The sequence below is a fragment of the Lacinutrix sp. MEBiC02404 genome (assembly GCF_053601575.1).
In genome coordinates, this window is record NZ_JBSHNV010000110.1 from 1 (window position 1) to 115,343 (window position 115,343).

Below are 115,343 nucleotides of genomic sequence, written 5' to 3' on the forward strand. Positions count from 1 at the left end.
CTCTTACCATTCCGAACAGAGAAGTTAAGCCCATTTGCGCCGATGGTACTACATTGTGGAAGAGTAGGTCGTCGCCTTTTTTAGAGAATCCTCAGCATTTATTTGTTGAGGATTTTTTTATGCAATAAAATCAATAGAAAAATCTCGCTAAGAAGGGTGACGGCGAAGGATTTTTTTTTATTGTTTATTTGTAGAAAATATTCTATATTTAGGTTTAGCTAAGTAAAGGAGTCAAAGTTGCGCGAACGATAGCAGCGGCATCCTTTTTTTATTAGTACCTATACCTAAATAGGTAATAATAATGTCGTCTAAATGGTGAGATACGGAATGTAGTTCTGCATCTAAAAAAAGATATAGCGGATAGCGTGGTTTTTATTTTTCTTAAAAACGCGCCATAAAAACTAATCATTTTATTTATCTTCAAAATCTGTATTGAAAAAGGAATAATGGCAACAAATAAGGAATTAGATTTAGCTTGGGATTTTGTGAATAACACGGACAGAAATGTGTTTTTAACAGGAAAAGCAGGTACCGGTAAAACAACGTTTTTGCATAAGTTAAAGAGGAATTCTTTAAAGCGAATGGTTGTTGTAGCGCCAACTGGAGTAGCAGCTATTAATGCAAAAGGGGTTACCATTCATTCGTTTTTTCAGATGCCTTTCGGACCTATTTTACCTAACGAAGATTTAAAAGGTTCTGGTGGATTTAATAGAAAATTTGGGAAGACCAAAATCAATATTATTAAGTCAATGGATTTATTAGTGATTGATGAAATTAGTATGGTTCGTGCCGATTTATTAGACGGTATCGATAAAACGCTAAGAAGGTTTAGAAATAGAGATCAAGTTTTTGGAGGTGTGCAATTGTTAATGATTGGTGATTTACAGCAATTATCTCCAGTGGTTAAAGATAACGAATGGCATTTATTAAAACCTTTTTATAGTAATGCGTTCTTTTTTAGCAGTCTTTCGTATCAGCAAAGCAATACGATTACGGTAGAATTGAAACATATTTATAGACAAGATAATCCTAAGTTTATTGATATTCTAAATGAGATAAGAACAAATACATTAACGCAAGCTTCGGCAGATGAATTAAATAAAAGGTATCAACCAGATTTTTCACCTACCGAAGAGGAAGGTTATATTTCATTAACTACACATAATAATAAAGCAGAGCGGACGAATCATTTAGAACTGGAGAAATTAAAAGGAAAAAAGGAAACCTATAATGCATCGGTAGAAGGGAAATTTCCTGAATTTTCATATCCTAATAAAGAAGAGCTTATCTTGAAAGTTGGTGCTCAGGTGATGTTTATTAAAAATGACAGCTCTACAGAAAAGCGTTATTTTAATGGTAAAATAGGAAAGGTTATTTTACTAGATAAAGACGAAGTGGTTGTAAAATGTCCGGATGACGATTTTAATATTATCACTACTCCAGAGATTTGGGAAAACATTAATTACGATGTAGATAAAGAAACCAAGGCGATTACAGAAAATAAAATTGGCTCATATACCCAAATGCCTTTGCGTTTGGCATGGTCCATTACTATTCATAAAAGTCAGGGTTTAACTTTTGAGAAAGCCATTATTGATGCGCAAGGTGCATTTGCTCATGGGCAAACCTATGTAGCGTTGAGTCGTTGTAAAAGTTTGGAAGGCTTGGTTTTAAAAAGTAAAATTAATTCCAGTCAGATTATTAGTGATAGTAATGTGATTTCGTTTAATAAAGCAGCAGAAGAAAATCAGCCGGACGAAACTATTTTAGAATCATCTAAATCTAAATTTCAGTTACATTTGATTTCCGAAATTTTTGATTTCTATAAATTTCTGTATCCTGTGAATCGTGTTTTGGATGTATATTATAAAAACAGAGGAATCATTGAAGGAAATGTAGAAGCCCCTTTAGTTTCTATCAAAGACTGTGTTGCTAATTTACTTAAAGTTGCGAATGGTTTTAAAGCACAGCTTAGAGAACTTTCTGAAGTTACGCAAATTCCAGAATCGAGTAAAGAAATTCAAACACGTTTTGTAAAGGCTTTAGCCTATTACAAAATACAAGTAAGCACTAAGATTATTGAACCTTATAAAACGTTTGGTTTTGCTACAGATAATAAGGCGGTAGAAAACGACTTTACCAAAGCTTTAGATTTATTTGAAGAATTATTAGCTACAAAACAATTATATTTTACTGGTTTAGCGGAAGGTTTTCAGGTAAAGCCATTTCTAGAATTACGAGCTAAATCTGTTTTCTTAGCTAAAGAGGCACCAAAGAAACCTAGAAAAGCGGTTATAGATGGAACGACTAATGTGGAACTGTTTGAATTGCTTCGTGAGTTACGAAACACGATTGCTAGTGAAAAGGAATTAATTCACTATCAAGTTTTCAATCAGAAGTCTTTATATGAAATGTGTGAAACTTTACCAACCAATAAAACCGAATTACTACAAGTAAATGGTTTTGGTAAAACACGTGTGGAAAAATATGGAAGCCAAATTTTAAAAGTCATTCGTGACTATTGCGATGAAAATGATATAGAAACTTCTAAAGATGCTGAGATTTTTGAAGCTCCAACAGCAAAACGACAAAAAGGAGATACCAAAAGAACCTCGTTAGAACTATTTAAATCGGGAAAAGCGATAGAACAAATTGCTATGGAACGAGATTTAAACGTAAATACGATTGCAGGTCATTTAGCTAGTTTTTTAGATTCCGGTGAAGTAAAAATTTTGGATTTAATTTCTGAAAAGCATTATAAAGAGCTGAAGAAAATTATTCCAAAACAGAAGTTTGAAAATATTTCAGAATTAAAACATCAAATAGACGATAAGTACACGTATGGAGAAATACGATTGGTGTTAGGTGATTTAAAAAAATAAAAGCTTCAAAAAATAAATTTTAAAGCTTTTATTTTATATACATATATGTAGTTATTTAACTATTAATTTTTTGGTGATTTTATTTCCTTCGGTTTTTATACTTACAAGATACATCCCTGTAGATAGTTTACTCACATTAAACGTGTTTTCTGGAGTTACAGACATTGAAATTTGTTTACCTAAAGTATCATGTATTTCTATTTTGTAATTAATAAAATTTTCTGGCACCTCAATTTTCACAATACTAGTTGCTGGGTTAGGATGCATGGAAAACGTGCTCATTTCATTATCTTCAATGTCTAGAGTATCAAAATTATAAGAACTTGTTCCAGATAAAGCGGAAGCATTTGGATCTACTACATTTGTAAAAAGAAACATAGAATCATCAATCATGTCCGCTTGCATGAAACTTACTAAAGGAGTTACAGTCGTAGCTAAAACAGAATCATTCGCTAAAAGACTAATAGATCCATTTGTTGGTGCTCCATTTACTTGAATGCTAACCATTGGTGTTTCTAATCCGCTTGAAGGAGCCGGTAATGCAATAAGACTACCTAAAGTTTCTGTAATTAAATATCCATCTATGGAAGGTTGTGATACATTATTACCATCAAAATAAGTGGCATTAGCTCCATTACCCAAAGAAGAAGTTATAGAAGCAGTTATTCCATCTGTTAGAATAATTGTAAATCCATAACTTTGTACTAATGTTGCAAAATCTGAAGCGCTAATATTTGGCCTTGCAGAAATAGTATAGTTATAACTACCATTATCTACTAATGTATAGGTGTAACCATCTTGTGCATGAATTGTTGGCGTTAATAAGTAAAAGAGAAATAATAATATATATATTTTCATAATATTTTTTAAGTTTAATTTTCTGGTAATTGTTCTTTAATTTGATAAGTACTAAAATTAAATACATTTTCAGGGTGGGCTAATACATTTTGTAAAATGAAAGGAGTATCTGGAGTTGTTCCAGTATACTGTATATTTCCATTCATATCTACATCATGAACATTATAACCAGTAGCTAAAAAAGTTGGAAAGTTTAACACATTTCCTGGATCATTGAGCACTTCAGATAAAATACTTGGTGCGTCTGGGGTTGTTCCAGAATATTGAATAAGACTATCTCCATTTACATTACCAGCCCAAAGGGCATTAGCACCAGACAATAATGAAATTTGCGCATTATTACCAAAGGTTACTGTAGCACTATTCGTAAAATCTATAAAAGTTGGGGATACCGACAAAGCAATTGGATTTTCTGTCATTACGCTTAAATGGTTTCTATGTCTCACTACTATATAATAAGGATCATTGTATCCTTCTAAATATATATTGGATAAGCCATCTATATCTACAACATCTCCATCACGTTGTAATAAAGCAGATTTATCATCTACAATAAAAGTGTTATCCATATCGCTTCGAATTTCAATCCAAACCCAATCTACAATATCGTCGTTAGATAATCCAATACCTGATGCACCTCCATTGTTTAAAACAGAGGGATTATTTACTAACTTCATATCAGGATAGGGACTCATAAGTGGAATAAACCCATTTACACGTAAGTCATCATTCATTAAACTAGCATTTGATGGATTAATTAAAGGACCTTGAAGAAATAACTTTATATTTAATCTTAAATCAACTATTTGATTAGGATCTAGATAAACAAGTTCTTGAGCTACATCAAATCCATCGCCATTACCACCATTATAAAGTACTACAAGTGATAAATTATTGAGTGTTGTGTTTAGTAATGTTTCCTGGTCAAATCCATCACCATTGCTACCTTCATAAAGAGCCGTAAGCGAAATATTTTCTAATGTTGTATTAAGTAATGTTTCCTTGTCAAATCCATCACCATTACTACCTTCATAAAGAGCAGTAAGCGAAATGTTTTCTAATGTTGTATTAAGTAATGTTTCCTTGTCAAATCCATCACCATTACTACCTTCATAAAGAACAGTAAGCGAAACGTTTTCTAATGTAGTACTCACTAAAATAGCATTATCAAAACCATCACCATTACTACCTTCATATAATGCGGTTAGTACAATATTCTCTAGCGTTGTGCTTAATAATATTTTACTGCCATAGCCATCTCCGTTTGAACCTTCATATAATACTGCAAGCGAAATATTAGTCAGTGTAGTATTTAAATTTGTTTCACTATCATGACCATCGCCATTACCACCATTATACTGAGCAAATATCTGTGTGCATTGAAATACTATAAAAGATAAGATTAAAAATATTTTTTTCATCTTTCTATATATTAAGGTGCTGTTCTTGCTCCTCTAAACCCAAGACGATTATTTCCTCCTGAAATTACAGAAGCTCCATCATATCTATCTGAAATTCTTATATATTCAGCACCATTTAACCAACTACCACCACGAAAACTATAACCATCTCCTGTAGTGCTGTTAGGCCAGTTAGAAACGGTTCCATTACCACTAGTACTACCAATAATACCATTTCCATGTAAACCAGTAAAACTTCTTCCTTGCGCAGTACCTACAGTTACGCATCTTTCATATAGGTTACCAGATAGTTCCATTATTCCATAATAACTTCCACCTGTTTCTTCTCTGTTATTGTTTACTGCACTTGCTGCGAAAATCCCATTTCTTAATGGTCCATTTATAGTTCCATCCGTAAGGCTGTACATAGCATTACCAGAGTTTGTTTCTGGGTTAGTAACACGTTCACTTGAAAATCCGGAATTCACAATAGTATAATCATTACTTGCTATATTGGAACTTCCCCAAGCAAATTCACCTGGTTTGGGTAAGATAGGACCTCTGCATGCTTTTTCGTATTCTAATTCGGATAAAGGACGTAAGCCTGTCCAATCCATATATGCATTTATATCTGCAACATTTACAAAGGATACCGGTCTATCTGGAGCTGTAGTAGTTGCACTAGCAGAACCACCTGTCCATGAAATGGTATTCCTATTTACAACGGCATCACTATTTTTGTGAGCTGTATCTGTAATATCTCTATTCGTTTTTTGAGTTTCCGTTAAACTGTTAAAGAAACCCAACCATTGCGATTCTGTAGTTTCATATTTCATTGCATAAAATGCATTAAACCCTTTAGGATAGGAAGCAGATAAAGTTCCAGTTTGATCTCCTCCTCTTGCATTAGTAGCTGTGTAATATAAATTTCCAGAAGTATTTGCAATAGTTAAAGCGGCTTCAGAAGTAATTCTATAGGACGTTGAAGTAGAAGAACCGCCTGAATGAAACTTATTAACTTCACTTCCAGTAGTTCCACCTACATAAAAAGAGCCCTCAGGCACATATACCATTTCTACAGCAAATACTTGTATGTCGATAATATCATTAGTGTCTGTAGAACCGAAATCCCAACGAATTTGGTTATCTAGGAAGTTTACATTTCCGCTTCCATCTGCATTTCTGTAAATTAATGCTCCAATGCCATCCGAGGTAACTTCCATTGTGGCACCTGTGGCAGCTGTCGAATTGGATTGACTTATTGAGCCGTGTATCCATGTACCATTATTCACTCTGTATTTTATAAATACCCAAGCTGCATCCCAATTGGATGGTCCAGAGCTAATTCTCCATGAGTTTTCCCAAAAAAGGTCAAACTCAATATTTACCCAGTTGGATACTTGATTTAAATTTTCAAGTGAAATATTATTCACTTGGATGTTATTAGCTTTTACTTGTAGAAAGGATGCAAATGCAAATAAAAAGATAATTTTTTTCATGATTTTAATGTTTGATTAATAGTTTTATATAATATTTAATAGCCTTCTAAAAGAAAGGTTAACATAATTAATTTTGGAAGTCTAATAAATGTTACTTTATTAAGTAAATAGGGGGAGTGTTTTTTAGATACTGATTAACAGTATTTTAAAGGTATGGGAATCCTTTAGGAAATAGTTTTATAATTGTATAACTGGTATTCAATTTTGTATATATGGTTCTATTTTACTTTTTTAAACATAAAAACAGCCTTACAAATTTAATTTGTAAGGCTGTTTTATATTATTTAATGTTCTATTATTTAGATAGGTATATAAATGATTATCCTTTAATCAAACCTCTAGAAATTACAATTTTTTGAATTTCAGAAGTACCTTCATAAATCTGAGTTATTTTTGCATCACGCATTAAACGTTCTACATGATATTCTTTTACAAAACCATTTCCACCATGAATTTGAACCGCTTCTACTGTATGTGTCATAGCAACTTGAGAAGCATATAATTTTGCCATTGCACTAGACATGTCGTAATTGTTTCCTTGGTCTTTATCCCAAGCAGCTTTCATTACTAACATACGTGCCGCTTCAATTTCGGTATACATATCTGCTAATTTGAAAGCAATAGCTTGATGGTTACAAATTTCGGTACCAAAAGCTTTACGTTCTTTAGAATATTTTAAAGCTAATTCATAGGCACCAGTAGCAATTCCTAAAGCTTGCGCTGCAATTCCAATTCTTCCACCAGATAAGGTTTTCATAGCAAACAAAAATCCAGATCCATCTTCGCCAATTCTATTTTCTTTAGGCACTTTTACATCATTAAATTGTAACGTATGTGTATCACTTCCTCGAATTCCTAATTTATCTTCTTTTGGTCCAATATCAAAACCAGGCATTCCTTTTTCAAGAATAAAAGCATTAATTCCATGCGAACCTTTGTGGTTATCTGTTTGGGCAATTACTATATAAACTCCTGCACGTCCACCATTAGTAATCCAGTTCTTTGTACCGTTAATTAAATAATGATCTCCTTTATCTATAGCAGTCGTTTTTTGTGAAGTGGCATCACTACCAGCTTCTGGTTCACTTAAACAAAAAGCACCAATTTCTTCTCCAGTAGCAAGTTTTGTTAAGTATTTTTGTTTTTGTTCTTCATTTGCATAAGCTTCTAAACCATAGCAAACTAAAGAGTTGTTTACAGAAACCATTACAGAAGCAGAGGCATCAATTTTAGAAAGTTCTTCCATAATTAATACATATGAAATGGCATCCATTCCACTTCCTCCATATTTAGGATCTACCATAATACCCATAAAACCAAGATCTCCCATTTTTCTAACTAATTCTTGCGGGAAAGTTTGTGCATTATCACGTTCTATAACTCCTGGAAGTAATTCGGTTTGTGCAAAATCGCGAGCGGCATCGCGAATCATGATATGTTCTTCTGTTAGGCTAAAATCCATAGTTCTATTTAAATGTTTTTATGATAAAAAATGAGTACAAATATAAGTTTTTAATAGCATATTTTCAATAGAGATTACTATTTTTACATAATATGACAAAGAAGGAATATAAAATGGTAGGAGTTATGTCTGGAACATCTTTAGATGGAATAGATTTAGCCTACATCACTTTTAATTTGGAAACCACTTGGAAGTTTAAAATAGAATGCTGTAATACCATTAGTTATTCGGAAGAATGGTTACATATTCTTAAACATTTAGTATCTAATTCTTTGGAAGAACTAAAACAAATTGACATTAATTATACGGCACATGTAGCACAAATAATTAATGCTTTTATTGTAGAAAATAATATTCAAGAGATAGATGCTATTTGCTCTCATGGGCATACTGCATTGCATCAACCAGAAAAAGGTTTAACCTATCAAATAGGAAATTTAAAAGAATTAGCCACTTTAACGAATACTAAAGTAGTTTGCGATTTTAGAGTGCAAGATGTAGCTCTTGGTGGTCAAGGTGCTCCATTAGTGCCAATTGGCGACCAATTGTTGTTTTCAGAATATGACTATTGTTTAAACTTAGGTGGTTTTGCAAATGTTTCCTATTCCGAAAACCAAAAACGGATCGCTTATGATATTTGTCCGGCAAATATTGTATTAAATAAATACGCAAATAAGCTAGGTTTACCTTATGATGATAAAGGCGAAATTGCAAAATCGGGAGCCTTTTTAATGGATTTAGAAAACGAATTACGAAATTTATCGTACTATAATCAGCGTCCGCCAAAATCATTAGGACTAGAATGGGTGGAAACTGAAATTTTCCCAAAATTAGAAGCTTCAATTTATAAAGAAGCAGATTTACTTCACACATGTACAGAACATATTGCGAGTCAAATAGCAACGAATTTTAAAATCGGAACCAAAGTTTTAGTAACAGGTGGTGGCGCTTATAATGATTACCTTATCTCTAGAATTAATTTTAGAAAAGAATTAAATCTCATTATACCTTCTAAAGAATTAATAGAGTTTAAAGAAGCACTAATTTTTGGCTTTTTAGGGGTGTTGAAAATGCGGGATGAAGTAAATTGTTTAGCAAGTGTAACAGGAGCGAGACAAGATCACAGTAGCGGAAAAATTTATCTTCCGTAAAAATAGTATAAATTTATAATAAAGCACTTTTTGTTTTTTATATTTGTTTAACAAACAACGAACCATATTAATGAAAGATTTACTTACTAAGTACGAAAATAAAGAACCCGAAATTATATTTAATTGGAAAGATGCAGAAACAGATGCAGAGGGTTGGACCGTTATAAACTCACTTCGTGGTGGCGCAGCTGGTGGAGGAACTAGAATGCGTAAAGGGCTAGATATGAATGAGGTTTTGTCACTAGCCAAAACTATGGAAGTGAAATTTACTGTTTCTGGACCAGCAATTGGTGGTGCAAAATCAGGTATTAATTTCGATCCAAACGACCCAAGAAAAAAAGGCGTTTTAGAGCGTTGGTATAAAGTGGTTTCCCCTTTACTAAAAAGTTATTATGGTACAGGAGGAGATTTAAATGTAGATGAAATACATGAAGTAATTCCTATTACCGAACAAAGTGGTGTTTGGCATCCGCAAGAAGGTGTGTTTAATGGACACTTTAAACCTACCGAAGCCGATAAAATTAATCGAATCGGACAGTTACGTCAAGGTGTAATTAAGGTTATAGAAAATCCAAACTTCTCTCCTAGTGTAACCAGAAAATATACGGTAGCAGATATGATTACAGGTTTTGGTGTTGCGGAAGCCGTAAAACAATATTACGCTATTTATGGAGGGTCTGTTGTTGGTAAAAAAGCAATAGTTCAAGGTTTTGGTAATGTAGGTTCTGCAGCAGCTTTTTACCTGTCGCAAATGGGAGCCAAAGTTGTTGGTATAATAGATCGTGATGGTGGTTTAATAAAGGAAGAAGGTTTTTCTTTTGAAGAAATTACAGCGCTGTTTTTAAATAAAGATGGAAACACGCTAGTTGCAGATAATATTATTCCTTTTGATGAAATTAATGCTAAAATTTGGTCCCTAGAAACACATATATTTGCACCTTGTGCAGCTTCTAGATTAATTACGCAAGATCAAATTGATCAAATGATTGATACAGGATTAGAAGTTATTTCTTGTGGTGCTAATGTACCATTTGCAGATAAAGAAATCTTTTTTGGTTCTATTATGGAACATACCGATAATCGCGTAAGTCTTATACCAGATTTTATTTCAAACTGTGGTATGGCAAGAGTTTTTGCATACTTTATGGAACGTAAAGTACAAATGACAGACGAAGCTATTTTTAATGATACTTCAGAAATTATAAAAAAAGCAATTGAAAACGTACATAACAAAAACCAATCAAAAACAGGGATTAGTGCAACGGCTTTCGAAATTGCATTAAGCCAACTTATATAACACAATTTTATGGAAACAGTAATTATTTTAGTATTTGTATTAGGCTATTTAGCTATTACTTTAGAGCATAGCATTAAAATTGATAAGCTAATTCCGGCTTTAGTCATGATGGCTATTTGTTGGGCTTTAATTGCTTTGGGAATTGATAGTTTTCCGCAGTGGTTCGATTCTGCCAAACACAATTTAATGGATAATTTTGGATTGCTTGGGCATGAAGAAAAAATGCACATGATGGAAGAGACGTTGTTGCATCATTTAGGTAAAACAGCTGAGATTCTAGTATTCCTTTTAGGAGCAATGACTATCGTTGAAATTATAGATTATTTTGATGGTTTCTCTACGATTAAAAACTTTATTAAAACAAAAAAGAAATCTAAAATCTTATGGATTTTTTCTTTTCTTGCTTTTGTGCTTTCCGCAATTATAGACAACTTAACAGCAACAATAGTTTTAATTTCTATTCTTCAAAAAATAGTAAAAGATAGAGATGTACGTATCTGGTACGCAGGTTTAATTATCATCGCAGCAAATGCTGGTGGTGCTTGGTCTCCAATTGGTGACGTTACAACAACTATGCTTTGGATTGGTAAAAAAGTAACTACAGGACATTTAATTGGTTACTTATTTATTCCTTCTTTATTATGTATGCTTGTTCCTACGTTTATTGCTTCCTTTTTACCCGCGTTTAAAGGAAATTTAGAAACGGTAGAAGAAGATAGTGATAAACCTAAAAGTAAATATAGCGCAACGATGTTATATCTAGGTTTAGCAGGAATTGTTTCTGTGCCAATTTTTAAAACAGTAACGCATTTACCTCCTTATGTTGGTATGATGTTAGCTTTAGGTATTGTTGCAATTTTCGCAGAAATATATAGTAATTCTAAATTTAGTATCTCTAGCCCAGACTCTGCAGAAAGTGATGCACATGCACATCATAGTCCAGTTCATCATTCTCTTTCTAAAATAGAAATGCCAAGTATTTTATTCTTTTTAGGAATTTTAATGGCTGTTGCAGCTTTAGAATCTTTAGGAATTCTGTTTGGTTTTGCGACAACTTTGCAAGACACGATGCCAATGCTTGGTACCGAATTACACCATGGCGGAGTTTCCGATTTAGTAGTATTGTTATTAGGAGTTGGATCTGCAGTGATAGATAACGTTCCATTAGTAGCAGCAAGTTTAGGTATGTTCTCAGAACCTATCGATAATGAACTTTGGCACTTTATTGCATATTCTGCAGGAACAGGAGGAAGTATGTTGATTATTGGTTCTGCTGCAGGAGTTGTTGCAATGGGAATGGAAAAAATAGATTTCTTTTGGTATGTTAAAAAAATATCATGGTTAGCCTTAATTGGTTTTCTTGTTGGTTCAGCAGCATTTATGGTTACAAGAACTTTATTTTAAAATATACTTAAGTAAAAATATCAACGTTAATACATTAGTCAAAACAATTTTTTATGTTAAATACAATAATGCAAGATGCACAAGAAGGTGCAGAATTATTAGCGGATGGAGAATCTGCTAAAAAAACACTTTCCATAATAGAACTAATATCCAGTGGAGGTACGGCAGGAATGATAATTATGGCTTTACTATTTGTACTACTTATAGTTGCTATCTATATTTATTTTGAAAGATTATTTGCTATTAAAGCAGCATCACAAGTAGATGCGAATTTTATGAATCAAATAAAAGACCACGTTTCTAATGGTAAAGTAGATGCAGCACAAATGTTGTGTGCACAGCAAAATTCACCAGTTTCTAGACTAATAGGAAAAGGAATTAGTAGAATTGGTAAACCATTAGAAGATATTAATACCGCTATTGAAAATGCAGGAAGATTAGAAATTTACGGATTAGAAAAAAACGTTAGTGTATTGGCAACCATTTCAGGAGCTGCACCAATGATTGGTTTTCTAGGTACCGTAATAGGAATGATACTTTCTATATTCGAAATCGCAAATTCTGGAGGATCCATTGATATTAAAACACTTGCCGATGGTTTATATACAGCTATGACAACAACAGTTGGAGGCCTTATTGTTGGTATTATCGCGTATGTTTCCTACAACCATTTAGTAGTGAAAACAGATAAAGTTGTGTATCAAATGGAAGCCAACTCTTTAGAATTTTTAGATCACTTAAACGAGCCAACTTAATATGAATTTAAGAGGAAGAAATAAAGTAACACCAGAGTTTAACATGTCGTCTATGACAGACATCGTATTTCTGTTGCTTATCTTTTTTATGATTGCATCTACACTTGTTTCCGCGGAAGCTATAGATTTACTATTACCTAAATCTTCAAGCAAAACAACGCAAACAAAAAATGTATCTGTAAGCGTAGATAAAGACGTGAACTATTATGTAGATATGAAAAAAGTATCTAAAGAAAATTTAGAAGCAGAAGTAATAGCAAAAGTTGGTAGCACAGACACACCAACAATTACAATTCGTTCCGATCAAGATGTAGAAATGAAACACGTAGTGTTTATAATGGACATTGCGAATAGAAATAAAATAAAATCTACTTTAGCAGTAAAGTCTCAGTAGTTACAAAACACCTTTTCTTTTTTTAGAAAAGGTGTCTTTAGCTTTTATTAGCAGAATAAGGAAAGGTAAAATAACACTTCTTTAAGGAAGAAGTTACGTTTTGAATACACATTCAATAACCAAAGCATAATGAAATATTTCACAACCAAACATGAGAAGAATGCAGCAAAAATAACAACATTAATAATGTTGATTTTTATTTTGTTGCTTTTTGTTGTTGGTCAAGAATATCAAGAAGAACCGGAAGAATTTGGCGTAGCAATTAACTTTGGTAGTGCTGCACCAGTTGGAGGAAATGTGCAACCTAATAAACCGGTAGTAGAAGATAAAGCTACTGAAGAACCTGCCGAAAGTAAAACGGAAGAAGAAGTAATAGACGAAGAAGTAATAGACGAAGAAGCAATCGAGGCTGCTAAGGCCATAGAAGAAGCGAAAGCAGAGGAAGAAAGAATTAATGAAGAGAAGCTAAAAGAAGAGCAACTAAAAGAAGAAAAAGCTGCAGCAACAAAAGCACTTAAGGAAATTGAAGAAGCTAAAAAAGAAGCAGCAGAAGCCGAAAAGATACTAAAAGAAGAAGCCGAAGAGGCAGCGCGTTTAAAAACCGAAAAGGAAGCAAAGCAAAAAGCAGTAGCCGATGCTAAAACCAAAGCAGAAAAAATAGCCAAAGAAGTAAAAGATGCAAGGGATGCTAAAGATGCAAAAGATAAAGCAGCAGCAGCATCTAAAGCAAAAGCAGATGCGGCAGAGAAATTAAAAAAAGAAAACGAAGCGAAACAAAAAGCCGTAGCAGATGCAAAAGCGAAGGCAAAAGTAGCAGCAGATGCAAAAGCAGCGGCGGCAAAAGCAAAGGCAGAATCAGATGCAAAAGCAGCAGCAGCAAAAGCTAAATCGGATGCCGAAGCTAAAGCAAGAGCAGACGCCAAAGCAGCAGGTGAAGCAAAAGCGGCAGCAGATGCTAAAGCCGCAGGAGAAGCAAAAGCAGCAGCGGCTGCAGCAGCTAAAGCCAAAGCAAATGCTGGAGGCGGAGAAACATCATTTGCCTTAATTGAAAACGTTCCTATTTATCCGGGGTGCGAAGGAGGAAATAATGCGACTAGAAAACAATGTATGAGTGATAAAATAAAAGAATTTATCATGAATAATTTTGATACTGATTTAGCAGCAGATTTAACTGGGGTGCAAAAAATTAATATCTCCTTCAAAATTAATACTTCTGGTAATGTGGTAAGTATAGGTGCAAGAGCTGCAGATCCCAAATTAGAAGCAGAAGCAAAACGAGTAACTAGATTGCTTCCTAAAATGAAACCAGGAATGCAGCAAGGAAGTCCAGTAACCGTTTCCTATGGATTACCGATTAGAATTAAATTGAAAGAATAACTTGTTTTCTTCGTAATGCAAGAATAAAATTTAAATGAAATACTTTAATACCAAACACGAAAAAGATTCAGCAAAGATTACAACGTTAGTTACGTTAATAATTCTTTTGCTAATCTTTGTCGTAGGACCAAAATATATGGATCCTCCAGAAGAATATGGTGTTGCAGTAAATTTTGGAACTACAGATTTTGGTAGCGGAAACGTACAACCTACAAAACCGGTAAAATCGGAAGACCTAGACATCGATAGACCTCCAGAAACAGAACCTACAAAAGCAGAACCTACAAAAGCAACGGAAGCTACAGAAGAAGTTTTAACCCAAGAAACCGAAGAAGCAGTTGCTATACAAAAACAAAAAGATGCCGTAGCAAAAGCAAAGGCGGTTGCAGATGCTAAAGCCAAAGCCGAAGCAGATAGAATTGCAAAAGAGAAAAGGGAGCAAGAAGAGAAAAAGAAAAAACTAGACGCTTTAATTGGAGGCGTTAGTAATTCCGAAGGAAGTGAAACAGGTAGTGAAGGTGATGATGACAAAGCAGGGGATAAAGGACAATTAAATGGCGATCCGTATGCGCCAAGTTATTTTGGAAATCCAGGGTCTGGAAGTGGAGGAGTAGGTTATGGCTTAAACGGAAGAGGAAAACCTTCAAAAGAAGTATTTAAACAAGATTGCAATGAGTCTGGAATGGTCATTGTAAGAATAGTGGTAAACAGAAGTGGTAATGTGGTAGAAGCAGAAGCAGGAGTAAAAGGAACCACAAATACGGCTTCGTGTTTACTGGAACCAGCTAAAAAAATCGCTTTATCTCATAAATGGCGACCAGATAGTAAAGCACCTGCAAAACAAGTAGGTTTTGTGAAAGTTAACTTCAATTTAGGGCAATAAAAAATGACATATCAAGATACTGTAAATTGGATGTTCTCTCAACTCCCAATGTATCAACAGCAGGGTAAAGCAGCGTATAAAGTAGACTTAAGTAATACAGTCTTACTTGCTAATCATTTAAATAATCCGGAAAATCAATTTAAAACTATTCATGTAGCTGGAACCAATGGAAAAGGTTCTACAAGTCATATGTTGGCTGCTATTTTACAAGAAGCAGGGTATACGGTTGGTTTGTACACTTCTCCGCATTTAAAAGATTTTAGAGAGCGTATTAAGATTAATGGTAAAGAAGTTAGTGAGCAGTTTGTAAGTAGTTTTATAAAGCATAACAAATCCTTTTTTGAAGCGCATTCCCTTTCCTTTTTTGAAATGACCGTTGGTATGGCTTTCGATTATTTTGCAAAGCAAAAGGTCGATATCGCAATTATTGAAGTTGGTTTGGGTGGTCGTTTAGATTCTACCAATATTATTACACCAGAAGTTTCTGTTATTACAAATATAGGATTAGATCATACACAGTTTTTAGGTAATACCTTGCACGCTATAGCGGAAGAAAAAGGAGGTATCATTAAAAAGAATGTTCCGGTGGTTATTGGCGAAACACAAGAAGAAATAAAATCTGTTTTTAATCGAATAGCATCGAAAGTTTCCTCTCCTATATATTATGCCGATCAATTGGTTTCTACAGTTTATCAAAGTGACTTAAAAGGAAGCTATCAAGAAAAGAACATAAAAACAGTTTTGCAAACAATACGCCTATTACAAGAACAAAACTGGAAGATTTCAAAAAGTAATATACAAAAAGGACTAAAAGGGGTAGTCGTAAATACAGGTTTCAAAGGAAGATGGCAAATCTTACAAGAAGATCCGAAGGTTATTTGTGACACTGCACATAATAAAGAAGGACTTATTTATGCCATGACACAATTACAAGAGGAACCTTTTCATGCGCTTCATATTGTTTTTGGAGTGGTTAATGATAAAGATTTGGACTCGATAATTGCTCTTTTACCTAAAAACGCCACTTATTATTTTTGTAAACCAAATATTCCTCGCGGAAAAAATGCGGAAGAGTTGTGGGCTTACTTTAAAGAAAAAAACTATGTTGGGAAAGCATATAATTCTGTAAATGAAGCATATAAACAAGCGTTGAAATCGGCTAAAATAGGAGATGTTATTTATGTTGGAGGCAGTACTTTTGTCGTTGCAGAAATAATTTAAAAAAAACTTTAAAAAAGTTTTTGAGAATCCAAAAACTAATCTATATTTGCAGTCCCAAAGAATAGGGCTTTATTCAAAATGATTAAAGATAAGGTTACCGAAACCTTAAAAAAATATTTCGGGCGACTAGCTCAGTTGGTTCAGAGCACTTGGTTTACACCCAAGGGGTCAGGGGTTCGAATCCCTTGTCGCCCACAGAAATTAAAAATCCTCATATTTTTGTATGGGGATTTTTTGTTTTTAAAAAGATTCTGTTTTGATCCTATTTTTCTATAGAATAAAGAGACAGTAAAGCAAAGTAATATTGCCAATTTACTTTAGTATACTTTAGATTTAAAGAATTTAAAATAGGTAATGTACAAGGCATCCAAAACCTCTTAGTAATCTAAGCCTTGACATTTATTAAGTAATAAGCTTTCGCCTTTAAGTTTTGAGAAATTAGTTCCTAAATATTTGAAATACTTGTATTTACATGTAGTTTCTTTTGTAAAGATATTTTTACCCATTACATAGTCTTTCTTTTTTTTAAATAAAGTAGTAATGTTGTTGTGAAAAGTTTTTGAGAATCCAAAAACAGGTGTATATTTGCAGTCCTGTTAAACGGGACTCGAGACAAAAGTAGTTTAGAGTATAGGTTTTCCGAAACCTTAAAAAAATAAATCGGGCGACTAGCTCAGTTGGTTCAGAGCACTTGGTTTACACCCAAGGGGTCAGGGGTTCGAATCCCTTGTCGCCCACATCAAAAAAAATCCTGATACTTTTGTATCGGGATTTTTTGTTTATAAAAAACAAGAATGAAGGGCGTTTTCATTCCTGCTTTACTTACTAAATAGGTTTCGATTAGGGATCTCTAATCTCATGTAGAGCATAAATAAAAAAGCTTCTCTTTTGGGAGAAGCTTTTTTATTTATAAATCCGTTTTAAAGTTGGTAATATGGTTACATCAAATCCAAAGTTCGTTCTAAAGCCATACCTCGAGATCCTTTTATTAAAAGTGTTGCGTTCTTAGGTTTCTCAAAGTTATTTTTAAAAGTTTCAAAGGACTTATACTTCTTTACTTTATCGGAAGGCGTTTCCGTTTTAAAGAAATTTTCACCTATTAAATATATTTTGTCCAAGCTTAAATCAATTGCTAGTTGCGCTATATTTTGATGCTCTTTTTCTGCTTCGCTTCCCAATTCAAACATATCTCCCAAAATAACGATTTTATTTCGCTCTTTTAAATTAGAAAAATTAACTAGTGCTACTTGCATACTTGAAGGGTTTGCGTTGTAAGCATCTAAAATTACGTTGTTGTTTTCTATAGTTATTATTTGCGACCTGTTGTTCTGTGGGGTATAACTTTCAATCCCTGTTTTTATGTCTTTTAAGGGAACATCAAAGTGTTTTGCAATAGTAGTTGCCGCGCAAAGATTCGTGAAGTTATATGCGCCTATTAAGTTAGAGGTGATGATTTGATCTTCCGCTTTTAGTTTTACAAAAGGATTTGCTTCTACCATTTCTATCTGGTAGTATTCTTTGTTCGTTTGTGAAAAACCGTACTTTGTAATATAACTGCTTAGTTTTTCAGTTTGAATGGCATCATCCGCATTAAAAAAAATAGGTTTCTTGTTTTTTATTAAATAATTGTATAGTTCTGTTTTTCCTTTAATAACGCCTTCCATGCTGCCAAAACCTTCTAAATGTGCTTTGCCAAAGTTTGTAATGTAACCATAATCTGGTTGGGCTATATTACATAGTAATTCAATTTCATTTAAATGATTTGCACCCATTTCTACAATACCTATTTCTGTATTGGTATTCATGGATAATAAGGTTAAAGGAACGCCAATATGGTTGTTTAAATTACCTACCGTGGCTACTGTTTTATGTTTTTGAGATAGTGCAGCGTTTATTAATTCTTTGGTTGTTGTTTTGCCATTGCTACCTGTTAGTGCAATGATTTTTACTTTTAAATAGTTTCGGTGATAACTGGCTAATGCTTGTAGCGTTTTTAAAACGTTGTCAACAAGTATGGTCTGTTTATTAATAAGATATTCTGCTTCATCAACTACAACATATTTAGCACCATTTTTTAGTGCTTGTTCCGTAAAGGTATTCCCATTAAAGTTGTCGCCTTTTAGAGCGAAAAACATGGTGTTGGTTTCTATTTTTCTTGTGTCTGTACTCACGGTATTACATTGTAAAAACAGTTGGTGTAATTGCCCTATTTTCATATGTTTTATTTATTATATTTTAACTGTCACATGCTGTTCGCTATTCATTATTCACGCAGGTGATAGTGTTCTTAATATGCTCGTTTTATAAAATAAATGTATAAAAAAAAGTCCTGACTATTGTCAGGACTTTTTTTATTTTTATAAAAGAATTATTAATTCTTTGTTTTGTTTGTTCCTTTAGATTTTGAACCTACACGAGACATTGCACATCTAAATCCAATATAATCTGTTGCCATATCTTGAGGGAAATAACGTCTTTGTGCTGGATCTAACCAGTACTCTCTGTCTTTCCAAGAACCACCTTTGTAAACTCTTACTTCATCATTAATTAAAGAAGTACGTTTGCTTGATTGGTCATACTCACGAATCATAGCTCCTGTAGAATCTGTTTCTACACTATGTTTTGGTGAGTTATACATTTTTCTTGTTACTGCATCATGGTCGCCTTCTCCACCTTCTTCTTCGTCAAAAGAATCTCCATACTGTCTAGAAGAACGTTTATCTCCATCTCTAAAGTTACGGTTATCACTTCTGTCAAAGTTGGTTCTTAAGTAAGTCTCGTTTTCATCAACACCAACTTGTGCAATTTCACCAGGGAGGTTTCTTGCTACAATTTTTCCGTTAGATAAAGTATCGTATACTATGTCATCAACAGTAACAATTTTTACAGTTCCGTCGTCATTAATAGCATTTTTAGTATACACATTTCCTCTATAGTAGTTAAAGTCATTAAACTCATCATCTACAATAGGTCTATAAACATCCGCAACCCATTCTGCAACGTTTCCAGCCATATCATATAAACCGTAGTCATTTGCTTGAAAAGACATTACTTGTTTTGTTATATCTGCTCCGTCATCACTCCATCCAGCAATTCCACCATAATCCCCTTTACCTTGTTTAAAGTTAGCCATTTGGTCACCACGAACTTTACGTTTTCCTGTTCGTGTGTATTGTCCAGCCCAAGGGTATTTTTTTCTACCTCTATATGTGTTGTAACTTCTTAAATCAGACATTCCTAAAGCTGCATACTCCCATTCCGCTTCCGTAGGTAGTCTATACATTGGTGAAATTACACCAGTTTCTCTTGTTGCATATTTATTAATAGTATCTCCTGATGCAGTAGTTTGCACACGACGTCTTGATCTTTCAGGATTAATAATACTATCATTACCACCATACGTTTGTGTTGGTGCATTTATATACGTATCTGTGTTAAAGTTTGCATCCGCAGTTGCTGTTAGTTTAGCATCTCTTGTTATCCAACCAGCTTGTTCTAGATTTAACTCATTATATCTGTCTGATCTCCAATTAGCAAATTCAACTGCTTGAATCCAACTAACACCAACTACAGGATATTCTGCATACGCAGGATGGCGTAAGTAATTGTTTGTCATAACTTCATTGTAACCTAAACGGTTTCTCCATACTAAAGTGTCTGGAGCTGCACCATTGTAAATGTCTTTAAAGTTTTCTTCCGATGGAGGATACGTGGATTTTAACCAGTATAAGTATTGAGAATACATAAAATTTGTAACCTCAGATTCATCCATGTAAAAAGATTGAATGTGTTGTTGGTTAGGCGTGTTGTTCCAATCATGCATAACATCATCTTGAACTTTACCCATTGTGAATGTTCCTCCTTCAACAAATACTAATCCAGGAGCAGTTTCTTGCTCTTTAAATTTTTCATTGTATTGAAAACCACCTTCTTTGGAATTGATTTTCCAACCTGTTGCTCTAGATGTATTTTTAGAACTAGATCTTTTACAGCTAACTGCAGTTACAGATACTGCTAAGATTAATAATAATACTACTTTTTTCATGTTCATACTTTTAAAGTAAGCTACTTGTTATTTTAGTGATGCAATATAAGAATTAAAGCCAATACTACAAGAAAATTTGTAAAAATTGATTAAAAAAAATTGCACTTCACCCTAATTATTAAACCTTATAACGATGTTTTTAATAATTTCATCGTTCATTTGTAGAACTAATAACGCACAATTTTATAAAATATTATTGTACTTTTGATTCGTTTTTTTAAAATTGTTTGTTTTTTAATAATAACAGGCAATTATTAACGTTATTTATGCAATGAAAAAGAAATTATTTTTACTCCTACTAATATTCCCATTTATAGGGTTTGCCCAGCAGCAAACGTTTCAAATAACTTGGAAAGATTATAAAACGATTACAAATGGAAACTTTTCTATAGAGGTTCCTTCTTTTGATAAAGAACATTTTAATTATAGTTTAAAAGATGGCTTGCAATTTGTAGCACAATGGGATACCTCTAATTATATTAATGAGTCTTCGGTAACTTTATCGCAAGTTAGTTATACGAGTATTTCTTTAAACGAATTAAAAGGAGTCGATCTTAAAACTATTCCGGATACTGTAAAATATAGCTTGGCTAATTCTATTGCTAGAAATAAACGGAATGCGTATTTTATTGTTTCTCCTATTATAAAGGAAAGAGGTGTCTATAAAAAAATAACGTCGTTTACGGTTAATTATAATACCAATAGCAGTAAAAGTTCAAGGTTTTCAAGTGCAGCAAGAAGACAACTTACCAATTCTGTTTTAAGTTCTGGAGAATGGCATCGGTTTTATGTAGATACTACAGGAGTATTTAAAATTTCAAAAAGTTTTTTAAGTTCTATAGGTGTTAATGTGAATAGCGTAGATCCTAGAAATATTAAGTTATTTGGTAATGGTGGGCAAATGATACCATATGCTAATGCAGAAGTATATCCTTATGATGTTGTCGAAAATGCCATACGAGTGGTAGGTGAAAATGATGGAGAATTTAATAATGAGGATTATATTTTGTTTTACGCCAGAGGACCAAGAGGGTTTGACGCAGATAGTAAGACCAATATAAATTTATATACAGATAAGACCTATTATTATATAAACATTAGTTCTGGTCAAGGTAAAAGAGTACAACCTTTTATGCAACCTACAGGTAATATCGATTTAGAGATTACGCAATTTCAGGATTATCAATTCTATGAAGTAGATAAATATAATTTGGTAAATGTTGGAAGAAGATGGTTTGGGGATAGATTTGATATCGAAAATAGTAAAACATATGACTTTAGTTTTCCGGATATCGTTTCTAGTGAACCAGCAATACTTAAAGTATTTGTTGCATCCGATGCGGAAACGGCTTCTAGTATGCAGGTAGATATAAATGGAAATGCGGTTACAACCATAGCTTTAACAGGACTTACGGGTGATAATTTAGCCGTGGAATCTTCTTTTAATGGAAACGTAAATATTAATTCGGATGCTGTAGCTGTTACTTTAAACCATAATAATGCAGGGAATCCAAGTGCTAATGCATATTTAGATTATATTTCCATAGAAGCTACTCGCGCATTAAACTTTTCGGGAAATCAATTTGTTTTTAAAAATAAGGAGGTTGTAAGAGCTTCTGGAATTGGAAGATACACATTAACTAATGCCGCTAATGTTTCCGAAGTTTGGGATGTTACAGATTTATATAATATAACAACAGCGGTCAATACAGACGCCAGTGCAAGCTTAAGCTTTACTTCTAATTTAGGTAGCTTCAAAGAATATGCTGTGGTAACCACGGCAGATTTTTACCAACCAAAAAGAGATTCTAATACAAGTGTAGCTAATCAAGACTTAAAAGGAACCATCTTTTTAAATAACCAAGGTGCATTTCAGGATGTGGATTATTTAATAGTTACACCTACCTATCTTTTAGCGCAAGCAGAACGACTAGCAGAAATCAACAGACAGGAATATGGATTAAATGTTAAAGTAGAAACACTAGATAGAATATATAAAGAATTCAGTACCGGTAATCAAGATATTGGTGCTATTAGAAATTTTGTAAAATACATCTATGATAATGCAAGTACACCAGGAAATAAAATAAAGTATTTATGCCTTTTTGGGGATGGCTCTGTAGATTATAAAGAAAGGTTACCAAACAATACTAATGTTGTTCCTTCATGGCACGCTATAGAAAGCTTTAATTTAACAAGCTCTTTTGTGTCTGATGATTTTTATGGAATGATGGATGAAAACGAAGGAAACATGGAACCTTCCGAAAAATTAGACATCGCTGTTGGTAGGATTCTTGTAAACTCAACGCAGCAAGCAAAAGAAGTGGTAGATAAAATTATATCTTATCACAACGACGCAAGTTATGGTAGTTGGAGAAATAATTTTGTAGTTGTATCGGATGACGTTGACGAATCGTGGGAAAAAGTACTACAAGAAAGTACCGATGAATTGGCAAACCTTATAGTAGCAAATAAACCGTTTTTAAATCCTATAAAAATCCATTCGGATGCTTATTTACAAGAAGCATCGGCAGGAGGCGCGCGATACCCTAAAGTAAATGAAGCTATAGTTAATGCTATAGAAAATGGTGCTCTTGTAGTTAATTATTTTGGTCATGGTGGTGAAGATGGACTTGCTCATGAGCATATTTTTGAAGCACCAGATTCACGAGAGTTAAATAATGTGTGTAAATTAGGTTGTTTTGTCACAGTAACTTGTGAGTATACAAGGTTTGATAATCCTTTAAGACCAACCGCTGGAGAATATATGTTCTGGAATCCTACAGGAGGTGCGGTGTGCTTAATTTCTACAACAAGAAAAATATTTGTGAGTGTAGGTATTACCTTAAATGAAGTTTTAGGTGAGTATATGTTTTCATATAATGACTCCGATGACTATCAAGATCATGAATACCCTTCTGTAGCGGAAGCTTTAAGATTAACAAAAAATGATCCTTCTGTATCTAGTACACCACAAAGAAGGTTGGTGTTTTTTATTGGAGATCCTGCAATGAAATTAACCTTTGCTAAACCTAATATCCGACTTACTAAAATTAATGATGTAGCTATTGCAGACGAAACAGATACATTAGAAGCTTTAAGTCATGTCAAATTATCTGGAGAAGTAACCGATATTTCTGGTAATGTACTTACAAATTATAATGGCGTATTATCGACCACCATTTATGATAAAGAAATAGATAGAAGAACCCTTGCCAATGATGGAGTGCGTGAAAGTGGGCAAATAATATATTTAGATTTTAAAACACTTGGAGAAATAATTTTTAGAGGGCAAGCATCTATAACCAATGGATTGTTTGAATTCGATTTTGTAGTGCCTAGAGATATTGGTATTCCTGTAGGTTTTGGTAAAGCAAGTTTTTATGCAAAATCCGAAATTCCATTCCTACAAGATCAAACGGGAGCAAGTATAGAAACTATTAAAATAGGAGGAATAAATGCAGATGCACCAGAAGATAATACGGGGCCTTTAGTTACGCTTTATATGAATGACGAAAGTTTTGTTTCTGGAGGTATTACCAATGAATCTCCTTCGCTTTTAGTGAAGTTAGAAGATGAAAACGGAATTAATACAGCCAGCGGAATTGGACATGATATTGTTGCAATTATTGATGGAGATGAAACAAGTCCTTATGTATTAAACGATTATTATCAAACAGAAGTAGATGATTACACCAAAGGATTAGTAAATTACCCTTTTAGAGATTTAGAGCCTGGTTTACATACCTTAACACTTAAAGCTTGGGATGTTTATAATAATTCATCCATCCAAGAAATACAATTTGTAGTCTATAATGAAAACGAACAATTAGTAGTTAAAAACGTATTGAATTACCCAAACCCTTTTGTAAATTACACCGAATTTTGGTTTAATCACAATAGTTCAGAGCCTTTAGACGTTTCAGTACAGATATTCACAGTTTCAGGTAAATTGGTGAGAACTTTAAATGGGCAAACCAATTCCTCAGAATGTTGTGGTAAAGGTGCATCAGCACTTTCTAGAGATATTATTTGGGATGGACGCGATGATTTTGGAGACAAAATAGGTAAAGGAGTTTATGTGTATAAGCTAACGGTACGTTCCAATACTCTAAATAAAAAGGTCGAAAAAATAGAGAAACTTGTAATACTATAATATTAATTTATATTTGTTAAATAAAAAACACCATATGAAGAAGTCAATTTTAACTATAGCATGCTTACTATTAATTGTTAAAATAAATGCGCAAACCACGGTAATTCCAGATTCAAACGATTCTAGAGTGATCACAACTGGAGTTCCATTTTTACTTATTGCACCAGATGCAAGAGGAGCAGCAATGGGAGATATGGGAGTTGCAACATCTGTGGATGCGTTCTCGCAACAATGGAATCCATCCAAATATGCATTTGCTACAGATAAACAAGGAATAGGCGTTAGCTACACACCATATTTAAGTAATTTAGTAAAAGATATCTTTTTAGGAAACTTAACCTATTATAATAAGTTAAATGAAAGAAGTGCTTTTTCAGCAAGTTTAAAATATTTTTCTTTAGGAGATATTGAGTTTGTTCAAGATGAATTTTCGGAAGCTTTAGTACAAAGACCAAATGAATTTACTATTGATGCTGCATATGCACTAAAATTAAGTGAACAATTTGCAATGTCTGTAGGTATGCGTTATTTACGTTCCGATTTAAAACTAAACGGTATTGATGAAGATGCAACAGCAGCAAGTACTTTTGGAGTAGATATTTCAGGGTATTACCAGAGTGAAGAAGAAGCGTATGATAGCTTTAATGGTAGAACACGTTTAGGTTTTGCAATTCAAAATATTGGGCCAAAGTTTAAATATTCCGAAGGCGGCGTAGAAAACTTTCAACCAACAACATTGCGCTTAGGTGGTGGTTTTGATTTTATTTTAGACGATTACAATAAAGTTTCTGTAACAGGTGAGGTTACTAAATTATTGGTACCTACTCCTCCAGTTACTGGTAAAGAGTATGAATATACAGACGTCGATGGTAATGGAGAATATAATGAAGATATAGATGGACCAAAGGGGAATTTAGTTAACGATAATTATATTATAGATGGTAAAGATCCAGACGTAAGCTTTATTTCTGGTATGTTTCAATCTTTTGGTGATGCGCCTGGAGGTTTTAGCGAAGAGCTTAAAGAATTTACCTATGCTATTGGTGCAGAATATTCATATCAAAACTCCTTTGCTTTTAGAGGTGGATATTTTAATGAGAGTGATGAAAAAGGAGCAAGAAAGTTTTTTGCTTTAGGAGCAGGATTTAAATTTAGTGCGGTAACAATAGATTTATCGTATTTATTCTCAGCATCTAAAGTACAGAGTCCTTTAGAAAACACATTGCGCTTCTCTCTAGCCTTTAATCTTGGAGCAGACTCGTATACAGAATATTAATATTAAGTATAGAATAACAAGTAAAACTATTGCCAAAAGCAATAGTTTTTTTGTCTCAAAACAAATGGGTTTTAAAAGGATAGATACTAAATTTGAATTTTATTTTCTTTAAATCAAATAACATAGAAGCACTGTACGAGTTGTGTTTATATTTTATTTTAAAAATGAAAGGGAATAGAAACAACTTTAATCGATCGTTTTAAAATTTTTTTGGTATAAAAGTTTCTTATATTTAAAGAATGAAACATGCATTGCTTTGGGAATGCAACTAGTAACATATTATTTTGAATATTACATCTAGCAATTAAGATGCAATAAAAACTAAAAGATGAAAGAAATAAAAATAGAATCTACCTTAACCGTTTTTGATGATTTTAACGAATTACCAAAAAACATTGCTTCCTTAATGGAGCAAGCAATGGAAGCTAGAGAAAACGCATACGCACCATATTCTAAATTTCTTGTTGGAGCTGCAATAGCCTTAGAAAACGGAGAAGTGGTAACCGGAAGCAATCAAGAAAACGCATCGTATCCTTCTGGTTTATGTGCAGAACGTACCGCAATTTATTATGCAGGAGCAAAATATCCAGGTGTTAAAATGATAACTATGGCAATTACTGCTGGGTCTACTTTACATCAAACCATGGCGCCAATTCCTCCTTGTGGCGCATGCAGACAAGCAATTGCAGAGTATGAAGTAAAACAAAATGAAGATATAGAAATTTATTTTATGGGAGAAACAGGAAAAGTGGCAAAATCACATTCCTTAGCTAATTTACTTCCTTTGGTTTTCGATAAGTCGGCACTTTAGTGTTTCCGAAATCGATTTCGATGAATTTTACGATTTTCAGCCTTTTTTATTCCTAACTAAAGTATTACTTTTGTTGGTGGAATTAATTTTTGGAAAATTGTTTTCTGAAAGAATTCCATAGTAAATGCAGCGAATACCAATTTTAGATTGGTGTCCAAAAAAATAGAATTTTATAATTTCTTTAAAAAGTAGCACTACCAATGCAAAAAATCACCAAAGAAGTATACCTTAAATGGTATGAAGATATGTTATTCTGGCGCAAGTTTGAAGACAAACTAGCCGCAGTATATATTCAACAAAAAGTAAGAGGTTTTCTTCACCTTTATAATGGTCAAGAAGCAATATTAGCAGGAGCTTTGCATGCAATGGATCTTTCTAAAGATAAAATGATAACTGCATATAGAAATCATGTGCAACCAATAGGAATGGGAGTAGATCCTAGACGCGTAATGGCAGAACTATTTGGTAAAGCAACAGGTACCTCTCAAGGTCTTGGTGGTTCTATGCATATATTCTCCAAAGAAAAAGGATTTTATGGCGGACACGGTATTGTTGGTGGTCAAATACCTTTAGGAGCAGGAATGGCTTTTGGAGATAAATACCATGAAACAGGAGCAGTAACTATTTGCTGTTTTGGTGATGGTGCAGCTAGACAAGGTTCTTTACATGAAACTTTTAACATGGCAATGTTATGGAAATTACCAGTAGTTTTTGTTTGTGAAAACAATGGTTACGCGATGGGAACTTCTGTAGAACGTTCTGCAAACCATACAGACATTTGGAAACTAGGTTTAGGTTACGAAATGCCTTGCGGACCAGTAGATGGTATGAACCCAATAAAAGTTGCAGAAGCTTTTGATGAAGCGCTAGAACGTGCTCGTCGTGGTGATGGACCAACATTTTTAGAATTAAAAACTTACCGTTATAGAGGACATTCTATGAGTGATGCTCAGCATTACAGAACAAAAGACGAAGTAGAGGAATACAAGAAAATAGATCCTATCACGCAAATAAAAGAAGTTATTTTAGATAAAAATTACGCTACAGAAGACGATTTTAAAGTTATTGCGAAGCGCGTGAAAGAATTAGTCAGTGAATGTGAAAAATTTGCTGAAGAATCTCCGTACCCAGACAAAAGCTTGATGTATGATGTAGTTTACGAACAAGAAGATTATCCATTCATACAACATAAATTATAAGCTATGGCAGAAATAATAAACATGCCTCGATTGAGCGACACGATGGAAGAAGGTACTGTTGCAACGTGGCTTAAAAAAGTTGGCGATAAAATAGAAGAAGGAGACATTCTTGCAGAAATTGAAACCGATAAAGCAACCATGGAGTTTGAATCTTTTCATGAAGGTGTTTTATTATATATTGGTATTCAAGAAGGAGAAACTACGAAAGTAGATGAGCTTCTTGCAATTATAGGAGAAGAAGGAGAAGATGTTTCTGCCTTAATCTCTGGCGCAAAGGAAGATGCTTCTAAAGAAGAAGAAAAAGAAGAAGCTACAGCAGAAGTAGAAAAGGCTTCTAATGAAGATCAAGACTTACCAGAAGGAGTAATCGTAGTTACGATGCCAAGGTTAAGTGATACGATGGAAGAAGGTACGGTTGCAACGTGGCTTAAAAAAATTGGAGATGTTGTGGAAGAAGGAGATATCCTTGCCGAAATTGAAACCGATAAAGCAACGATGGAATTTGAGTCTTTTCAATCTGGAACCTTATTATATATTGGTTTAGAGGAAGGAGATACCGCTAAAGTAGATTCCCTTTTAGCTATCATTGGCCCAAAAGGAACCGATGTTTCTGGAATCGCAAAAAACTTTAATACAGAAGGAACTACAGATAAAAAAGAAGCAGCACCTAAATCCGCGGAAACTAAAAAAGAAGCTCCTAAAAAGGATGCGCCTAAAAGCGATGCATCGAAAGCTGTTGCGACTTCTAATGCTAATTTAAATGCTAACGGACGTGTATTCGTTTCTCCTCTAGCCAAGAAAATGGCAGATGAAAAAGGAATTAACTTATCGCAAGTACAAGGTTCTGGTGAAAATGGAAGAATTGTAAAACGCGATATCGAAAACTTTACACCAGTCGCAGCGACTGCTTCAGTTGGTAAATTTGTTCCAACAGGACAAGAAGATTTTGATGAAGTGCCAAATTCAAACATGCGTAAAGCTATAGCTAAAAACCTAGCGAAGTCTAAGTTTACGGCACCACATTATTATTTAAATGTGGAATTTGATATGGAGAATGCAATTGCATTTAGAAAACAATACAATTCTATTCCAGATACAAAAATATCGTATAACGATATGATTGTTAAAGCTTGTGCTTTAGCATTAAAAGCGCATCCGCAAGTAAACTCGCAATGGTTTGAGGATAGAATGCAATTAAATAACCATGTACATATTGGTGTTGCAGTTGCAGTTCCAGATGGTTTATTAGTTCCTGTAGTAAAATTTGCTAACGAGCAAAGTTTACCACAAATTGGAGCAGCCGTAAGAGAGTATGCTGGTAAAGCAAGAAACAAGAAATTGTCATTAGATGAAATGGAAGGTAGTACTTTCACTATTTCTAATTTAGGAATGTTTGGTATAGAGAGTTTTACATCTATTATCAATCAACCTAATTCTGCAATTCTTTCTGTTGGAAACATTGTTGAAAAACCAGTAGTAAAAGAAGGACAGATTGTAGTTGGTAACACAATGAAATTAACACTTGCTTGTGATCACAGAACAGTAGACGGAGCAACAGGGTCTTTATTTTTACAAACCTTAAAAGGCTATATTGAAAATCCTGTAACCATGTTAGTATAATATATTTTAAGTGTCACACTAAGCACAGTCGAAGTGCAAACTAGGAATCTTATAAAACAAAAGCCTAATTCAATTATTTGAGTTAGGTTTTTTTTTATCTTTAAACTTTAAAACAATCTCATGAAGAAAATAATAGTATTACTTGCTTTGATTATAGTTTCTAGTTGTAAAACTTCTACAAAAGAAAAGGGCAAAATAATAACAATAACGAGTAATGAATTAAAAGAAACGGTAACTTATTTAGCTTCAGATGCTTTAAAAGGAAGAGATACTGGATCTGAAGGTATCGATGAAGCAGCGACTTATATTGAAAATCAATTTAAAATTTTCGGTGTAAAACCTTATTTTGATACGTATAGAGATACTTTTAAAGTAGATAGTTTAGATGCCTTTAATGTGGTTGGTGTTATTAAAGGTAATGATCCAACACTTCAAAATGAATATGTGGTTATTGGTGCACATTATGATCATATTGGTATTTCTAAAAAAGCAGTAAATAACGACTCCATAGCTAATGGTGCTAATGATAATGCAGCAGGAACGAGTTCTGTAATTGCAATGGCAAAATACTTTGCTGCAAAAAAGAATAATAAACGTAGCTTACTTTTTGTATTGTTTTCTGCAGAAGAAAAAGGTTTATTAGGATCCAATCATTTAGCGAAAAGATTAAAGGCCGAAAATTTAGATTTATATACTATGGTTAATATGGAAATGATTGGTGTGCCATTTGTAGATCGTGATTATGTTGCTTTTCTAACAGGTTTCGAAAAGTCTAACATGTCAGAAAAAATGAATGCATATTTAGGAGCGAATGTCATTGGTTTTTCAGAAATAGCAAAGAAGTATAGCCTGTTTAGACAATCTGATAACTATGCGTTTTATAAGGAATTCAATTTGCCTTGTCACACCATTTCTTCTTGTGATTTATCAAACTATGATTATTACCATCATGTAGATGATGAAGCAGATAAATTAGATTATAATCACATGGCAAACCTTGTGAATTCTATTATCCCAGCAATTGAAAAAATGAGTAATACACCAACTAAAGAAATTATTCTAAATGACTAAAAATATAATAATTACAGGAACAAGTAGAGGGATTGGTTTTGAACTAGTACATCTTTTTGCAAACCAAGGACATAATGTATTAGCGTTATCGCGAAATGCGCAACCCGTGAATAATCTACATTTTGAAAATATTACTTCTATGTCTTTTGATTTAAGCAAAGCCGAAGACTATAAGAAAGTAGAAGCATTTATTAAAACGGAATGGAAACAAGTAGATATTTTGATTAATAATGCAGGAACATTATTAAACCAACCATTTGCAGAAACGACCATGGAAGATTTTGAAAACGTGTACAGAACCAACGTTTTTGGTGTTGCCGAAATGTCTAGAACCGTTTTACCTTTTATGAAACAAAATAGTCATGTAGTAACTATAAGTTCTATGGGAGGTGTGCAAGGTAGTATGAAATTTCCTGGACTCGCAGCATATAGTTCTAGTAAAGGTGCCGTAATTACGTTAACAGAATTATTGGCCGAAGAATACAAAGAAACAGGACCACAGTTTAACGTGTTAGCTTTAGGAGCGGTACAAACCGAAATGCTTAAAGAAGCTTTTCCAGATTATAAAGCACCAACAACAGCAGCACAAATGGCGGCATATATACATAACTTTGCACTAACAGGAAACCAATTGTATAATGGTAAAATGTTACAGGTTTCTAATTCTACACCTTAATTTTTGGGGTGCTAGGAAAAGATATTCCAGTTCCTTTTATTTATTCTATAATTTCGTAATCAATATCTAGTTTACGAAAAGACCGTAAAGCAGAACCTGAGTTTTTATCTAGCACCTCAATATCTACAGCATCGCCTTCTAAGAGAATATCTGTAAGTTCATGAGATAAGGATTCGCTGATGTTGGTGGCAACCTCTGCAATACATTTCGCTATCGCTCTTTTATCTGGTCTTTGGGCATCGCAAGACAATAAGTTTAATTTCATAAGTATAATTTATTAATTTAATAGTATAGCGATCCAATACTCGTTTAGGTCTTTGCTATTTGGATGCTTGCTTTAGGCTTTTACTTTATTAATTGAAGCTCTTTTCGTTTCGCTTCGTCACCTAGACTTTTCTGATTCCAGTACGGTTCGTTAATGCTTTTTTTCAACTGTGCTTCTGTTATTAATCCATCTCCATCATCTTCCGTCCAAGATAGTATTTTATATGGGAATTCGTTTTCAACAGCTATAGAAAGCTTTCTTTCATAATTCAAGTATGCAATGGTATAGCTTATTATGCTGTCTGATTCTGTTTTACTGATTTTAGCTTTGGTAGATTTTAGTTCGTGATATCCAAAACGACTGTATATCGTAGAGAAAATCAGGTCTATTTCTCCCAAAGGTAATTGCCCGTTATTTAAACGAATATGTGTCATTAGTTCTTCTTCTAGAAGTGCTGCAGGAATGGTCTTTTCTGTATCTCCATCTGCTTCAAAGTAAGAGAATTGTTTGAAATTATAATTTTCTTCTTCGAGATTTAATTGTGTAAATGTATGTCCGCACCATTCTTGAATACTCGTATTTAATTTTAATGTATGCGGATACTTTTTAGAATCCACCGGTGTAAAAGAAGAAGTTACAATAGAATAATCATAGATACCTGTCGTGAATTTTCTAATGTTGTTTAATTTTAAAACGGATACATTATCTTCTCTGGCATCTTGAGGATTATCTAATTTGACTTGTTTACTTAATGAAAATGGTTCTGTAACAAATACTAATACCACTTCCCCGTCGCGAATTTCTCCATATCGAGATTGTTTCAATGTATAGCTATTCAATTCCGCTTTCCCAGAATACCAATATTCCTTAAATTGATTTGTTAGTGGCGTTTCCTCTTTCTCCTTTTTTGTGGTTATTGGATCAGTAGATAATTTCTTATCCTGTTGACAGCTAAGAATAGAAAAGATGGCTAGAAAAAAAAATGCTTTTAGTAGTGTATTCATCGTTTTATTATCAAGAGTTAAACAAAGTTCAAATATTTTTAATTCCAACTAAGGTCTCCGGTTATTGTAAACTACGTAAACCTTCATAAACCACAATACTTACCGCATTTGCTAAGTTTAAGCTTCTAACGTGTTCACTGTATAAAGGAATCTTAAATAACTTGTCTGTATTGTTTTCTAGAAGATCTTTAGGTAAGCCTGCAGATTCTTTACCAAAAACTAAAAACATATTGTCTTCAAATTTAATATCCCAATGGTTTTGTGTACCATGGCTAGATAAAAACACCATATTGGCCTTTTCGTTTTTCGTTAAGAAATCTTCTAAACTATCGTAATAATGTAAGTTGAGGTGTTGCCAATAATCTAATCCGGCACGCTTTAAACGCGCATCTGTAATTTCGAAACCAAAGGGTTTTACTAAGTGTAAATTAGATCCAGAAGCTAATGCTAGTCTTCCAATGTTTCCTGTATTGTTCGGTATTTCGGGTTCTATGAGTACTATGTTTAATGCCATGCTTACTTTCCACGAAAGTGGGTGTGTATGTTTAATTATTCGTTTTCTTCTTCAAATTCAATTACGTTTGCTTCAAATTCGGCTTCTAAAAAGGAGTCTTTACTTATCCAATATTCTGAAGTGATTAACGTGTAAGAAGTGTTTTCTTTGTTTTGTAAACTCCAAATAATATGTTCCGCTTCATCAAATTCTTCTTTTCCTAAAATCTGGTTGATGTATAACCTTTTGATGACATTGTTTTTTGAAAACGAAGCATTAAAAGCTTTTAAAACAATTTCTTTTGTAATATTTTTATTTGGCGAAATTTGGAATTCAATAGTTGTTGCTTTCGCATTCGGAAAAGTGCCGTTATATGCTTTAAAAAGTAATTGGTTTATATTATATAACTGATGATGTAATGCAATATTTGCATACTCTTCAGAAATTTTATCTAATAACATTTCATGAGAAATCTGTTCTATTTGATTTTTACTTAATTCCGTAGATAATTTATAGGTTAAAATAATAGCCGCTGCTTCTTGAGGTTCAAAATCGGATATTGCCATGAATAGCAATTCTCTTAATTCTTCTGGATTAGCACTAGCAGCATCTGGAAATCCAAATCTTTCAAGCAAATTGACATAGTCTTCATGTAGCCAAGCATTATCTAATTCGTCAAGATATTTTATTTTATTTATAACAATTTGATATTTCATAGTTTTCAAGTATTAATTATGTTTTCATCAAAAAATGCCTATTCAAAGATACAGAATAGGCATTTAATAGCTTCACTAAATTCAGTTAGCTGTTTGTTTTATTTTGTTGTTTTTTGATGGTGCTTTTATCCATGTCAAAATCATTTGTTTCCATCTTTGTATATCCTATTGGATTCGTTGGATTTGTTTGTCTTACTGTTGTTTTAAATTTCTTTCTGTCTTCTATCATTCCCATAATTTAATTTTAATGTTCCTTTTTAAAGTACAGATTTTTAAAAGAAGTTTCTCACAATACAACGTTAAATTAGCCGAAACGATGTTAAAATATGTAATCGGAATGAGGATATATTAGAAAGACCTTTATTGATTAAATGCTTTATAAAAGCAAAACCAATAATTGGATTGTTAGTGGGATTAGTTGCCTGTGCAGTTTTCTGGTTCTAGGCGCTATGTTTAATGCCGTGCTTATTTTCCGTGAAAGTGGTACTTTATTTAGGACTATTGTTTGCCGTTAATTTTAAGATAATTATCCGTATAAGTAATACAAAAGGAAAGCCATGTAAAACGACATCAAACCAATCCATGAATTTCATGCCTTCTGCTCCGCCAAAAATCCATTTTAATTTACCAATAATATGTGGTTCTGGTACAAAAGGAGCTAAGCCTAATGTTAAACAAAGTATTGCTATTACTTTCCAATCGTTTAGTAATTTCATAATTTTATTATTTCAGAGACATTCTCATTTCAACAAGGTTTTTAGTGAAACCACTTTTTTCATAGGCTCTAATTGCTGGAGCATTATCGTGATATACGTCTAATCTCGCTTCAAAAATAGCATTCGATTTGGCCCAAGTTTTTAAAGCTTCCGTAATGGATTGAATTACACCTTGACCTCTATATTCTGGATTAACATACATAAAACCTAAATACACATGTTGTTTGTGTGTGTGATACGGTTTAGAATTCATGATTTTTGCATATCCCGAGCCAATAACAACATTGTTATGTGTTGCTACATGCACTTCTACTGTGTTAGAGAGAATTAACTCTTTAATATCATAATAGCTAATTGGATCTGGTTTTAAAGTAACATCAAAAGGGCGTTCTGCCAAAACAATACCTTGCTCAAATGCTAATAGCGTTGGTAAATCTTCTAATGTTGCCGATCTATAAATAATGCTGTCCATTTGCTTTATTCTTAATTTAATATGTTTTTTACAAAGCTATCTATTTCATGAACACCTTTGTTTGTTAGATGTTTTATAAAAGCAGAACCAATAATGGCTCCTTTTGCATGCGTGGTTGCTTGTGTAAAAGTTTCGTTGTTTGAAATACCAAAACCAATAATTTGCGGATTGTTAAGTTTCATGTCTGCAATGCGTTTAAAATAACTCGTTTGCTCTTCTCCAAAACCAGAGCTGCTTCCTGTTACACTTGCGCTACTTACCATATAAATAAAACCATTGGAAATAGAATCTATAAAGTGAATACGTTCTACAGAAGTTTGTGGTGTTATTAAAAATACATTTATTATTCCATATTTTTCAAAAATAGCTTTGTAGTCGTCGTTATACACGTCTACCGGTAAATCCGGAATTATTAATCCGTCGATTCCAATTTCTTGGCATTTTTTACAGAATGCTTCTACACCATATTGTAGCATTGGATTAAAATATCCCATGATTATTAACGGAATAGAAACGGTTTTACGAATATCTTTTAACTGATTAAAAAGTACTTCGGTAGTCATTCCATTTTTTAAAGCTTGTGTAGAACTCGCTTGAATGGTTGGTCCATCTGCTAAAGGATCACTAAATGGCAAGCCTATTTCTATCATATCTACACCACTTTTTTCTAAGTTTTGAAGGATGGTTGCAGTGTTATCTAAATTTGGATAACCTGCTGTAAAGTATATAGAAAGTAGTTTTTTGTTTTCTTGTAATTTCTGATTGATTCTGTTCATTGAATGATATTTTTTTTCATTTCCGCGAAGGCGGAAATCTTTTAAATATTTGTTTATACTAAATCGGATAAGTCGTTCCAATCTGGATTCATATCATTTATTAAATTTTCTTTCCATTCCCGATTCCATTTCTTTATTTGTCTTTCTCTTTTAATAGAATTGTTTACATATTTAGTAGTTTCAAAATAGACAAGTTTATCTACGTTGTATCTTCCTGTAAAAGTTTTTAACTATTGTTTTTATGCTGATTCAGTCTTATTTTTAATAGCTTAGATCGACCAACATATAAAACCGTATGGTTTTTATTAGTTAATATGTATACGTAATGTAAATCCATTTATAATTAATGAGATTTCCGCTTTCGCGGAAATGAAAAACTACAACTTAAAATAATCGATGTAATTCTGTAAATCCTTATCCCCACGACCAGATAAACTTAACACGACAATATCTTCTGGTTGAAACTTTTTCTCCTTAAAAATGGCTAGTGCATGCGAGCTTTCAATAGCTGGAATAATACCTTCTAACTTACATAATTCTAATCCTGCTTTCATGGCTTGATCGTCTGTAATGGCAACAAATTCTGCGCGACCTGTTTTATACAAATGAGCATGCATTGGTCCTACACCTGGATAATCTAATCCTGCCGAAATAGAATATGGCTCTGTTATTTGTCCGTCATTAGTTTGCATCAATAGCGTCTTACTACCATGAATAATACCTTCTTTTCCTAACACGGAAGTGGCAGCACTTTCACCAGAATCTACGCCTAAACCTGCAGCTTCTACCGCAATAAGTTTCACATCGGTATCTTCTAAAAAGTGATAATATGCACCAGCGGCATTACTACCACCACCAACACAAGCGACTACATAATCGGGTTGTGTTTTGCCTTCGTGTTCTTGTAATTGCCATTTAATTTCCTCGGAAACTACAGATTGAAAACGAGCTACCATATCTGGATATGGATGCGGACCAACAACACTTCCAATAATATAATGCGTGTCTACGGGATTGTTAATCCAATCGCGAATAGCTTCGTTGGTTGCGTCTTTAAGTGTGCGACTTCCGGATAATGCAGGTACTACAGTTGCGCCTAACATTTTCATTCTTGCAACGTTTGGTGCTTGACGCGCAATATCAATTTCGCCCATATACACAATGCATTCTAAACCCATTAATGCACAAACGGTTGCTGTGGCAACACCGTGTTGTCCTGCGCCAGTTTCGGCAATAATCCTGTGCTTGCCCAAACGTTGCGCCATTAAAATCTGACCAATCGTATTGTTGATTTTATGTGCTCCGGTATGGTTTAAATCTTCACGTTTCAGATAGATTTTTGTATTGTATTTCTCTGAAAGACGTTTTGCAAAATAGAGCGGAGAAGGTCTACCAACATAATCTTTTAATAGCTGATCAAAGGCTTTTTTAAAGTCCGGTTCTGCCATTACTTTTAAATAGTTTTGGCGTAACTCTTCGACATTAGGATACAGCATTTCTGGAATGTATGCACCTCCAAATTCGCCGTAGTATCCTTTTTCGTTAATATTATAAATCATGGTTTTTCAATATTCTATTCCTAACGGATATAGTTGTTAATAGCCAATTGGTGTTTAAATTCTTTAAGTTTACTAAGATCTTTTACGCCTGGTAATTTCTCAAATTTGCTGTTTAAATCTAAGGTGCAACATAAATCCGATTCTGGACGCTTTAAGAATAATAGTAACGATTCTATTTCTTCAGGGCCAATGCCGCCGCTTAAAAAATATGGTTTTTTAGAAGGATATTTTTTGAATACATTCCAATTAAAAGGATATCCATTTCCTCCAGGTTCTTTTCCTTTGGTATCAAATAAGAAATATTTACAAACACCTTCATAAGGTTCTAAAACGCTAAAATCAAATTGATTTTTTACAGAAAACACTTTGATAACAAATACATCATAGTCCTTTAACTGTGCGCAAAATTCTGGTGATTCATCGCCATGTAACTGTACACCTTGTAAATTATAGGTTTCTATTTTATCTACAATATAATTAAGAGGCGCATTTACAAAAACGCCAATTTTCTCGATGCTTTCTGGTAATTCAGGGATTTCGGTATTAAAGAATCTTGGTGATTTTTCATAAAATATAAAACCTAGATAATCTGGTTGTATTTCTGCAACATCTAAAATGTTGTTTTCGGATTTCATTCCGCATATTTTTAGTTTCATAACTTTTGTCATTCTGAACTTGATTCAGAATCGTTTTTATGTTAGTACTATTTAGAATGGATTCCGCATCCAGTGCGGAATGACAAACTAATTGTTTAAATTTTTAATCAACTATTTTACTTCTCGATACATTTTGTTTCACAAAAGACTCGAAGTGACATTACTTTAATTCTTCTATAAATCTTTTCGCGCTTTCGCCGGCATTTTCTGTTTTCATAAAGTTTTCTCCAATTAAGAATCCTTTATAGCCATAAGGTTGTAATTCTTTAATAGCTTCCACAGCACTAATACCGCTTTCAGACACTTTTACAAAATCGTTAGGAATCTGTTCGCTTAGTAATTTACTGATTTCTAGGCTGACTTCAAACGTTTTTAGATTTCTATTATTTACGCCTAACATATCTAAACTCGGCATCATCGATTTTTGTAATTCTTCTTCGTTATGTACTTCTAAAAGGACATCTAAAGATAGGCTTTTTGCAAATTCTGAAAACTGCTTTATTTCTTCTCTGGTGAGAATTGCAGCTATTAATAAAATAACATCTGCACCATACGCTTTGGCTTCCAGAATTTGATACGTGTCGATGATAAATTCTTTACGAAGCAATGGTAGATTACAACTTGCTCTTGCGGTAAGTAAATCGTCTAAACTTCCTCCAAAGTATTTTCCGTCGGTTAGAACAGACATACCGCAAACTCCGGCATCTTCGTATCCTTTTGCAACATCAAAAACGTTTAAGTCGTGATTTATTACTTGTTTGGAAGGCGAACGACGTTTGTGTTCTGCAATGATTCCTGTTGTGCTATTTCTTAAGTTTTGAGCTAAAGAAATGGTTTGTCTTTCAAACAATATAGATTGTTCCAATTGTTGGACAGGAATAAGTTGCTTGCGAAGATTTACTTCGATGCGTTTGTCGTTTGTTATTTTAGTTAATATATCCATATTCATTTTTCCATAAAAAATGGAATTTATTTTATTATACTGTATTTCGTCAGTTCGAGTGATTTCGATTTTTTTATCGAAATTGTATCGAGAACATATTATCTTCTCGATACAATTTGTTCGTACCTCTCAAATTAGTCGAAGTGACATTTAAACTTGCCTATTTACTCAATGCAACAAGTTTATCTAAACTCGCTTTCGCTTTTCCGCTTAATAGCGATTCTTTTGCTAGTTCAAACCCTAGTTTATGGTCTATTTTATTTACGGTAGCAATTGCTAATCCCGCATTTGCACAAACCACGTTATTTTGCGCTTCAGTTCCTTTTCCTTTTATAACGTTTAAAAATATTTTTACGGAAGACTTCACCGTTTCACCACCAAAAATATCACTTTGGCTAATTTGTTTTATGTTTAAATCTTTTGGCGATAACATCGTTTCTGTCGCGTTAGAAATAATTTTTGTATTTCCAGTTAATGAAATTTCGTCATAGCCATCCAATGCGTGTACAATACTATAGTTTGTATCTGTTTCCTGATATAAATAACCATACAGACGTTGTAGTTCTAAATTAAAAACACCTACTAATTGGTTTTTAGGAAAGGATGGATTTACCATCGGGCCTAACATATTAAAAAAGGTTTTTACACCTAGTTCTTTACGTATTGGAGCCACGTTTTTCATGGCAGGATGAAATAAAGGAGCATGTAAAACACAAATACCTGCCGTTTCTATACTGTGTTTTAAAAAGTCGGATTTATTTGAAAAATGAACACCTAATGCTTCCATAACGTTGGATGATCCGGAAGCAGAAGATACTCCGTAGTTTCCATGCTTAGCAACTTTTACTCCAGCTCCGGCAGTTACAAAGGATGCTAATGTTGAAATGTTGAAGGTGTTTTTTCCGTCGCCACCAGTTCCGCATAAATCGATGGCGTTATAGTCGGATAAATTTATAGGAATACACAACTCTAATAATGCATCTCTAAAACCTTGTAATTCTTCGAGTGTAATGCTTCGCATCATGTAAACGGTTAGAAATGCTGCTATCTGACTTTGGTTATAATAGCCTTTTGATATGTTTACTAAAACCTGTTTTGCTTCTTCGGTAGAGATGCTTTCGTGGTTTATTAATCTGTTTAGTATTTGTTTCATTGATAAATTTTTATTTATCATTTCCGCGAAGGCGGAAATCTTTTAAATTGAATTTGCGTTACTTTATTTTTATTCGTTCGAGTGATTTCTATTTTTTATTTAAATGGCATCGAGAACTAATTTTGCTTCTCGATGCTATTTTTTCATGCTTCAAAAATCACTCGAAGTGACATCTTATATGGATATTCAAGATGGACAGGAGTAAATACTACTACTACTACTAATGGTTCACCCAATTCTCTAAGATCTGTTTTCCGTTTGGCGTTAAAACCGATTCTGGATGATATTGTACACCGCGAACATCATAAAATTTATGACGTAGCGACATTATTTGTCCGTTTTCATCCAAAGAAGTAACTTCTAAAACTTCTGGTAAATTAGTATCTACAACCCAAGAATGATATCTACCAACAGGAAATGTTTTACCTAATCCGTTAAAAAGGGATTCGTCATCCACGGTTACTGTAATGTTGGTTGCAACACCATGATAAACCTCTTCTAAATTAATTAATTTTCCTCCAAAAACTTCTCCAATAGCCTGCTGTCCTAAACAAACACCTAAAATGCTTTTTGTTGGTGCATACATTTTTATGATTTCTTTTAATAAACCTGCTTCGTCAGGAACTCCTGGTCCTGGAGAAAGTACAATTTTATCAAAAGCATTTACTTCCTCTAAAGTCAGTTTGTCGTTTCTTTTTACGGTTACTTCACAATTTAAATCTTCTAAATAGTGTACTAAATTGTAGGTGAAGCTATCGTAGTTATCTATTACTAATACTTTTATTTTCATCGGTCAATTTTTTCTGCTAATTCTATAGCTTTTGTTAATGCACCTAACTTATTATATACTTCTTGTAATTCGTTTTCCGGACTGGATTTAGAAACAATTCCGGCACCAGCTTGCCAATGCAGTGTATGATCTTTACTTAAGAATGTTCTAATCATAATAGCATGATTAAAGTTACCTTCAAAATCCATAAAACCAATGGCACCACCATAAAATGCGCGACTCGTTTTTTCGTATTTTTCAATAAGCTGCATCGCTTTATGTTTTGGTGCGCCACTTAAGGTTCCTGCAGGAAAAGTATCTGCAACGACTTGCATGGTAGAAACATTTTTGTGTTTTTCACCAATGACTTTACTCACCAAATGAATAACGTGCGAGAAAAATTGAACTTCTCTATAGGTTTCTACTTTTACTTGGCTTCCGTTCCGGCTTAAATCATTTCTAGCCAAATCGACTAGCATCACGTGTTCTGCATTTTCCTTGTCGTCAACGGCAAGTTGTTTTGCTAATTCGGTATCTTTCTCGTCATTCCCAGTACGTTTAAAAGTACCTGCAATAGGATGAATTTCTGCTTTACCATCGGAAACTATTAACTGTGCTTCTGGTGAACTTCCAAAAATCTTGAAATCTCCATAATCGAAATAGAATAAGTAAGGCGAAGGATTTACGTTTCGTAAAGCGCGATATACATTAAATTCATCTCCTTTATAGTCTTGTGAGAATTTTTTAGACAGTACCAATTGAAAAACGTCCCCTCGCGCACAATGTTTTTTTGCTAATTCTACATGTGATTTATACTCTTCATCGCTAAGGTTGGAAGTGATTTCGCCATTTTTAGAAAATTTATAAGATGCAAAATTCTTCGCTTTTATTAACTGAAGTACTTCATCTATATTATTTTCTGTATTATGACAATGCGCAAAAATATAAGCTTCGTTTTTAAAGTGGTTTATAGCAATAATGTTTTGATATACGGCATAGTAAATCTCTGGGATTTCTATAGAGTTTTCTTTTTTTGAAATTTCTATATCTTCAAAATATTTAACCGCATCATAAGCCGTGTAACCAAAAATACCATTGTTTATAAATTTGAATTTTTCTTGAGAATTCACTTTAAAACGCTGTGTGAATTTATCAATCTCTTCGGTTACCGAAATATTTTTGGTATAGTTTTTTTTGAAACTCCCATCTGGAAAATGTTGTTCTATCTCCTCGTTTTCTACTTTAATAGATGCAATAGGATTAAAACAGATATAGGAGAAACTGTTGTCGTTTGCATGATAATCACTACTCTCTAATAGAATACTGTTTGGGTATTTGTCTCTTATTTTTAAGTAAATACTAACAGGAGTAATTGTATCTGCTAGTATTTTTTTATAATGTGTATACAGACTGAATGTTTTCATTTTTATGCTGAATTTATTTCAGTATCTCTTTCTTTTATGAGATATCATTAATTGGTTAAAAAGGTTCTGACTCAAGTTCAGAATAAAAAAAAAGGCTTGTCGTGAATGACAAGCCTTTTTTGATATTTTAATTAAATATACGGTATAGCGTTAGTTCACGAAGATTGCGTTTCGAGAGTTCCACCACCAAGTATTATTTAAAATAGTATTCAATTATTTTTTATTTAAAAAACAAAGATATAAATCTAAATATAAACTACCAATGTTTTATATAAAAAAAACTACCATTTTCATGGTAGTTTGTGTTGTTACTAGTTTGTAAAGAGTGAATTGTTAGCTATTAATCGAACCTTATCTAGTAACATTATTTTAAGTTAGCTGTAAGTTAGAAAATATTTTGATTATTATGAGCTTTTAAGGTAGTAATAAATATAAAAGTCAAATTAAACTTTTGTTAAAGGTACTTGTGCTTATTTTTGTAATGTATAATTTTATGTTTATGAATTTAAGAGTTTTATGTATCGTGTTTATTTTGTTTGTAAGTTGTAAGCAAGAAAACCAAGACCGTGAGGTTTCTGCTAATCTTGAAAAAGAGAAGGTCACATCCGAAGTCTCTAATTTTGAAGTCCCTAATGTTGCGGTGTATGATTTTGATGCATTTGAAGGGTTTTTGAATATTAAAGATGATAAAATCTATGTTGTAAATTTTTGGGCTACTTGGTGCGCTCCATGCATTAAAGAGTTACCTCATTTTGAGGAAATAAATGAAGCTTATAAAAGTAAAAATGTAGAAGTGTTGTTGGTTAGTTTAGATTTTCCGAAGCAATACAAGAAAAAATTAATACCTTTTATAGTAAAGCATAAACTAAAATCGAAGGTGGTTGCCTTAAACGATCCAGATTCCAATACATGGATTCCTAAAGTGAGTGAAGAATGGTCTGGTGCATTACCAGCAACAGTGATTTATAACAAAGAAAAACGTGCGTTTTACGAGAAATCCTTCAGTTATGAAGAATTAAAGAAAGAAGTAGATACATTTCTTAAGTAGCATCTTTTAGCTTTTAATTCCGCTTTAAGCGAAAACGACAATTTTAAAAGAAATCTCAAACAATAGGTGAGGAGATAACATTGCAATAAATAAATTTATCAAATAAAATAATTATGAAAAAGGCCATTAAAATAGTTTCCGCATTAGCAATTGTATTGCTAGTAAGCGCATTTACTGAAAACAAGACAAGTGTAAATCCTGGTTACCAAATAGGAGATATTGCTACCGATTTTTCGTTAAAGAATATAGATGGTAATATGGTTTCTTTGAAAGATTATAATGAAGCCAAAGGTTTTATTGTCGTTTTTACATGTAATACTTGTCCGTATGCGGTTGCTTACGAAGATAGAGTAGAAGCTTTAAATAAAAAATACGCAGATAAGGGATATCCTGTAATTGCTATTATGCCTAATAATCCAGATGTAAAACCTGGAGATAGATTAGAAGCTATGCAAGCAAGAGCAAAAGCAAAAGGGTTTACGTTTCCATATTTAATGGATCGCGGACAAAAAATATATCCGCAATACGGAGCAACAAAAACGCCACACGTTTATATTCTTCAAAAAACGAAGAAAGGAAATGAAGTAAAGTATATTGGAGCAATAGATGATAATTACCAAGATGAAGCTTCCGTGAGCAAAAAATATGTAGAGAATGCTGTAGATGCTTTATTACATGGAAAGGAAATAGAAGAGAAGGAAACTAGAGCAATTGGTTGTTCTATTAAAGTATAAGTTGCAATAAAAAGAGTAAAAAAAATCCGAAGTAGTAATACTTCGGATTTTTTTTCGTCTACTAACTAAAGAAATCTTAATTTTGTAAAAAAATAAAAAAATGGCAGATTTAACACAACAACAATGGCAGGAAGAATTACAGCAAGATGAAAATGCAGTAATATTAGATGTTAGAACAGAAGAAGAAACAAACGAAGGTATTATACCAAATGCATTAATAATAGATATTTATCAGCCACAAGAGTTTATGAGTAAAGTAGAAGCTCTAGATAAAAGTAAGACCTTTTACGTATATTGTAGATCTGGAGGAAGAAGTGCACAAGCTTGTGCGATCATGAATCAGCTAGGTTTTGAAAATACAAAAAACCTATTGGGCGGATTTAGTGAGTGGACTGGAGATGTAACTAACTAAGAAAAAACAAACCAATGAAACATTTATCCATACTAGTGCTTGCAATACTGACTTTTAGTAGTTTTGGTTGTAAAGAAGCGAATACAAGCAACATAACAGTAGTTTCTACCCAAGAAATGCAATCCCTTTTAAAAATGGGTCAGGTACAATTGGTAGACGTAAGAACTCCAAAAGAGTTTAAAAGCGGCTATATTGATAATGCGCAAAACATAGATTATAAATCACCAACTTTTGCTCAAGATATTCTAAAGCTAGATAAAGAAAAGCCAGTTTTATTATATTGTCATTCTGGAGGAAGAAGCGCTAAATGTGCTGAAAAGCTTCAGGAAGCAGGATTCACAAAAATCTACGATTTAGAAGGTGGAATATCCCGATGGAAACATGATGGGTTGGCTGTGAAGCAGTAAAATTACATGAAATTAGCATTGTTGACTACTCGTTGACAAGTAAAAACCTCAACAATTGGATAAACAATTTGTTGAGGTTTTTTAATGTGGAGTCGGAGAGAATCGAACTCTCGTCCAAACAAGTAACCAAAGGGCTTTCTACACGTTTATTCTTTTCTTGGGTTTTCGATTGCAAGCTGGTTAAAGACAACCCACTTACAACTTATCTTCTTTATCTTGAAAGTGCCTCAAAGCGCAACACAATCATAGTCAATTTTTACGATGCCTCTAATAGAACGCCATTAACTAAGGCTTTCAGGAGACATTTAGCTCTCCTACCTAGTAGGACGAGGCTTAATCTTACTATAATTCAGATTATGCAGCTAAAGCGTAGTTATTCTCGCCGTTTAAAAAGTTGAAATAAGTATTTACGAGTATAATCTCATTACTCGACGTGCTTACCGTTTCATTAATCTCGCTGTCAAAACCAGTCGACCCCAAAATTTGTAATGGTAATTAGTGCGTTACTCATTTTTGCTTTTTAGGGCAAAAATGCGTCAGGCTTTCCGCTATATCTTTTGCTAGAAAAAAGCAAAAGGATGTCGCTGCAATCCTTAACGCGCGCAAACCTACACAAAAGCATCGGTTTACAAATGCAAAGTTATTAAAAAGTTTGTATAACCTCGCAATTCCTATTACTTTAGTGCAAAAATTATTCCAACAACATGTTCCTGACAAATTTTCGTGAACTCGTAGCTAGAATGAATCCAATAGTATAAACATAAGATTCCCACTTTTGTGAGAATGAAAAAATAAATTTGCAATGAAATTCGCCATCATCAAAGAACGCAAAAACCCACCAGATAGACGTGTGGTTTTCTCACCAGAAAAACTAGCCGAAGCTCGTGCACAATTCCCACAAGCAGCCTTTGTTGTAGAGTCTAGCGATATTCGCGTATTTCCAGATGCCGCATATAAAGCATTAGGATTTGAGGTGACCGAAGATGTATCCGACGCAGATGTTATGATTGGTGTAAAAGAAGTGCCAATCGATAATTTAATTCCGAATAAAAAATATTTTTACTTTTCGCATACCATCAAAAAACAACCGTACAATAGAAAGTTACTTTTAGCAATGCTAGAAAGAAACATCGAAATGTATGATCATGAAACCATTGTAAAGCAAAGTGGAGCACGATTAATTGGTTTCGGGCGTTACGCAGGATTGGTTGGTGCGTATAACGGATTTAGAGCATTAGGTTTACGTGACGGATTATTCAACTTACCAAAAGTAGAAAATCTTGCAGATTTGGATGCTGTAAAAGCCGAACTAGATAAAATCACCCTTCCAAATATTAAAATTCTTTTAACAGGAACAGGGAAAGTGGCGCAAGGAGCAAAAGAAATTCTAGACCATTTAAAAATAAAAGAAGTCAGTGATGCCTTGTATTTAACCTCCAAATTTACAGAGCCTGTTTATGTCATGGCAGATGTGATGGAATATGCAAAACGTAAAGATGGTAAAGTAGGAGATAAGTGGGCTTTTTATAAAGATCCTACCGGTTATGAAAGTAACTTTATGCCGTATGCAGCAGCAACCGATTTCTTTATTGCTGGTCATTTTTATGGTAACAATGCGCCGTATTTATTTACCAGAGAAGATGCGAAATCACCAGACTTTAAAATTAATTTAGTAGCAGATATTTCTTGTGATGTTGACGGACCAGTAGCTTCCACCTTAAAAGCTTCCACTATCGCAGATCCTTTTTATGGCTATGATGCAAAAACCGAAACGGAAGTCGCTTTTAATGCGCCAAATGCAATAACCGTTATGGCTGTCGATAACTTGCCTTGTGAGCTACCAAAAGACGCCAGTGAAGGTTTTGGAGAAATGTTCTTAGAACACGTAATTCCAGCATTTTTTAATGATGACCAAAGAGGTATTTTAAAACGAGCAAAAATCACAGAAAACAAAAAACTAACCGAAAGATTCTCGTATTTACAAGATTATGTAAACGGAAAATAATATTAAGACTTAAAGTCACACATGAGTAAAACAGCATTAATAACAGGAGCTGCATCTGGATTAGGTTATGAGTTAACACTTTTATTAGCTAAAGATGCATATCATTTAGTATTAGTAGATATTGACGCTACCAATCTTGCTAGAGTTAAAACCGAATTAGAACGTGATTTTAAAGTAAGCGTAACCACATTAGCTAAAGATTTAAGTCTTCCAAATATAGCACAGGAAATCATGGACGATTTAAATAATGCACCAATAGATGTACTGATTAATAATGCCGGATTTGGTTTGTTTGGTTCTTTTGTAGAAACCAATTGGGAACGTGAATCTGCCATGTTGCATGTGCATATTATGACCACAACCCATTTAACCAAACTCGTTTTAAAAGGTATGGTAAAACGTGGTTCGGGAAAAATATTAAATATGTCATCTCTAGCGGCCTTTCAGCCAGGACCATTAATGTCTATTTATTATGCCTCTAAAGGATATGTGCTTTCTTTTTCTGAAGCTATTGCTTGCGAGTTAAAAGGAACGGGAGTTAGCGTTACTGCTTTATGTCCCGGACCAACAAAAACAGCATTTCAAGAAACCGTTTCAGAAGATAGTAAAGACAATAAAATAACCTTTAATATGGCTTCTGCAAAAGATGTAGCTGCTTATGGGTATAAATCGATGCTTAAAGGAAAAGCGTGTGCTATTCCTGGTGGTTTTAATAAATTTTTGGCGATTTTACCTCGTTTTATGCCAAGAAAAGTAGCTGCTAATATTGTTAGAAAGATTCAAGAAAAGAATAGAGAAGATTAATTTTTTTCTATTTTTTGAAATGTCTGAAACATACTAAAGCTGATTGCTAAAAAACTTCCAAAAGTAAGCGTGAATAGCCAAACTTCTAGATGTTGTTGCGGTTGAATCACCATATATAAAATGTCTTTGAATAAAGCCGAAGGATGTTGTAAAATATCCCAAGAGTTATAGCGCAAAAATCTACCTAAATAAATTCCGAAGGCTGTTAATGCTAGAATAAAGTAAGTAATGCCGTTTACTTTGTTTTTGCTAATGTGCTTTTGAAGTAACTCTTGGATATCTACCATCGTTAGGAAGAAAAGCATTAAACCGTTGTATGCAAAAGTAGTTAGTAATAATACATCTAACCAAAAAATAGGGTTTTCGCTTATTTTTAAATGTATTAAATCGGTAATAATATAAGGTGCATTTGGCAAAAATAGTAACCAAACAATACACCAAATAGCAAGCTGCCATTTACTAGAGCTTACTTTACTTTTTAAATAGGTTGTAATGGTATATGGTATTACCGCTAGAAACAAATTCCATGTTAAGAATATATATATAAAGGTATGTGTAATCTTCATGCGTACCATTAGTAAAAAGATACTCAATAACATCGATACTGTTAGGAAAGCATAGATTTTATATCGGTTAAATAATAGACTTTTTAAGTTATGCATGGGTTTGTGATTTGTGTTCAAAAATAAGAATGGTAATTACGCCTAACGTGTAAGCGAGTAAATCTGAAATACTAAAAGTGCTTCCTAAAATAAGTATTGCTAATCTGTTGTTTTGAAGATTTAAAACTTCAAGAAAATTAGTGCGTTGTAAAAACTCGATGCCATAAGCAATAATTAATACAGCTATTGCTATGTAAAAAGGTTTGGTTTTTATAAAGCTTTTAAACATACAATACATTAGTATTACGACTAGATAATCTCCAAAGGTATGGCGAATAAAACCATCTTTTAAAAAGATTGCAATTAGTGCTTCGACTGCAAAAAGCAGGATGGAAGCTATTATGTATTTATTGTTTCGTTTGAATTTCATGATTAAAAATGGTTATCTAAAGCGTATAAAACAAGAAGAAAATAACCAAAAGTTACTGGGATATTTAAGAGCATGATTCCACAAGTTTTTAATATTTCTACTCGGTATTCTGGTTTAAGGATTGCCGAGATAACTAAGATTATCCATAGTATTAAATTCACCCAAAAGGCGATGACTATAAAAGTTATTCCTGTTGTTTCTAAGTGATTAGGATTCTCAAAATATAGATAGATGGCTAATAGTATGGAGCCTATTATAAAACTAGATGCGGCTGTTATTTTTCCTGTTAAAATTAAATTTTTCATTGTAGTTATGATTTGCGTTAGCGATTGCAGTGGCATCCTTTTTTGAGGTACGAAAAAAAGATATAACGAAAAGCGCGACCTTTTTTGATTCTGACGGGTTTTTGAAACCTGTGAGGTATGAAAAAAAGGTAACGCCATAATTATAATTATTATTATAAAACCTATCCGTTAGTCCAATCTATTTTTCTAGATACAAACATTACGGTTGCTAATATTATAAATAAACCAATGCTACCAAATAATAAAGCGTAGTTTTCTAATTGGATAATTACATAAATAAAGGTGTATAATGCAGTTAATGATAGACCGATAAATACAGGGAATTTAAAGGTTTTTAGAATGGATTTGGAGTAGAGTGTGATTAGCGCAATTACTGAAATTCCTGCAATGAGATATGCTTTTAAAAAATTACTGTGTTCGGAAATGGAAACGAGTAAGGTGTAAAACATGGTGAGTGCGATACCGATCATTAAATATTGAAATGGGTGAATGTTTATTTTGCTTAGGCTTTGTATGAGGAAGAAAATTAGGAAAGTTAAACCGATGACTAGGAAACCATATTTTGCGGAGCGTTCTGCTTTTTGATACTCGTCTACCATAACCATAAATTTGGTTCCGAAAGCAAAAGAGTTGAGGTTGGGGATTTTGTTGAGGTGTTGTTGTGAGAAAGCTCTATTGATATGTAGAATTTTCCAATCTGCTTTAAATCCGTCTTTTGTAATTTCTTTGGTTTCGTCATTTGGTAAGTAGTTACCAATAAAACTAGGGTCTGCCCAATTAGATGTCATGCTCATGGTGGTGGTTTTTCCTATTGGGATTAGTTCTATTTGTTTACTCCCATTAAAAGCCATGGTGATACTGAAATTAGAATTACTAGCTTCGGTAATATCTGCTGCTTTTATAAAACCAGATTCTAATACATCTAGATGGTTGTGATTGTTATTATTAGCGTCGTTAAAATTGGTTTGAAAGGAATAGGTGTTGTCGTTAAGTTTTAAAAGCATTTCACTTTTAATCCCTTTTAAGTTGGAGGTTTTAATGATAACGCTTGCTTTATCCCAAAGGATATCTTCTTTTTTAATTCCTTTAGATTCTAGATCTGTTGGAATATAGTATCCAGAAAAATCCATGTTGGTTGTAAATACAGCAGATTCAAAGTTGCCTCTGTTAAGTGTTTTGGAGTTTACGGATGCTTTGGTGTCTAGTTTTTCTGGAAATATGTATGCGTAGTTTGTATGTGTTTGTGTTTCCTTGAAATAGGTTTTTGTCTTTTCGTTATAGGTTTTTGTCTCGCTGTAGGTTTTGTAAGGCAGTTTTAAGATTGGCCCATATACTAAAACCTCATTTCCCCATTTTTGGTTTATTTCACTTACAACGTCTTGTTGCCTAAAGGAGCGTTCTTTTATTAAACTTTCTATAAAGGATAATGGTATTAATAGGATTAAGGTTAAAAAGCCAATCATGAGCATTCTTGCAGTTATAGATGTTTTCATCCAGTTGCCAAATTTGTTGGTGTTTTGTTTTTGTATTTCTTCCATAATAATTGTGTTTGTAAAGTACTTTGAATTTCAAAGTAAATAATTAAAAAAAAGGTTTTATTGTTTATGTATTAATTTTTCTAGAGCTTCTATATGTTTTTTAAAAGCAAGTCTTCCAAGTGTTGTTGTTGCATAGCGTGTGTTTGGTTTTCTTCCAATAAATTGTTTTTCTACACTTATATATTCGTCTTTTTCAAGCGCTTTGGTATGACTTGCTAAATTGCCATCTGTAACGTCCAACAATTCTTTAAGCATTTTAAAATCGGCGTACTCATTTACCATTAAAATAGACATGATGCCTAGTCTAATGCGATGATCGAATGCTTTATTTATGTTTGTTATTATGCTCATATACTTCTTGCTAGGGCAGGAATCTATTTATTTAGGTTTGGTGTTGCTCCACTTTAGTTACTTTTCCATTTTCAAAATATATGTCTAAAACGTCTGGATCCATACTAAAAAGTCCAGGAATAAATCCAATGTCATAGGCAATGTGATTTTGGTTGTATTCGTGAAAATCTTTTCCTAATAATGCTGTTATTTCTTCTTTCGTTTTTCCGATTAATATTTTGCTTTCCATTATATCTTCAGACATTTTATATCTTTCTTCGATATTTGTTTCCCATTCTTGTTTGTCAAAAGCATTGGAAGGATAATACGAAATGGAAAATATCCATAAATAAATTAATCCAAAATAAATTATAGGACTCAAAAATATAGCTGGAATTAGGGCTACTAATTTTCTGTTTTTGTCGTTTCCTAGATGTAGCTTTTTTAACACCCACTTCGATAAAAAGTAGGTTAGAATTGCTAGTATGAGAATTATTAGAATACTCATCTACTGGTAATTAATTTCATTGGTATCAATGGTTTTCATTTTCTTAAAAAGAATGGTTATACCAAAACAAATAACACCAATAAATAGAGATACTGGTACTAATATAATAAGCGCTTCATTGGTTGTTTTTCGTTTTTCTAATGCATTTAAAAAGACTTTAGACGTCTTTGTTTTTTCATCACTATTTAAAACGCCATCCTTGTCTACATCCAAATGCTCAAATTGTTGATTAAATTTTTGGTTGGAATAGTAAGTGTAAGACACGCCAATAGCATAAACTATTATGGTTGCAATTAATCCTATCTTTATTGCTTTATTCATTTCTTATCATATTTAATATACATTATGGTTCCGTAAATAATGTGTAATACACCAAAGCCAAGAACCCAAAGGAAAAACCCATATCCGGGTAATAAAGCGCAAATTAAACCTAAAATTATTTCTATCACTCCTAAATATCTAATATCTCCAATACTATATTTGGATGCATTCACTAAAGCAAGGCCGTAAAAAATAAGCATTAACGCTCCCGCTTGTCCGTACTTTTGTTGCCCAAGAATAATTAATATATAGATTCCTCCTGTAACTAATGGGATTAAAAAATTAAAGACCAATCGTCTAGAAGAACCATCCCAAATTTTCTCCTTATTCTTTTTTGCTTTTCTTGTGGTTAAAAAAATGGCAGTTACAATACTAAAAAAGGCAACTAAAGCCAAAACCAGTAAACAGGTTTTAAAAACCCAACCATCTAGAAGTAATGTGCCGTAACTATGTTTTGTTACCAACCAATATGCGGTTGCAGCACCAATAAGTGCATAGACTCCTGCTAAGATTCCCGCTAAGCCACTTAATGAAATAAAACGGGAGGATTTATTCATTAAATTTTTAATCTCACTAATGTCTTTTAAATAATCTTTGGCTTCCATGTAAAAGTACTTTGAATTACAAAGTAAGTGAAATTATTTGAATGTTTGCTTATAAATTTTTGTTAATTTTATAGAATCTAATAAAACTATGAATCCAGCAGAGCAATACATAATTAATCAACCAGAACCATATCGTTCTATTTTAATGCATTTGCAGACGGTTATAGCGCATACATTGCCAGAAGCGGAGCTCAAGTTTAAATGGCGAATTCCTTGTTACTATATAAATAACAAACCTATTTGTTATTTAAATGCTAGTGCTAAAAAGGAATTTGTAGATGTTGGTTTTTGGCATGCAGCACATTTGTCTAAAAAGTACGAAGTATATTTAGTTAGTGAAAACCGCAAACTAGTAAAGTCTTTGCGCTATAGGACTTTGGAAGAAATTGAGGATACCGTTTTTATAGGAATCCTTCAAGAAGTGTATATAAACAAAGACAAAAGCTTTTATAAAAGAAAGTAAACAAAAACGACCTCTTTGTTTCCAATTTCTTTTAGTTTAAATTTGAAATTCACTCTCCTCCTTGAAAAAAGGAGGAGAGTTGCTTACTTATTTTGGGTATCTTCAATATAGTAAAGTCTACTAATAAATAGCGTAGTTATCTAAATTCTAAATCTTCCGCCAACAGAAATTACACGTTGTAGATACCAGAAATGTTGCGACGCTTTTTCACTAGTATTGCTAGTCGTTCTAATATCTGGCATATTGATGAAGCCACCTCTTAGATCAGTTTCAATAAAAAAGTATTTAAAGAAAGTAAGGTTTAGTCCAACATTTAAAGAAACACCATAACCCGCAACATGAAATTCATCGTATCTATCTTTTTGTAAAAGTGTAGTATTCGATTTAGGATATAAAACTCCAGCGCCAAAACCTTCGGTTATGTTTATTTGAAATGTATCGGTATTATTAATTTTTAGAATAGATGAAATATCATCAAATCTATTAAGCTCTAAGTACACATAATTCAAACCGTTTGTATGTTCAAATTTTAAAAAATCTTTGGAAACAAAATAAGAGTCACCAGTAAATTCTTGATTGTATACACTGCCTTCTTCGTCTGCCGGAAGGTCTATATAACCACTCACGTTTTTGAATTTATTTCTTTTCATCACATATTTCATGTGGTCCACACCAAATGCAATATTGTATTTGTCAGAAATAAAATAGCCAACCTTTACATTGGTTTGAGGTATGGTCATTCTTGTCGGATTTATATAATCGATATGCCAACCTTTTGGTTTGTCTTTTGCAGAAGCATCATGAATGGTAAAGTCGTAACCTTCCCCTTGAAATCTAATATCCGATTTAGAAAATGTTTCTCTGTTTCCTCCCCAACTTAGAAAGAATTTACCTTTGTTGTTCGCAGTGTATTTTTCGGTGACAATAACATCCTCTTGCGCAATTGTAGTAGTTGAAAATAATATAAGACTGAATAGTGCTAAATATTTTAGCGTTGCATTTTTCATTAAAAAAGAAATTTGGGGTAATTATAATGCGTTTATGGTTTTTCTAATAGCTACCAAGTTGGTAAGTAATTTTTCCAGATTATCTAGATGTAACATATTTGCGCCATCACTTTTTGCATTTGCAGGATCAAAATGTGTTTCAATAAATAACCCATCTACATTATTTACAATTCCAGCACGAGCTATCGTTTCTATCATATCTGGTCTTCCACCAGTAACACCAACGCTTTGATTAGGTTGCTGTAAGGAGTGTGTTACATCTAAAACGGTAGGGGCGTATTGACGCATGGTTGGTATCCCTCTAAAATCGACAATCATGTCTTGGTAGCCAAACATAGTACCTCTATCGGTAATCCAAGCTTTATTGCTACCAGAATCTTTTACTTTTTGTACAGCGTGTTTCATGGCTTCCGGACTCATAAATTGTCCTTTTTTCAAGTTTACCACTTTACCCGTTTTTGCAGCAGCTACTACCAAATCTGTTTGTCGAACTAAAAATGCAGGAATCTGTAAAACATCGACATATTTTGCAGCAAGCGCAGCATGGCTTACTTCATGAATGTCTGTTACTGTTGGTATATCAAATTTTTCAGAAACCTTTTTTAAAATTTCTAAAGCTTTTTCATCGCCAATTCCTGTAAAGCTATCAATTCTACTTCTGTTTGCTTTTTTAAAACTTCCTTTAAATATGTAAGGTATTTCTAGTTTGTTTGTTATTTCTAATACTTTTTCGGCAATACGAAAGGCCATCTCTTCACTCTCAATAGCACAAGGGCCTGCTAAAAGGAAGAAATTATTAGAATTGGTATGTTTTATTTTTGGAATATCTTGAAGATTCATCTACTTAAATTTTAAGCGACAAAGATAATCAATTTAAAAACTTTTTTTCATACTATTTCTCATAATCCATAATGCCATAATAAAGTTGGCAGCAACAAATACGCCTCCATAAGCAACAAACTGTGTTGTAGCGTGAGAAAAGGAAATAATTTGAAGTACATCTGATAGATATGCTAATATCATATAAGAAGACAGACATACAAAAGTGATACCTAATCCGAAATTTAATCTGTTGTTCGGTTTAATTATTTGCCATAGGAATGGAATACCAAATAATAATATAGGATAGGCAGAAATACCTTCCATTTTATTAATATCTGTAAACCAATACGCAATAATAGTTAGAAAATATAGGTAAGGGATGAATTTTGAATACTTGGTAATTAGGTTCATAATGCTATTAATTTTAGTTAGGGAAAAATTATTATTCAGTTATAGTTACTTTAGGGAGTAATTAAATTAGAAAACGAAAAATAGGAAGAAAAATTACAGCATATTCCAATTATAACAAATAATTAACTAAAAAATAATCGATATGTTAAATTATGATATTTAATTTATGTGAATTAATAAAAGCGCCGCTATTTTATGGAATTAATAACCCGTTGAAAGGCCATATTTTTTATGGAAGTCATAAATAGTTTGTAAGATGTTAATTATCAAAAGAATTTAATGTACCTTTGCACGCTTAAAATAAGGCACTATTATGGCTAATATTAAAAATATCGCAATTATTGCACACGTAGATCATGGTAAAACTACATTAGTAGATAAGATCATGTACCATTGTCAACTATTTAGAGAAAACCAGAATACTGGGGACTTAATTCTAGATAACAATGACTTAGAACGTGAAAGAGGAATTACAATTACTTCTAAAAACGTATCTGTAGTTTACAAAGACACAAAAATTAATATTATTGATACACCAGGTCACGCCGATTTTGGAGGTGAAGTAGAGCGTGTATTAAATATGGCTGATGGTGTTGTACTATTAGTAGATGCATTTGAAGGTCCGATGCCACAAACGCGTTTTGTATTACAAAAAGCGATTGACTTAGGATTGAAACCTTGTGTGGTTATTAATAAAGTAGATAAAGAAAACTGTACTCCAGATGAAGTACATGAAAAAGTTTTTGATCTAATGTTTGAATTAGGAGCCGAAGAATGGCAACTAGATTTCCCAACAGTATATGGTTCTGCAAAGAACAACTGGATGAGTGATGATTGGAGAAATGAAACTACAAATGTAGAGCCATTATTAGATATGGTTATAGAGCATGTTCCTACTCCGAAATTTGAAGAAGGGACTACGCAAATGTTAATTACATCTTTAGATTTCTCTTCTTTTACAGGTCGTATCGCGATTGGTAGATTACAAAGAGGAACGCTTGTAGAGGGACAACAAGTTTCTTTAGTGAAAGCAGATGGAACAATTACAAAAACAAGAATTAAAGAAGTATTTATATTTGAAGGTTTAGGACGTAAGAAAGTAGAAAGCGTTCAAACTGGAGATATTTGTGCACTTGTAGGTGTCGAAGGATTTGAAATTGGAGATACAATCGCAGATATAGAAAATCCAGAAGGTTTAAAATCTATTGCAATAGATGAACCTACAATGAGTATGTTATTTACTATTAACGATTCTCCTTTCTTTGGTAAAGATGGAAAATATGTGACTTCTCGTCATATTAAAGATCGTTTAGAAAAAGAATTAGAAAAAAACTTAGCGCTTAAACTAGGAGAAACTGGTAGTGCCGATAAATTTATGGTTTTTGGACGTGGTGTATTACACTTATCGGTTTTAATAGAAACGATGCGTCGTGAAGGTTATGAATTACAAATTGGACAACCACAAGTAATCATTAAAGAAATTGATGGTGTTAAATGTGAACCAATTGAAGAATTAACTATTGATCTTCCAGAAACAGTATCTGGTAAGGCAGTAGAGTTTGTAACGAAACGTAAAGGGGAGTTACTAAGTATGGTTGCTAAAGGTGAGCGTATGATTTGTGAGTTTATGATTCCTTCTCGTGGTATTATTGGTTTACGTAACCAATTACTAACAGCAACTGCTGGAGAGGCTATTATGGCACACCGTTTTAAAGAATACCAACCATTAAAAGGAGATATTCCTGGACGTGTTTCTGGATCTTTAATTTCTATGGAAAACGGTACAGCAATTCCTTACTCTATTGATAAATTACAAGATAGAGGTAAGTTCTTTATTGAGCCAGGAGAAAGTGTTTACGAAGGTCAAGTAATTGGTGAGAACTCTCGTCAAGATGATATGGCTGTAAATATTACAAAAGCGAAGAAGCAAAGTAATGTACGTAGTTCTGGAGCAGATGATAAAGCGAAGATTGTACCAGCTATTAAATTTTCTTTAGAAGAAGCTTTAGAATATATTCAAAAAGATGAGTATGTGGAAGTGACACCAAACCACTTACGTTTACGTAAAATTTGGTTAACAGAAAACGATCGTAAAAGAAACAAGATTGCTTAAGCAATAGTTTTTATTATATATTTAAAAGGAATCCATTTTGGGTTCCTTTTTTTGTTTTATATACTGGCGAATTCTGGAAGTTATTAAATCTAAAAATTAAAGATACTTGTAAAGTTTAAGTTTAGTATATTTACAAAAAAAAATAATATGCATTTTTTATATTTCGATCCGGGTTTAGGAGCAATGATAATACAGGCAGTAGTTGCAGCAGTAGCTGGTGTTATATTATTTTCTAAAGGTTTATTGTATAAAATAAAAACCCTTTTAGGTTTTTCTAAAAACCAAGAAGCGGAGATGTATGATGATATTGAAATTGAAGACCAAGATTCAGAAACAAAACAATAGTTCGTGGTAGATAACAGCAAGCACGCTTCTTCTTTTAGAGATCCTTCAGGTTATATTTTTACTGAAGAAGGAGTTATTAAACGAACCATATTTCCTATATATTTTAAGCAATACAACGCATTAACAAGCACTGGGTTTTTTGATAGTTTATTTAAAAACAAACTATTAATTCCGCATCAAGAAATTTCTAATTCGGAAGATAAGATTGTTATACAGCCAGAAAATATTCCGTTTATAACCTATCCGTACGAGTGGAGTTTTAACATGTATAAAGAAGCTGCGTTGCTAACGCTAAAGCTTCAGAAATACAGCTTAGAAAAAGGTTTTTCGCTTAAAGATGCAACCGCTTTTAATGTTACTTTTCATGAAGGGAAAGCTATATTTATAGATACACTTTCTTTCGATTTCTACCAAGAAAATACGCCTTGGCGCGCATATAAACAATTTATTACTCATTTTTTAGGACCATTAGTTTTAGCGCATTATCACGGTGCACAATCTATAAAGTTAATGAGTAATTTTATAGATGGAATTCCTATTAAGATGTTAGCTTCTATGCTTCCGTTTAAAACAAAAATGAATCCGTTTTTATACGCTAATATTCATTTGTTAGCAAAGTTTGAGGACAAGCATAACGAAGATTATAAAGGCGAATCTAAAGCTTCCGCATTATCTAAAAAAGGACAGTTAAACATTATACAAAGCTTGTATGATTATATTAAAAAACTGACTTTAAAAGAGCATAGTGAATGGGGGAATTACTATGATAAAACCAATTATAGTGACGATGCTTTCGTGCAGAAATCGACCATAATCAACAAGTGGATTGTAGATTTAAATACCAAGACGCTAATTGATGTTGGTGGAAATGATGGCACTTTTGTTAGAAAAATAGATGCCAATTTAAAGCAAGCTTTGGTTTGCGATATCGATAATAATGCTGTAGATTTTAATTATAAAGCCATTAGAGAAAATAAAGAATCTTTTATTACTCCTTTTGTTTTAGATGTTTTAAATCCGTCTGCAGCTATAGGTTTTCAAAATAAAGAACGCGATTCTTTTATTAATAGAATGAAAGACTTCGCTCCAGACGTTACATTAGCTTTAGCTGTAATTCATCATATGTCTTTATCGGGTAATGTAACTTTTGAAATGTCTGCGCAGTTTTTTGCTTCGTTTTCTAAGCATTTGGTCATTGAGTTTCCTAAAAGAAACGATTCTTGGGTACAACGTTTATTAAATAGTAAAGTAGATTTTAAAGACCATTTTGATTGGTATTCTTTAACTAATTTTGAAGCTGCTTATACAACCTATTTTGAGCTTATTGAAAAAAAACCTATTGCAAATAGTGAACGCGTGATGTATTTACTAAAGCCAAAAGATGTTAAGTGATTTTCGAAATAAAGTAATTTCTTTTCTCAACAGTTCAAAAGATTATCCTATACTCGCTGCAATTGCATCTGGTTTATACCCTTTGACTTTTTATTATTATAGAAATTTCACACTAATTAATTCATGGAGTCAGTTTTTGTATTTTGTGTTTTATTTTTTAATAATACCTTATGTCGTTTTTAAAATAGCATATTCATTATGTATTCGAGTCGCTTTTTTTAAACCAATAAAGAAGTTTGTTTTGCCTTTGCTTAATTTTTCTTGGTCTATTTATTTGCTAATTTATGTAACTATAGGCTTTACTTTTAAAACTGCTGTGTTTGCTTTTGTACTTGTTTTAATAGGGACTTTTTTACTCTATAGATATTTTAATAAAATAGTAGTTTTTCAATTGCTTTTAGCTGGTGTCACTTTTTTTTGGTTTTCAAATTATTTCCTTTTTAATATTAAAAACCCAAGCACATGGATAAGTCAACCTGATAGCATTGAAGAAGTCATTTTTAAAAAGAAACCAAATATTTATTTCATTCAACCAGATGGCTATGCTAATTTCTCTGAAATAGAAAAAGGCTATTATAAATTTGATAACAGTGTGTTTGAATCTTATTTAAATGCGAATGATTTTAAAGTGTATGCTAATTATAGAAGTAATTACTATTCTACTTTAAGTTCTAATAGTTCCTTGTTTGCGATGAAGCATCACTATTATAATGAACCAAGCAATAGGATTACAGAACTTTATAATGCGAGAGATGTTATTGTAGGAGAGAATCCTGTTTTACAAATTTTAAATAATAATAACTATAATACACAACTGTTAATTGATAGTTCTTATTTATTAAAAAACAGACCTCATGTTGCCTATGATTATTGCAACATAGACCCTTATCAGTTTTCTCCATTTCCTAAAGGTTTTCAGGCGCATAGGGATGTTTTTTTAGATCTGAAAACGAGAATGAAGGTTTCAAAAGAAACAAACAATTTTTACTTTATAGAAAAGTTATCACCAAGTCATATTACAATTAATAAAAACCCTGGAAACATAGCAGAGAAAGAACGAGTAGGTTATTTAGAACGACTAAAAAAAACTAATGTCTGGCTAAAGAAAGTTGTAGATTTTATAATTGCAAATGATGAAAATAGTATGATAGTAATTGCTGCAGATCATGGCGGTTTTGTTGGCATGAACACGACATTAGAAAGTAGAGCAAAACGGAATGATAGAGATTTAATTTATTCTATTTTTACTGCACAATTAGCAATAAAATGGCCAGGAAAGCCAGCTGCTTTTGATGATAAAATAAAAACACCAGTTAATTTGTTTCGGGTTTTGATTTCTTATCTAAGTGAAAATGAAATGTATTTGCAAAACCTGCAAGAAGATAAAAGTTATTTGCAAATAATAAAAGATGCACCTATTGGAGTTTATGAGTATATTAACGAAAAAGGGGAAGTAGTTTTCAATAAACACGTAAAATAATTAAAAATGTGGAATAGCTTTAGAAATAAAGTTTTTGCTTTCTTAAAAAGCGATAGGGATTATCCGATTCTAGCAGGTGTTGCTGCTGGATTATATCCTTTGTTTTATTACTATAACAAGAATTTTACATTGATGAATTCTTGGAATCAGGTTTTATTCTTTGTTACTCTATATGTCGCACTTCCAATAGGAGTCATTTATGTGCTTCATAAAATTTTTTCTAAAATGAATCTTTGGAAAAAGTACGGTAACTTCATTATTCCTATTTTAAACCTTTGCATTTTTGCTTCTTTAATTGTTTTAAGTACTTCTGGTTATAGTAGTAAAAAGATTTTATTGGTGACATTAGTGGCCTTTTTATTGGGTGTTATTTTAAAGAATCATTTTAAGAAAATTATTGTTTTTCAGTTGTTACTTGCAGTATTAGTTTTTGCAAAATTGGTGCCTCATTTCTATAAGCAAATAAACTATACAACAGCTTGGATGCAACAACCAGACGCTATTGAAGAAGTCGTTTTTGTGAAAAATCCAAATGTGTATATTATTCAGCCAGATGGATATGCTAATTTTTCGGAATTGAATAAAAGTAATTATAATTATGATAATAGTAACTTTGAATCCTTCTTAGTAGAAAGTGGTTTTAAATTGTACAACAACTATAGAAGTAATTACAGCTCTACGTTAAGTTCAAACAGTTCTATGTTTGCAATGAAACATCATTATTATAGCAATCCCAAACCAGGAATAAACGAATTTTATAATGCTCGTGATGTTATTGTAGGTGATAATCCTGTAATTTCTATATTTAAAAACAATAAGTATAGAACGAACCTAATACTTGAAAAATCGTATTTGCTACTTAATAAACCAAAGGTCGCTTATGATTTTGCGAATCTAGAAAGTAAGGATATATCGTATCTTTCTAGAGGATATGGTAATTTAAGAAATATTAATTCCGATTTAGAAATTGCTATAACGAATAATAAAGAAACAAATAATTTTTATTTTGTTGAAAAATTAAAACCAGGACATATAGCCACCTTCAAAAATGGAGCTAAAGGAAAAGATATTGGTCGGTTAAACTATTTAAAAGAGTTAGAATTTGCAAATATCTGGTTGAAGGATGTAATTCATTTAATTAATGAAAAAGATCCTAATAGCTTAATCGTGGTAGTGGCAGATCATGGTGGTTTTGTTGGTTATGACTATACTTCCCAATCGAAAGAAAAACAAATGCGGGAAGATTTGGTACGGACTATTTTTACATCGGCTTTAGCAATAAAATGGCCAAATAAAGCACCAGATTTTGATGAAAAGTTGAAAACGAATGTTAATTTATTCCGGATTTTATTCGCATATTTAAGTGATGATGAATCGTATTTAAATAACTTACAAGAAGATAAAAGTTATAATATTATAGAAAAAGGAGCTCCTTTTGGAGTGTATGAAAGAATTAACGAGCAAGGAGAAATTGTCTTTAAATTGCAAAAGGAAAGTCTGGAGAAAAAGAACGATTAACATTGTTATTTCAATTCTACATATGATAAAAAAAATAAAAAAATATATAACTGACTTTGTGAATTCAGACAAAGACACACCACTATTAGCAGGTTTAATAAGTGGATTATATCCTTTGTTGTATTTTTATTCTAACCACTTTTTTTCTAAGAATTCCCTTTCACAGCTTGTAACCTTTTTTCTAATATTTATAGGTCTTTCTGTTTTAAGTTTTGCCGTTTCTTATTTTGTGTTCAATAAAATACCGCTTCTAAAAAAGTATAGAAAGCATTTACTTTTTGTACTTATAATAGCTGTTGTTGCTACTTTATTATCTAAAGTTATTTATTTCAAAGTAATGAAAACAGCTTTAGTTATTATCTTTTTTATTGCGTTTTTGTTGTCTCTTAAGTTTTATAAATCGTACAAGAAACTTCTCGTTTTTATACTATTAATGTGCGTGTTGCCTTTATGCAAAAACGTGATTTTTTTATATGATTCCTTTAAGCCTTTACGTTGGCAAGAACAGCCAGATGCTATCGAAAATGTGCAGCTAAAGAAAACGCCAAACATATATTTAATACAGCCAGACGGTTATGTGGGAGAAGAGGTTTTAAGCAAAGCACCATATTATGCGGAAAGCGAAATATATAATTGGCTAGAAATGGAAGGTTTTAAAGTATATCCAGATTTTAAAAGCAACTATCCAGCGACTTTAACATCTAATGCTTCCATGTTTAGTATGAAACAGCATTATTTTGGAGAAGACACTTTTCCTTCCCTAGAAATGATAAACGCCAGAGATGTTATTAGTGGTCAGAATCCGGTTATTTCTATTCTGAAAAAGAACAGCTATGCCACTTTTTTAGATGTTGAAATTGAATATTTTCAGCACAACAATAGTGCTCAGAAGTATGATTATAGAAATATTAGCTTGGATGAAATTCCGATTTTCAGCCATGGTGAGAATCTAAAAAAAGATGTTTTAGTAGATTTAGAGGAAATGATGGAAATAGATTCCGAAAAGCCTAAATTCTTTTTTATAGAAAGATTAATGCCGCATCATGTGAAATTGTATGATACCATTGTAGATGTGGCAACAGAAAGAGATTGGTATTTAAATCGATTAGAAGAAGCAAATTCTTGGTTGAAAAATTCTATCGATTATATATCTAATAAAGATCCTGAAGCGATGATAATTGTTCTTGCGGATCATGGAGGAATGGTTGGAGTAGATAATTATAAGGAAAAATATACCAATGATAATCCAGTTAATATGAGCTCTATTTTTTCAGTATTGTCTGCTATAAAATGGAATGGTAATTTAGAAGCAGGTTATGACACAGAATTAAAATCGAATGTAAATCTGTTTCGAGTTTTGTTTTCTGTCTTAAGTGAGGATAAAACTTACTTAAATAATCTAGAAGAAAACGGAAGTTATAACCTAGATAATGGAAATGGTTTTTACTATTCGGTGCATCAAGCAATACAAAGTAATGGTGATTATAATTTAAAAAAAGGAACAAACGAAACTTCAAAGCGGTTAAATTACATAAATAGCTTTTAAATTAGTAAATTCAGCTTTACAAAAAAAACGAAGAAATTATTTTCACGATATATAAATATAATCCGGAATATAAAGCACTTTGGGATGGTTTTATTACCAAAGCTAAAAATGCTACTTTTCTATTTCATAGAGACTTTATAGAATACCATCAAGATCGATTTGACGATTATTCGTTACTCGTTTTTAAAAAGGAAAAGCTAATCGCTGTATTACCTGCTAACTTTGTTGCGAATAAAATACACTCGCATCAAGGTTTAACGTATGGCGGACTAGTAGTTTTAGAAACCATAAAACTAAAAGAATTTACCGAGTGTTTAAAAGCAGCTTTAAATTTCTATAAAGAAAACGGATTTGAAAGTATAGAGCTAAAAGAACTTCCGTCTTTTTATAGTCCGGTACCAAATGATGAAATGCAGTATTTGTCTTTTATTTTAAAAGCAGATTTAATTCGAAGAGATACACTTTCGGTTTTAAATGTACAACAGCAACCAAAACTATCTAAAGATAGAATAGCTGGAAATAAAAGAGCTTTAAAACAAAACTTGATAGTTAAAGAAGTAGAAACCTTCGATGCTTTTTGGAATACCATTCTTATACCCAATTTAAATGCGAAGCATGAAGCGCAACCAGTGCATAGTTTAGCGGAAGTCACCTATTTAAAAAGCAAGTTTCCAAAGCAAATTAGACAATTCAACGTGTATAAAGAAGATAAGATTGTAGCTGGAACTACTATTTTTGAAACAAATCACGTTGCACATTCACAATACATTTCTGGTAATGCTGATAAAAATTTAATTGGAAGTTTAGATTTTTTACATCTATATTTGATGCAGAAAGTCTTTGCCGATAAGCCTTATTTTGATTTCGGAATCTCGAATGAAAACAAAAGCAAAAATATAAATCAAGGATTGCAATATTGGAAAGAAGGTTTTGGTGCAAGAACCATCACTCAAGATTTTTACCAAATAGATTTTAAGAATATCGATAATTTAGATACTATTTTTATATGATTAAGTTTCTAGACTTACATAAAATGAATGCGCGTTTTGAAGTGCAGTTTCAAGAACAGTTTCAACAGTTTTTAGATTCTGGCTATTATGTTTTAGGCAAACAAGTAGCAGCTTTTGAAACCAACTTTGCAAACTATTGCGGCACCAAACATTGTATTGGTACAAGTAATGGCTTAGATGCATTGATTTTAATATTTAAAGCATATAAAGAACTTGGGTTATTACACGATAATGATGAAGTTATTGTGCCTGCAAATACATATATAGCAAGTATTATTTCGGTAATGCAAGCGGGCTTAAAACCGGTTTTTGTAGAGCCAGACTTAAACACTTATAATATTTCTGTTGCTAATATTGAAAAACAAATAACACCAAAAACAAAAGCGATTCTTGCGGTACATTTATACGGACAAATAGCAGATATGGAACGTATTAATATACTTGCGAAAAAATACGACATATTAGTTATTGAAGATGCAGCACAAGCACATGGCGCAATACATGAAAATAATAATAGAGCAGGCAATTTAAGTGATGCTGCAGCCTTTAGTTTTTATCCGAGTAAAAATCTTGGCGCTTTAGGAGATGCAGGAGCGGTGACCACAAACCATACTGCTTTAGCAGAAGTGATTAAAAAAATGCGTAATTACGGTGCTTCCAAAAAATATGTAAATGAGTTTATAGGTTTTAATAATAGGCTAGATGAAATTCAAGCCGCTTTTTTAAATGTTAAACTTCCAACGTTAGATGCAGATAATGAAATTAGAAGACAGGTAGCAAAACGTTATATTGCTGAAGTTAATAACGAAAAAGTAATACTTCCATTTTATAATAACTCGAACAACCATGTGTTTCATGTGTTTGTTGTTTTAGTAGAAAACAGAGACCATTTTATAACGTATTTAAACCAACATCAAATCGAAACTTTAATGCATTATCCTATTGCTCCACATAAACAAGAGGCATTTAAAGCATTTGAGTCATTAGAATTACCAATAACAGAAGAAATTCATAAAAACATTGTAAGTTTACCTATGAGTCCTGTTCTTACAAACGACGAGGTAACCCAAGTTATTAAAATTTTAAACGACTATTAATTGAAAATATTAGGACCTACATTTTATCTTAAAAAAATAGATGCAAATGTTTCTTCTGTACTCCAAAAACCAAATCAAGTAAGCAGATGAAGCGCGTATTGAACTATATAAACTCTAATGTTTTATTTAAAGTTGCTTCGCTCAATTCTGCGGCAGTTTTAACTAAAATACTTACGGGTTTTTTAACTTCTAAAGCCATTGCGTATTTTGTTGGAGCAGAAGGAATGGCTTTAATTGGGAATTTGCGTAATTTTTTGCATTCCGCGCAATCCATTTCTATTCTAGGACTTTATAATGGCGTGGTTAAATATGTTGCAGAGTTTAAAGATAACGCATTAGAATTAAGTAAAACCTTATCAACCGTCTTTTACTTAGGTTTTATATCTACTTTTTTGGTTGCTTTTTTATGCTATTTTAATGCGGAACACATCAATAACTACCTTTTTCCGGCATATAATAATTATGCGTATGTAATTAAAATATTTGCAATTGCATTGCCTTTCTATACATTGAATATGTTCGCTTTCTCCATTTTAAATGGCTTTTCTAAATATCGAATAATTCTAATTATTAGTATTATTGGACAAATTCTTGGTGCGCTTATAACGATAGTTTTAATTTGGTTAAATAAAATAGATGGTGCCTTAGTTGCCATTGTAATTGCTGAGTCTTTAATTTTATTAATTACTTTAGTTGGTATTTTAAATCAGCGTAGTTTAGTGCCTTTAATTACGGTTAAAAATGTTCGACTTTCGGCCATAAAAAAATTAAGTACGTATTCGGTAATGGCTTTGTTCTCCGCGATAGTTTTACCATTAGTAGCAATTATTGTACGTAACTATATTATAGATAATGTTAGTTATCAAGCGGCGGGGTTTTGGGAGGCAATGACAAGGATTTCTAAATATTATTTGATGTTTGTAAGTACCTTATTAACCTTATACATCTTGCCTCGTTTGTCTGAAATAGATAACGTTAAGGAATTTAGAAAAGAAGTTTTTGGGTTTTATAAAACCATTATCCCCATTTTTGCTTTAGGCTTAATCGTTATTTATTTTCTTAGAACTTATATTATTGCAATAGTGTTTACTGCAGAATTTAAGCCAGTAGAAGACTTGTTTTTTTGGCAGTTATTGGGAGATTTTGTAAAAGTACTATCCATTGTGATTTCCTATCAGTTTTTAGCAAAAAATATGTTTTGGCACTATATTATCACCGAAGCATTTTCTGTGCTATTAATGTATTTAGCAAACATATATTTTATTGATTTATATGGCGTTAAAGGAGCAACAATTGCCCACTTTGTTAATTATCTTGTTTATTATATTGTAATTTTGCTAATCTTTAGTTCTTCCTTGTTTGGTGTTATACCCGATGAGAATGAAGGTGAAGATGAAGATGAAAACTTCGCTTAGTTTTTGTGAAATGTTTTCTTCAGAATTATTATACTATCCGAATAATAGTACGCTGCATTTTTAGAAATAGGAATAGAAAACATAGACTTTTTTAGAAAGAAATATGCTTCTGAAAATGTAATAGTAAGGAGTAACTTCAGTAAAAAGGAGGAAGTATTAACCTAGCGCGTTATAGACCAAGCTTCCAGGTATTTCTTGGCTATTAAAATGTAATCATGTTCTTTTTCAATAAAAGCTCTAGCATTTTTAGAGATTTCAGCAATTTTCTCCGGATGTAAAATTAGCCATTCTAATTTTTTAGCAATTTTCTCAGCATCCGGTAAAGCATTAATTGCAATGGTGTCTTCTTCAATACCATAATAATCTAACCACTCTTGTTCTGCTCCTGTAAAAACCACTTTTCCTTTTGCCATCGCTTCTAATGCATTATAACCTTGGTCATATGCAAATACTTGATCTAAAAGAATATGAGCCGCATTATATGATTTAATATATTCGGAATACGGAAGGCTTCTTGCTTCAATAATCTCGATTTTGGAAGCATACTTATCTTTAATTAATTCTAAAGCTTTATCAAATATATCATTGCCTTTTTTGTAATAATTTTGGTCGTTTATACCATGAAAAATTACAATCTTGTTGGTCATGTTTATGGGCTCTACTTTTACTTTTAACGTGTTTATTGGATTTGGAATCAATCCAAGATATTTATTGTGATTACGCATTGGTAAGTGATAATCTAAGTCGCTTGAAATTACACCTTGCATGTTTTTAAAAACATAATTATGTAACTGTTTAAAAGGTTCTGTACGCCATTTTAGTACATTCCAGTAATTAGCTTTAGATACTTTATTGTTTTCATATGGAGTAAAGATGGAATATCTAAACTTTTTTTCAAAAGCATAATTAACACTAATATAATCGGTGCCACAAGACAGTAAAAACACTTTTTTATTGTGTTTAAAAATGTATTCTAATAATTTGATTTCTACTTTCGGTAGGGTGCAAAAAGGGTTTTCATTTATTAATTGGACAACATCATAATTAATAAGCTTGCTTTTGTGTTTATTGATTTGTCTTCTAGTATTTAAAGAAGTAATGTCTATAGCTGTTAATTTATATATGATTTTTTTTACGAAAAGCAGAACCCCTTTGTTATAGGAGTCTTCTAAATAAATGTCTACAGGATAATTTTTAAAATCGTCAGCAAAACCAGCAATAGTAACTTGCGCTCCCAGTGATTCTAGGCCTTCTTTTAAAGAATTATGTAATCTGCTGTATTCTCCTATTAATAAGATTTTCATTTACTATATTTGGTTTCTAATACATTATCACTTGCAAAATAACAATAAAAAAAAGATTTGTGTGGTTACTTCTTCACTTGCTAAAGGAGGAGCAGAGAAATCTTCGGCAACACTGACTAATATTTTGCATGATCTTGGTTATAATGTGCATGTGGTAACGCTTTTATCTTCCGTGGAATATGCGTATTCTGGCACCCTTTTTAATTTAGGGGAATTTAAAGATAAAAATGATACTTTTTTAGGTAAAATTAAAAGATTCCGAAAATTAAAGCAATACCTAAAAAAGCATAATTTCGATGGTATTATTGATAATAGATATCGCGTGCTGGCTTATCGGGAATGGATCTTTACTAAATACTTGTATACGCATATTCCTGTAATTTATGTGCTTCATAATTATATACAAGAAAAAACATTTACGCCTTATAAATGGTTGAATGTTTGGCTATATAAAAACGAAACATTTACGGCGGTTTCCGAAGAAATAAGTCGGAAATTTAAAAAAGAATTTCAAATTAAAAAAATGCATACCATATACAATGCATTTAACTTTAAAGAAATTGAAAAGAAAGCTTTAGAAAGAAAGGCATTTGAAATAGAAAAGGATAGCTATATTATTTTCTACGGAAGGATTGACGATTCGCATAAAAATTTAAAGTTATTATTGCAAGCATATAAAAAATCAAAATTAGCAGAAGAGCATATTAAATTGCTAGTACTTGGAGATGGTCAAGATTATAATGAAATACTAGCGTATACTAAAGAATTACAATTAGAAACTCATGTGATATTTAAAGGGTTTACTGCAAATCCGTATCCGTATGTAAAAAACGCTTTGTTTACCATGCTTACAAGTAGGCACGAAGGTTTTCCTATGGTAATCCCAGAATCGTTAGCATTAGCAACTCCAGTAATCGCGGTAGACTGTAACTCTGGACCAAGAGAAGTCATACAAAATAAAGTAAATGGGTTGTTAGTAGAAAATTATAACGTAAATGCGCTAGCCGAAGCTATGGATAGTTTTATATTTGACAAAACATTATATCAATATTGTAAAGCAAATGCAAAACATAGTGTTGCAGCGTTTTCTATAGCGAATATTTCTAAGGATTGGAAAAAATTAATTGAAAGTACATGAGCCAAACTACCATAAAAGATATTAAAATTATTGATATACCTAGAATTGCAGATAGTAGAGGTAATCTAGCTGTTATTGAAAAAGATTGTACTCCTTTTGAAATAAAAAGAGTCTATTACTTGTATGATGTGCCAAGTGATGCATATCGAGGTGGTCATGCACATAAAGAACAAATAGAATTTTTGGTTGCCTTAAGCGGTAGTTTTACGGTTATTTTAAATGATGGAAAAAACAAACAATCTGTTACACTTAATAAACCCAATAAAGGCTTGTTAATACCTGTCGGTATTTGGCGCGAGCTTGAGGATTTCTCTTCAGGATCTGTTTGTTTGGTGTTAGCTTCAGATGTTTTTGAAGAGAGCGATTACATTCGAGAATATAAAGACTTTGAGTTATTTAAACGGACTTAAATTAACATGAAACCGTCGTAGTGTTTTTTGTGTTTTCATTAAAAATAATAAAGATCTTCTGTTACAACTTAGTAAAAAACGTTGTTTTGCATTTAAATTACGCTTGTTTAAATGCTTTAAATAAAAATCCATCTTCTCTTTATTACCTACAAGCTTGTATTGTAAAGCAATGGAAAACCTATTGAAATCTAAGTATTTTTTTAAGGAAGTATTACTTTTTGCAGCTTCTTCATATACATCTAAATCTAGAAATTGTCTCAAATTAGTATTCGAGTTAGAAATTCTATTATCTGCATGTAAGTTATAAATGGCAGTAACATTGTTATTAAAAGCTATGGGATGTTGTATCGCAATTTTTATCCATAAATCGGTATCTTCTCCAGCGCCAAGTGTTATCTTTTCATCAAAGCCGTTAAATTTTTCCAATACTTTTTTAGGAACCATTACTGCAGATGTCCACGCAACACAGCTAAATATACTGGATTTAAAATAGTCTTTAACAATACCATTCCATGATTTTGGAATGTCTATATAATCCGATTCTAAAGAGATTTCTCCCATTTTTTTTACATATGCATTTGCATATAAACCACAATTAGGAAAGTCTTCGCTTAGCTTTTTTAGCTGTTCTAGATGTGTATTTAGCCATAAATCATCGGCATCTAAAAAGGCAATATATTCGGCGTTTGCTTTTTCTATTCCAAAGTTTCTAGCATGAGAAACGCCTTGGTTTTTAATAGTAAGTACCTTAATTTTAGAATCGTTAAATACACTTAAGCTATTTAAACTAGCGTCTGTAGAACCATCATTAACAACAATGATTTCAAAATCTTGAAACGTTTGGTCAAGAACACTTTGTATTGTTTGCACAATAAAATATTCTTTGTTGTATAATGGAATTACTATAGAAAAAAATGGCATTAATTAGGTGTGTAAGTAACAAAGGTAGCTTAATCTATATAAATCAAATAGGTATAGAGATGGTTTTTTTGAAAGTAGGTTTTTATCAAAAGAACCTTTAAAATTTCTATAAATAAAAGCCAATAAATAATGAAGCTTTACTTTTTTAAGTTTGAAAAACACTTTGGTAATGAAGGTGTAGTTTTTAGGTATTAAGTCTTGTTTTAAAAACAGATGTAAAGCATCAATAGATTCAATAGATTTTCTTAAAAAGACACTACTTTCTTCTAGGCCTAAATGGTAGGTAGGGTTTTCAATATGTGCTACTTGTATCTTATTTAATTTTAAATGATAGGAAAACAAAGTGTCTTCGTGCCTTAAATTAGGAATGTCTTCATCAAAAGTAACCACATTGAAAACATCTTTTCTAATTAAAAAATTAAGTGTTAAAAAGCTTAAGTAACTATTTTTATTTCTTTTGTAGGTAGAAAGTGCTTCGCGTTTTCTTCCGTAAGTCCAACGCAGTAAATGGTCATTGTCTGGTTTCTTTTCGTCATACAAAATGCCGCCATAAATAACCTGAGAAGTTTTAGATATAGCTTTTAAATAGGTAGCAATAAAATTATTTTCTTTTGGAAGCACATCGGCATCCAAAAAAAGTAACCATTCAAACTTCGCTTCTTTTGCTAAAAGATTTCTAATGGCACTTCTGCCAATGTTTTTGTCAAGTATGCGATACTTTGTGTTTTCTAGACTATTAATCTCTTTATTCGCAATAATAATGTTCTGGTCTGTGGAGCCATCATCATAGCATAATATTTCAAAAGGAACATCCAGCTGTTTTATTTGTGCATACACTTCGGCAACAAGAGCGCTTATGTTGTAATTGTATGTAGGTATTAATATAGAGAGCATGAATGCTTGTTAGATTTATTCAAAACTAACAAAAATAATGTAATCTGTTTGCTATTGGTATAGTAATTGTAATTTTGTTACTATGAAGAAAATCTGTCTTACTATTTTATCCGTCTTATTTGTAGTGTTAAGTTTTGCACAACAAGAGTTTCATGTGTTTCCTAAAAACCATAAAACTAATCCTGGAATATCTACGGGAAATGGTTCATTACAAAATCCTTGGGATTTACAAACCGCATTGACGCAATCGAATAAGATTGTTAAAGGCGATGATACTATTTGGTTGCATGCAGGAATTTATAATGGTAGATATAATAGTACACTTAATACTACTACAGCGAATAAATATATTACAGTAAGCGCATTTCCAAACGATAGAGTTGTTTTAAATGGAAATGTTCCTTCCTCCCAAGAACAGACTCTAGGTGTTCGAGGCGGACAAGTAATTTATAAGGATTTTGAAGTTACTTGGTTGGGGGAATTTAATAGAGATGTACGAGTTGGTAAAATAGAAAAAACGGCAGGAGTTTACCATTTATTAGGAAACAATTGCAAGTTTATAAATCTTAAAATATATAACAATCCTGGTTTAGGTTTTGGTTCTTGGAAAAGTACAGGAGGCACCTTAATTACAGAATGTTTTGTTTTTAATAATGGTTCTATTAATAAAAAAGGAAGAGGTGTTGGTGAAGGATTCTATGTGCAGAATAAAAGTGAGGAAGAACGAATTATAAAGAATAATGTCATTTTTAATAATTACTATAAAGGTATTGAGGTTTGGTCTGCTGGTAGAAATGCAAATTTTGAATATGTAAAAAATATTACGCTAGATAATAACGTGATTTTTAATAGTGGTTTACCTGCAAATAAATATACGGTAGACAATATTATTGTAGCTTCCGATGATAGAAATGCCATTAATATTGCAAAAAACATTAAAGTTACCAATAACATATTATATCATAATACCAACTATTTAAAAAACGAGGTAAACGGCAATGCACCTTCTTTAACTTTAGGTTTTTATCATAAAGCACCAGTAGAAAATGTCTTGGTAGAGAATAATATTATTTTAGGAAGAAATAACGCATTAAGAATACTGTATGCAAAAACGCTAACCTTTAAAAATAATATCGTTTATACGGGGTATATGAATTTTACAAACTCGGTTTTCGAATTAGCAAAAAATAAGAACTGGAAGTTTTCTAATAATATATACTATTCTAAAAAAGCTGCAGGGTTCCGAATTAACAAAACAAACTATCCATTTAGTGAATGGAAATCTAAGTTTAACATAGATATAGATAGCCAAAAAAAGCACATTGGCGAATTTAACCTAGACCACGTTTTAGATATTACGAAAAGTGCATATAAAACGAATAGTTACAGAGTCGTTCTTTTTAATAAAGAGGAGCAAGATGTTGTGGTCGATTTCTCGGAATACCATATCAAAAAAGGAAGCAGGTACACTATTACAGATGTGGAGAACTTAGATCGTGTTTTAAAAACTGGAACTATAACGGAAGATGCTAAAATTACAGTGCCAATGCAAGCTGTAAATCCGAAGGAAACGAAAACATTAAATAATTTCGGCGTTTTTGTAATAGAATTTAAGGATCGAAAAAACACAGTTTCTACTAACCAAAAAGGAGATAAAGAAAAAGAAGATAAAAAGGAAAGCGCCTTTAAACGTTTCTTTAAAAGATTATTTTAACTTTTACGTTGTACCACTTCAAAAATCTGATTCTCATCACATTTTAAAGTTTTGCTTGGGTATTTTAATAACAAAGCATAATCATGCGTTGCCATTAAAATTGTATTTCCATTTTTATTAATTTCCTGTAAAACCTCCATCACCTCAATACTAGTTTGCGGATCTAGATTTCCTGTTGGCTCATCAGCAAGAATCAATTCAGGGTCATTCAATAAAGCTCTAGCAATAGCAACACGTTGTTGCTCTCCACCAGAAAGTTCATGCGGAAACTTAAAACCTTTCGTTTTCATGGCAACCTTATCTAAAACTTCATCTATTCTAGTTTTCATTTTATCTTTGTCTTTCCAGCCTGTAGCTCTTAAAACAAACAATAAATTATCGTTAATCGTTCGGTCTGTTAGCAATTTGAAATCCTGAAAAACAACACCAAGTTTTCGTCTTAAAAATGGAATTTCCTTTTCTTTTAATTTGCGTAAATCGTAATCTACAATATGTCCTTCGCCTTGCGTTAAGGCTAAATCGCCATAAAGTGTTTTCATAAAACTACTTTTACCAGAGCCCGTTTTTCCTATTAAATAAACAAAATCTCCTTTATTAACTTCTACATTAACATCAGAAAGGACTAAGTTATTTCCTTGAAAAATAGAAACATCTTTTAATTGCAAAACAAGATTCGACATAAAGTATAATGGTTTTAAGAGTTGTAAATGTATTATTAAAAAGTTAAAAGGTGAAAGTTATACCTTAAAAGTTTTTTGTGTACTATAAATAATTTCAGGGTTGGATTATCTACCTTCCTTTTTAATAGTATAGAACGCGAGAGTTTCTATACGAATATAAAAGCAGATATATGGTTACTATTCCTCCGTGAAACTTTGCGAGTCTCCGTGTGTCTCCGTGAAACATTTTTATTTATAACTTTCAACTTTCTTTTTTTAATAACTCGGTGTATAATTATAACAAAATTGTAACGTTATCATTTACATATTAATTTATCTTTGATTGAACTTATTTTAACTTTTTGTATGTAACCGAAAAGGAGTTGAAATTTAACCAGATGTAGCACTTTTTGAAAGTTATAGTTGTGCTACAAATAAAAAAAGTAACAAAATATGGGTGTATTTTTGAAATTTTTAGGGAATAGAAAAAGTCAAGATAAGTTCTTAATAATAAAAAATATAGTCCATGACTAGAAAAGACCTTTATATATTCCTTTTAGCCATTGCTTGTAGTTTTCAAGTGATAGCGCAGCAATCTGCAGCATATACAAGTGATATTGTAGAATATCAGAAAGCATTATCCTTATATAATAATCAGCAATATCTAGCTGCACAATCTTTATTCAATCAGATAAAGAAAACCGCAAAAACAGAAGTTCTACAAAGTGATTGTGCGTTTTATATTGCCAATTGCGCAGTGCGTTTAAATCAGCAAAATGCAGATCAGCTAATAGAAAATTTTGTAGCAGATTATCCTACAAGCACCAAACGAAATACTGCTTATGCAGAGGTTGCAGATTACTATTTTATTAACCAAAAATATGCGTACGCTAAAAAATGGTATGATAAAGTGGATGAAAGCGGACTAGCAAGAGCAGAAAAAGAAAGGTTTAATTTTAATAATGGCTACGTTGCTTTTGTAACCCAAGATTATAAAACTGCAAAAACCTACTTAAGTCGTGTGGAGAATTCGCAAGAATATGGATCACAAGCAAAGTATTATATTGGTTTTATGGCGTATCAAAATGATGATTATGATAAGGCTAATGAATATTTTGACCAAGTAGGTGAAGAAGAAAAATACAAAGAAAAGCTATCGTATTATCAAGCAGATTTACATTTTAAACTAGGTAAGTTTGAAGAAGCAATAAAACTTGCTAAAGAGCAATTACCAAATAGTGATAACACAGAAGTTTCGCAACTCAATAAAATTATTGGAGAAAGCTATTTTAACTTGGAGAAATATGCCGAAGCAATACCGTTTTTAGCTGCATACGAAGGAAATCGCGGAAAATGGAATAATACAGATTATTACCAACTTGGTTATGCATATTATAAACAAAAAGATTACGATAAAGCCATAAGCGAGTTCAATAAAATTGTTGGTGGTAATAATAGCGTTGCGCAAAACGCCTATTATCATCTGGGAGAAAGCTATGTGAATTTGGATAAAAAACAGGAAGCTTTAAATGCGTTTCGTAATGCTTCAGAAATGGATTATGACTTGAAAATTCAAGAAGATGCTTGGTTGAATTACGCCAAGATTAGTTACGAAATTGGTAATCCGTATCAATCCGTTCCGCAAGTACTTGCAGCGTATATAGAAAAATATCCGGAAACAGCCTATAAAGAGGAAATTGAAACTTTGCAAATCGATTCCTATATCACTTCTAAAAATTATAAGGAAGCTTTAAAATTATTAGAAGGTAAAAAGAGCTTTGAAAACAAAGTAGCATACCAAAAAGTAACTTTTTATAGAGGAATAGAATTGTATAACGATAATAATTTTCAAGATGCAGAAACCCTTTTCGATAAATCTATAAAAGAACCTCAAGATGCAAAATATACTGCAAGAGCAACTTTTTGGAAAGCCGAAACCGATTATAATCTTTCTAATTATGACGATGCACTAGTTGGTTTTAAACAGTTTGAACAACAGACTTCTGCTTCAGAAACTCCGGAAATTACAAATCTAGATTACCATATTGCATACACGTATTTCAAACAGAAAAACTATACGCAAGCAACACAATATTTCAATCAATTTATTAGCAAACGTAACGAGGATACGGTTAGATTGAATGACGCATATCTTCGTTTAGCAGATGGTTATTTTGTTTCTAGTCAGTACAACGAAGCGATTCAAGCATACGATGAAGCTATTAAAATTGGTAAAATAGAATCCGATTACGCATTTTTTCAAAAAGCATTAAGTATTGGTTATGCTGGGAATGCTTCTAAAAAGATTTCCGAATTAGAAGGTTTTATTAGTAAATACAAAACTTCAAAATTACGTGATGATGCGATGTACGAACTTGGTAATTCCTATGTGAAAGCAGGGAATACAGACAAAGCAATGCAGACTTATGATCGCTTGAGTAGCGAATATAATACGAGTACATTTGTGCCAAAAGCCTTGCTTCGTCAAGGGTTAGTGTATTATAATGGAAGTAAGAACGAACCTGCTTTAGTGAAGTTTAAAAAAGTTGCTGCAGATTTTCCAAGTACTCCAGAGGCAAGCCAAGCAGTGGCAACAGCGCGTTTAATTTATATCGATTTAGGAAAAGTGGATGCATATGCTTCTTGGGTAAGAACCTTAGATTATGTAGAAGTGACAGATGCAGATTTAGATAATACCACTTACGAAGCTGCAGAAAAGAAATATTTAGATAATGAAACCGATAAAGCAATTAAGCAATTTAATGGCTATTTAAATCAGTTTCCAAATGGATTACATGCTTTACAATCGCATTTCTATGTAGCCGAATTATACTTTAAAAAGGATTTAAAAGATACTGCTGCGCCGCATTTTAAATATGTTACAGAAGCTTCACAAAGCGAATTTACAGAAGAAGCTCTATTGCGTTTGTCGCAAATTTATACCGAACGTAAAACTTGGGAAGAAGCAATTCCTGTATTGACTAGATTAGAAACAGAAGCGAACTTTCCACAAAACGTAATTTTTGCGCAATCTAATTTAATGAAGGCAAACTACGAATTAGAAAAGTATAGCGAAGCAGTTATCTATGCCGAAAAAGTATTAACACATGCAAGTATTGATAACCGAATTAAAAGTGATGCACACGTGATTATTGCTCGCTCTGCAATGAAAACAGGAGATGAGGCAAGAGCGAAAACCGCATATGCACAAGTAGAAGTTACTGCAACAGGAGAAACAGCAGCAGAAGCATTATTCTATAATGGATACTTTAAAAATAAAGCAGGAAGTTATGCAGCTTCCAACACAACCATTCAACGTTTAGCAAAAGATTATTCTGGTTATAAATATTATAGCGCAAAAGGTTTAGTGGTTATGGCGAAAAACTATTATGCTTTAGAAGATGCTTTTCAAGCTACTTATATTTTAGAAAGTGTGATACAAAATTTTGTAGCATTTGAAGATGTAGTAGCAGAAGCACAAACCGAATTAAGTAAAATAAAAGCAGAACAAGCAAAGACCAATGCTTCGGTTGTTCCAGAAGATTAGTAAATTCCTGCGAAGGCAGGAATCTCATGAATACAACGAGAAATATAAATTTTAGTAAAAACATCTTTAATAGTTTGCTAAAAAAAAATCGAGTATTCGAGGAAAAAAAACAAAGAAGAGTAAGCAGGTTTCAATAATTTAATAACAGCAAATAAAAAATATGCGAAAGCAAAAAAATATAATTCTAGTATTCGTTTTAATTTTAATAACCACTTTAGGTTTCTCACAAGAACGAGATCAAGATACTTTAAATCCAGATGTTATTCAGGTTGTAAAACCATACACACCTACCGTTTCCGATGCTTTTAAGGTAAAGGAAGTTCCTTCGTTAGATGATGAAACTACAGCTGCGAAGAAAGAGATTCAATACAATATCTTTTCTTTTCCGGTAGCATCGACATTTACACCCGCAAAAGGAAAAGCGGCAGAAGTAGATGAAGAGGAACCTGCAAAATTATTCGACAATTATGCAACATTAGCAGGAGGAATGTACACCACTATTTTAGGGGAAGTGTATTTAAATCATGCAATCAATAGAAACGAAAGTGTTGGTGGCTATATCAGTCATCATTCTTCGCAAGGAGGAATTAGTGATCTGCTTTTAGATGATAATTTTTCAAATACCAAAGTGAGTGCTAATTATGCTAGAAATGAACGCGATTTAGCTTGGAATATAGCAGGTGGATTTCTGCATCAAAAATACAATTGGTATGGTTTGCCACAACCTTTATATGATAAAGATGCTGCTGATGCTATTGGCGATGTCGATCATTCTTTTATCGGATTTAATCTTGGTGGAGATATTGCTTTTACCGATGCTTATATAAATGAAGCAAGCGTTTTGTACCGAAGATTTGGCGACAATAATGACTCTGGTGAAAATAGATTTCTAGTGAATACCAATGGAGATTTGACTATTCAGGATTTAGATTTTAATATCGGATTGCGATTGGATTATTTAGGAGGAGAATTTGACAGAAACTATTATACTGACGAAGCATTGAAATACGGGAATTTCAATATCGGACTTTCACCAACATACCAATTAATAAAAGAAGATCTAACGCTGGATTTGGGAGTTAGCCTATTTTATCTAAACGATATAGAATCTGGAAAAAGTAAGTTTTTTATCTATCCGAATATTTCAGCATCCTATAGAATGGTAGATGAAATTTTAATCGCTTATGGAGGAATTCAAGGTGATTTAGTTCAGAATACCTATTATGATTTTGCACAAGAAAACCCGTTTGTATCTCCAACCTTATTCATGACACCAACCGATCAGAAGTATAATGTTTTTGTTGGATTAAAAGGAAAGGTTGCTAATGGAATAAACTATAATATTGGCGGAAAATATATAAGAGAAAGTGATAAAGCAATGTTTAGAAATAATCTAGTGCCTTATGGCTTTAATGCGGAGGAAGCATACCAAAACGGAAATTCCTTTGGAATCGTTTATGATGATGTTTCTACCTTCGGAGTTTCTGGAGAAATTAAAGCAGATTTGAATAGAAATTTTACTTTAGGAGTAAAAGCAGAATACTTTTCTTATAATGTAGACGAAGAAGCGGAAGCATGGAATCTTCCAAATTTAAAAGCGAATCTATTTTTAGATTATCAAATAAGCAAACAATGGTTTGCAGGAGCTAATCTGTTTTTTGTTGGAGAACGTAAAGGATTGAGTGGTTTTAATGATATTCAGAATACAAGCTTTCCAACGTTATTAAATCCAACAGAAACCATAACATTAGATAGTTATTTTGATGCCAATGCACATGTTGGTTATCATATTAATGATCGGTTTTCTGCATTTGCGAAAATTAACAACATAGCAAATCAAGAATATAATCGCTGGCAAAATTATCCGGTGCAAGGATTACAGTTTTTAGCAGGAGCAACGTATAAGTTTGATTTTTAAAGTCATTGCGAGGAACGAAGCAATCTTTCAAATGGAAACTAAATCATAATAAGTTTACATTGTTTCAACAGAAGGTTTTTAAAACACCCCTAAAGTCTCCTCAAGGGGACAGTGTTGCGTGATTACTCAAATGTTTAAAATGTTCCTAATTCGCTGTTAAGTCCTTTTTTCTTCTTTTAAAACGTCTATTTCATCAGTAGTTATGATTTTTATTTGGTAGACATGTCCCCTCGAGGGGACTTTAGGGGTGTTTTCTGGGAAATAACTTTCAATTTCTTATAAAAAGAATAGATACTTAAATTAGTTATAATTTTTTCCCGTTTGAGTTGTCCCTCGAGGGGACTTTAGGGGTGTTTTCAGAGGAATAACTTAGTATTATCTTTTTTAATTCTGTACCCCTTTCTTTTTATCCAAAGTTAGTAAAACAATAAAGCGTTCTTTTCACGTTAAAGTTGTCCCCTCAAGGGGACATTGTTATGTGATTACTCAAATGTTTAAATTCTTTGTTTAAAACGTCTTAAGATTCTTCTTCCTCTAAAAGGATGATTACTAAATTAGTTACTCTTTTAATCGTTAGGCTTGTCCCCTTGAGGGGACTTTAGGGGTGTTTTCAGGAAAATAACTTTCAATTTCTTATAAAAAGAATAGATCCTTAAATTAGTTATAATTTTTTCCCGTTTGAGTTGTCCCTCGAGGGGACTTTAGGGGTGTTTTTTATAGCTGTCTAAAAAATAGAGTTATACCTTCGGGGATAGTCGAAAAATAAAATATATTTTGTTTTGAAGGTCGCGTTCCTAGCTCTTTGGAGGTGTTTTTTTAATTCAAATAAATTATATTTACAAAATCCTATAAGCCACCTGAATTAAACCAATCCCATGAAAAAACTTATTTCCATAGCAATCTTACTACTAATCTTCTCCTGTAACAAAGAAACCCAACAAGTAGACACCATAATTACCAACGCCAAAGTGTACACCGTAAACTCAAATTTTGAACATGCTGAAGCATTCGCAATAAAAGACGGAAAGTTTATAGAAGTTGGTACTTCAAAATCTATTCAAAATAAATTTGTTGCAGATACTATTATCGATGCCAAAGGAGAAACGATTGTTCCAGGATTTATAGATGCGCATTGTCATTTCTACGGATTGGGTTTATATGAGCAACGTGTAAATCTTGTTGGTACCACTAGTTTTGTAGATGTAATAAAACGCGTTACCTATTTTCAAGAAAAAAGAAAGAGCTCTTTTATTATTGGTCGTGGTTGGGATCAAAACGATTGGGAAGAAAAAGAATATCCAAACAAAGCATTATTAGATAGATTATTTCCAGATACTCCAGTGGCAATAAGCAGAATTGATGGTCACGCTATGTTATGTAATCAAGCAGCTTTAGATTTAGCAAAAATCACAAAGAATACTAAAGTAGAAGGAGGAGAAATCCTATTAGAAAATGGAAAACTTACTGGGGTTCTAATTGATAATCCGATGGAATTAGTAGAAGCTATTTTTCCAAAACCTACAAAACAAGAAAAAATTACAGCATTATTAGAAGCGCAAACTATTTGTACTAATTTAGGATTAACAACCGTTTCCGATGCAGGATTAGATCGAGATGTTATTGAATTGATAGATAGTTTGCAAAAGGCTGAAAAACTAAACATGCGAGTTTATGCGATGATTAGTAATTCCAAAGAAAACCTGGATTATTACCTTCCGAAAGGGAAAATTAAAACAGAAAAACTAAATGTGCAATCTGTAAAAGTATATGCAGATGGCGCGTTAGGTTCTCGAGGTGCAGCTTTGAAACAAGAATATACCGATAAGCACAATCATTTTGGAGCAATGGTTATTGGTCTTGAAGATTATAAAAACCTAGCAACAAGAATTGAAAAAGCAGATTATCAAATGAACACACATGCCATTGGAGATTCTGCAATTCATTTTGTTTTAAATACCTATCAAAAAGCACTAGAAGGAAAAACAGATAAACGTTGGCGAGTAGAACATGCGCAAGTAATAACAGATAATAATTTTGAGTTTTTTAAAAATGAAAACATTATTCCTTCTATACAGCCAACACACGCTACAAGTGATATGTATTGGGCAGAAGAACGCTTAGGAAAAGAAAGAATCAAAGGAGCGTATGCCTATAAAACCTTATTAAATCAAAGCGGAAGAGTTGCTTTGGGTACCGATTTCCCTGTAGAACAGGTTAGTCCGTTTTTAACTTTTTACGCAGCCGTTTCTAGACAAGATGTAAAAGGATACCCAGAAAATGGTTTTAATAAAGAAAATGCATTAAGCCGAGAGGAAACTTTAAAAGGAATGACTATTTGGGCCGCTTTTGCTAATTTTGAAGAAAAAGAAAAAGGAAGCATTGAACCTGGTAAGTTTGCAGATTTTATTATTTTAAATCAAGATATTATGCAGGTTCCTGTGTCAGAAATCCCAAAGATTAAAGTACAACAAACTTTTATAGATGGCGTGGCACAATAATTGCTTTCTTTGTAAAAACATTTATTAACTAAGATCACCGCTTTCGCGGAAAGGAAACATGAAAAAAATATATACACTTATCATTGCATTAATAATATCTACAACAACTTTTGCACAAGTAGACGCGTATAGTGAAGACGTAAAACAATGTATTAAGAGTAATGGGACGTATGGTTATTATGAAAACGTAGTAGATCAAATGTTTTCTATGCTGCAAGAGCAATATGCTTCGCAAGGGGTTCCAGAAACGCTTTGGAACGAACTTAAAGGACTTAAAACAGAGTCTTTAAACGAGTTAAGTCAAATGGTAGTTTCTGCGTATCGCGGGCATTTTACTCATGAAGATGTAAAAAACATGAACGCTTTGTATGCAACCAAAGCAGGGCAAAATATGTTTAAAGAAGCTAGTCATCTTACGGAAGGTGATAAAGTAGCATTAACCGAGTTTTACAGAAGTGATACCGGACAAAAAATTACGGGATCTCAAGATTCTATGAATGAATCTATGAGTAAGATTTCTGAAATGTGGAGTAGTGGTTTTTATAGAAGTATAGTAGATAAGTTAAGCGAAAAAGGATTTAACTTGTAATAGAATACAGTTTGTATTTATATTTTTAGTCGGACTTTTATCTTTAAATAGTTTTGCTCAGGATATGGATCTTCCTAAGAAGGCTAAAAAAGGGGAATGTTATATTTCTTGTGAAAAAGAAGATGGTACATTTTCTAAAAGAGAAAAAATTGCTTGTGACTTTTTGGTATATTCAAAAGATGCAAAAGCATTAAAAACGCTACAAACAAAATTATCTAATTTGGGCTATGATGCGCCTGTTTCTGGTGAAACAGACGTTAAAACTATTGCAGCATATAAGCAATATACTAAAGATGAAAAAAAGCGATTAAAAAAAGCGAACAGAAAACAATAACAATAAATTAATGAAGCAAGTACAAATTATTTTTTTAGTAGTTTTTATATTTATTACAAGTAATACATTTTCGCAGTACGACTCTTGGTCAAAAGCCGAAGTTCATTTTAAAGATGGATCTGTTAAAACAGGAGAAGCAAAATTACCAATTAGCGGTACTGGAGGTCCATTTTATTCCAATGATAAATTAAGATTTAGAATTGCAGATAGAAAACCTGTTAAACTAATTGACGCCAAAAAAATAGAGAAGATAGTTTTAAAGGTCTCCTATTCAGAAAAGGTTAAAGGGAAAAGAATTAAAAAAAATAGAGAAGCCACTATCATTACCATTAATAAAAACAAGAAAAAAACTAAAAAGGGTTTCGCGGAATTAATAGTAGATGGTAAGGTGAAACTTCTTAAACGAAAAGTTAATTATACTGCAAATAATAGAGTATCTATTATTACTGAATCTCTTTTAACTAGAAATGATGATGTGCCTATAGCTTTTAATTATGCTGCATTGAAATCATTTAGAAAGCGTACAATGGAATTTTTTAGTGAATGTTCCATTTTAGTAACCAAAATTGAAAATAAAGTTTTTAAAAGAGAAGAACTAATAGCAATCGTTACGTTTTATAATGATAATTGTGCCAAATAATCAAAGTGTTCTCCTTCGGTAACTAATGCACATTGCAAGCCAACAGAAGTACAAGCAGTAAGCAACATGTTGAAATCTAAGTAAAGCCATTTCATCGGACTTTCCTTTTCTCCTTTGTAGCTTAAGAAATAATCTAGTTCACCATAATAATTGGCAGTAGTATCCATCCAAAATCCGCCATCTTCATCTTCGTACATATATTTAATATCACTAGAATCGATTAGTATTTGTCCTCCGGGATTTAGAATGCTTTTTAAATGCTTCAGATAGGTTACCACCTGATGTTGCTCTTGAAAAATTCCGGTACCATTCATCAATAATAAAATAGTATCAAAAGTTTCCGTTTCTTTTAATATATTTTTTACTTCCGCATGCAAAACACCTCTTTGTTTGCAAACTGCAATGGCGCCTTCCGAAATATCTATGGCTTTTACCGTAAAACCTTTTTCTTGTAAATACAAACTATGGCTTCCAGCTCCAGCACCAACATCTAAAATTTTTCCTTTAGCAAGTTGCAATGCTTTTTGTTCCAGTTTAGGCATTTCCGCATAATCCCTAAAAAGATATGGAATGGGTAATTCGTCCGTATCACTTATATTGGTGGAAGTAATAATGTCTTCCGTATAGTTATTGTTTTGATAATCTAATAATGCTTTTCCGAATAAATCTTTCATTGAAAAATATTTTCATTTCCGCAAAGGCGGAAATCTCATGATATAAAATTACTTTTGTCCCTATGGAAGAATTTCTAAATCAACTCCCAAAGCTTGCCAAAGATAAGCATAAGGAAAACAAAACCTTTTTTACAAAGCTAAAAAAGAAAGCACCAAAAAATTTAGATTATATCATGCAAGATTTGCATGAAGAAGAATTTGAGCGTACCGATTGTTTAACTTGTGCTAACTGTTGTAAAACTACTGGTCCTTTGTTTACCGATAAAGATGTGGATAGAATAGCAAAGCATTTCAAGCAAAAAGCACAGCAGTTTATTGCTAATTATTTACGCGTAGATGAAGACAATGATTACGTTTTGCAATCTGTACCATGTACTTTTTTAGGTGCAGATAACTATTGTTCGATATATGATGTAAGACCAAAGGCGTGTAGAGAGTTTCCGCATACCGACAGAAAAAAGTTTCAGCAAATTTCTAATATAACCATGAAAAATGTAGCTATTTGCCCGGCGGCTTTTAATATTGTAGAAGCAATGAAAAAGCGTATTAAGTTATAATTACTATAACTAAAACCTTTTTTCTTTTCGTTATATTTACAAAAACGATGCAATATTTGGAAAACCTAATTAACTATTTCGAAACCATTCCTACAGTACATAGAAGTCTTATTCTTGTTGGAGGAATTACTTTTTTTTGGCTACTTGAAGGTGTCTTACCTTTATATAAATTCAATTATAAAAAGTGGAAACATGCAGCGCCTAATTTATTCTTTACGTTTACAACCATTATTGTAAACTTCGCATTGGCATTCTTATTACTTAAAACGGCAGATTGGGTGAAACTAAATGATTTCGGAATTATCAATTGGTTACCAGAAATGCCGTTAGCTTTATATGTGTTTCTCGGTGTATTTTTCTTAGACTTTTTTGGTGCTTATTTAGCGCATTTTGTAGAACATAAAGTTAGCGTTTTGTGGAAAATACATGTAGTACATCATACCGATCATAAAGTAGATACTACCACAGCAAATAGACATCACCCTTTAGAGAGTATTATTCGTTTTGCTTTTACCTTATTTGGTGTTTTTATTGTTGGTACGCCAATAGCCATCGTAATGTTGTACCAATCTTTATCTTTAATAGCCACCCAGTTTACACATGCTAATATTAAGTTGCCAAGAAAAGTAGATGTCGCTTTGAGCTATTTTTTGGTTTCACCCGATATGCATAAAGTCCACCATCATTATGTTTTACCGTATACAGATTCTAACTACGGAAATATTTTTTCGGTTTGGGATAGGCTTTTAGGGACCTTCATGAAATTAGATAGAGATAAATTAATCTATGGAGTAGATGTTTTTCCAAACGAAGCAGAAAACAGTAGCATTACAAATCTGCTAAAACAACCTTTTCAAAAATATAGAAATCCTACCATTACAAACCCTAAAGAATAGTTATGCAAAAGAGTATGATACTTTCTTTAATATTTAATTTATGAGTTTTAATTCTTCGCAAAGTATAGATATCCAAGGGCACAGAGGTTGTCGAGGTTTACTACCAGAAAACACCATTCCTGCATTTAAAAAAGCAATCGTGTTAGGTGTGCATACTTTAGAGTTAGATGTAGTTATATCTAAAGATGGAAAAGTGATCGTTTCGCACGAGCCTTATATGAATCCTGCTATTTGCTTAGATCCTAACGGAAAAGAAATTCCGGAAGTAGATGGTGAAAAGTACAATTTATATGCCTTAACATATGAAGAGATTAAAGCTTTTGATTGTGGTTCTAAACTTCATGAAAGATTTCCTAACCAAGAAAAAATAAAAACCTACAAACCTACTTTAGTGGAAGTCTTTAATGCTTCGGAAGCATTAAGTCAAACAATTAAATATAATATTGAAATTAAAGCCTTACCAGAATATGATGGTGTTTTTACTCCCAAACCAAAAGCATTTGTAAAATTGGTTTTACAGGTCATTCAAGAGCATAAAATGTTAGAAAGGTGTAATCTGCAATCTTTTGATATCCGTGTTTTAGAAGAAATTAAAAGACAAGCTCCAGAAATGAAAGTCGCTATTTTAGTAGATGAAGATGAATCTATTTCTAAAAAACTAAAACAGTTAAGTCACCAGCCAGAAATTATAAGTCCTTATTATAGACTATTAGATCTAGAAACTACCCGTAAATATCAAGATGAAGGATTTCAAATAATTCCTTGGACGGTTAATACGGCTTTCGAAATGCATGAAATGTTGCGTTTTAATGTGGATGGCATTATTACAGATTATCCAGATGTATTATTGCAAATTATGGAAGGAAATCATTAATTTTTTATCAGAGCTACAATTATCGCATTAAACGATTGATAATTCATAGATTTTAGTAAAAAAACGAAAGGGTTTTGTGTTTTTCTTCAATTTATTAGAAACTAAAGTCTTTTATTTCAGTCTAATAGCATTTCATCTATAAAACGTTGGTATTCATCGAATATTCCTGTAAATACCATAAATGGGAGTCTGTTTTTTGTAAATTAATATGATCTTTGGACCGAAGTTTGATTAATAGCTTATATCAAATTCCATAAAAATGATTAAATTAATATACGTAATGAAGAAGGGGAAAATTACATTATTATGCTTAGTAGTAGCTATGTTAGCTGTTACTTCAACCTATAGTCAAAACATTGTATATTCTACGATTGCAAAAAATATTAATTCAGAGGCAAATAGTTTACAACACAATTTAAATAGAGCTGGAGATACATTGCATTTAAGTAGTGATTTCAAATTGTATAAAGTAGAGTTTATTGGTACCTACGAATCTAAAGTTTTTCCTGTAGAAGGAGAAACAAAACAGATTAGTATTCCTTTAGCATCTGTTCCTGTTGGAGAATATACTATTGCTGCTTTTCAAATTGAAAAAACAGAAGGTATTTATCAAGATCAAAAAACGATTGTTTTTAGAATTTCTAGACTTTTACCAATTGAAGATCCTATAATAGAAGAAGAATTACTTGCAGAAGTAGTACCAGAAATTATTGAAGAAGAACCAATAATTAAAGAGGAAGAAGCTGTTGTTGCAGAAGTAAAAAAAGAAACACCTGTTAAAAAGGAAAGCGTTAACAAAGGAAAAGTAGAAAAGGAGATTATTAAGAAAGATAAAGTCAAGAAAGAAATAATAAAAGAAAATAAAACTAGCGTTACTGCGCTTACTCCTAAGCTTAAAAAGGAAAGAGTAAAGAAAGAAGTAGTAAAAGAAAATAAAACGAGAGTTGCTATTCTTGCTCCTAAGGTCAAAAAGGAATATACAAAACCGGAAAGACCAATAGTAGGAAAAGAACTAGTGATCGCTAAACCAGAAAGAAAATCAAGAGTTGTAGAAAGAAAAGAGCCTAGTTTAGACTCTACAGAATATAAAAGCTACAATCTTACAAATGGAAGAAACGGACGTTACGCTGTGCAGTCTCGTGAAGCGTATAGAGCAGAAAACTTAAGACCAAATGGAGAGCCTTACAACTAGTTTGAATTAGTCATAAAGCAAATTGTATTTGCAAACATTTAAAAGCCTTTAGAATTTTTCTAGAGGCTTTCTTTTTATTTATACAATAAATAAGCTTGTCGCATGGTGTCATAAGACGCTAATCCTCGAACCCAAGTTTTCTTAATCTCGTAAGCAGTATGTCTTGTTTCTATTTGCTTTTGTAGTTCTTTAGTACCAGCTAATTTAGTAAAGAAGTTATTGAAAAAGGTTTCTTTATTAGCAGTTGCTTGATAGGCTTCAATAATATAATTTAAGTCTAACCTGCTTAAATATTTACTCGTGCTTAAATCCATACCATAACATTGTTTGTTTTCATGTTTAGGGTATTTAGAACCTGCGTTAGGTTTTGGGGTGAATTCATAAGTATACGGAAACATTTTAGTGTCCAAAAACGGACTCCCAAATATTTGAAACTGCTTGTCTGTTCCTCTTCCTGCACTTACATTCGTGCCTTCAAAAAAGCATAAACTAGGATATAAGTTTATCGACTTCGCATTTGGTAAATTTGGTGAAGGATTAATAGGTAAGTTATATACGGTATCATGCGTGTAGTTTTCCATAGCAATAACGGCTATCTTGCATTGCACACCGTTTTCTAGCCATTTTTCACCATTGATCATTTGAGCGTATTCGCCAATAGTCATTCCGTGAACCACAGGAACTGGGTGCATGCCAACAAAGCTTTTATGTTCCATTTCTAAAATCGGACCATCAATATAATGTCCATTTGGATTTGGTCTGTCTAAAATTAATACAGGAATATTTGCTTCTGCACAAGCCTCCATTACATAATGTAAAGAAGAAATGTAAGTGTAAAAACGAGCACCAACATCTTGAATATCAAAAATTACAACATCTAAATCTTTAAGCTGCTCTGCAGAAGGCTTTTTGTTTTTACCATACAACGAAACAATTGGCAAACCTGTTTTGGTGTCTATGCCATCTTTAACTACTTCACCAGCATCTGCAGTTCCTCTAAAACCATGTTCTGGAGCAAATACTTTTTTTACGTTTACTTGTAAAGCTACTAAAGAATCTACAAGATGTGTGTAGCTTGTGCTTTTTGCCTTTTTACTTATTCCTTTAAAAACTACGGAAGTCTGATTCGCAACAATACCAACACGTTTTCCGTTTAATAAAGGCAAATACGCTTCGGTTTGGTTTGCGCCAATAATTAAAGTTTTTTCTATTGGTTCCTGTATGTCATAGGCAACCTGTCCAAGCATCGCTTCATTAGAGTTATTAGTATCTTTTGTTTTCGAATTACTTCCGCAAGAAATTAATACCAAAACAAATAATAAAACTGTATTTTTGAAAACATTAAATCGCATAATCTAGTTTGAATTTCGAGTTTTTTATAGCTAAACGCATTATTAGTAGTAAAGCGTATAAAAGTAGTGTTTCGGCACCAATAATAAAAATTGGAATCGCGGCAATTGCTGTTGGTATCATAGTAATGATGATTGCTGTTGCTACAGGAATTGGCTTGCAACAAAAAATTAGAGATAAAGTATCCGCATTTAATGGACATATTATTATTTCTAATTTCGATAGTAACAATTCTCAAGAAAGCGGAAAACCAATTTCTACCAAACAAGATTTCTATCCAACCTTTAAAAATGTAGAAGGCATAAAGAATGTGCAAGCAGTTGCTGCAAAATTCGGAGTGATACGAACCGAAACCGATTTTGAAGCCATTATTGTAAAAGGAGTAGGAGCAGATTACAATTGGGATTATTTTAATGAATTTTTAATCGAAGGTAGATTACCAGATTATACCAAAGAAAGAAACCAAGATGTGCTAGTTTCTGAAGACTTAGCTAAACGCATGCAGTTTGCTTTAAACGATACCTTCACTACTTTTTTTAAAAAAGAAGATCCAAACGCGTTGCCAACACAAATCCGCTATAACATTGTAGGTATTTATAATTCTGGACTAAAAGAATTTGACGAAACCTATGTGCTTGGGGATATTAGACATATTCAAAGAGTCAATAAATGGGAAGCAGACCAAGTAGGAAGCTTTGAGGTTTTATTAGAAGATTATAATGAATTAGACCAAAAATATAGAGAAGTTTTTCAAAATACACCATCGTTATTAAATGCAGTGACCGTAGAACAAAAACACGCTTCTATTTTTGAGTGGATTAGTATTTTCGATAAAAACACCTATGGTATTATTGGTATTATGATACTTGTTGCAGGAATAAATATGATCACCGCATTACTCGTTTTAATACTGGAACGTACAAAAATGATTGGTATTTTTAAAGCACTAGGAAGTAACAACTGGAGTATTCGTAAAATATTTTTATACAACGCGAGCTATATTATTTTAATCGGTTTATTTTGGGGAAACCTAATCGGTTTTACAATTTTACTAGTACAAAAATATTTAAAACTTTTCCCGTTAGACCCAAGTGTATATCATGTGAGCGAAGTGCCAATCTATATTAATTTAGGCTATATTCTAGCATTAAACATCGGCACATTTATTCTTTGTTTAATCATGTTATTAATTCCGTCTTATCTAATTACTAAAATTTCTCCAGTAAAAGCAATTCGTTTTGAATAAATAATAATAATGTCTCCAAGTAAATTTTTTATATAAGTTGGGCGTTTACTACTTCGCTAGCCTTCTTCGCTGAAATGGCTGTGAAGGCCTAAAAGCTTCGTAATACCGCGCTTTCGCAAGTCGCTCTTTGCAAGGAGCTCCAACAATTGCTCAATCCCTAACGCAAAATAAAAACGAACTTTTAACTTTTAACTATTCCCTTTTAACTATTTTTGCACTTCGAATAATAGGTTGAATTAAAAAAAGATTCCCATTTTCATGGGAAGTACACATGGAATACGCAAAGAACATACTAGAAACTATTGGTAATACGCCATTAGTAAAACTAAATAAACTAACAGCAGAATTGCCTTGTCTAGTTTTAGCAAAATACGAAACCTTTAATCCTGGAAATTCAGCAAAAGATAGAATGGCTTTAACCATGATTGAAGATGCAGAAGCAGACGGACGATTAAAACCGGGAGGAACTATTATTGAAGGAACTTCAGGAAATACCGGAATGGGTTTAGCACTTGCTGCCATTGTAAAAGGATACAAATGTATTTTTGTAATTAGCGATAAGCAATCCAAAGAAAAAACAGATGTATTAAGAGCACATGGTGCTGAGGTTGTTGTTTGTCCGACAGATGTAGAACCAACAGATCCAAGATCCTACTATTCCGTTTCCAAACGTTTAGGAGAAGAAACACCAAACTCTTGGTATGTAAATCAATATGATAACCCAAGTAATGCAAAAGCACACTACCAAAGTACAGGACCAGAAATTTGGAAACAAACAGAAGGAAAGATTACACATTTTGTGGTTGGAGTAGGAACTGGAGGAACGATTTCTGGAGTTGGTAAATACTTAAAAGAACAAAATCCAAATGTGAAAGTTTGGGGAATTGATACCTACGGATCGGTATTTAAAAAATACCACGAAACAGGAATCTTTGATGAGAAGGAAATATATCCTTATGTAACCGAAGGTATTGGGGAAGACATCTTACCAAAAAATGTAGACTTTTCTCTTATTGACGGATTTACTAAAGTAACCGATAAAGATGCAGCAGTATACACACAAAAACTAGCTTTAGAAGAAGGTATGTTTTTAGGGAATAGTGCAGGAGCAGCTGTAAAAGGTTTGTTACAATTAAAAGATGAATTTAAAAAAGACGATGTGGTAGTGGTTCTTTTTCATGATCACGGAAGTCGTTATGTTGGAAAAATGTTCAACAACGATTGGATGAAAAAAATGGGTTACATAGAATAATTTTTAATTCTAACTGTCATTGCGAGGAGCAAAGCGACGAAGCAATCTCATAAAGCAACCTAAATCATAAAATAAAAAAAACCTCCTGAAAATTTCAGGAGGTTTTTTTAATATCCATTTGTAGTCTAAAACTAAAAACTAGCAACGAAAAGCTACTAAGGATTTGTAGACCATAAAGCAGCACTTTTAAGCATCGCTCTTCTTGGTAAGTTTAATCCAGCAACTATTAATTCTGCAAAATCATCCGGTTGTAAAACACTATCTTCTGAATCTTTACTTGCAATACCTAAATCTATAGACATATCTGAAGCAATTGTACTAGGTGTTAAGGTGCAAACACGAATGTTGTTTTTTCGGACTTCCTTCATCAAAGATTCCGACATACCAATTACGGCAAATTTAGATGCCGAATATGCAGAAGTAGTTGCGTTTCCAGATAAACCAGCAGTAGAAGATATGTTTATAATATCTCCTTCGTTTTTATCTATTAAGTAAGGTAAAACCTCTTTAGTTACATAATACATGCCCATTACGTTGGTTTGTATTATGGCACTCCATTGCTCTACTTCCATATCGTTTAGCGTTCCAAAAGCAGCAATTCCTGCATTGTTAACCAAAATATCTACAGATCCAAGTGTGGTTACTAAATCTTTAATTGCTTTTTTAACTTCGGGATAGTTACCAACATCAAAAACAGCATAAGTAGCGTTTACTCCTAAAGCTTTTATTTCGGCAACGGTTTCTTTTAAAACGGCTTCATTTCTACCCGTAATTGCTACGTCTATTCCTTCTTTTGCAAATGCAATTGCAGTTGCTTTTCCTAGGCCTCTTCCGCCACCAGTAATTATTGCTTTTTTGTTTTTTAAGTTTTCCATTGTATATGTTTTGTATTAATAGTGTAGTGATTATGAATACAAAAATAATGATGTCAATAGTTATAACCGAATTTGTAGGGAATTCTTAACAGCAAATTAATATATTGAACTGTCTCTATGAATACGAATTATTGAAGCAAATTGAGAATATTTTCAGAAACAAAAAACTTTCTAAATTTTTGAAGGTTTTTTGTTTTACAAGGATGTACAATGTTTACTCATATTCATAAGTAGTAATAGTTGCATAAGTATCTCCATTAGATTCAACAGTGTTCTTAACCTGTTCAATAATATTATCATTAGAATCAAATTCATATTCAAATGTTACAGTCCTTGAAATATTTCTCAGATAATCAAAACGATAATAACTACTAATATAATTTTTGCTTATTTGATATAACTCCAGCCCTAAACCAAATTGAGTATCTAAAGCCAAATTATTTTTCCATTCTGTGCCAAATAAGTATTTATTATAATGATAGGCATCAGATGCAATTTTATCTAAATATTCATAAGTTAATTCATTTATTATAATTCCATTATGATCTGTTTGCTCAAATTCAGTTAAATTCTGATTTGTATATTCATAATAATCTGTTCTAATTACATCGTCTTCATCAGTTAATAAATGGGTTTCAATAATATAATTTTCAGAGTTTAGAGTGCTATTTTCTTGAGTGGTTTGAGTGCTACTTAAAGTGAATAATGCTTGTATGTTAGAATTATCAGGATATGATATTAATTTTTCTTGATTTGAAACAGGATTAGTAGAACTTGCTATTGAGTTTTTTTGTATTAATCTGTTAGAATTATCATAGGTAAACGTATGTGTCCATTCTAAATTATTAGATGCATCATATTTTAAGATAGTTGAAAGTAAATCATTCTCATAGAACAATTCTTCATTTCTGCCAAAGGAAGGTTCGATTTTAATTAATTTGTTATCTTCAAAGCTATAATTTACTGAGTGAGAAAATGTTCCATTAATATTATATTCTTTAAAAATTGAAATTAAATTTCCAGAACTATTAGAAGTTCCAGAATTGTCATCATTAGAATTACAAGAAATAAGTAAAAATGCAATGCTTAAGACAAATAGTAAGTTTAGTTTTTTCATGATAGATTGTTTTTATAGTTGTTAAAATTTTAACAAAAGTCATGCCTAAAATGTAATATCATACATAATAATAATAATAATGTGAAAATAACTAGCTTTTACTCTGTAACTGTTACACCATCTTTCATTTCTAATGCTGTAGGTTTTTCAAACCAAGTTTCCATGAAATCAAAATTCTCTTGGGACACTTCAAATTCAAAAGTATCTCCTTTTTCGGTGTTTCGTTGAAGTACGCGCTGTAGTCTGGTTGCTTTACTAATATCTAAAAAGTGTGTTTTTAGTTCAAAACCATGCAAAGCAGCAAATTGTCTAAATTTTTCTCGATGGGATAATTTAGAAAGCCCTAAATCTAGAATAGCATCGGTATTGGCATTTTCTAATTGGGTAACTAAATCCAAAATAAGTGTTTCTGATCTTTCCATACGTTCTAAAAACCATGCTAATCCATCTTCTAGTTTTTTGTCCGCAAGAAATAGAGTATTGTTCCATTGGTCAATAGAAAAAATCACGCCTTTGGTTTCTTTCTTTAGTTGCTTGGAATAGGTAGTTTTTCCAGAGCCTGTATTTCCTAAGATTAGATGAAGCATTAGCAGGGATTTAATTAATTATGTAACAGAAGACTTTAAGCTAAATTAATAGATTTTTATAAGAAATGGAATATTTAGCTACAATTTACTACTTTAGTATAATGATAGAAAATTTTCTACATTATATTTGGAAACACAAAAAGTTCGCACTTACCAATTTAAAAACAACGACGCAAGAACCGATTATTGTTTTACAAGTTGGTATGCATAACCATAATACAGGACCAGACTTTTTTAATGCACAAATTAAAATTGCAGACCAACTTTGGGCTGGCAATGTAGAAATTCATATAAAATCTAGTGATTGGTTTTTACATAATCATGAGCAAGACCAGAATTATGATAATGTAATCTTGCATGTCGTTTGGGAACACGATACAGAAATACACCGAAAAGATAATACCGTAATTCCGACCTTGGTGCTTAAAAACATTGTGAGCAAAGTGGCTTTGCATAACTATCATAAATTATTTAGTAAAAAACAAAAATGGATAAACTGCGAAAATGACTTTGCTAGTATCGATGATTTTATAAGGGACAATTGGTTGGAGCGTTTGTATTTTGAACGTTTAGAAAGAAAATCGGCAGATATTACCCAATTACTAGAAAGTAGTAAAAATAATTGGGAGGCAGTCCTTTTTAATATGCTTGCAAAAAACTTCGGACTAAAAGTAAATGGCGATGCTTTTCTAAGTCTTGCGAATTCTTTTCCTTTTAATTTGGTACAAAAACTACAAGCCAAACCATCCAGTTTGGAGGCTTTGCTTTTTGGGCAAGCAGATTTGTTAGATGCAGATGTGCAAGATGTATATTATTTAGAGCTTCAAAAAGAATATCAGTTTTTAAAACAGAAGTTTGTTTTGTCCTCCGCTGCTGTAATGCCGTTGCAGTTTTTTAGATTACGACCACCAAATTTTCCTACCATTCGTATTTCACAATTGGTAAATGTCTATGCTTCCGAAACTAGTTTATTTTCTAAAATAATAAAAGCTTCCGCTAAAGAAGAAATTTATAAGCTGTTTCAGGTGGATACTTCTGCGTATTGGGAAACACATTTTACCTTTGGAAAAACAAGCAAATCCGCTAAAAAAAGAATCACAAAATCTTTTATCGATTTACTAATTATAAATACCATTGTCCCAATTAAATTTAGCTATGCAAAACAGCAAGGCAAAGATGTAGATGATGCTATTGTGCGTATTATTAATGAAATTGCATATGAAAAGAACAGCATTGTTGCCAAGTTTCAAGAGTTAAAACCGATAGCGAAATCTGCGATGCATAGCCAAGCTTTATTGCAGCTTAAAACGGAATATTGTGATAAAAATAAATGTTTGCAATGTGCTATTGGTAATTGTTTGTTAACCAGTGCGAAGTAAGTAATTAATAGGGATTGGGTTTTGTGAAACTTTTCAACACATAAACTTTTAAACTAATAAACTTAATACTAAATTGCAGTCATGAATATTTTTTATCGCATTCTCTTATATTTTCAAAAGCATGGTTATTATGTTTGCCAACGTATTGCAGATCGATTAGGTATGCGAGCAAAAGTAGTAAGAACCTCGTTTATTTATTTAACTTTTGTAACGGTAGGTTTTGGCTTTGCTTTATATTTATTCTTAGCTTTCTGGATGAAAATAAAAGATATTGTATATACAAAACGAACTTCGGTCTTTGATCTATAGCGTATGATTAGCCCTTTTTTAAAATTTTTTAGAACGCGGATTTATACCGCAGTAAGTCTATTAGTCCTGCTGCTATTTGTTGGTGTATTAGGTTTTAAGTTATTATCTCATTATTCCTGGATTGATGCGTTTTACATGACCGTAATAACCATTACAACGGTTGGGTTTGGTGAAGTACAACCACTAGATCCAATATCCAAAATATTTACTATTTTTTTAATTTTAACGAGTATAATTATTGTTGGTTACGCCTTATCAGTAATTACAGAATATATTTTAAGCAAAAATAATTTGGAAGAATTAAAACAAAAAAAGATGCAAAAAACCATAGATGAGTTGGAGAACCATATTATTATTTGTGGTTATGGAAGAAACGGAAAACAAGCAGCGAAGAAATTACTTGCTTATAATAAACCCTTTGTTGTTATAGAAAAAAACAAAGAGGTTATAGACAAATTTGAAAGTGAAGAAGTACCTTTTATTTTTGGAAATGCAAATGAAGATGAAGTTTTGTTGGAAGCAGGAATAGATAGAGCAAATACTTTAATTTCTGCTTTGCCTAGTGATGCAGATAATTTGTTTGTGGTGCTTTCCGCAAGACAGATGAATACCAACATGCGAATAATAAGCAGAGCATCGGAAGAAACATCGTATAAAAAACTAAAATTTGCAGGAGCAAATAATGTAATACTTCCAGATAGAATTGGTGGAGATCACATGGCTTCTTTAGTGGTGGTTCCAGATTTAATAGAGTTTATAGATAATTTAGGAATTGTAGGGAATTCAAAAATTAACATTGAAGAAATTGTAGTCGAAAAACTATATGACACCAATGCAAGTATTAAAACCATTCGGGATTTAGACTTACGTAGAAAAACGGGCTGTAATGTAATTGGCTATAAAAATGGAAATGGCGAGTATGTAGTAAATCCGGAAGCAGATCAAAAGTTAGAAGCTAATGCTAAAATAATTGTCCTTGGTAGACCAGAACAAATAAAAGTATTAAATACAGTCTATAACCTACACTAGTGAAATAAAACATGCATGCTTTGTCTTTTTGTTTCCTGTTATGCTATTATTTTAGCGGAATTTCATACCTATAAAAGAAAAATTTATTTTAATTATAGTATACATATTTATCTGTGAAGCCTACTTCTTATAATGTTTTATAAGAATGTTTCTTTGCCTATTTTAACAGCATAAGCTTTAAAAAATCAATTTTTTTTAGCATCTTGCTATCTTAAACTAAAATTTTAACTAACTAACATATATTATGAAGAAATATCTTCTATCTTTTCTTACTTTAATTTCACCATTTATAAATTTTGCGCAAGATGCACAAGAGGTTGGTATTGATCAAAAAATTGACCGAGTTTTTGGAAATGCAACAGGATGGTTTGTAGACCTTATATTCTATCAAATTGATTTTGGAGGAGATGTGAAAATATTTTGGGTGTTGTTTCCATTAATATTAGGAGCATTATACTTTACATTTTACTTTAAGTTTATCAATTTCACTAGTTTTATTACTTCTATTAATATTGTTAGAGGTAAGTATGACGATTTAGATCACAGAGCGAATCATAAAGTAGAAAATGAAAAAACGGACTTTACAGATGATGGAGATAATCCAGATACAATTAGAGTAGAAGGGCATGAAGGAGAAGTAAGTCACTTTCAAGCATTAACAGCAGCATTATCTGCAACCGTAGGTTTAGGAAATATTGCTGGAGTTGCAATTGCAGTTTCTATTGGTGGAGCAGGAGCTACATTCTGGATGATTGTTGCAGGATTTCTTGGAATGGCATCTAAATTTGTAGAATGTACACTAGGTGTAAAATATAGAGATATTGGAGAAGATGGAACCGTTTATGGTGGACCAATGTACTACTTAACTAAAGGGTTAAAAGCAAAAGGACTTGGAGGTCTAGGAAAAGTATTAGCCGTTTTATTTGCCATATTTGTAATTGGTGGTTCTTTTGGAGGTGGAAACATGTTTCAAGTAAACCAAGCCTTTCAACTAGTGCAAAGTATTACAGGAGGAACAGAATCTTTCCTATATGGTAGAGGATGGTTATTCGGAATCGTTATGGCGGTACTAGTTGGTATTGTTATTATTGGAGGAATTAAAAAGATTGCTAAAGTAACCGATAAGATTGTACCATTTATGGTTGCTATTTATGTAGCTGCTTCTTTATTTGTAATTCTTGCAAATTACCACATGGTTGGTGATGCTTTTTCACAGATATTTAATGGTGCATTTAGCCCAGAAGGAATGGCTGGTGGAGCAATTGGTGTATTAGTGCAAGGATTTAGACGTGCAGCATTCTCTAATGAAGCTGGTGTTGGTTCTGCATCTATTGCACATTCTGCAGTAAAAACAAACTATGCAGCAAGTGAAGGTCTAGTTGCTTTATTAGAACCATTTATTGATACGGTTATCGTTTGTACAATGACCGCTTTAGTATTAATTATTACAGGTAATGTAACGGCAGCAAACGCAGGATTAAATGATGCACAAGCTATTTTATTAACTTCTGGAGCATTCGAATCTGCTATTTCATGGTTCCCTTATGTATTAACGGTGGCAGTAGTATTGTTTGCATTTAGTACGATGATCTCATGGTCTTACTATGGTTTTCAAGGTTGGGCTTACCTTTTTGGTAGATCTAAAAAAATGGAATATGCATACAAATTAATTTTCTGCGTATTTGTAGTTATTGGTTCTGCAGCAAGTTTAGGTTCTGTAATTGGTTTCTCCGATGCGATGATTTTTGCAATGATGGTTCCAAATATGATAGGATTGGTATTGTTAGCGCCAAGAGTGCGTGAAGAATTAATCAAATATAAAGACGCTATAAAAAATAGAATTTCAGAAGATTAAATATTTTTTGTAACTTCATCTAAACTAAACTGTTTAAGATGAATGCTTTTAAATCCCATTTCGTGTTTACTAAAAAACAACGAAATGGGATTTTTCTATTGTTGGCAATCATTATTGCTTTGCAATGCTTTTCCTTTTTTAGCGATTTTTCTTCGGAAGAAATTCCGGTAAACCAAAAGCAACTTGCTCTTTTTAAAAAGGAAATGGATTCGCTTCGTATACTAGAAATAGAAAAGCGTAAACCGAAGATCTATCCTTTCAACCCTAATTTTATTACCGATTATAAAGGGTACACTTTAGGAATGACTAGCGAAGAGATTAATAGATTGCTTCAGTTTAGAAAACAAAATAAATGGGTGAACTCAGTGAAACAGTTTCAGCAAGTCACTAAAGTTTCCGATTCCCTTTTAAATAAAATCTCCCCGTTTTTTAAATTCCCAGAATGGGTTACCAACCCCAAACCCAAAACATATACTAATTATAAAACAACAAACTATTCTGATACACCAAAAACATTTCAGCAAAAAACAGATTTAAATACCGCAACTGCTAGTCAATTACAACAGGTAAGAGGAATTGGCGAAGCATACTCTAATCGCATTGTAAAATATCGAGACAAACAAAACGGCTTTATTGCAGACGTACAACTGCAAGAAGTATACGGACTAAAACCAGAAGTCATTTCACGTATTACTAATGATTTTACCGTAAAAACACCAAAAGCAATAGATAAAGTATCTGTAAACAAAGCGACAAGAGATCAGTTAGTAAATATACCGTATATAGATTACGAAGTTGCGCATCAAATTATGGAACAAAGAGTCTTACGGGACGGTTTTCAATCTATTGAAGAATTAACAAAAGTTAAAGGCTTTCCGGTTAAAAAAATTGAGATAATTAAATTATATTTGACTCTAAATTAGAATATAATAAAAAATCAACTTTATGAACAACATGTACTTCACCGAAGAGCATCAATTATTTAGACAAAGTTTACAAGACTTCTTAAAAAAAGAAGTGGTTCCACATATAGATAAATGGGAAGAAACTGGAACGGTAGAACGTTTTATTTGGAAAAAATTCGGAGATATGGGTTTCTTTGGTTTAGCATACCCTGAAGAATATGGAGGATTAAACTTAGATTTATTCTACACCGTTATATTGTTAGAAGAATTACAAAAAATAAACTCTGGCGGATTTGCAGCTAATATTTGGGCACACACCTATTTAGCAATGACCCATGTTAATAAAGAAGGAAGTCACGAAATAAAAGAGAAATATTTAACAGCAAGTATAGCAGGAGACAAAATAGGTTGTCTTTGTATTACAGAACCTTTTGGAGGATCGGATGTTGCAGGAATGCGTACAACAGCTATTAAAAAAGGAGATACCTATGTTTTAAATGGTTCTAAAACATTTATTACAAATGGTGTGTATAGTGACTATTTAGTAGTTGCTGCTAAAACAGATCCAGACGCAGGACATAAGGGAATGAGTATGTTTATCATGGATAGAGATACCCCAGGAATCTCTGCGACCAAACTTGATAAATTAGGTTGGAGAGCAAGTGATACTGCCGAAATTGCTTTCGATAATGTAACCATTCCAGCAAGTAATTTAATGGGTGAAGAAGGAAAAGGTTTTCCGTATATCATGCAACATTTTGCTTTAGAGCGTTTAATTATGGGAATTAATGCACATGCAAGAGCAGATTATGCTTTAGAGTATGCAAGACAATATATGAGTGAACGTACCGCATTTGGTACAACGATAGATAAGTTTCAGGCATTACGTCATAGCTTTGTAGATCTTTATGCCGATATGGATATGTGTAGAGAATATAACTATTCTGTAGCCAACAGACTTAATAACGGCGAGTATGTGGTAAAAGAAGCAACGATCTCTAAATTGAAGTCTACAAAAATGGCAGATGACGTTGCATACCAATGCATGCAATTTTTAGGAGGTTATGGTTATATGGAAGAATATCCAATGGCACGACTTTTGCGTGATAGTAGACTAGGACCAATTGGAGGAGGAACAAGTGAAATCCTTCGTGAGATTCTCGCTAAAATGGTAATTGATAAGAAGGAGTATAAACCTGCTGCAAAATAAACTGATTATTATTTTAGCGAAAATTATAGAATAATTTTGCAAAAATGGTTATCGATAAAAAAGAATATAAACCTGCAGCTAAATAATTTTATTAACATTTTCGTTAAAATGGTATCCCTATTTTGATAAAATGGTAATAGATTCCAAAGTATATAAACCTGCTGAAAAATAATTTCAGTAGTATTTTAAAAATCGCTACATTGTTTTTTTACAAAATAATGTGGCGATTTAAGAATCTATCAAGGTGAAATACTAATTAGTATTCCAAATCGTTAACTAAATAAAACGGCCCTAAAACTATTAAATTTATACTATGCAATTTAAAAACACAAAACAATTAGTCGTTGTAGCCTTACTTTTTTTCGGACTTACAAGTTATGCGCAAACCGAACTTAAAAATACCGTTGTAGATACTTTAGATTCTTTTCCTATTGCAAGCGCAAGTGTCTATATTAAAAATACAACGATTGGTACCGTAACCAATATTGATGGTAATTTTGTTTTACAAGTGCCACAAAAACACGAACAAGACACGCTAGTTATTTCTTCTATTGGTTATTCTACATTTAAAATTCCAATTCAATCCTTTGATAATGCAACAGTAATCTATTTGAATGAAGAGCAAGCGTCTTTAGATGAAGTGGTTTTAATAGCAGAAGCAAGACCAACAACAGGAAACGAAATTGTGGTGAAAGCAATTAAAAAGCTAGATCGAAACCTTCCGGATTCCTCATACATTCAAAAAGGATTTTTACGACATAAAGAACGTAATAAAAACGAATTTAAATGGCTAATAGAAAGTGCAATAACCGTATACGATTCTGGTTATGCCGCTAGTAGTGCAGACCATTTAAAAATTAATGTAGATCAAGTACGTAAAAGTTATGACCTTCGTGATATAGATAGTTTGTTCACTTTTGCATCCTATAAAAATCAAAATACAAGACAGAAACTTAAAGCAAAAGACATTAGTAGAAGATCAGTAACTACAGAGCAATTGCTAGCAGCTATTAAATGGAATGATACCAGAATTAACGGTTTACAAAACCTTTTTCAAGGAAAACTAAACTTGCTACGTAATGCAAATAATGCAAAAGCACTGTTTGGCGATAACATTTTAGATACGCATCAATTTAAATTAGATACAATTCTTGTAGATAATGAGCGTAAACTATATAAAATAAAAATTGAAGGCTCTAAAGACTTTGTTGGTTTAGATACCAAAGGTGTTTTTAATCAAGGCTATCAAGCAGAAGGTTGGATTTATGTGTACTACGATAACTACGCAATCAAGAAAATAGAATACAATCTAGTAGCAGCTTCCGATGCGCAAAAAGACAGAAGTAAACGACTTTTCGATACGCAAACCAATCATAAGTTGGTTATTACCTATATAGAGTATAAAGATAAAATGTATCCAAACTACATCTATTACGAAACACCAAAATTGGTGAATGTAGGAATGAAACCGTCTTTAAAGATTTCAAAAGTAGAAGAAGCGCGTTACAATAAAGAAGAACGCTACTATTATACCGTGCAAGAAATTTTATTCTCCGAAATTATTCTAGACAAAGACGAAATAGCAAACCTACAACAAGAAGATTGGGATCCGGATATCTTTGCGCCAAAACCGTATAATAAAGAGTTTTGGAAGAGTTACAATGTTTTATTAGAAAGTGAAGAAGACGAACAACTTATTTTAGATTTAAGCAAAAGAGCGTCTTTATATAAAGATTAGATTTGTCATTAATAGGCTATTTATGGCAAATGCTACTGCGCGAAAGCTTCGTAGCACCACGCTTTCACTACTCGCTTTTTTATGAAAAATAAAAAGAGCTCAAACAAACCGTTCAATCCTTTTTGCGGAACATCGCGTAAGCAGTAAAACGCTTTTTAAATTATTAAATATTTATTTTTTAAGCGATAATTTTGTGTTTTTATAGTTTTTTAATGTTAATTTTTAGGTATTTATCAACACGATAACGTTTTCGTTGGTGATTCTGTTTTGGTAATAGGTGGTTATGATGTAGCTTCATAACTTATTATTAACCAAAACCGAAAACCATATGAAAAATTTCAAAATCAGCTACCTCATACTTTTATTCCTATTCACATGGAGTTGTACCGAAGAAGATGTGCAACTAGAAGATCAATCTGCAACAAAAGAGGTGCCGATAATGCAATCTGCACAACGCGAAGGTTTAAAGCCTATAGGTTCTGGAGTAATGATGCAAGCTTTTTATTGGGATGTTCCGGCAGGTGGAACATGGTGGAATACCGTAGACTCCAAAGTGCAAGATTGGAGCAACGCCGGAATAGATGCTATTTGGTTGCCGCCAGTTTCTAAAGCGCAAAACGGACCATTTTCTATGGGCTATGATCCTTTCGATTATTTTGACTTTGGAGAATATAACCAAATGGGAAGTGTAGAAACTCGTTTTGGGTCCAGAACAGAGCTTACAGATATGATAGATAATGCACACCTAAACGGATTGAGTGTTATTGCAGATATTGTAATAAATCATAATAGCGGTGGAGCGAGTGAGTATAATCCATATACAGGAGGAAACACTTGGACAGATTTTAATCCGCTTTCTGGAAATTTTCTTCGTTCGGCAACAGACTTTCATTCCAATAACGTTCATGCTAATGATAGTGGTGCATTTGGTGGGTTTCCCGACTTATGCCACGACCAAACGTATGTGCAAGGTTGGTTATGGAAAAACGCAAATAGTGTAGCAAAATACTATAGAGATGTGATTGGTTTTGATGGGTGGCGTTTTGATTATGTTAAAGGTTTTGAACCTTGGGTGGTTAAAGAATGGAAAAATGAAGTAGGTGGTTTTTCAGTGGGTGAATATTGGGATAGTAATGTGTCTACCTTAGATTATTGGACTGGTGCAGCAGAGGCAAGTGCTTTTGATTTTGCTTGTTATTATAAAATGAAAGATGCATTTATGGGTAATAATCTAAATGCTTTAAATGATAATATGCTTTGGAAACAAAATGCATCTAGAGCAGTAACTTTTGTAACGAATCACGATACAGACGAAATTACAAACAATAAAATATTAGCATATGCGTATATATTAACCCATGAAGGATATCCTACAATGTTCTATAAAGATTATGAAGAATGGTTGAATAAAGAACGCTTAAATAACTTAATCTGGATTCATAATAATTTAGCTGGGGGAACAACAAACATCTTACATGTAGATACCGATGAATATATCGCCAAAAGAAATGGTTCTAATAATAATGGTTTAGTGGTTTATATAAACAATTCAGATTCTTGGCAAGAACGATGGATAGAAACCAATTGGTCTAATACCATAATTAAAGATTATACAGGACATTCTACTTGGGCGCCAACTACGCAATCTGGTAAGTGGGTGAAAATACAAGCACCACCTAGAAGTTATTCGGTTTGGTCGGTAAAATAAATAGGAGGTAAAAAAAAGATAAAGTCCTATTAGTTTAAAGCTAGTGGGATTTTTTTTGCTTTAAAAATTATTTCAGATAAAACTTTAGTACATTTAACTATTAACTATTAACTATTAACTATTAACTGCAATAATGCCATTTCAAGCCTTCATAGATTATCTTTTATTAGAAAAAAATTATTCTAAGCTAACCGTTAAAGCCTATGAAAATGATTTGTCAAACTTCTTAACGTTTAATGCGGCGCAATTTGATCAAGAAAGTATAGAAGACGCAAACTATTCACAAATAAGAAGTTGGATAGTCTCTATGGTGGAAGGAGAGATTTCAAACAGAAGTATCAATAGAAAAGTTTCCGCATTAAATTCCTACTATAAATTCCTTCTTAAAATTGGGGAAATAGAAATAAATCCACTCGCAAAACACAAAGCATTAAAAACAAGTAAAAAAATACAAATACCATTTTCAGAAGCAGAAGTAGCAATTGTTTTAGATGAACTTAATTTTCAAGAAGACTTTAAAGGGCTTAGAGATAAGCTAATAATAGAACTGTTTTATTCCACAGGAATTAGACGTATAGAATTAGTACAGTTGCAGTTAGGGGATGTTGATGTTTCTAATAGAACATTAAAAGTGCTTGGTAAGCGTAATAAAGAAAGATTTGTGCCTCTGTTGGAATCCGTTATACAAACCATAAAAAAATATTTAGAAGTAAGAAATCAACTAGAAGTACTAAAAGATAAAGACCATTTGTTTTTAACACAAAAAGGAGTTAAAATTTACGAAACACTTGTGTACCGTATAATAAATGAGTATTTTAGTTTAGCATCTACTAAAGTAAAAAAGAGTCCGCATATATTAAGACATTCCTTTGCAACTCATTTACTAAATCAAGGTGCAGACCTAAATGCTGTTAAAGAATTACTTGGGCATTCTAGTTTAGCTGCAACGCAAGTTTATACACATAACAGTATAGCAGAATTAAAAAAAGTGTACCTAAACGCACATCCACGAAGTAAAAAAAAATAGCATAATTGTTTAACCTATAATAAATTAGAAGTATGAAAGTAAACACGCAATCCGTCAACTTTAATGCAGACCAAAAACTATTAGACTTTGTTCAAAAACGTATGGATAAGTTAGATACCTTTTATGATAAGATAATAAAAGCAGACGTTTTTTTAAAATTAGATAACACCAGCGATAAAGAAAATAAGATTTTTGAAGCACGAGTAAGTGTGCCAGGAGATAGTTTTGTTGTGAAAAAACAATGTAAATCTTTCGAAGAGGGTACAGATGTGGCAATTGCGTCCCTTGAAAGACAGCTAAAAAAGCGAAAAGAGAAATTAAGAGCACATTTATGAAAAAAATATTGAAAAAATGTTTTGAATAATTAAATAAATATATACATTTGCAGTCCGTTAGAAATAGCGGGCTTTTTTTATAGCTAAAAGGCATTAAAAAAAAAGCCGATGTAGCTCAGCTGGCTAGAGCAGCTGATTTGTAATCAGCAGGTCGTGGGTTCGAGTCCCTCCATCGGCTCAAGTTCTTTAACAGAGTGAAATATTTATAATTGGGGAGATACTCAAGCGGCCAACGAGGACAGACTGTAACTCTGTTGTTTTTAACTTCGTAGGTTCGAATCCTACTCTCCCCACTTTTTTAATTGCGATACCAGTAAAGCAGTTTTAAAATGAAGGTTGTAAATATTAAGGATTATAAATAATTGCGAGAGTAGCTCAGTTGGTAGAGCGTCAGCCTTCCAAGCTGAATGTCGCCGGTTCGAACCCGGTCTCTCGCTCTAATATTTAGCCGGTGTAGCTCAGGGGTAGAGCGTTTCCTTGGTAAGGAAGAGGCCACGGGTTCAATTCCCGTCATTGGCTCTTTTTAAAGTATAGTATAGAATAAATTGAACAATAATATAAATAAGATTAAAATAAATTAAACATGGCAAAGGCAACTTTCGATCGTTCAAAACCACATTTAAATATTGGTACTATTGGACACGTAGATCACGGTAAAACAACTTTAACTGCTGCTATTACTAAAGTATTAGCTGATGCAGGTTTTTCAGAAGCAAGATCATTTGATCAAATTGATAACGCACCTGAAGAAAAAGAAAGAGGTATAACAATTAATACTTCTCACGTAGAATATGCAACAGAGAATCGTCACTATGCGCACGTTGACTGTCCAGGTCACGCCGATTATGTGAAGAACATGGTTACAGGTGCAGCACAAATGGATGGAGCTATTTTAGTAGTAGCTGCAACAGATGGTCCAATGCCACAAACACGTGAGCATATCTTATTAGGTCGTCAGGTAGGAATTCCTCGTATGGTTGTATTCATGAATAAAGTGGATATGGTTGATGATGAAGAGTTACTAGAATTAGTAGACATGGAAATCAGAGACTTATTATCTTTCTACGAATATGATGGTGATAATGGTCCTGTAATTGCAGGTTCTGCTTTAGGAGCACTTAATGGGGAACAAAAATGGGTTGATTCTGTATTAGAATTAATGCAAGCTGTTGATGCTTGGATCGAAGAGCCATTAAGAGAGATTGATAAAGATTTCTTAATGCCTATTGAAGATGTATTTTCAATTACTGGTCGTGGTACTGTAGCAACTGGTCGTATTGAGACTGGTGTAGCAAATACTGGAGATCCTGTAGAAATTATTGGAATGGGAGCTGAAAAGTTAACATCTACTGTAACAGGTATTGAAATGTTCCGTCAAATCCTTGATAGAGGTGAAGCTGGAGATAATGCAGGTATTTTATTAAGAGGTATAGAGAAATCAATGATTTCTAGAGGTATGGTAATCTGTAAGCCAGGTTCTGTAACTCCTCATGCTAAATTTAAAGCAGAGGTTTATATCCTTAAGAAAGAAGAAGGTGGACGTCATACTCCATTCCATACAAATTACCGCCCTCAATTTTACGTTCGTACAACGGATGTAACTGGAAACATTGCGCTTCCTGATGGAGTTGAAATGGTAATGCCTGGAGATAACTTAACAATTCATGTTGAGTTAATCCAACCAATTGCAATGAATGTTGGTCTTCGTTTCGCTATACGTGAAGGAGGAAGAACAGTTGGAGCTGGTCAGGTAACTGAGATTTTAGACTAATTAAAAGTTTATAAATAATAGGTAAAGGTGTTCCGTTTTTCGGAACGCCTTCACTTATATTTACGGGTTTAGCTCAGTTGGTAGAGCACTGGTCTCCAAAACCAGGTGTCGGGAGTTCGAGTCTCTCAACCCGTGCAAATACAAATATTATAATGGCAGGAATTGTAAATTATATAAAAGAATCATTTGAAGAATTAAAAAACAATGTGAGCTGGCCTACATGGGCAGAAACACAAAGTTTAACTATTCTAGTAGCTGTGTTTTCTATTATTTTCTCATTAGCAATTTGGGGAGTTGATACAGTTTTTAGTAAAGTTATTGGGTATTATTTTAATGTAATAAACGGATAATTTTAAGATTTATGTCTGAAGGAATTGAGAAGAAATGGTACGTTGTTAGAGCAGTAAGTGGTCAAGAAAACAAAATCAAAGCATATATCGAGAATGAAATAGCTCGATTAGGTTTGCAAGATTATGTAGATCAAGTACTAGTTCCTACCGAAAAAGTAATTCAAATACGTAATGGTAAAAAGGTAAGTAAAGAAAAAGTTTACTTTCCTGGTTATATTATGGTTCAGGCTAATTTAAGTGGAGAGATACCTCACATTATAAAATCCGTAACTAACGTTATTGGTTTTTTAGGGGAAACAAAAGGAGGAGAGCCTGTGCCTTTAAGACAATCTGAAGTAAACAGAATGTTAGGTAAGGTAGATGAACTAGAAGTAGATACCGATGTTAATGTTGCTATACCGTTCACTATAGGTGAAACCGTAAAAGTGATAGATGGACCTTTTAATGGATTTGACGGAAGTATTGAGAAGATAAATGAAGAAAAGCGTAAGCTGGAAGTAATGGTGAAAATTTTTGGAAGAAAAACACCATTAGAACTAAGTTATATGCAAGTAGAAAAAGTATAATAATTGTTACATAAAGATAGATTTTTCTTTTGCTTCCAATAAAAGAAAAAATCGACTAAATTATTTAAAATGGCAAAAGAGTTAGACAAAGTAGTTAAGTTACAAGTAAGGGGAGGTGCAGCGAATCCGTCGCCACCGGTTGGACCCGCTCTAGGAGCTGCTGGGGTTAATATCATGGAGTTCTGTAAGCAGTTTAATGCTAGAACACAAGATAAACCAGGTAAAGTTTTACCTGTGGTAATTTCTGTTTACAAAGACAAATCATTTGAATTTGTAATCAAAACACCACCAGCTGCAATACAATTATTAGAAGCGGCAAAGATCAAGAAGGGTTCAGGAGAACCAAACCGAAAAAAAGTAGCTAAAGTTTCTTGGGATCAAGTGAAAACTATCGCAGAAGACAAAATGGTAGATTTAAATGCATTTACAATTGAATCTGCAATGAAGATGGTAGCTGGAACCGCAAGGTCAATGGGTATAACCGTGACTGGAAACGCGCCAAATTAATCTATAAAAGAAATTTAAAATGGCAAGATTAACAAAAAAGAAAAAAGAGGCTTTAGCAAAAATAGAAAAAGGAAGAATTTATTCTGTTACTGAAGCATCTGCATTAATTAAAGAAATTTCTAATGCAAAGTTTGACGCATCTGTAGATTTAGCAGTTCGTTTAGGAGTAGATCCTAGAAAAGCTAATCAAATGGTGAGAGGTGTAGTATCTCTTCCACATGGTACAGGTAAAGACGTGAAAGTTTTAGCATTAGTAACTCCAGATAAAGAAGCAGAAGCTAAAGAAGCTGGAGCAGATTACGTTGGTTTAGATGAGTATCTTGATAAAATTAAGAGTGGTTGGACAGACGTTGACGTTATTATTACTATGCCTAGTGTTATGGGTAAGTTAGGTCCTTTAGGACGTGTATTAGGTCCTCGTGGTTTAATGCCTAACCCAAAAACAGGTACAGTAACAATGGATATTGCAAAAGCCGTTACAGAAGTAAAAGCTGGTAAAATTGACTTTAAAGTAGATAAAACTGGTATTGTACACGCTGCAATTGGAAAAGCATCTTTTAGTGCTGATAAAATTGAGGATAATGCAAATGAATTATTACAAACATTAATGAAACTTAAACCAACTGCATCAAAAGGTGTTTATGTAAAAAGCATTTTTATGTCTTCTACTATGAGCCCTAGTATTGCTGTAGATCCAAAAATTGGTTAATTAGTTAAAAACTTTTATTATGACAAGAGAAGAGAAATCACAAGTAATTAAAGACTTAACTGCACAATTAGCTGATAACGCAAATATCTATTTAGCAGATATTTCTGGATTAAATGCAGTTGCAACATCAAATTTACGTCGTGCTTGTTTTAAAGCAAACGTACAATTAGCAGTTGTTAAGAACTCATTACTTGAAAAAGCAATGGAAGCATCAGATAGAGAATTTGGTGACCTTCCTACAGTTTTAAAAGGAAATACATCCGTGATGTATTCTGAAACTGGAAACGCTCCAGCTAAAGTAATTAAAGCTTTCAGAAAGAAAACAGATAAGCCTTTATTAAAAGGTGCTTTTATTGAAGAAGCTATTTACATTGGTGATGAGCAATTAGATATGTTAGTAGACATCAAGTCGAAAGAAGAGTTAATTGGAGACATCATTGGATTATTACAATCTCCAGCTAAAAACGTTATTTCAGCGCTTCAATCGAGTGGACAAACACTTTCAGGTATCTTAAAAACATTATCTCAAAAAGAGGGATAATTAAAGAAGTACGCACTTAATTACAAATATATTATTACAACATTATTAAAACGATAGAAAAAATGGCAGATTTAAAAGATTTCGCAGAACAATTAGTTAACTTAACTGTAAAAGAGGTTAATGAATTAGCAACTATATTAAAAGATGAGTACGGTATTGAGCCTGCTGCTGCTGCTGTAGCAGTTGCTGCTGGACCTGCTGGTGGAGAAGCTGTTGAAGCTCAAACTGAATTCGATGTAATATTAAAAGCCGCTGGTGGTTCTAAATTAGCAGTAGTAAAATTAGTTAAGGAATTAACTGGTTTAGGTTTAAAAGAAGCTAAAGGTTTAGTGGATGATGCACCAAGTGCAATCAAAGAAGGTGTTTCTAAAGATGAAGCTGAAGGCTTAAAATCTTCTTTAGAGGAAGCTGGAGCAGAGGTTGAGCTTAAGTAAGTTTAACAAGCAAACAACATAAAGGTTTAGGTCTAGAACATGCGTTCTAAGACCTAGACCATTTTGCGTATATAAATATGACGTATACGCTTTATATTTTTTTTAATCAAAATTCCGTCCATTGATGTTAGCAAAACAAGCTGAAAGATTAAATTTCTCGTCTATTGTAAATAGAACGGAGTATCCTGATTTTATGGATATTCAAATAAAATCCTTTCAGGATTTTTTCCAGTTAGAAACTAAATCTGAAGAAAGAGGAGATGAAGGCTTATACAATACCTTTCTAGAAAACTTCCCAATAACAGACACACGTAATCAATTTGTATTAGAATTTTTAGATTACTTTATTGATCCACCTAGATACTCTATAGAAGAATGTATCGAAAGAGGACTTACATATAGTGTGCCATTAAAAGCAAGGTTAAAGTTATATTGTACAGACCCTGAACATGAGGATTTCGAGACTATTGTTCAAGATGTATACTTAGGTACTATTCCTTACATGACACCTTCTGGTACTTTTTGTATCAACGGTGCAGAACGTGTTGTAGTTTCTCAATTACACCGTTCACCAGGTGTGTTCTTTGGACAATCCTTCCACGCAAATGGAACTAAATTATATTCTGCAAGAGTAATTCCATTTAAAGGTTCTTGGATAGAGTTCGCTACCGACATCAACTCTGTAATGTATGCATACATTGATAGAAAGAAAAAATTACCTGTAACTACTTTATTTAGAGCAATTGGTTTTGAACGTGATAAAGATATCTTAGAGATCTTTGATTTAGCTGAAGAAGTTAAAGTTTCAAAATCAGGTCTTAAGAAAATCTTAGGACGTAAACTTGCTGCACGTGTTCTTAATACATGGCATGAAGATTTCGTAGATGAAGATACAGGAGAAGTAGTATCGATTGAACGTAATGAAATCGTTTTAGATCGGGATACTGTTTTAGATAAAGATAATATTGAAGAAATTCTTGATGCGAATGTAAAAGCAATTCTTTTACATAAAGAAAGCGCAGAACAAGGAGATTATGCTATTATTCATAATACACTTCAAAAAGATCCTACAAACTCTGAAAAAGAAGCTGTAGAACATATTTATAGACAACTACGTAATGCAGAGCCGCCAGATGAAGAGACTGCACGTGGTATTATAGATAAATTATTCTTTAGTGATCAACGTTACTCTTTAGGAGAAGTGGGTCGTTACAGAATGAACAAGAAATTACAGTTAGATATCGGTATGGATAAGCAAGTGCTTACCAAAGAAGATATCATAACTATTATAAAATATTTAATTGAGCTAATCAATTCTAAAGCAGAGATTGATGATATTGATCACTTATCTAACCGTCGTGTACGTACCGTTGGTGAGCAATTATCACAACAATTTGGTGTTGGTTTAGCACGTATGGCACGAACTATTCGTGAGCGTATGAATGTTCGTGATAACGAAGTATTTACACCTATTGATTTAATTAATGCGAAGACATTATCTTCTGTAATTAATTCTTTCTTTGGTACCAATCAGTTATCGCAATTTATGGATCAAACCAATCCTCTTGCAGAGATTACGCATAAGCGTCGTCTTTCGGCATTAGGACCAGGAGGTTTATCTCGTGAAAGAGCAGGTTTCGAAGTACGTGATGTTCACTATACACACTACGGAAGACTTTGTCCTATTGAAACACCAGAGGGACCAAATATTGGTCTTATCTCGTCACTTTCTGTATTTGCTAAAGTGAATTCTATGGGATTCATTGAAACGCCGTATAGAAAAGTTACAGATGGTGTTGTAGATATTAAAAGCGAACCTATATACTTAAGTGCAGAAGAGGAAGAAGATAAATTAATCGCACAAGCAACTGTAAAAGTAGATGCAGATGGTAAAATCTTACATGATAAGGTAATTGCTAGAATGGAAGGTGACTTCCCGGTAATTGATCCTAAAGATTTACATTATACAGATGTTGCACCGAATCAAATATCATCTATTTCAGCTTCATTAATTCCTTTCTTAGAGCATGATGATGCGAATAGAGCCCTAATGGGATCTAACATGATGCGTCAAGCTGTACCATTATTACGTCCGCAAGCTCCTATTGTAGGAACTGGTTTAGAACGTCAAGTGGCTTCAGATTCTCGTGTACTTATTAATGCAGAGAGAAATGGTGTTGTACAGTATGTAGATTCATTAGAAATTACAATAAAATACGACCGTACAGATGATGAAGCTAAAGTTAGTTTCGATTCCGATACAAAAACATATCCGCTAACTAAATTTAGAAAAACCAATCAAGGTACTTCTATCAACTTAAAACCTATTGTTAAAAAAGGAGATCATGTTGTTAAAGGACAAGTTTTATCGGAAGGTTATGCAACTCAAAAAGGAGAGCTAGCTTTAGGTAGAAATATGAAAGTAGCCTTTATGCCTTGGAAAGGGTATAACTTTGAGGATGCAATTGTAATTTCTGAAAAAGTAGTACGTGAAGATATCTTTACATCTATTCATATAGATGAGTATTCTTTAGAAGTTAGAGATACCAAATTAGGTAACGAAGAGTTAACTAATGATATTCCTAATGTTTCTGAAGAAGCGACAAAAGATTTGGATGAAAACGGAATGATTCGTGTTGGAGCAGAAGTAAAACCTGGTGATATCCTTATCGGAAAAATTACACCAAAAGGGGAATCAGATCCTACTCCAGAAGAAAAATTATTACGTGCAATCTTTGGGGATAAAGCCGGAGATGTAAAAGATGCTTCTTTAAAAGCTTCACCTTCATTACATGGTGTGGTAATTAATAAGAAGTTATTTTCAAGAGCAGTTAAAGATAAACGTAAACGTGCGCAAGATAAAGAAGATATAGCGCAATTAGAAGCTTTATATTATACGAAGTTTGACGATTTGCAAGCTGTTTTAGTAGATAAGTTATTTACACTTGTTAATGGTAAAACTGCACAAGGTATCTTTAATGATTTAGGTGAAGAAGTACTTCCTAAAGGAAAGAAATTTACACTTAAAATGTTAAATGCTGTAGATGATTATACACACTTAACGTCAGGTACTTGGACAACAGATGACAAGACCAACACGTTAGTTGCAGATTTAATTCATAACTACAAAATTAAAGAAAATGATTTACAAGGTTCTTTAAGACGTGAGAAGTTCACTATTTCTGTTGGTGATGAATTACCAGCAGGAATCATCAAATTAGCAAAAGTTTATATTGCTAAAAAGCGTAAGCTTAAAGTTGGTGATAAAATGGCAGGACGACATGGTAACAAAGGTATTGTTGCACGTATTGTACGTCAAGAAGATATGCCTTTCTTAGAAGATGGAACTCCAGTTGATATTGTATTAAATCCACTTGGTGTACCTTCTCGTATGAATATTGGTCAAATTTATGAAACCGTATTAGGTTGGGCCGGACAAAAATTAAATCGTACATATGCTACGCCTATTTTTGATGGTGCAACTCTAGATCAAATTAACGAATTTACAGATGAAGCTGGAATTCCAAGATTTGGACATACCTATCTTTATGATGGTGGTACAGGAGATCGTTTTGATCAGCCAGCAACGGTTGGAGTTATCTATATGTTGAAACTAGGACATATGGTTGACGATAAAATGCACGCGCGTTCTATAGGACCATACTCACTTATTACACAACAACCTCTTGGTGGTAAAGCACAATTTGGTGGACAACGTTTTGGTGAAATGGAAGTTTGGGCACTTGAAGCATATGGTGCATCAGCAACATTACGAGAAATATTGACAGTTAAATCTGATGATGTAATTGGTAGAGCTAAAACATACGAAAGTATTGTTAAAGGGGAACCAATGCCAGATCCGGGATTACCAGAATCATTCAATGTATTAATGCATGAATTGAAAGGTTTAGGATTAGACATCAGATTAGAGGAGTAAAAAAATAGTAGTCGGTCAACAGTATATAGCAAGCGCTGTATACTGAAGGCTGATAACTGAAGACTTAAAAAACATGGCAAGAAAACAAGATAAGAACACGGTAAAGAGATTTAATAAAATCTCCATTGGTTTAGCATCACCAGAATCTATTTTAGCAGAATCTAGAGGGGAAGTTTTAAAACCAGAAACTATCAATTATCGTACACATAAACCAGAACGTGACGGTTTATTCTGTGAGCGTATTTTTGGTCCTGTAAAGGATTATGAATGTGCTTGTGGTAAATATAAACGTATTAGATATAAAGGTATTGTATGTGATCGTTGTGGTGTAGAAGTAACAGAAAAGAAAGTACGTCGTGATAGAGTAGGACACATTAATTTAGTGGTTCCTGTTGCACATATTTGGTATTTCCGTTCTTTACCAAACAAAATTGGTTATTTATTAGGACTTCCTTCAAAGAAGCTTGATATGATAATCTACTACGAACGTTACGTAGTAATTCAACCAGGTATTGCTAAAAATGCCGAAGGAGAACCATTACAAAAAATGGATTTCTTAACCGAAGAAGAATATTTAAATATTCTAGAAACACTTCCGCAAGAAAACCAATATCTAGATGATACAGATCCAAACAAGTTCCTTGCAAAAATGGGAGCTGAATGTTTGATCGACTTATTGGCTAGAATAAATTTAGAAACACTTTCTTATGAGTTGCGTCATAAAGCAAATACCGAAACGTCTAAACAACGTAAAACGGAAGCTTTAAAACGTTTACAAGTTGTAGAGGCTCTAAAA

Annotated in this window: 107 protein-coding genes, 7 tRNA genes, 1 rRNA gene and 1 other RNA gene (1 of these 116 running past the window's edge); 74 read left to right on the top strand and 42 right to left on the bottom strand. The window is 32.7% G+C overall.

Features of this window, described 5'->3' with window-relative positions:
- Positions 1 to 80: ribosomal RNA gene (rrf, locus tag ACVCXO_RS01690) — 5S ribosomal RNA — on the top strand; the annotation flags it as partial.
- A gap of 366 nt (positions 81 to 446) precedes the next feature.
- Positions 447 to 2,882: a helix-turn-helix domain-containing protein gene (locus ACVCXO_RS01695; protein ID WP_452227872.1), complete on the top strand. Its 2,436-nt coding sequence runs from the start codon at positions 447 to 449 to the stop codon at positions 2,880 to 2,882.
- 51 nt (positions 2,883 to 2,933) lie between these two features.
- On the opposite strand, the gene ACVCXO_RS01700 is transcribed toward ACVCXO_RS01695, so the two are convergent.
- From ACVCXO_RS01700 to ACVCXO_RS01715, 4 genes are all read right to left on the bottom strand, one after another.
- A complete protein-coding gene (locus tag ACVCXO_RS01700; protein WP_452227873.1) occupies positions 2,934 to 3,740 on the bottom strand; it encodes a T9SS type A sorting domain-containing protein in 807 nt (268 codons plus the stop codon).
- A gap of 14 nt (positions 3,741 to 3,754) precedes the next feature.
- Positions 3,755 to 5,161 (bottom strand): hypothetical protein, encoded by a 1,407-nt coding sequence (locus ACVCXO_RS01705; protein ID WP_452227874.1) that lies wholly within the window; start codon positions 5,159 to 5,161, stop codon positions 3,755 to 3,757.
- Positions 5,162 to 5,172: 11 nt separating this feature from the next.
- Complete coding sequence (locus ACVCXO_RS01710) at positions 5,173 to 6,639, bottom strand: formylglycine-generating enzyme family protein (RefSeq protein WP_452227875.1); 1,467 nt, start codon at positions 6,637 to 6,639, stop codon at positions 5,173 to 5,175.
- 319 nt (positions 6,640 to 6,958) lie between these two features.
- A complete protein-coding gene (locus tag ACVCXO_RS01715; RefSeq protein WP_452227876.1) occupies positions 6,959 to 8,101 on the bottom strand; it encodes an acyl-CoA dehydrogenase in 1,143 nt (380 codons plus the stop codon).
- A 92-nt stretch (positions 8,102 to 8,193) separates the two neighbouring features.
- Here ACVCXO_RS01715 and ACVCXO_RS01720 point away from each other — a divergent pair, with 92 nt between their 5' ends.
- The 10 genes from ACVCXO_RS01720 (at position 8,194) to ACVCXO_RS01765 (ending at position 17,320) form a co-directional block, all read left to right on the top strand.
- Entirely contained in the window at positions 8,194 to 9,252 is a 1,059-nt protein-coding gene (locus ACVCXO_RS01720) for an anhydro-N-acetylmuramic acid kinase (protein WP_452227877.1), read from the top strand.
- A 70-nt stretch (positions 9,253 to 9,322) separates the two neighbouring features.
- Entirely contained in the window at positions 9,323 to 10,549 is a 1,227-nt protein-coding gene (locus tag ACVCXO_RS01725; protein ID WP_452227878.1) for a Glu/Leu/Phe/Val dehydrogenase dimerization domain-containing protein, read from the top strand.
- Positions 10,550 to 10,558: 9 nt separating this feature from the next.
- On the top strand, positions 10,559 to 11,953 hold the full coding sequence (nhaD, locus tag ACVCXO_RS01730; protein WP_452227879.1) for a sodium:proton antiporter NhaD: 1,395 nt from the start codon (positions 10,559 to 10,561) through the stop codon (positions 11,951 to 11,953).
- A 53-nt stretch (positions 11,954 to 12,006) separates the two neighbouring features.
- On the top strand, positions 12,007 to 12,708 hold the full coding sequence (locus ACVCXO_RS01735) for a MotA/TolQ/ExbB proton channel family protein (RefSeq protein ID WP_452227880.1): 702 nt from the start codon (positions 12,007 to 12,009) through the stop codon (positions 12,706 to 12,708).
- A 1-nt stretch (position 12,709) separates the two neighbouring features.
- Positions 12,710 to 13,102, top strand: coding sequence for an ExbD/TolR family protein (locus ACVCXO_RS01740; RefSeq protein ID WP_452227881.1), 393 nt, complete (start codon positions 12,710 to 12,712; stop codon positions 13,100 to 13,102).
- A gap of 129 nt (positions 13,103 to 13,231) precedes the next feature.
- Positions 13,232 to 14,479, top strand: a complete 1,248-nt coding sequence (locus ACVCXO_RS01745) for an energy transducer TonB (RefSeq protein ID WP_452227882.1) — start codon at positions 13,232 to 13,234, stop codon at positions 14,477 to 14,479.
- A 34-nt stretch (positions 14,480 to 14,513) separates the two neighbouring features.
- Positions 14,514 to 15,362, top strand: a complete 849-nt coding sequence (locus ACVCXO_RS01750; RefSeq protein WP_452227883.1) for an energy transducer TonB — start codon at positions 14,514 to 14,516, stop codon at positions 15,360 to 15,362.
- A 3-nt stretch (positions 15,363 to 15,365) separates the two neighbouring features.
- Positions 15,366 to 16,583, top strand: a complete 1,218-nt coding sequence (locus tag ACVCXO_RS01755; RefSeq protein ID WP_452227884.1) for a bifunctional folylpolyglutamate synthase/dihydrofolate synthase — start codon at positions 15,366 to 15,368, stop codon at positions 16,581 to 16,583.
- Between the two features lie 120 nt (positions 16,584 to 16,703).
- Positions 16,704 to 16,778, top strand: a tRNA-Val gene (locus tag ACVCXO_RS01760).
- A 467-nt stretch (positions 16,779 to 17,245) separates the two neighbouring features.
- Positions 17,246 to 17,320, top strand: a tRNA-Val gene (locus tag ACVCXO_RS01765).
- 201 nt (positions 17,321 to 17,521) lie between these two features.
- Here ACVCXO_RS01765 and ACVCXO_RS01770 read toward each other — a convergent pair.
- Both ACVCXO_RS01770 and gldJ read right to left on the bottom strand, forming a co-directional pair.
- Positions 17,522 to 18,799, bottom strand: a complete 1,278-nt coding sequence (locus ACVCXO_RS01770; RefSeq protein ID WP_452227885.1) for a UDP-N-acetylmuramoyl-tripeptide--D-alanyl-D-alanine ligase — start codon at positions 18,797 to 18,799, stop codon at positions 17,522 to 17,524.
- Between the two features lie 155 nt (positions 18,800 to 18,954).
- The gene (gene gldJ / locus ACVCXO_RS01775) at positions 18,955 to 20,634 is read right to left on the bottom strand and encodes a gliding motility lipoprotein GldJ (protein ID WP_452227886.1); all 1,680 of its coding nucleotides are present in this window, start codon (positions 20,632 to 20,634) and stop codon (positions 18,955 to 18,957) included.
- A gap of 265 nt (positions 20,635 to 20,899) precedes the next feature.
- On the opposite strand from gldJ, the gene porU reads away from it, so the two are divergent.
- The 7 genes from porU to ACVCXO_RS01810 all read left to right on the top strand — a co-directional run bounded on the left by porU (position 20,900) and on the right by ACVCXO_RS01810 (position 31,437).
- On the top strand, positions 20,900 to 24,784 hold the full coding sequence (gene porU / locus ACVCXO_RS01780; protein WP_452227887.1) for a type IX secretion system sortase PorU: 3,885 nt from the start codon (positions 20,900 to 20,902) through the stop codon (positions 24,782 to 24,784).
- 34 nt (positions 24,785 to 24,818) lie between these two features.
- Complete coding sequence (porV, locus tag ACVCXO_RS01785; protein WP_452227888.1) at positions 24,819 to 26,060, top strand: type IX secretion system outer membrane channel protein PorV; 1,242 nt, start codon at positions 24,819 to 24,821, stop codon at positions 26,058 to 26,060.
- Between the two features lie 328 nt (positions 26,061 to 26,388).
- Positions 26,389 to 26,871, top strand: a complete 483-nt coding sequence (gene cdd, locus ACVCXO_RS01790) for a cytidine deaminase (protein ID WP_452227889.1) — start codon at positions 26,389 to 26,391, stop codon at positions 26,869 to 26,871.
- Between the two features lie 200 nt (positions 26,872 to 27,071).
- The gene (pdhA, locus tag ACVCXO_RS01795) at positions 27,072 to 28,070 is read left to right on the top strand and encodes a pyruvate dehydrogenase (acetyl-transferring) E1 component subunit alpha (protein WP_452227890.1); all 999 of its coding nucleotides are present in this window, start codon (positions 27,072 to 27,074) and stop codon (positions 28,068 to 28,070) included.
- A 3-nt stretch (positions 28,071 to 28,073) separates the two neighbouring features.
- Positions 28,074 to 29,690, top strand: coding sequence for a pyruvate dehydrogenase complex dihydrolipoamide acetyltransferase (locus tag ACVCXO_RS01800; protein ID WP_452227891.1), 1,617 nt, complete (start codon positions 28,074 to 28,076; stop codon positions 29,688 to 29,690).
- A gap of 120 nt (positions 29,691 to 29,810) precedes the next feature.
- A complete protein-coding gene (locus tag ACVCXO_RS01805; RefSeq protein WP_452227892.1) occupies positions 29,811 to 30,761 on the top strand; it encodes a M28 family peptidase in 951 nt (316 codons plus the stop codon).
- Complete coding sequence (locus tag ACVCXO_RS01810; protein ID WP_452227893.1) at positions 30,754 to 31,437, top strand: SDR family NAD(P)-dependent oxidoreductase; 684 nt, start codon at positions 30,754 to 30,756, stop codon at positions 31,435 to 31,437. Before ACVCXO_RS01805 ends, ACVCXO_RS01810 begins: the two co-directional genes overlap by 8 nt.
- 40 nt (positions 31,438 to 31,477) lie before the next feature.
- Here ACVCXO_RS01810 and ACVCXO_RS01815 read toward each other — a convergent pair whose 3' ends face one another.
- From ACVCXO_RS01815 to ACVCXO_RS01885, 15 genes are all read right to left on the bottom strand, one after another.
- On the bottom strand, positions 31,478 to 31,702 hold the full coding sequence (locus ACVCXO_RS01815) for a hypothetical protein (RefSeq protein ID WP_452227894.1): 225 nt from the start codon (positions 31,700 to 31,702) through the stop codon (positions 31,478 to 31,480).
- Between the two features lie 80 nt (positions 31,703 to 31,782).
- Positions 31,783 to 32,706: a septum formation inhibitor Maf gene (locus ACVCXO_RS01820; RefSeq protein WP_452227895.1), complete on the bottom strand. Its 924-nt coding sequence runs from the start codon at positions 32,704 to 32,706 to the stop codon at positions 31,783 to 31,785.
- A 61-nt stretch (positions 32,707 to 32,767) separates the two neighbouring features.
- The gene (locus ACVCXO_RS01825; protein ID WP_452227896.1) at positions 32,768 to 33,220 is read right to left on the bottom strand and encodes a tRNA (cytidine(34)-2'-O)-methyltransferase; all 453 of its coding nucleotides are present in this window, start codon (positions 33,218 to 33,220) and stop codon (positions 32,768 to 32,770) included.
- A 35-nt stretch (positions 33,221 to 33,255) separates the two neighbouring features.
- Positions 33,256 to 33,915, bottom strand: coding sequence for a hypothetical protein (locus ACVCXO_RS01830; protein ID WP_452227897.1), 660 nt, complete (start codon positions 33,913 to 33,915; stop codon positions 33,256 to 33,258).
- Between the two features lie 85 nt (positions 33,916 to 34,000).
- Positions 34,001 to 34,150 carry a hypothetical protein gene (locus ACVCXO_RS01835; RefSeq protein ID WP_452227898.1) on the bottom strand — a complete coding sequence of 50 codons (150 nt, stop codon included), beginning with the start codon at positions 34,148 to 34,150 and terminating at the stop codon, positions 34,001 to 34,003.
- Between the two features lie 253 nt (positions 34,151 to 34,403).
- Complete coding sequence (locus ACVCXO_RS01840) at positions 34,404 to 34,631, bottom strand: hypothetical protein (RefSeq protein WP_452227899.1); 228 nt, start codon at positions 34,629 to 34,631, stop codon at positions 34,404 to 34,406.
- A 7-nt stretch (positions 34,632 to 34,638) separates the two neighbouring features.
- Positions 34,639 to 35,103 (bottom strand): GNAT family N-acetyltransferase, encoded by a 465-nt coding sequence (locus tag ACVCXO_RS01845; RefSeq protein ID WP_452227900.1) that lies wholly within the window; start codon positions 35,101 to 35,103, stop codon positions 34,639 to 34,641.
- Positions 35,104 to 35,114: 11 nt separating this feature from the next.
- A complete protein-coding gene (gene trpA / locus ACVCXO_RS01850; protein ID WP_452227901.1) occupies positions 35,115 to 35,879 on the bottom strand; it encodes a tryptophan synthase subunit alpha in 765 nt (254 codons plus the stop codon).
- 226 nt (positions 35,880 to 36,105) lie between these two features.
- A complete protein-coding gene (locus ACVCXO_RS01855; protein WP_452227902.1) occupies positions 36,106 to 36,216 on the bottom strand; it encodes a GIY-YIG nuclease family protein in 111 nt (36 codons plus the stop codon).
- Between the two features lie 40 nt (positions 36,217 to 36,256).
- Positions 36,257 to 37,438 carry a tryptophan synthase subunit beta gene (gene trpB / locus ACVCXO_RS01860; RefSeq protein ID WP_452227903.1) on the bottom strand — a complete coding sequence of 394 codons (1,182 nt, stop codon included), beginning with the start codon at positions 37,436 to 37,438 and terminating at the stop codon, positions 36,257 to 36,259.
- A gap of 20 nt (positions 37,439 to 37,458) precedes the next feature.
- Positions 37,459 to 38,094 (bottom strand): phosphoribosylanthranilate isomerase, encoded by a 636-nt coding sequence (locus tag ACVCXO_RS01865; protein ID WP_452227904.1) that lies wholly within the window; start codon positions 38,092 to 38,094, stop codon positions 37,459 to 37,461.
- A 160-nt stretch (positions 38,095 to 38,254) separates the two neighbouring features.
- Complete coding sequence (trpC, locus tag ACVCXO_RS01870; RefSeq protein WP_452227905.1) at positions 38,255 to 39,037, bottom strand: indole-3-glycerol phosphate synthase TrpC; 783 nt, start codon at positions 39,035 to 39,037, stop codon at positions 38,255 to 38,257.
- A 160-nt stretch (positions 39,038 to 39,197) separates the two neighbouring features.
- A complete protein-coding gene (trpD, locus tag ACVCXO_RS01875; protein ID WP_452227906.1) occupies positions 39,198 to 40,190 on the bottom strand; it encodes an anthranilate phosphoribosyltransferase in 993 nt (330 codons plus the stop codon).
- 220 nt (positions 40,191 to 40,410) lie between these two features.
- Positions 40,411 to 40,980 carry an anthranilate synthase component II gene (locus tag ACVCXO_RS01880; RefSeq protein WP_452227907.1) on the bottom strand — a complete coding sequence of 190 codons (570 nt, stop codon included), beginning with the start codon at positions 40,978 to 40,980 and terminating at the stop codon, positions 40,411 to 40,413.
- On the bottom strand, positions 40,977 to 42,383 hold the full coding sequence (locus tag ACVCXO_RS01885) for an anthranilate synthase component I family protein (RefSeq protein ID WP_452227908.1): 1,407 nt from the start codon (positions 42,381 to 42,383) through the stop codon (positions 40,977 to 40,979). Before ACVCXO_RS01885 ends, ACVCXO_RS01880 begins: the two co-directional genes overlap by 4 nt.
- Before the next feature lie 499 nt (positions 42,384 to 42,882).
- On the opposite strand from ACVCXO_RS01885, the gene ACVCXO_RS01890 reads away from it, so the two are divergent.
- The 4 genes from ACVCXO_RS01890 (at position 42,883) to ACVCXO_RS01905 (ending at position 44,984) form a co-directional block, all read left to right on the top strand.
- Positions 42,883 to 43,431, top strand: a complete 549-nt coding sequence (locus ACVCXO_RS01890) for a TlpA family protein disulfide reductase (RefSeq protein WP_452227909.1) — start codon at positions 42,883 to 42,885, stop codon at positions 43,429 to 43,431.
- 113 nt (positions 43,432 to 43,544) lie between these two features.
- Complete coding sequence (locus tag ACVCXO_RS01895) at positions 43,545 to 44,165, top strand: thioredoxin family protein (RefSeq protein WP_452227910.1); 621 nt, start codon at positions 43,545 to 43,547, stop codon at positions 44,163 to 44,165.
- A gap of 100 nt (positions 44,166 to 44,265) precedes the next feature.
- Positions 44,266 to 44,577 carry a rhodanese-like domain-containing protein gene (locus ACVCXO_RS01900; protein WP_452227911.1) on the top strand — a complete coding sequence of 104 codons (312 nt, stop codon included), beginning with the start codon at positions 44,266 to 44,268 and terminating at the stop codon, positions 44,575 to 44,577.
- A gap of 14 nt (positions 44,578 to 44,591) precedes the next feature.
- A complete protein-coding gene (locus ACVCXO_RS01905) occupies positions 44,592 to 44,984 on the top strand; it encodes a rhodanese-like domain-containing protein (RefSeq protein WP_452227912.1) in 393 nt (130 codons plus the stop codon).
- An 84-nt stretch (positions 44,985 to 45,068) separates the two neighbouring features.
- On the opposite strand, the gene ssrA is transcribed toward ACVCXO_RS01905, so the two are convergent.
- Positions 45,069 to 45,462: a transfer-messenger RNA gene (gene ssrA / locus ACVCXO_RS01910) on the bottom strand.
- 324 nt (positions 45,463 to 45,786) lie between these two features.
- On the opposite strand from ssrA, the gene ACVCXO_RS01915 reads away from it, so the two are divergent.
- Together ACVCXO_RS01915 and ACVCXO_RS01920 are read left to right on the top strand one after the other, a co-directional pair.
- Complete coding sequence (locus ACVCXO_RS01915; protein ID WP_452227913.1) at positions 45,787 to 46,989, top strand: NAD(P)-dependent oxidoreductase; 1,203 nt, start codon at positions 45,787 to 45,789, stop codon at positions 46,987 to 46,989.
- Positions 46,990 to 47,010: 21 nt separating this feature from the next.
- Positions 47,011 to 47,793 carry an SDR family NAD(P)-dependent oxidoreductase gene (locus tag ACVCXO_RS01920; protein WP_452227914.1) on the top strand — a complete coding sequence of 261 codons (783 nt, stop codon included), beginning with the start codon at positions 47,011 to 47,013 and terminating at the stop codon, positions 47,791 to 47,793.
- Here the strand turns inward: ACVCXO_RS01920 and ACVCXO_RS01925 are convergent.
- The 8 genes from ACVCXO_RS01925 to ACVCXO_RS01960 form a co-directional block, all read right to left on the bottom strand.
- A complete protein-coding gene (locus tag ACVCXO_RS01925; protein ID WP_452227915.1) occupies positions 47,790 to 48,359 on the bottom strand; it encodes a DUF1361 domain-containing protein in 570 nt (189 codons plus the stop codon). The two genes, ACVCXO_RS01920 and ACVCXO_RS01925, sit on opposite strands and share 4 nt — an antisense overlap.
- Before the next feature lie 88 nt (positions 48,360 to 48,447).
- On the bottom strand, positions 48,448 to 48,825 hold the full coding sequence (locus ACVCXO_RS01930) for a ribosomal maturation YjgA family protein (RefSeq protein ID WP_452227916.1): 378 nt from the start codon (positions 48,823 to 48,825) through the stop codon (positions 48,448 to 48,450).
- 2 nt (positions 48,826 to 48,827) lie between these two features.
- On the bottom strand, positions 48,828 to 49,130 hold the full coding sequence (locus tag ACVCXO_RS01935) for a hypothetical protein (RefSeq protein ID WP_452227917.1): 303 nt from the start codon (positions 49,128 to 49,130) through the stop codon (positions 48,828 to 48,830).
- A gap of 161 nt (positions 49,131 to 49,291) precedes the next feature.
- Positions 49,292 to 50,668, bottom strand: a complete 1,377-nt coding sequence (gene creD / locus ACVCXO_RS01940; RefSeq protein WP_452227918.1) for a cell envelope integrity protein CreD — start codon at positions 50,666 to 50,668, stop codon at positions 49,292 to 49,294.
- A gap of 57 nt (positions 50,669 to 50,725) precedes the next feature.
- On the bottom strand, positions 50,726 to 51,019 hold the full coding sequence (locus tag ACVCXO_RS01945) for a winged helix-turn-helix domain-containing protein (RefSeq protein WP_452227919.1): 294 nt from the start codon (positions 51,017 to 51,019) through the stop codon (positions 50,726 to 50,728).
- 31 nt (positions 51,020 to 51,050) lie between these two features.
- On the bottom strand, positions 51,051 to 51,506 hold the full coding sequence (locus ACVCXO_RS01950) for a hypothetical protein (protein WP_452227920.1): 456 nt from the start codon (positions 51,504 to 51,506) through the stop codon (positions 51,051 to 51,053).
- A complete protein-coding gene (locus ACVCXO_RS01955; RefSeq protein ID WP_452227921.1) occupies positions 51,507 to 51,827 on the bottom strand; it encodes a hypothetical protein in 321 nt (106 codons plus the stop codon). It abuts the gene before it with no gap.
- Positions 51,824 to 52,432: a hypothetical protein gene (locus ACVCXO_RS01960; protein ID WP_452227922.1), complete on the bottom strand. Its 609-nt coding sequence runs from the start codon at positions 52,430 to 52,432 to the stop codon at positions 51,824 to 51,826. Before ACVCXO_RS01960 ends, ACVCXO_RS01955 begins: the two co-directional genes overlap by 4 nt.
- An 88-nt stretch (positions 52,433 to 52,520) precedes the next feature.
- Here ACVCXO_RS01960 and ACVCXO_RS01965 point away from each other — a divergent pair, with 88 nt between their 5' ends.
- Complete coding sequence (locus ACVCXO_RS01965; RefSeq protein ID WP_452227923.1) at positions 52,521 to 52,895, top strand: DUF1801 domain-containing protein; 375 nt, start codon at positions 52,521 to 52,523, stop codon at positions 52,893 to 52,895.
- Positions 52,896 to 53,035: 140 nt separating this feature from the next.
- Here ACVCXO_RS01965 and ACVCXO_RS01970 read toward each other — a convergent pair whose 3' ends face one another.
- Genes ACVCXO_RS01970 through ACVCXO_RS01980 form a run of 3 tightly spaced genes read right to left on the bottom strand, consistent with a single transcriptional unit; the run spans position 53,036 to position 55,135 of the window.
- Complete coding sequence (locus ACVCXO_RS01970) at positions 53,036 to 53,902, bottom strand: hypothetical protein (protein WP_452227924.1); 867 nt, start codon at positions 53,900 to 53,902, stop codon at positions 53,036 to 53,038.
- 21 nt (positions 53,903 to 53,923) lie between these two features.
- Positions 53,924 to 54,742 carry a 3-deoxy-8-phosphooctulonate synthase gene (gene kdsA / locus ACVCXO_RS01975; RefSeq protein WP_452227925.1) on the bottom strand — a complete coding sequence of 273 codons (819 nt, stop codon included), beginning with the start codon at positions 54,740 to 54,742 and terminating at the stop codon, positions 53,924 to 53,926.
- 33 nt (positions 54,743 to 54,775) lie between these two features.
- Complete coding sequence (locus tag ACVCXO_RS01980) at positions 54,776 to 55,135, bottom strand: hypothetical protein (RefSeq protein WP_452227926.1); 360 nt, start codon at positions 55,133 to 55,135, stop codon at positions 54,776 to 54,778.
- Positions 55,136 to 55,448: 313 nt separating this feature from the next.
- Between ACVCXO_RS01980 and typA the strand changes: the two genes are divergently transcribed.
- The 9 genes from typA (at position 55,449) to ACVCXO_RS02025 (ending at position 67,051) form a co-directional block, all read left to right on the top strand.
- Entirely contained in the window at positions 55,449 to 57,248 is a 1,800-nt protein-coding gene (gene typA, locus ACVCXO_RS01985) for a translational GTPase TypA (RefSeq protein WP_452227927.1), read from the top strand.
- Between the two features lie 147 nt (positions 57,249 to 57,395).
- On the top strand, positions 57,396 to 57,593 hold the full coding sequence (locus ACVCXO_RS01990) for a hypothetical protein (RefSeq protein WP_452227928.1): 198 nt from the start codon (positions 57,396 to 57,398) through the stop codon (positions 57,591 to 57,593).
- 3 nt (positions 57,594 to 57,596) lie between these two features.
- Positions 57,597 to 58,985, top strand: a complete 1,389-nt coding sequence (locus tag ACVCXO_RS01995; RefSeq protein ID WP_452227929.1) for a class I SAM-dependent methyltransferase — start codon at positions 57,597 to 57,599, stop codon at positions 58,983 to 58,985.
- A complete protein-coding gene (locus tag ACVCXO_RS02000; RefSeq protein ID WP_452227930.1) occupies positions 58,975 to 60,465 on the top strand; it encodes a hypothetical protein in 1,491 nt (496 codons plus the stop codon). The genes ACVCXO_RS01995 and ACVCXO_RS02000 overlap by 11 nt, the downstream gene beginning before the upstream one ends.
- Before the next feature lie 6 nt (positions 60,466 to 60,471).
- Positions 60,472 to 61,983 (top strand): hypothetical protein, encoded by a 1,512-nt coding sequence (locus tag ACVCXO_RS02005; RefSeq protein WP_452227931.1) that lies wholly within the window; start codon positions 60,472 to 60,474, stop codon positions 61,981 to 61,983.
- Between the two features lie 460 nt (positions 61,984 to 62,443).
- Positions 62,444 to 63,529 (top strand): sulfatase-like hydrolase/transferase, encoded by a 1,086-nt coding sequence (locus ACVCXO_RS02010; RefSeq protein ID WP_452227932.1) that lies wholly within the window; start codon positions 62,444 to 62,446, stop codon positions 63,527 to 63,529.
- A 419-nt stretch (positions 63,530 to 63,948) separates the two neighbouring features.
- Positions 63,949 to 64,539 carry a hypothetical protein gene (locus tag ACVCXO_RS02015; RefSeq protein ID WP_452227933.1) on the top strand — a complete coding sequence of 197 codons (591 nt, stop codon included), beginning with the start codon at positions 63,949 to 63,951 and terminating at the stop codon, positions 64,537 to 64,539.
- The gene (locus ACVCXO_RS02020; protein ID WP_452227934.1) at positions 64,536 to 65,636 is read left to right on the top strand and encodes a DegT/DnrJ/EryC1/StrS family aminotransferase; all 1,101 of its coding nucleotides are present in this window, start codon (positions 64,536 to 64,538) and stop codon (positions 65,634 to 65,636) included. Before ACVCXO_RS02015 ends, ACVCXO_RS02020 begins: the two co-directional genes overlap by 4 nt.
- Positions 65,637 to 65,722: 86 nt before the next feature.
- Positions 65,723 to 67,051, top strand: a complete 1,329-nt coding sequence (locus tag ACVCXO_RS02025; RefSeq protein WP_452227935.1) for an O-antigen translocase — start codon at positions 65,723 to 65,725, stop codon at positions 67,049 to 67,051.
- Positions 67,052 to 67,212: 161 nt separating this feature from the next.
- Here ACVCXO_RS02025 and ACVCXO_RS02030 read toward each other — a convergent pair whose 3' ends face one another.
- Positions 67,213 to 68,355, bottom strand: coding sequence for a glycosyltransferase (locus tag ACVCXO_RS02030; protein ID WP_452227936.1), 1,143 nt, complete (start codon positions 68,353 to 68,355; stop codon positions 67,213 to 67,215).
- A 31-nt stretch (positions 68,356 to 68,386) separates the two neighbouring features.
- Between ACVCXO_RS02030 and ACVCXO_RS02035 the strand changes: the two genes are divergently transcribed.
- Entirely contained in the window at positions 68,387 to 69,493 is a 1,107-nt protein-coding gene (locus ACVCXO_RS02035; protein ID WP_452227937.1) for a glycosyltransferase, read from the top strand.
- Positions 69,490 to 69,903, top strand: a complete 414-nt coding sequence (locus ACVCXO_RS02040; protein ID WP_452227938.1) for a sugar 3,4-ketoisomerase — start codon at positions 69,490 to 69,492, stop codon at positions 69,901 to 69,903. The genes ACVCXO_RS02035 and ACVCXO_RS02040 overlap by 4 nt, the downstream gene beginning before the upstream one ends.
- Here ACVCXO_RS02040 and ACVCXO_RS02045 read toward each other — a convergent pair.
- The gene (locus tag ACVCXO_RS02045; protein WP_452227939.1) at positions 69,886 to 70,824 is read right to left on the bottom strand and encodes a glycosyltransferase family 2 protein; all 939 of its coding nucleotides are present in this window, start codon (positions 70,822 to 70,824) and stop codon (positions 69,886 to 69,888) included. The two genes, ACVCXO_RS02040 and ACVCXO_RS02045, sit on opposite strands and share 18 nt — an antisense overlap.
- A 3-nt stretch (positions 70,825 to 70,827) precedes the next feature.
- Positions 70,828 to 71,718, bottom strand: coding sequence for a glycosyltransferase family 2 protein (locus ACVCXO_RS02050; RefSeq protein WP_452227940.1), 891 nt, complete (start codon positions 71,716 to 71,718; stop codon positions 70,828 to 70,830).
- Positions 71,719 to 71,800: 82 nt separating this feature from the next.
- On the opposite strand from ACVCXO_RS02050, the gene ACVCXO_RS02055 reads away from it, so the two are divergent.
- A complete protein-coding gene (locus ACVCXO_RS02055; protein WP_452227941.1) occupies positions 71,801 to 73,432 on the top strand; it encodes a hypothetical protein in 1,632 nt (543 codons plus the stop codon).
- On the opposite strand, the gene ACVCXO_RS02060 is transcribed toward ACVCXO_RS02055, so the two are convergent.
- Positions 73,429 to 74,112: a cell division ATP-binding protein FtsE gene (locus ACVCXO_RS02060; protein WP_452227942.1), complete on the bottom strand. Its 684-nt coding sequence runs from the start codon at positions 74,110 to 74,112 to the stop codon at positions 73,429 to 73,431. The genes ACVCXO_RS02055 and ACVCXO_RS02060 overlap by 4 nt on opposite strands.
- 505 nt (positions 74,113 to 74,617) lie before the next feature.
- Here ACVCXO_RS02060 and ACVCXO_RS02065 point away from each other — a divergent pair.
- The 6 genes from ACVCXO_RS02065 to ACVCXO_RS02090 all read left to right on the top strand — a co-directional run bounded on the left by ACVCXO_RS02065 (position 74,618) and on the right by ACVCXO_RS02090 (position 83,617).
- The gene (locus ACVCXO_RS02065) at positions 74,618 to 77,638 is read left to right on the top strand and encodes a tetratricopeptide repeat protein (RefSeq protein WP_452227943.1); all 3,021 of its coding nucleotides are present in this window, start codon (positions 74,618 to 74,620) and stop codon (positions 77,636 to 77,638) included.
- A gap of 160 nt (positions 77,639 to 77,798) precedes the next feature.
- Positions 77,799 to 79,556, top strand: coding sequence for a TonB-dependent receptor (locus tag ACVCXO_RS02070; RefSeq protein WP_452227944.1), 1,758 nt, complete (start codon positions 77,799 to 77,801; stop codon positions 79,554 to 79,556).
- A gap of 875 nt (positions 79,557 to 80,431) precedes the next feature.
- Complete coding sequence (locus tag ACVCXO_RS02075) at positions 80,432 to 82,054, top strand: amidohydrolase (protein ID WP_452227945.1); 1,623 nt, start codon at positions 80,432 to 80,434, stop codon at positions 82,052 to 82,054.
- Positions 82,055 to 82,112: 58 nt separating this feature from the next.
- Positions 82,113 to 82,643 (top strand): DUF2059 domain-containing protein, encoded by a 531-nt coding sequence (locus tag ACVCXO_RS02080; protein WP_452227946.1) that lies wholly within the window; start codon positions 82,113 to 82,115, stop codon positions 82,641 to 82,643.
- 64 nt (positions 82,644 to 82,707) lie between these two features.
- Complete coding sequence (locus ACVCXO_RS02085; RefSeq protein WP_452227947.1) at positions 82,708 to 82,977, top strand: hypothetical protein; 270 nt, start codon at positions 82,708 to 82,710, stop codon at positions 82,975 to 82,977.
- Between the two features lie 10 nt (positions 82,978 to 82,987).
- Entirely contained in the window at positions 82,988 to 83,617 is a 630-nt protein-coding gene (locus ACVCXO_RS02090; protein ID WP_452227948.1) for a hypothetical protein, read from the top strand.
- Here the strand turns inward: ACVCXO_RS02090 and ACVCXO_RS02095 are convergent.
- Positions 83,593 to 84,291, bottom strand: a complete 699-nt coding sequence (locus tag ACVCXO_RS02095; protein ID WP_452227949.1) for a class I SAM-dependent methyltransferase — start codon at positions 84,289 to 84,291, stop codon at positions 83,593 to 83,595. The genes ACVCXO_RS02090 and ACVCXO_RS02095 overlap by 25 nt on opposite strands.
- Before the next feature lie 62 nt (positions 84,292 to 84,353).
- On the opposite strand from ACVCXO_RS02095, the gene ACVCXO_RS02100 reads away from it, so the two are divergent.
- From ACVCXO_RS02100 to ACVCXO_RS02115, 4 genes are all read left to right on the top strand, one after another.
- Complete coding sequence (locus tag ACVCXO_RS02100; RefSeq protein ID WP_452227950.1) at positions 84,354 to 84,848, top strand: YkgJ family cysteine cluster protein; 495 nt, start codon at positions 84,354 to 84,356, stop codon at positions 84,846 to 84,848.
- A 56-nt stretch (positions 84,849 to 84,904) separates the two neighbouring features.
- Entirely contained in the window at positions 84,905 to 85,744 is an 840-nt protein-coding gene (locus ACVCXO_RS02105) for a sterol desaturase family protein (RefSeq protein ID WP_452227951.1), read from the top strand.
- 40 nt (positions 85,745 to 85,784) lie between these two features.
- Positions 85,785 to 86,618: a glycerophosphodiester phosphodiesterase gene (locus ACVCXO_RS02110; RefSeq protein ID WP_452227952.1), complete on the top strand. Its 834-nt coding sequence runs from the start codon at positions 85,785 to 85,787 to the stop codon at positions 86,616 to 86,618.
- 259 nt (positions 86,619 to 86,877) lie between these two features.
- Positions 86,878 to 87,810 (top strand): hypothetical protein, encoded by a 933-nt coding sequence (locus ACVCXO_RS02115; protein WP_452227953.1) that lies wholly within the window; start codon positions 86,878 to 86,880, stop codon positions 87,808 to 87,810.
- Between the two features lie 74 nt (positions 87,811 to 87,884).
- Here the strand turns inward: ACVCXO_RS02115 and ACVCXO_RS02120 are convergent, their stop codons facing one another.
- Positions 87,885 to 89,162 carry an exo-beta-N-acetylmuramidase NamZ family protein gene (locus tag ACVCXO_RS02120; protein ID WP_452227954.1) on the bottom strand — a complete coding sequence of 426 codons (1,278 nt, stop codon included), beginning with the start codon at positions 89,160 to 89,162 and terminating at the stop codon, positions 87,885 to 87,887.
- Between the two features lie 8 nt (positions 89,163 to 89,170).
- On the opposite strand from ACVCXO_RS02120, the gene ACVCXO_RS02125 reads away from it, so the two are divergent.
- Together ACVCXO_RS02125 and ACVCXO_RS02130 are read left to right on the top strand one after the other, a co-directional pair.
- Positions 89,171 to 90,406 (top strand): ABC transporter permease, encoded by a 1,236-nt coding sequence (locus ACVCXO_RS02125; protein WP_452227955.1) that lies wholly within the window; start codon positions 89,171 to 89,173, stop codon positions 90,404 to 90,406.
- Positions 90,407 to 90,677: 271 nt separating this feature from the next.
- Positions 90,678 to 91,658 (top strand): PLP-dependent cysteine synthase family protein, encoded by a 981-nt coding sequence (locus ACVCXO_RS02130; protein WP_452227956.1) that lies wholly within the window; start codon positions 90,678 to 90,680, stop codon positions 91,656 to 91,658.
- A 155-nt stretch (positions 91,659 to 91,813) separates the two neighbouring features.
- Here the strand turns inward: ACVCXO_RS02130 and ACVCXO_RS02135 are convergent, their stop codons facing one another.
- From ACVCXO_RS02135 to ACVCXO_RS02145, 3 genes are all read right to left on the bottom strand, one after another.
- Positions 91,814 to 92,533, bottom strand: coding sequence for a 3-ketoacyl-ACP reductase (locus ACVCXO_RS02135; RefSeq protein ID WP_452227957.1), 720 nt, complete (start codon positions 92,531 to 92,533; stop codon positions 91,814 to 91,816).
- A 214-nt stretch (positions 92,534 to 92,747) separates the two neighbouring features.
- Positions 92,748 to 93,650 carry a hypothetical protein gene (locus tag ACVCXO_RS02140; RefSeq protein ID WP_452227958.1) on the bottom strand — a complete coding sequence of 301 codons (903 nt, stop codon included), beginning with the start codon at positions 93,648 to 93,650 and terminating at the stop codon, positions 92,748 to 92,750.
- A 98-nt stretch (positions 93,651 to 93,748) separates the two neighbouring features.
- On the bottom strand, positions 93,749 to 94,237 hold the full coding sequence (locus ACVCXO_RS02145) for an AAA family ATPase (protein WP_452227959.1): 489 nt from the start codon (positions 94,235 to 94,237) through the stop codon (positions 93,749 to 93,751).
- A 101-nt stretch (positions 94,238 to 94,338) separates the two neighbouring features.
- Between ACVCXO_RS02145 and ACVCXO_RS02150 the strand changes: the two genes are divergently transcribed.
- The 24 genes from ACVCXO_RS02150 to rpoC form a co-directional block, all read left to right on the top strand.
- Positions 94,339 to 95,616: a DUF2851 family protein gene (locus tag ACVCXO_RS02150; RefSeq protein ID WP_452227960.1), complete on the top strand. Its 1,278-nt coding sequence runs from the start codon at positions 94,339 to 94,341 to the stop codon at positions 95,614 to 95,616.
- An 81-nt stretch (positions 95,617 to 95,697) separates the two neighbouring features.
- Positions 95,698 to 95,925: a PspC domain-containing protein gene (locus ACVCXO_RS02155; protein WP_452227961.1), complete on the top strand. Its 228-nt coding sequence runs from the start codon at positions 95,698 to 95,700 to the stop codon at positions 95,923 to 95,925.
- Between the two features lie 3 nt (positions 95,926 to 95,928).
- Entirely contained in the window at positions 95,929 to 96,954 is a 1,026-nt protein-coding gene (locus ACVCXO_RS02160; RefSeq protein ID WP_452227962.1) for a potassium channel family protein, read from the top strand.
- Positions 96,955 to 97,198: 244 nt separating this feature from the next.
- The gene (locus ACVCXO_RS02165) at positions 97,199 to 98,809 is read left to right on the top strand and encodes an alanine/glycine:cation symporter family protein (protein ID WP_452227963.1); all 1,611 of its coding nucleotides are present in this window, start codon (positions 97,199 to 97,201) and stop codon (positions 98,807 to 98,809) included.
- Positions 98,810 to 98,847: 38 nt separating this feature from the next.
- Positions 98,848 to 99,732 carry a ComEA family DNA-binding protein gene (locus tag ACVCXO_RS02170; RefSeq protein WP_452227964.1) on the top strand — a complete coding sequence of 295 codons (885 nt, stop codon included), beginning with the start codon at positions 98,848 to 98,850 and terminating at the stop codon, positions 99,730 to 99,732.
- A gap of 22 nt (positions 99,733 to 99,754) precedes the next feature.
- A complete protein-coding gene (locus ACVCXO_RS02175) occupies positions 99,755 to 100,924 on the top strand; it encodes an acyl-CoA dehydrogenase family protein (RefSeq protein WP_452227965.1) in 1,170 nt (389 codons plus the stop codon).
- 313 nt (positions 100,925 to 101,237) lie between these two features.
- Entirely contained in the window at positions 101,238 to 102,662 is a 1,425-nt protein-coding gene (locus ACVCXO_RS02180) for a carboxypeptidase-like regulatory domain-containing protein (RefSeq protein ID WP_452227966.1), read from the top strand.
- A 328-nt stretch (positions 102,663 to 102,990) separates the two neighbouring features.
- On the top strand, positions 102,991 to 104,370 hold the full coding sequence (locus tag ACVCXO_RS02185) for an alpha-amylase (protein WP_452227967.1): 1,380 nt from the start codon (positions 102,991 to 102,993) through the stop codon (positions 104,368 to 104,370).
- Positions 104,371 to 104,503: 133 nt separating this feature from the next.
- Entirely contained in the window at positions 104,504 to 105,397 is an 894-nt protein-coding gene (locus ACVCXO_RS02190) for a tyrosine-type recombinase/integrase (RefSeq protein ID WP_452227968.1), read from the top strand.
- Positions 105,398 to 105,429: 32 nt separating this feature from the next.
- Positions 105,430 to 105,732, top strand: coding sequence for a ribosome hibernation-promoting factor, HPF/YfiA family (hpf, locus tag ACVCXO_RS02195; protein WP_055443102.1), 303 nt, complete (start codon positions 105,430 to 105,432; stop codon positions 105,730 to 105,732).
- 104 nt (positions 105,733 to 105,836) lie between these two features.
- Positions 105,837 to 105,910, top strand: a tRNA-Thr gene (locus tag ACVCXO_RS02200).
- Positions 105,911 to 105,943: 33 nt separating this feature from the next.
- A tRNA-Tyr gene (locus tag ACVCXO_RS02205) sits at positions 105,944 to 106,025 on the top strand.
- Positions 106,026 to 106,096: 71 nt separating this feature from the next.
- Positions 106,097 to 106,169: transfer RNA gene (locus ACVCXO_RS02210), tRNA-Gly, on the top strand.
- Positions 106,170 to 106,179: 10 nt separating this feature from the next.
- Positions 106,180 to 106,251 (top strand) — tRNA-Thr (locus tag ACVCXO_RS02215).
- Positions 106,252 to 106,315: 64 nt separating this feature from the next.
- A complete protein-coding gene (tuf, locus tag ACVCXO_RS02220) occupies positions 106,316 to 107,503 on the top strand; it encodes an elongation factor Tu (protein ID WP_452227969.1) in 1,188 nt (395 codons plus the stop codon).
- Positions 107,504 to 107,565: 62 nt separating this feature from the next.
- Positions 107,566 to 107,638, top strand: a tRNA-Trp gene (locus ACVCXO_RS02225).
- Between the two features lie 17 nt (positions 107,639 to 107,655).
- Entirely contained in the window at positions 107,656 to 107,853 is a 198-nt protein-coding gene (gene secE / locus ACVCXO_RS02230; RefSeq protein WP_452227970.1) for a preprotein translocase subunit SecE, read from the top strand.
- Between the two features lie 11 nt (positions 107,854 to 107,864).
- Entirely contained in the window at positions 107,865 to 108,419 is a 555-nt protein-coding gene (nusG, locus tag ACVCXO_RS02235; protein WP_055443104.1) for a transcription termination/antitermination protein NusG, read from the top strand.
- Between the two features lie 69 nt (positions 108,420 to 108,488).
- The gene (gene rplK, locus ACVCXO_RS02240; RefSeq protein ID WP_452227971.1) at positions 108,489 to 108,926 is read left to right on the top strand and encodes a 50S ribosomal protein L11; all 438 of its coding nucleotides are present in this window, start codon (positions 108,489 to 108,491) and stop codon (positions 108,924 to 108,926) included.
- 19 nt (positions 108,927 to 108,945) lie between these two features.
- Entirely contained in the window at positions 108,946 to 109,635 is a 690-nt protein-coding gene (gene rplA, locus ACVCXO_RS02245; protein WP_452227972.1) for a 50S ribosomal protein L1, read from the top strand.
- A 19-nt stretch (positions 109,636 to 109,654) separates the two neighbouring features.
- Positions 109,655 to 110,176: a 50S ribosomal protein L10 gene (gene rplJ / locus ACVCXO_RS02250; RefSeq protein ID WP_452227973.1), complete on the top strand. Its 522-nt coding sequence runs from the start codon at positions 109,655 to 109,657 to the stop codon at positions 110,174 to 110,176.
- Between the two features lie 62 nt (positions 110,177 to 110,238).
- Positions 110,239 to 110,610, top strand: a complete 372-nt coding sequence (gene rplL / locus ACVCXO_RS02255; RefSeq protein WP_452227974.1) for a 50S ribosomal protein L7/L12 — start codon at positions 110,239 to 110,241, stop codon at positions 110,608 to 110,610.
- A 124-nt stretch (positions 110,611 to 110,734) separates the two neighbouring features.
- Entirely contained in the window at positions 110,735 to 114,547 is a 3,813-nt protein-coding gene (rpoB, locus tag ACVCXO_RS02260) for a DNA-directed RNA polymerase subunit beta (protein ID WP_452227975.1), read from the top strand.
- A gap of 73 nt (positions 114,548 to 114,620) precedes the next feature.
- On the top strand, positions 114,621 to 115,343 hold the 5' portion of the coding sequence (gene rpoC, locus ACVCXO_RS02265) for a DNA-directed RNA polymerase subunit beta' (RefSeq protein ID WP_452227976.1). Its footprint extends 3,579 nt past the window's final position; 723 of the gene's 4,302 nt are visible here — the first part of the coding sequence; the start codon lies at positions 114,621 to 114,623; the stop codon falls past the right edge of the window.

Bases quoted from the DNA above. Each gene is read 5' to 3' on its own strand.
- ACVCXO_RS01970 (WP_452227924.1), bottom strand. From the start codon at position 53,902: ATGAAAAATGCAACGCTAAAATATTTAGCACTATTCAGTCTTATATTA.
- ACVCXO_RS01990 (WP_452227928.1), top strand. From the start codon at position 57,396: ATGCATTTTTTATATTTCGATCCGGGTTTAGGAGCAATGATAATACAG.
- porV (WP_452227888.1), top strand. From the start codon at position 24,819: ATGAAGAAGTCAATTTTAACTATAGCATGCTTACTATTAATTGTTAAA.
- ACVCXO_RS01720 (WP_452227877.1), top strand. From the start codon at position 8,194: ATGACAAAGAAGGAATATAAAATGGTAGGAGTTATGTCTGGAACATCT.
- ACVCXO_RS01915 (WP_452227913.1), top strand. From the start codon at position 45,787: ATGAAATTCGCCATCATCAAAGAACGCAAAAACCCACCAGATAGACGT.
- ACVCXO_RS01815 (WP_452227894.1), bottom strand. From the start codon at position 31,702: ATGAAATTAAACTTATTGTCTTGCGATGCCCAAAGACCAGATAAAAGA.
- ACVCXO_RS01715 (WP_452227876.1), bottom strand. From the start codon at position 8,101: ATGGATTTTAGCCTAACAGAAGAACATATCATGATTCGCGATGCCGCT.
- ACVCXO_RS02175 (WP_452227965.1), top strand. From the start codon at position 99,755: ATGAACAACATGTACTTCACCGAAGAGCATCAATTATTTAGACAAAGT.
- ACVCXO_RS02050 (WP_452227940.1), bottom strand. From the start codon at position 71,718: ATGCTCTCTATATTAATACCTACATACAATTACAACATAAGCGCTCTT.
- ACVCXO_RS02085 (WP_452227947.1), top strand. From the start codon at position 82,708: ATGGATCTTCCTAAGAAGGCTAAAAAAGGGGAATGTTATATTTCTTGT.
- tuf (WP_452227969.1), top strand. From the start codon at position 106,316: ATGGCAAAGGCAACTTTCGATCGTTCAAAACCACATTTAAATATTGGT.
- ACVCXO_RS02145 (WP_452227959.1), bottom strand. From the start codon at position 94,237: ATGCTTCATCTAATCTTAGGAAATACAGGCTCTGGAAAAACTACCTAT.
- ACVCXO_RS02165 (WP_452227963.1), top strand. From the start codon at position 97,199: ATGAAGAAATATCTTCTATCTTTTCTTACTTTAATTTCACCATTTATA.
- ACVCXO_RS02110 (WP_452227952.1), top strand. From the start codon at position 85,785: ATGAGTTTTAATTCTTCGCAAAGTATAGATATCCAAGGGCACAGAGGT.
- ACVCXO_RS01905 (WP_452227912.1), top strand. From the start codon at position 44,592: ATGAAACATTTATCCATACTAGTGCTTGCAATACTGACTTTTAGTAGT.
- cdd (WP_452227889.1), top strand. From the start codon at position 26,389: ATGAAAGAAATAAAAATAGAATCTACCTTAACCGTTTTTGATGATTTT.
- ACVCXO_RS02075 (WP_452227945.1), top strand. From the start codon at position 80,432: ATGAAAAAACTTATTTCCATAGCAATCTTACTACTAATCTTCTCCTGT.
- ACVCXO_RS01855 (WP_452227902.1), bottom strand. From the start codon at position 36,216: ATGGATTTACATTACGTATACATATTAACTAATAAAAACCATACGGTT.
- ACVCXO_RS01965 (WP_452227923.1), top strand. From the start codon at position 52,521: ATGAATCCAGCAGAGCAATACATAATTAATCAACCAGAACCATATCGT.
- ACVCXO_RS01930 (WP_452227916.1), bottom strand. From the start codon at position 48,825: ATGAAATTCAAACGAAACAATAAATACATAATAGCTTCCATCCTGCTT.
- ACVCXO_RS01740 (WP_452227881.1), top strand. From the start codon at position 12,710: ATGAATTTAAGAGGAAGAAATAAAGTAACACCAGAGTTTAACATGTCG.
- ACVCXO_RS01820 (WP_452227895.1), bottom strand. From the start codon at position 32,706: ATGAATACACTACTAAAAGCATTTTTTTTTCTAGCCATCTTTTCTATT.
- rplK (WP_452227971.1), top strand. From the start codon at position 108,489: ATGGCAAAAGAGTTAGACAAAGTAGTTAAGTTACAAGTAAGGGGAGGT.
- ACVCXO_RS01920 (WP_452227914.1), top strand. From the start codon at position 47,011: ATGAGTAAAACAGCATTAATAACAGGAGCTGCATCTGGATTAGGTTAT.
- ACVCXO_RS01865 (WP_452227904.1), bottom strand. From the start codon at position 38,094: ATGAAACTAAAAATATGCGGAATGAAATCCGAAAACAACATTTTAGAT.
- gldJ (WP_452227886.1), bottom strand. From the start codon at position 20,634: ATGAACATGAAAAAAGTAGTATTATTATTAATCTTAGCAGTATCTGTA.
- typA (WP_452227927.1), top strand. From the start codon at position 55,449: ATGGCTAATATTAAAAATATCGCAATTATTGCACACGTAGATCATGGT.
- ACVCXO_RS02080 (WP_452227946.1), top strand. From the start codon at position 82,113: ATGAAAAAAATATATACACTTATCATTGCATTAATAATATCTACAACA.
- ACVCXO_RS02070 (WP_452227944.1), top strand. From the start codon at position 77,799: ATGCGAAAGCAAAAAAATATAATTCTAGTATTCGTTTTAATTTTAATA.
- ACVCXO_RS01695 (WP_452227872.1), top strand. From the start codon at position 447: ATGGCAACAAATAAGGAATTAGATTTAGCTTGGGATTTTGTGAATAAC.
- ACVCXO_RS02045 (WP_452227939.1), bottom strand. From the start codon at position 70,824: ATGCCATTTTTTTCTATAGTAATTCCATTATACAACAAAGAATATTTT.
- ACVCXO_RS01770 (WP_452227885.1), bottom strand. From the start codon at position 18,799: ATGAAAATAGGGCAATTACACCAACTGTTTTTACAATGTAATACCGTG.
- trpD (WP_452227906.1), bottom strand. From the start codon at position 40,190: ATGAAACAAATACTAAACAGATTAATAAACCACGAAAGCATCTCTACC.
- ACVCXO_RS02140 (WP_452227958.1), bottom strand. From the start codon at position 93,650: ATGAAAAAACTAAACTTACTATTTGTCTTAAGCATTGCATTTTTACTT.
- ACVCXO_RS01700 (WP_452227873.1), bottom strand. From the start codon at position 3,740: ATGAAAATATATATATTATTATTTCTCTTTTACTTATTAACGCCAACA.
- ACVCXO_RS01805 (WP_452227892.1), top strand. From the start codon at position 29,811: ATGAAGAAAATAATAGTATTACTTGCTTTGATTATAGTTTCTAGTTGT.
- ACVCXO_RS02090 (WP_452227948.1), top strand. From the start codon at position 82,988: ATGAAGCAAGTACAAATTATTTTTTTAGTAGTTTTTATATTTATTACA.
- ACVCXO_RS02055 (WP_452227941.1), top strand. From the start codon at position 71,801: ATGAAGAAAATCTGTCTTACTATTTTATCCGTCTTATTTGTAGTGTTA.
- ACVCXO_RS01830 (WP_452227897.1), bottom strand. From the start codon at position 33,915: ATGAAATATCAAATTGTTATAAATAAAATAAAATATCTTGACGAATTA.
- ACVCXO_RS01950 (WP_452227920.1), bottom strand. From the start codon at position 51,506: ATGAGTATTCTAATAATTCTCATACTAGCAATTCTAACCTACTTTTTA.
- creD (WP_452227918.1), bottom strand. From the start codon at position 50,668: ATGGAAGAAATACAAAAACAAAACACCAACAAATTTGGCAACTGGATG.
- trpA (WP_452227901.1), bottom strand. From the start codon at position 35,879: ATGAACAGAATCAATCAGAAATTACAAGAAAACAAAAAACTACTTTCT.
- rplA (WP_452227972.1), top strand. From the start codon at position 108,946: ATGGCAAGATTAACAAAAAAGAAAAAAGAGGCTTTAGCAAAAATAGAA.
- ACVCXO_RS02065 (WP_452227943.1), top strand. From the start codon at position 74,618: ATGACTAGAAAAGACCTTTATATATTCCTTTTAGCCATTGCTTGTAGT.
- ACVCXO_RS02030 (WP_452227936.1), bottom strand. From the start codon at position 68,355: ATGAAAATCTTATTAATAGGAGAATACAGCAGATTACATAATTCTTTA.
- ACVCXO_RS01810 (WP_452227893.1), top strand. From the start codon at position 30,754: ATGACTAAAAATATAATAATTACAGGAACAAGTAGAGGGATTGGTTTT.
- ACVCXO_RS01755 (WP_452227884.1), top strand. From the start codon at position 15,366: ATGACATATCAAGATACTGTAAATTGGATGTTCTCTCAACTCCCAATG.
- ACVCXO_RS01725 (WP_452227878.1), top strand. From the start codon at position 9,323: ATGAAAGATTTACTTACTAAGTACGAAAATAAAGAACCCGAAATTATA.
- pdhA (WP_452227890.1), top strand. From the start codon at position 27,072: ATGCAAAAAATCACCAAAGAAGTATACCTTAAATGGTATGAAGATATG.
- ACVCXO_RS01960 (WP_452227922.1), bottom strand. From the start codon at position 52,432: ATGGAAGCCAAAGATTATTTAAAAGACATTAGTGAGATTAAAAATTTA.
- ACVCXO_RS02115 (WP_452227953.1), top strand. From the start codon at position 86,878: ATGATTAAATTAATATACGTAATGAAGAAGGGGAAAATTACATTATTA.
- ACVCXO_RS01925 (WP_452227915.1), bottom strand. From the start codon at position 48,359: ATGAAGATTACACATACCTTTATATATATATTCTTAACATGGAATTTG.
- ACVCXO_RS02025 (WP_452227935.1), top strand. From the start codon at position 65,723: ATGAAGCGCGTATTGAACTATATAAACTCTAATGTTTTATTTAAAGTT.
- kdsA (WP_452227925.1), bottom strand. From the start codon at position 54,742: ATGAATCTTCAAGATATTCCAAAAATAAAACATACCAATTCTAATAAT.
- ACVCXO_RS01835 (WP_452227898.1), bottom strand. From the start codon at position 34,150: ATGGGAATGATAGAAGACAGAAAGAAATTTAAAACAACAGTAAGACAA.
- ACVCXO_RS01750 (WP_452227883.1), top strand. From the start codon at position 14,514: ATGAAATACTTTAATACCAAACACGAAAAAGATTCAGCAAAGATTACA.
- porU (WP_452227887.1), top strand. From the start codon at position 20,900: ATGAAAAAGAAATTATTTTTACTCCTACTAATATTCCCATTTATAGGG.
- ACVCXO_RS02135 (WP_452227957.1), bottom strand. From the start codon at position 92,533: ATGGAAAACTTAAAAAACAAAAAAGCAATAATTACTGGTGGCGGAAGA.
- rplJ (WP_452227973.1), top strand. From the start codon at position 109,655: ATGACAAGAGAAGAGAAATCACAAGTAATTAAAGACTTAACTGCACAA.
- trpC (WP_452227905.1), bottom strand. From the start codon at position 39,037: ATGGATATATTAACTAAAATAACAAACGACAAACGCATCGAAGTAAAT.
- rplL (WP_452227974.1), top strand. From the start codon at position 110,239: ATGGCAGATTTAAAAGATTTCGCAGAACAATTAGTTAACTTAACTGTA.
- hpf (WP_055443102.1), top strand. From the start codon at position 105,430: ATGAAAGTAAACACGCAATCCGTCAACTTTAATGCAGACCAAAAACTA.
- ACVCXO_RS01705 (WP_452227874.1), bottom strand. From the start codon at position 5,161: ATGAAAAAAATATTTTTAATCTTATCTTTTATAGTATTTCAATGCACA.
- ACVCXO_RS02180 (WP_452227966.1), top strand. From the start codon at position 101,238: ATGCAATTTAAAAACACAAAACAATTAGTCGTTGTAGCCTTACTTTTT.
- ACVCXO_RS02150 (WP_452227960.1), top strand. From the start codon at position 94,339: ATGATAGAAAATTTTCTACATTATATTTGGAAACACAAAAAGTTCGCA.
- ACVCXO_RS02190 (WP_452227968.1), top strand. From the start codon at position 104,504: ATGCCATTTCAAGCCTTCATAGATTATCTTTTATTAGAAAAAAATTAT.
- ACVCXO_RS02095 (WP_452227949.1), bottom strand. From the start codon at position 84,291: ATGAAAGATTTATTCGGAAAAGCATTATTAGATTATCAAAACAATAAC.
- ACVCXO_RS01845 (WP_452227900.1), bottom strand. From the start codon at position 35,103: ATGGACAGCATTATTTATAGATCGGCAACATTAGAAGATTTACCAACG.
- ACVCXO_RS02185 (WP_452227967.1), top strand. From the start codon at position 102,991: ATGAAAAATTTCAAAATCAGCTACCTCATACTTTTATTCCTATTCACA.
- ACVCXO_RS02020 (WP_452227934.1), top strand. From the start codon at position 64,536: ATGATTAAGTTTCTAGACTTACATAAAATGAATGCGCGTTTTGAAGTG.
- ACVCXO_RS01710 (WP_452227875.1), bottom strand. From the start codon at position 6,639: ATGAAAAAAATTATCTTTTTATTTGCATTTGCATCCTTTCTACAAGTA.
- ACVCXO_RS02005 (WP_452227931.1), top strand. From the start codon at position 60,472: ATGTGGAATAGCTTTAGAAATAAAGTTTTTGCTTTCTTAAAAAGCGAT.
- ACVCXO_RS01880 (WP_452227907.1), bottom strand. From the start codon at position 40,980: ATGAAAATAAAAGTATTAGTAATAGATAACTACGATAGCTTCACCTAC.
- ACVCXO_RS02155 (WP_452227961.1), top strand. From the start codon at position 95,698: ATGAATATTTTTTATCGCATTCTCTTATATTTTCAAAAGCATGGTTAT.
- ACVCXO_RS01980 (WP_452227926.1), bottom strand. From the start codon at position 55,135: ATGAACCTAATTACCAAGTATTCAAAATTCATCCCTTACCTATATTTT.
- ACVCXO_RS01890 (WP_452227909.1), top strand. From the start codon at position 42,883: ATGAATTTAAGAGTTTTATGTATCGTGTTTATTTTGTTTGTAAGTTGT.
- ACVCXO_RS01840 (WP_452227899.1), bottom strand. From the start codon at position 34,631: ATGAAATTACTAAACGATTGGAAAGTAATAGCAATACTTTGTTTAACA.
- ACVCXO_RS01825 (WP_452227896.1), bottom strand. From the start codon at position 33,220: ATGGCATTAAACATAGTACTCATAGAACCCGAAATACCGAACAATACA.
- ACVCXO_RS01735 (WP_452227880.1), top strand. From the start codon at position 12,007: ATGTTAAATACAATAATGCAAGATGCACAAGAAGGTGCAGAATTATTA.
- nusG (WP_055443104.1), top strand. From the start codon at position 107,865: ATGTCTGAAGGAATTGAGAAGAAATGGTACGTTGTTAGAGCAGTAAGT.
- ACVCXO_RS02130 (WP_452227956.1), top strand. From the start codon at position 90,678: ATGGAATACGCAAAGAACATACTAGAAACTATTGGTAATACGCCATTA.
- ACVCXO_RS01895 (WP_452227910.1), top strand. From the start codon at position 43,545: ATGAAAAAGGCCATTAAAATAGTTTCCGCATTAGCAATTGTATTGCTA.
- ACVCXO_RS02060 (WP_452227942.1), bottom strand. From the start codon at position 74,112: ATGTCGAATCTTGTTTTGCAATTAAAAGATGTTTCTATTTTTCAAGGA.
- secE (WP_452227970.1), top strand. From the start codon at position 107,656: ATGGCAGGAATTGTAAATTATATAAAAGAATCATTTGAAGAATTAAAA.
- ACVCXO_RS01900 (WP_452227911.1), top strand. From the start codon at position 44,266: ATGGCAGATTTAACACAACAACAATGGCAGGAAGAATTACAGCAAGAT.
- ACVCXO_RS01885 (WP_452227908.1), bottom strand. From the start codon at position 42,383: ATGAAAACATTCAGTCTGTATACACATTATAAAAAAATACTAGCAGAT.
- ACVCXO_RS01935 (WP_452227917.1), bottom strand. From the start codon at position 49,130: ATGAAAAATTTAATTTTAACAGGAAAAATAACAGCCGCATCTAGTTTT.
- ACVCXO_RS01955 (WP_452227921.1), bottom strand. From the start codon at position 51,827: ATGAATAAAGCAATAAAGATAGGATTAATTGCAACCATAATAGTTTAT.
- ACVCXO_RS01800 (WP_452227891.1), top strand. From the start codon at position 28,074: ATGGCAGAAATAATAAACATGCCTCGATTGAGCGACACGATGGAAGAA.
- ACVCXO_RS02120 (WP_452227954.1), bottom strand. From the start codon at position 89,162: ATGCGATTTAATGTTTTCAAAAATACAGTTTTATTATTTGTTTTGGTA.
- trpB (WP_452227903.1), bottom strand. From the start codon at position 37,438: ATGATTTATAATATTAACGAAAAAGGATACTACGGCGAATTTGGAGGT.
- ACVCXO_RS02160 (WP_452227962.1), top strand. From the start codon at position 95,929: ATGATTAGCCCTTTTTTAAAATTTTTTAGAACGCGGATTTATACCGCA.
- ACVCXO_RS01745 (WP_452227882.1), top strand. From the start codon at position 13,232: ATGAAATATTTCACAACCAAACATGAGAAGAATGCAGCAAAAATAACA.
- nhaD (WP_452227879.1), top strand. From the start codon at position 10,559: ATGGAAACAGTAATTATTTTAGTATTTGTATTAGGCTATTTAGCTATT.
- ACVCXO_RS02040 (WP_452227938.1), top strand. From the start codon at position 69,490: ATGAGCCAAACTACCATAAAAGATATTAAAATTATTGATATACCTAGA.
- ACVCXO_RS02170 (WP_452227964.1), top strand. From the start codon at position 98,848: ATGAATGCTTTTAAATCCCATTTCGTGTTTACTAAAAAACAACGAAAT.
- ACVCXO_RS02100 (WP_452227950.1), top strand. From the start codon at position 84,354: ATGGAAGAATTTCTAAATCAACTCCCAAAGCTTGCCAAAGATAAGCAT.
- ACVCXO_RS02000 (WP_452227930.1), top strand. From the start codon at position 58,975: ATGTTAAGTGATTTTCGAAATAAAGTAATTTCTTTTCTCAACAGTTCA.
- ACVCXO_RS01945 (WP_452227919.1), bottom strand. From the start codon at position 51,019: ATGAGCATAATAACAAACATAAATAAAGCATTCGATCATCGCATTAGA.
- rpoB (WP_452227975.1), top strand. From the start codon at position 110,735: ATGTTAGCAAAACAAGCTGAAAGATTAAATTTCTCGTCTATTGTAAAT.